Raw genomic sequence first — 111,859 nt, 5'->3', positions numbered from 1 at the left:
AGGCTATCGACGGCCTCGGCGAAGGCGCCAGCGCCTGCAGCAAGCCCTTGCTGGGCACCCAGGTCTTCTTCATCAAGCGCGACCGCATCCACACGGTGACGGCGTCCAGCCCGCTGGAATACGAGAAACCCGAGTTGGCGGCCAAGCTGCGCCAGGCGGCCCAGGCGACCGCCCAGGCGTGGGCGCAGCGGCTATAGGGGAAGGCGCGTCCTAGTGGCCGCGCCGATTGAGGTCTTCCGAATAGAGATCGTCTTCCAGCTCATTGCCGGGGATGGCGTGCTCTTCCGCTGCCCAGGCACCCAGGTCGATCAGTTTGCAGCGGTCGGAACAGAAGGGCCGGTTGGCGCTCTTCTCGCTCCATTCCACGGGTGCGCCGCAGGTGGGGCAGTCCACGGTAAGAGTGCTCATGCTTGGCCTCCGTCAAGGGTCAGATAAAAGGAATGCAGGTGCTCCACCTCGGCGTGGAGCGCAGCGAGATCGCCGTCGTTGCAGATGACGTCATCCGCCTTGGCCAGCCGCTCGGCGCGCGGCAACTGCGCCGCGAGGATGGCCCGCACCTGGGCTTCGTCCACCCCGTCACGGCGCATGGCCCGTTCGAGCTGCAACGCTTCCGGCGCGTCTATCACCAGTCCTCGCCGGACCAGCGCCCGCTGTCCGGACTCGAACAGCAGCGGCGACACCAGGATGGCATAGGGCGACTCGGCACCAGCCAGGGCCGCCAGGATTTCCTGGCGAATGAGGGGATGCAGCAGGGCTTCCAGCCAGCGCCGCTCGGCCGGATCGGCAAAGATCGCGGCTCTCAGCGCCGCTCGATCCAGGCTGCCATCCGACTGCAAGACAGCGGGCGAAAAATGCCCGGCGATCTCGGCCAACGCCGGTCGTCCTGGCTCCACCACCCAGCGGGCGGCCTGGTCAGCATCGACACAGGTGATGCCCAGTTGGGCGAAATGCTCGGCAGCGGCGCTCTTGCCACTGCCGATGCCCCCGGTCAGGCCGAGGGTCCAGGCAGAAGTCATCGGAATCCGGCGAAGTTCAGGTACAGGCCGGTTATTTGATCACCCCAGAGCAAGGCAATCCACCCCGCCACGGCGAGATAGGGACCGAAGGGCAAGGGCGTGCTGCTTTCCGCCCGCCGCAGGCGCAGAGTGATGACGCCCAGAATGGCGCCCACCAGCGACGACAGCAGGATGGTCAGGGGCAGGATCTGCCAACCGCCCCAGGCGCCGAGCAGCGCCAGCAGCTTGAAGTCGCCATAGCCCATGCCTTCCTTGCCGGTCACCAGACGGAACAGTTGAAATACCAGCCACAGACTCAGATACCCCGCCACCGCGCCCCAGACGGCATCACCCAGATTGGTGAACAGGCCGAACTGGTTGACGATCAGCCCCAGCCACAGCAGCGGCAGCACGATCACATCCGGCAACAGTTGGTGATCGGCATCGATCAGACTGGCCGCCAGCAAGCCCCAGGTCAGCAACAGGAAGGCCCCGCCCTGCCAGGTCACGCCCAGATGCCAGATGACCCAGGCCGACAGCAGCCCACAGGCCAGCTCCACCAGCGGATAACGCAGGCTGATAGAGGCCTGACACCCATTGCAGCGACCGCGCAGGAGCAGATAACTCAGCACCGGCACATTTTCCCAGGGCCGCACGGCGCGCTGGCAATGAGGGCAGCGGGAAGCAGGTCGCGCCAGGTTGAAGGGGGCGCCTGCCGGCTCGGCCGGCAGCTCCAGTACTTCACGCGCCTCCGCCTGCCAAGCCCGCCTCAGCATCACCGGCAGGCGATAGACCACGACATTGAGAAAGCTGCCCACCAGCAGCCCCAGGACCAGCGCGCACAACGCCGCGGCCAGCGGCGCGCCAGCCAAAAACTCCAGCAGCGCCATCAGACCACCGAGCCGAGCTGGAAGATGGGCAGGTACATGGCAATGATCAGACCGCCCACCAGAACCCCCAGGACCGCCATGATCATCGGCTCCATCAGGGTGGTGAGGTTGTCGACCATGTTGTCGACCTCGTCTTCATAGAAGGTCGCGACCTTGGACAGCATCTCGTCCAGGGAGCCCGACTCCTCACCAATGGCCGTCATCTGGATGGCCATCGAAGAGAATACCCCGGTGGTACGCATGGAGAAGTTGAGCTGCATACCGGTGGACACATCGCCCTTGATCTTCTCCACGGCATTGCGGAACACCACGTTGCCGGTCGCGCCGGCCACCGAATCGAGAGCATCCACCAAGGGGACACCCGCCGCGAAGGTGGTGGCCAGAGTCCGGGCATAACGGGCAATGGCCGATTTGTAGAGAATGGAGCCGATCAACGGGATCTTGAGCAATCCCCGGTCAACCGCATCGCGGAATTTTTCCGATTTCTTGTAGAAGTGGCGAAGGACGAAAGCCAGCACAAAGAGCCCGCCCAGTACCAGCAACCACCACTCCTGCAAAACCTCGGAAATCGCGATGACCATAAGGGTAAAGGCCGGCAATTGAGCCCCGAAGCCCTCGAACACCGATTGGAATTGAGGCACTACCTTGATCAACAGAATGGACGACACGATCACCGCGACGACGATCACCGCCGCAGGATAGGTCATGGCCTTCTTGATCTTCTTCTTCAACGCCTCGGTCTTTTCCTTGTAGGTGGCTACCCGATCCAGCAGGGTTTCCAGCGCACCGGATTGCTCACCGGCATCCACCAGGTTGCAATAGAGGTCGTCGAAATACTGCGGCTGCTTGCGCAAGGAGTTAGCGAGGCTGTTACCTGCGGCGACGTCCTGCTTGATGTCGTCGACCATTTTGCGCATGTTGGGATTGTCGAAGCCCTCGCCGATGATGTCGAAGGCCTGCAGCAGAGGTACGCCCGCGCTCATCATAGTCGCCAGCTGCCGGGTGAACAGGGCGATATCCATGGGCTTGATCTTCTTGCCCTTGCCGAACAGCGACACCGACTTCTTGCGCACCCGGGTCGGATTGATCCCCTGCTTGCGCAACTGCGCCTTGATCAGCGCAGGATTCAGGCCCGTCATCTCGCCCTTCACCTTGGTCCCTTTGCGATCGGTCCCTTCCCAGGTGAAGCTGCCCATCTTGATAGCTTTATCGGCCATGGCCTCGACTCGTCAAAGGCTCGGTCCGCCATGGCAGACCCGTCAAAAGAATGCTCTGTGCAGAGCGGTTTGCGGCTTTGAGAGCAAGCATCGCGCCAAATGCCAGCATACTAGGCACCTCGTGATGGAAAGGCCCTATGCGCAGGCATAAACCGACGCTCCGATCAAGCCCCCTCTCCCTCCGGGAGAGGGCTAGGGTGAGGGAAAACCGCTAGTCCTTGGTCACCCTATTGATCTCTTCCAGACTGGTAATCCCCTGCATCGCCTTCACCAGCCCCGACCGCCGCAGATCATTGAAGCCCTCTTTCCGCATCCGCGCGGCGATCTCGATGGAGTTGCCCTCCTCCATGATCATCTGCTGCAGCGCCGGCGTGATCTTCACCACCTCATAGATCCCCACACGCCCGCGATAGCCCGCATTGCAGTCCTCGCAGCCGATAGGCTGATAAAGGGTGAAACTGCCGACTTCTTCCTCGCGAAAGCCTTCGGCCAGCAGCGCCTCACGGGGTACCTCATGGACTCTCTTGCACTTGCTGCACAGCTTGCGCGCCAGTCGCTGAGCGATGATGAGATTAACCGAGGTCGCCAGGTTGAATGCGGGCACGCCCATGTTCCGTAGACGTGTCAGGGTTTCCGCCGCGCTGTTGGTGTGGAGGGTCGACATCACCATGTGACCGGTCTGGGCTGCCTTGATGGCGATCTCCGCCGTTTCCAGGTCCCGGATCTCACCCACCATGATCACGTCAGGATCCTGACGCAGGAAGGCCCGTAGCGCCTGAGAGAAGTCGAGCCCCTGACGCGGGTTGACGTTGACCTGGTTGATACCTTCCAGGTTGATTTCCACCGGATCTTCGGCAGTGGAAATATTGATGTCTTCGGTATTGAGGATATTGAGGCCGGTATAGAGGGATACCGTCTTACCCGAACCAGTGGGACCGGTCACCAGGATCATCCCCTGCGGCTGTTTGAGTGCCTGCAGGTAAAGCTCCTTCTGCACATCCTCGTAGCCAAGGGCATCAATCCCCATCTGGGCGCTGGAGGAATCCAGGATCCGCATCACGATCTTTTCGCCCCAGAGGGTGGGCAGGGTGTTGACCCGGAAGTCGATGGACTTGGTCTTGGACACCTTCAGCTTGACCCGGCCATCCTGCGGCTTACGACGCTCGGAAATATCCATATTGGACATCACCTTGAGCCGTGCCGAGATCCGCGACACCAGCTGCACAGGCGGCCGCGCCGCCTCGTGCAAGACGCCGTCGGTACGAAAGCGTACCCGGTACATCTTTTCATAGGGCTCGAAGTGCAGGTCGGACGAACCCTTTTTGATCGCATCCAGCAGCATCTTGTTGACGAACTTCACCACAGGCGCATCGTCAGCATCGGTACCTGCAACGGCTTCCTGAGGCCGCTCGCCGCCCTCAGTCTCAAGATCAAGATCGATATCGCCCAGATCCAGTCCACCCGTGCCGCCATCGAGATACCTTTCAATCGCCTGATGCAGCTTGTCGTCCTCGACCAGCACGACCTCGACGGCCAGCTTGCTGCCAAAGGACACATCATTGATGGCCTGCTGGTTGGTAGGATCGGAAAGCGCGATGAAAAGCTTGTTGCCTCTTTTGCTCAAAGGCAGAAAGTGATGCTGCTGCATCAACTTCTCGTTGACGATGTCCTTGGGTAGCTGCTCCTTGTCGATGGCCGATAGATCGAGAAAAGGCACACCGAATTCCTGGGCAGCCAGTTCCGCCAGAGGCCGGCTCTGCACCAGCCGCTGCTGAACGAGATAGGTCACCAGTGGCACCTTGGCCTGCTTGGCCTTGACCACAGCCTGCTGGGCCGCCGCCTCCGCCAGCAGCTGAGCATCTACCAACTGCCGCGCCAGTCCCGACAGCATCACCGTCTCATTCATCATCATTCCTGCCTTTGGCTACAGATGGCGTTATAGCACCCCCAAGACTGCCCGCAAAATGGCGCCAGACAGCTGACATTTTTTGTCATGTGCTGCCCTTTTATTGACGATCACCACATGGAAAGCGTGCTGCAGTCGCCACTTTTCTTTGGCACGGCCTGTGCTATACCTCAAGCAGGCACGTTGGCCTGATCCAACCTCGGAGATTTAGAATGAAAGCTCAGAAAGGCTTTACCTTGATTGAATTGATGATCGTAGTAGCGATCATCGGTATTTTGGCGGCCATCGCGTTGCCTGCATACCAAGATTATACAACTCGGGCGAAAGTTTCCGAAGTAATGCTTGCAGCTTCGGCCTGCAGAACCACTATTACTGAAGTTGTTCAGAGTTCATCTGGCAGTCTACCAACTGCTAACAACTGGGGTTGTGAAAGTGCTTCTGCTACTAGTAAGTACGTTTCGAAGGTTGAAACTGACGCTGCTGGTGTAGTCACGGTCACCTCCCAGAACCTGCCTACGGGCGCGAATGGAACAATTACCCTTACCCCTTACGTAGGTGCAACCGGCACTACTGCACCTACAGCAGGCACCGCTATTGGCCAGTGGGTATGTGGCGGCACGATTCCAGCCAAATACCGCCCCGGATCTTGCCGCGGGTAACTCCACTGACAAAGCCCCTGCATTTAGCAGGGGCTTTATTTGAGCTGAATATCATGTCATCTAGCCTTAGATATGCTATCAGCTCATTTCTTTTCTTCTTGGCCTGGACAATACCCTACCACTATTATCCATGGGTATCCGCCTCACAAGACCTACTAGCATTCCTGGCTTTAATCATAATTTTAAAAATAAAGCATATAAAAATACTTATAGCCACCATTATAACCCTTCTTACCCTGCTAGCACCTTCAATCACGAAGCTGTATCAAGATCAAACTTTTTTCGGCGACTTGTGGGTATTTTTCGGATACTTATTCGCCTTTTGCCTATCTTATATTACGGGCAGAACCTGGTCACAAGAAGAAAGAAGCGGCTTTATTGATTGGCTTTTCTTCTTTAGCATTGCCGCATCGCTCCTATCTGTTTTCATAGCGATAATGCAATGGTTTAGAGTTGATTATGGAGTCTGGATTGCTTCCATGCCCCCCAACTCCAGACCTTTTGGAAACATGGCACAACCTAACAACCTTGCAACATTGTTATGCCTTGGCTTGGTAGGAATTTATTTCTTCTACGAACAAAAAAAAATTACCACCCAACTCCTCATCACACTAACAACAATATTTATCTTCGGTATCGCACTGACACAATCGAGAACAGCAATAGTAAGCGTATTTTTAATATCACTACTATGGCTATACAAAAGAGACAGCCTAGATAAAAGGATAAAAATATGGCACTTTTCTTTAATTATAATCACACTATTAGGCCTAGCATATGTAATCCCAAGGATTAGCACAGCGCTTTTGTTAAATTCCAGCAGCCTTGCAGAAAGAGCAAGCAGCCTAGAGAGAATCGGAATATATAAGCAATTTGCAATCGCCATATGGGACGGCCCTATATTTGGCTATGGCGCAAATCAAATTGCAGAAGCCCAACTACTAACCGCAAAAAAGTTTAGCGTACCTATACAGGTAGAGTACACTCATAGCTTTGCCTTGGACTTGATGATTTGGTTTGGCCTCATTCCGGGCTTACTTATAATACTCGTTCTATTTTTGCATCTACTCAAAAATACACATGAAAGCAAGTCAAAAGAAAAAATATTTTCATTGCTTGCAATTAATCCAATAATAACTCACTCCCTACTTGAGTACCCCCATGCCTATGCTTTCTTTTTAATACCGCTGGGCTTACTTTTCGGCATCTCTTCCAACCAGCTTAAGCCTGCAAATCAAGAAAGCAGAAAAAACATAGAATGCCTATTCCCCATTGCATGCGTAGTTCTTGTACTCATAACGTGGCATGAATACCTACAAATCGAATCTGATGCGCGGATAATGAGACTTCAGTCAGCTGGCATCGACATCACCAGCGAAGAGCCAACTCCAAAAACCTACCTACTCACCCAGCTGAGTAATTTCATCAAATTCGCAAAAAGTAAAGCACATAGCGAAATGACAGAAGAAGAGCTATCGTGGATGAAGAAGGTTAGTTATCGCTATCCTTATCCGCCATGCATTTTTCGCTACAGCATAGCGTTAGCTTTAAATGGGTTTGAGCCAGAATCCCTAGATGCCCTCAAAAATATCAAAAGACTCTATGGACCGGAAAAATATGAAGAGGCCGTAAAAAACCTAAGTCACGTACCTGGCATACCACAAAGAATATTAATTTTAGCAAGAGAGGAAATAGCGCTATAAAGAAAGCCTAGCATAGAGCCATGACAGATCAACGAGTCGCTCAGCCATGTTGAAAAATATATATATAGCAGGCATTACAAACCAAATAATCAAAATTGCTGCAGGACCGTGCCTGCTAATTTCCATCACTCATTATCTATCGATTGAAGACCAAGGTTACTGGTACTTCTTTTTGGGCTTTATCGGCTTCTTCATGCTAGCAGAACTTGGAGTGCTGACAGTGTGCGGAAATTTCAGCGCGCACGAGTCCAAGAATCTGATCTCATCGACCATAAATCAAAGCAATCTAGAAGACCTCAAGGCCGCCGGTGCGATTCTGGCATTTTCGCTTCGATGGATAAGCTCGGCTGGGCTTTTCTACATACTTATCATTGGCATCTTTGGCGCATTTCTAATGACTTTTAGAAGCAGCACCACCCACTGGCAGATCCCGTGGATCATAATAGTTGTATCAGCCTATTTAAACCTCAGGAACCTGACACTCCTGTCATTCATGGAAGGCATTGGTTTTATAACCAAAAGCCAATGGACAAAGTGCGCCGGAACCTTAACTTATTTACTTACTACATTAGCGCTACTGATTAGCGGAATGGGCATACTTGCACTGGCCCTAGGCTATTTAACAGGAGCTGCAATCACCAGCGTACTTATAAAAAAAAATTTTGGTCGCATAAGCTCAAAACTATTACTAGCAAAACCCAAAGAAAAGAAAATAAATCAAAAGCTATCGGAAATAACTGGAAAATCAGCACTGTGCTCTATTGGAGGATGCTTAAGCTTCCAATCGATATCTATAATCGCATTTTGTTTTTACGACGAAATTGCCGCAGGCCGGATCGGTATAACTCTAGGACTGTTTTCTGTAATGTACGCCTTGTCCTCAACGCTAATAAGCCTTACCATGCCAAAAATAGGAAGACTTTTTAGTGAGGGGAAAAGCCTTGAAGCTCGCAGAATAGCAATAATAGCAACCACTGCCTCGTTACTATCATACCTCTCAGCAAGCACTTTCTTTTTTATAATTATAAATTATCCACAATTTCCATTTATCCAGCTGATCATAGACAGAATGGCTGATAATCAATCGATTTACATAGCCACCCTGTGCTGGATTCCGCAACTAGTAATAAACGGAATAGCAGGGTACGTTAGATCACAAAGAAAAGAACCATTTGCTGCGGTGTCGTTATTCTCAGGAATTTATATAGCAAGCATCAGCACGCTAATAGCCATTCACCTCAACGAGAGCTATCTCTTGGCAGGCCTATTTAGCTCCTACTTATTTACCCTGCCTTGGTTTATTCGAATTCTGGTGATAGAAGAGAAATATAACGGGACGCGACTACCTGCCGATATATCTATAGCTTAATTTAAATCACGGCATCCCGTTCCCTCCAAACGCCCCCACCACCGTCCCCGTACTAAAACTCGCATCCTCCTCCGCCAGCGCAACATACAACCCCGCCAACTCAGCCGGCTGCCCTGCTCTGCCCAGCGGCGTGACCTGGCCGAACTCCTTCATCTGCCCCTCCAGCTGCCCACCAGCAACCTGCAGCGGCGTCCACACCGGACCCGGTGCCACGGCGTTGACTCGAATGCCCTTCTTGGCCAGTTGCTTGGCCATGCCCTTGGTGAGATTGAGGATGGCGGCCTTGGTCGAGGCGTAGTCGATCAGTTCTTCGCCGGGATCGTAGGAATTCACCGAAACGGTATTGATGATGCTGGCGCCCGGCGGCAGGTGCGGGATGGCCGCCTTGCTGAAGCGGAAGACGTGATAGACGTTGGTCTTGAAGGTCCGATCGAATTGCTCGTCGGTAATCTCGAGGATGTCCGCCTTGCTCTGCTGATAGGCGGCATTGTTCACCAGCAGGTCCAGGCCGCCGAGTTGCTGGATGGCCTTGCTCACGACGTCTTCACAGGCCTCCTGGGTACGGATGTCAGCCGGTAGGGTGATGGCTTTGCGGCCGGCTTCCTGGACCAGCTTGACCACCTCCTGAGCGTCGGACTCTTCGGAAGGGTGATAGTTGATGGCCACATCCGCCCCTTCCCGGGCGAAGGCGATGGCCACGGCGCGGCCGATGCCGCTGTCGCCGCCGGTAATGAGGGCCTTGCGTCCGGCCAGACGGCCCGAGCCGTGATAGCTGCTTTCGCCATGGTCAGGACGCGGCTCCATCTTGCTGGTGAGCGCCGGCCATTCCTGGCGCTGCTCCTTGAAAGGCTCGCGCGTGTACTTGGTGCGCGGGTCCTGCAGGGGCTTGGCGGGACGAGTCGCACTGCTGCCTTCCTGGGCGACGGCAGCGCCCGAAGCAGCGGCGGCGAGCCCCACGGCGGAGCCGACGAGCACGTTACGACGGGTGAGGGAGTAATCGGTCATCGAGGCTCTCCGCATGGGCAGCTATCTATTGGCAGGATCATGGGGGCGAAGCTGCGGCAAGGCTGGATCCGCGAAGGTTTAGGTATGACGACTCCCGTAAAGGTTTCCCGAATGCATGCCGCCCTGACCGCTGACCTTCGCGCGCAGAAATCACGTCAGGCCGAGAAGCATTGACGAATCGCGAAATCAGGGGCGGACAGCAGTGCGACACATCGCCACAGGGCTTGGCACAGGCACGACGACCAGGCTTGCACAGCAGATGAGCGAAGACTTATCATTGAAAGCTTCGTGCCGGTGTAGCTCAGTTGGTAGAGCGGCGCATTCGTAATGCGAAGGTCGTAGGTTCGACTCCTATCTCCGGCACCATCCCTCCGCTTCATCCCTCCTCGCTCTTTTCAAAGCCTTCAAGGCCTTAGCCGCCTTGGGCCGTGTCTTTCTGCGCTCCTTTCCGATCTGCACCTTGCGTGCGAGCCGACGGCAAACGCCGGAGCAAACTGGCGGCTCCCTGTCCCTCGGCTACTCTTACCCAGCGCATGACAGTGCCTTACACCGCCTGATTTCGGCTTGCTTGACGGGCGGCAACACCTGAACGGCGGCTGACCAAAGGGTCGAATATCCAGCCCCTCTGTGGCACCATACCGCGCTGCGAAATCCCGCAATTTCTGCAATCCATCAGCCTGCCGCACGGATGCCTGTCCGTTGCGGAGCATGAGGCTGGCGACAGGCACGTTGAGAGAATAACCACGATGAGCCGCTCTACTGAGGTCGTGAGATGAAACTAACGAAGTATCTAAAACCAACCGGTTGGCTTCTGGCCGGTGCCGCCGCGCTGCTGCTCAGCGGGTGCGACGCCGTGCTGCTGGATCCGAAAGGCTCCATCGGCGTGCAAGAACGCAACCTCATCTACACAGCGTTCGGCCTCATGCTGATCGTGGTGATCCCGGTCATCGTGATGACCTTCCTGTTCGCCTGGAAGTACCGCGCTACCAACAAGGAAGCCAAGTACACCCCGAACTGGGCTCACTCCTACAAGATCGAAGCCGTGGTCTGGCTGGTCCCCCTGGCCATCGTGGTGTTCCTGAGCATCCTGAACTGGAAGACTTCCCACGAGCTGGATCCCTTCAAGCCGCTCGACCATTCCGAGCAGCCGCTGGTGATCGAAGCGGTCTCGATGGACTGGAAATGGCTGTTCATCTATCCCGAGCAAGGCATCGCTTCGGTGAACGAGATCGCCATCCCGGTGAATCGTCCGGTGCAGTTCAAGATCACCTCCGAGTCGGTCATGAACACCCTGTCGATCCCGGCCCTGGGCGGCATGATCTACGCCATGTCCGGCATGCAGAGCCAGCTGCACCTGATCGCCGATCATCCCGGCGAATTCGAAGGTCGCTCGGCCAACTACAGCGGCGCCGGCTTCTCCGACATGATCTTTGCCGTGCACGCGGTACCCACCGCCGGTGATTTCGACGCCTGGGTAAACAAGGTCAAGCAGTCGGGTGGCAAGACCCTGGACCAGGCGAGCTACACCGAGCTGGCCAAGCCCAGCGAGAAGCAGCCGGTCGCCTACTACTCGACGGTCGAGCCGGATCTGTTCAGAACGGTCATCAAGAAGTTCATGAAGTCCGACTTCAGCAAGCAGACCGATCACGTGATGGACATGAGCCAGCACGGCGGTCAACACGGTACCGAGGAATAAGTCATGTTCGGTAAATTAACTCTCGCGGATATTCCGTATCACGAGCCGATCATTCTTGTAACGTTCATCGTGGTCGCCCTGGGCGGCCTGGGACTGGTGGGAGCGATCAGCTACTTCGGCAAGTGGGGCTACCTCTGGAAAGAGTGGCTGACCACCGTCGACCACAAGAAGATCGGCGTGATGTACTTCATCGTCGCCCTGATCATGCTGCTCCGTGGCTTCTCCGACGCCATCCTGATGCGTAGCCAGCAGGCCATCGCCTCCGGCGGGGCCGAGGGCTACCTGCCACCCCATCACTACGACCAGATCTTCACCGCCCACGGCGTGATCATGATCTTCTTCGTGGCGATGCCGTTCGTGGCCGGCCTGATGAACGTGGTGACCCCGCTGCAGATCGGTGCCCGCGACGTGGCCTTCCCCTTCCTGAACTCGCTGAGCTTCTGGCTGTTCGTGGCCGGTGCCGTGCTGATCATGATGTCGCTGTTCGTGGGCGAATTCGCCGCGACCGGCTGGGTGGCCTATCCGCCGCTGTCAGGCATCCAGTACAGTCCGGGCGTAGGGATGGACTACTACATCTGGGCCCTTCAGCTCTCCGGTATCGGGACGACCCTGACCGGCGTCAACTTCTTCGTGACCGTGCTGAAGATGCGTACCAAGGGCATGACCCTGATGCGCATGCCGATCTTCACCTGGACCTCCTGGTGTACTGCCATCCTGATCATGGCAGCCTTCCCGATCCTGACCGTGACCCTGGCGCTGCTGACCCTGGACCGTTACCTGGGCTTCCACTTCTTTACCGCGGAAGCCGGCGGCAACCAGATGATGTACACCAACCTGATCTGGGCCTGGGGCCACCCCGAGGTATACATCCTGATCCTGCCGGCCTTCGGCGTGTTCTCGGAAGTGACCTCCACCTTCAGCAAGAAGCGTCTGTTCGGCTACGTCTCGATGGTCTGGGCAACGGTAGCCATTACCGTGCTGTCCTTCATCGTCTGGCTGCACCACTTCTTCACCATGGGCTCGGGCGCTAACGTCAACGCCTTCTTCGGCATCGCGACCATGATCATTGCGATCCCGACAGGGGTGAAGATCTTCACCTGGCTGTTCACCATGTATCAGGGCCGCATCCAGTTCACCTCGCCGATGCTCTGGACCCTGGGCTTCATCGTGACCTTCAGCATCGGCGGCATGACCGGCGTCCTGCTGGCGGTACCGGGTGCCGACTTCGTGCTGCACAACAGCCTGTTCCTGATCGCCCACTTCCACAACGTGATCATCGGCGGCGCCGTGTTCGGCTACTTCGCCGGCATGATCTACTGGTTCCCGAAGGTCTTCGGCTTCAAGCTGAACGAGAAGCTGAACAAGCAGGCCTTCTGGTGCTGGCTGATCGGCTTCTATGTCGCCTTCATGCCGCTGTACATGCTGGGCTTCATGGGCATGACCCGTCGTCTGAACCACTACGACAACCCCGACTGGCATCCCTTCCTGGTGACCGCCGCCATCGGCGCCGGCATCATTGCCCTGGGCATCCTGAGCCAGCTGTGGATGTTCTACGTCAGTATCCGCGACCGCAACCTGCCGGAGAACGTGGACGTGACGGGCGATCCGTGGGATGGCCGTACCCTGGAATGGTCGACCTCTTCGCCGCCGCCCTTCTACAACTTCGCTGAAGTGCCGGAAGTGCACGACATCGACGCCTACTGGGGCATGAAAGAGAAAGGCATCACCGAGAAGAAGGATGCGGACTACAAGCAGATCCACATGCCGCGCAACACTGGCGCCGGTATCGTGATCAGCCTCTTCGCCCTGATCCTTGGCTTCGCCCTGATCTGGCACATCTGGTGGCTGGCCATCGCCAGCTTCGTGGGCTGCATCGTCACTGCGGTTGTCCGCAGCTACGACGACGACGTCGACTATTACGTACCAGCGGAAGAAGTGGCACGCATCGAAACCGCGCGCATTCAGTCCCTGGCGAAATTGAAGCAGGCCTAACCCAATGGCGAATCAAGTTATGCATAACGAAGTCGCCCATGCCGAGGAGCATGGGCACCACGACGCCGGATCGATGAAGACCTTCGGCTTCTGGTCCTACCTCATGACCGACTGCATTCTGTTCGGGACGCTGTTCGCGACCTATGCAGTCCTGAGCGGGGCCCATGCCGATGGCCCCTCCCAGAAGGACATCTTCGAACTGTCGTTCGTCCTGGTCGAAACCTTCCTGCTGCTGTTCTCCAGTATCACCTACGGCTTCGCCATGATCGCCCAGCATCATGGCAGCAAGGGTGGCGTCCTGGGTTGGCTGGCGGTTACCTGGCTGTTCGGTGCCGGCTTCATCGGCATGGAACTCTATGAGTTCAACCATCTGATCCATGAGGGCTATGGTCCGGATCGCAGTGCCTTCCTGTCCGCGTTCTTCGCCCTGGTCGGTACCCACGGTCTGCACGTGAGCTCGGGTCTGATCTGGATGATCGTGTTGATGCTGCAGATCTCTTCCAAGGGTCTGACCACCACCAACGTGACCCGCCTGTCGTGCCTGAGCCTGTTCTGGCACTTCCTGGACATCATCTGGATCTTCGTCTTCACCATCGTCTATCTGATGGGGGTGCTGTAATGGCGCACGACCATAACGCCCACGGGCATACCGCCGAGAGCCATGGCACTTTCAAGAGCTACATGGTCGGCTTCATCCTGTCGGTCATCCTGACGGTCATTCCCTTCGGCCTGGTGATGTTTCCCACCTTCTCCAAGGGCGCGACCCTGGCGATCGTGGTGATCATGGCGGTGGTACAGCTGCTGGTGCACCTGTACTTCTTCCTGCACCTGAACACCTCCGAAGAGCAGCGTTGGAACGTGATCTCCTTTGGTTTCACCGTGGTCATCGTCGGTATCCTGGTCGTGGGATCCCTGTGGATCATGTACCACATGCACCAGAACATGATGATCCACTGAACCGGGCCGACGTGATGATCAAGAAGTACCTTCTCGTGACGAAGCCGGGCATCATCTTCGGCAACCTGATCTCGGTTGCCGGCGGGTTCTTCCTGGCTTCCAAAGGGAGCATCGACCCGCTGTTGCTGCTGGCGACGGCTATCGGGGTGTCGTTGGTCATTGCTTCCGGCTGTGTGTTCAACAACGTGATCGATATGGACATCGATCAGAAGATGGAAAGAACCCGCAATCGTGCGCTGGTCCAGGGCACGATCTCCTCGAAGGTGGCGCTGGCCTATGCCACCCTCCTCGGCCTGGCCGGGGTGGGTCTGCTGTACGTGGCGACCAATGCGGTCGCCACCGCCTTCGCGGTGATGGGTTTCGTGGTGTACGTAGGGCTCTACAGCCTCTGGCTGAAGCGCACCTCGGTATACGGCACCCTGGTCGGCAGCCTGTCCGGTGCCGCACCGCCGGTGATCGGCTACTGCGCCGCCAGCGGCCAATTCGACAGTGGCGCTGCGGTGCTGCTGCTGATCTTCTGCCTCTGGCAGATGCCGCACTCCTACGCCATTGCCATCTTCCGTCTCAAGGACTACACCGCGGCCTCGATTCCGGTTCTGCCGGTGGCCAAGGGGATCTCGGTGACCAAGCGTCACATCGTCTGGTACACCGTGGCCTTCATGGCCGCCACCCTGCTGCTGACCGTGCTCGGCTACGCCGGCTACGTCTATCTGGCAGTGGCCGCCGTGATCGGGGCCTGGTGGCTACGCCTGGCCTTCATGGGTTATCAGGCCGAGAACGATGTCCAGTGGGCACGCAAGCTGTTCGGGTTCTCCATCATCGCCATCACCGCCCTGAGCGTCATGATGTCGGTGGACTTCCAGATCCCGGGCGACGTGCTGCTGACCTACGCACGCTGAGACGCACCGTTCCATGAAAAAGCCCGGCCCAGTGCCGGGCTTTTTCATGCCTGCGTGAAAGCTGCTGCCGCTAGTCCTGGTTGGTGATGACGCGCCAGGTCTGGCGGCGACTGGCGGGCAGGTCACCCCGCAAGCCATTCGGCGACTTGCCGTCGCTGCCATAGATCGCCGCATCCGCCAGGGTCCCTTCCATGCTGAAAGTGCCATCACCGTAGACGAAGGGCACGATCCCACCGAGCAGACCATCGAGCTGGATACGCCCATAGACCGTATCCGTCCCCAGGTTGAACAGGCCGCTGTTGTTGCCGCCAGTGTAGGGATCCAGAGCATAGAGGTAGGTGGTGACCCCAGCGGTACAGGCGTCGGTGCTGGGAATCAGCGAACTCATCAGCAGGGTGCCGCTGAACAGTTGGGGCTTGTTGATTACCAATTCGCCATTCAAGGGCAGGTTCAGATACCAGCCCTGTTTGCCATTGGTCGCCGTAGTGGCGTCATAGCTGACCGACGTCGTGGAGAGGGTGTTCGCCGTACTGCTGACGCTGGAGCCGGCAGAACTGATGTAGCTGATGCGCTGGTCGGTACCCAGGGTCTGCTGCTGGAGGTTGGCGATCGTCAGTACCGGAGTACTGCTGGCCGCCGCCCCATCGGTCTGGCGATCCCAGATGCCATAGAGCGTCATGGCCTTGCTGGTATTGGCGAGGGCATCGCTGGCCTCGAGGTATTTACCGGTACCAAAGAGCACCAGATGCCCCGTTCCACTGGGATGAGCCACGACTGAAGGACTGGCGGTGATCGGCTGGACCAGATTGGTGGTACCGGGCGCCAGGCTACTAGCCTGGGCGGTATAGAGGGGCCGCCCCCCGAAGGCAACACGGAAGTTGTCTGCTGCGGCCGTTGCGGTCAGGGAGGTGCCGATCAGGTCGAAGCGCCAGAGATTGCCGTGGAGGTCACCGGCATAGGCATAGTCGGCGATCAGGTCGCCATCGACATCGGCCACGAAGGGCGAACTCAGGCCGTTGGGTGTGGCGATGTTATCGCTGGCCGGCAAGGCCTTGATCAGGCTGCCGTCGGCCACGTTCATCACATAGAGCACGGCGTTGTCCTGCGCACTGTTGTAACCGTTGCTGACCACCACTGCCCAACCACCGGTATGCAGCCGGGTGATGATCGGCTGCGCGTAGGTGAAGCCCAGGTCCTTGTAGCTGGCATCCGCGTCCGACTTTTCCCAGAGCAGCGCTGGGGCATTGGGATTGGTGATATCCAGCGCGAAGATGCCCCGCCCTCCCCCGCGCAGCGTGCCGATCAGTACCGTGCGCCAGGCCCCGTTGAAATAGACGTCGCCTACCACTGGCGTGTTGTCGACATAGGACTGATGGCCCCCACCGTTATAGCTGCGCTCGGTCAGTCGATTGAGATTGCCGATGACCGCGCTGGGAACGAAGGCATAGACCTCCTGCCCCTGATCGTTGAAGGCATGCAGCATGCCGTCGTTGGCACCGACATAGATACGTCGCTCACGGGACGCGTTGGTGCTGCGGAACGTCGCGTAGGAGTTGTCGCCGACGGTCGCATTCATCAGAGCGATGGGACTGTTGGGACCGTCCACCACCACCGGAGAGGAATTCACGATATCACCAAGGATATGGCTACGCGGACGGAACGACGGCGTAGCTCCCGGCGCTTCCAGACTGCGATCCCCGCGCAGATAATCCACCCGGCGACTGCCATAGGTGTCGGTGGCACCACCGGCGGTCTTGTTGAGCCTGAGTTGTTGGTCGGCATTCAGATTCGCCCAGGCGAAATCGGTCAAGGCGCCGCCCTTGGCCATGTAGATCTTGCGGGTGCCGAAGCCGGTATTACCCGTAGCGAACCTGCCATCAAGCTGTTGAGCGGCGCTCCAGATCCGCGTCTGGGTGGTACCCGTGCGTTGGTACTTGATGATATCCCCGCTCCAGTCGGCACTGGAAAAGGACGGGGAATAGGTGAAGAGCGCGGTGGTATCCCCTACCCGGGTGGGGGAAACGGTCTGGCTGGCCCCGACGCTGGTGGACTGGGTGATGCGCGTGACGACCTTGCCAAGGGAGTTGATCAGATCACTGGCATTTTCCGCGCTGAAGAACTCGCCGCGCGAATTGATCGCCGCGTGCCAGAGGTCATAGACATTGTTCTGATTGACCGAGTTGTCCGCACCCGCCACCGGCCAGGGCGTAGTACCTGCGGCCAAGCCAGCGTAGCCGCCGGCAAAGGTATCGCCATCCCAATCAGGATTGACCAGCGCACTGCTCAAGCCGATACCCACGTAGAACCCCGTGAGGTGCTGCCAGGTGGCTGGGTCGTTACGCGGATTCCAGTAGGGCGAAAGCGTAGTGGTCCCCCGTACCTCATTGCTGGTCACGGTATTGTAGGGCGGTACCTTGTTGTCGAGACCGGGCTGGGCATCGGTGCGCCAGTAGAGAAAGGCCAGGTCTGCGAGAGTGCTGGCCGTAGTGTCCTGGAACGGTGCCTGTGGTGAGTACTGCTGCCCGTCCGGAAGGGTTGCGGCTGTACCATCGACGTTGCCGGAATTCAGCGCAGAGTTCCAGATACCATCGGTCACCACCAGACTGTAGCTGGCGCGACAGCCGTAGACAGGCGACTCGCTATTACCCGGATCGTACGCATATGGACTGTTGCTACCGCTGGTCTTGAGCAGTTCGCCAACGCGAGCAACCGCCTGGAGCAGCGGCGTGCTCTGGTTGTAATAGACTTCTCCGAGCCAGGTGAAGAAAGCGGCTCGGTGCGCACCGGTAAAGGGTCTCAGCCGATTATCGTAGGCAGTTGAACCGGAGTTGCTGATACCGCGACAGTTGGCATTGGCCGCTACCAGGATGCAACTGTCGCTGGTTCCCAGTGCCTGCCAGCCAAGCCGGAGATTTTCCGACGCATCCGCCAAGGCCAGGTTGGTCGAAGTTTGAGCCGCTAGGGCGCGACTGCGATAGAAGGAATACCAGTTGGCGAAGTTCTGCCTTTCGTCCGTCCCGTTGGGACCGGAAGAGCTGCCGACCAGTACCCGCCGGTAACAGCCCTCGGTCTGCAAGGCGACGGGAAGACAGGTGCTGAGCGTCGTATCGTAGAGATAGTAGTAGGCCTGTACGCCAGTGATGGCAGCAGAAATGTTGGTATTGGCCGTGACCGTGTAGTTGACCGAGGAAACCACCCCAAGCAGTCCATAGTCCACGTTTCGGGTACAGGTAACATTGCTGTAGGTGACCGCCGCCGTATTGGCAATGCTCGCGGTACAGCCACCGTTGAGCGCAGCTCCCGTCAGCAGGCGCTCAAGCAGGGAGGCGTCACTGATACTGACTTGGGCACCGTTGATGTTCTCGGTGAAGCCGGCACCCAACAAGATATTGAGCAGCGTGAGGCTGCCATAGGTCGCGCTTGTTCCACGGTAAGTACCACTACTGAAAAAATCCTGAGACGGGTTCTCCGCCAGCATGCTCGGGCTATTGTTCTGCAGCCCCGGGTTTCCGTAGGCATTACCCCGCGCCACATTGGAATCTGTAGTCACCAAATTAGGGTTATAGCTCCAGCTCACGCGGTAGTCGGTGGCGAGATTGACACTACCCAAGCTCGGTCGATAGCCGTTTACGTAGGCACTGGTAAAGCTGGTCGCCAGTCGCGTACGGGTCAGTCCGCCCGTAGTGCTGTAGCTCACCGCATAGGGCGCCGGATAAGTAATCGCCGGATTGTAGTAGAGGCTATTGAAAGCCGCCGATTTAGCGCGACGGGTTGGTCGGATGGCATCGGTATTCGACGCATCCGGCACAACCGCCATCTGCATGCTGGTGGAGTTATCCAGCGTGACGAACAGATTGGGACCGACACTATTGGTCAGGAACAATGGCTGCTGACTGAGATTCAAGGCCGCGGCCTGCGTCGCAGGTGCGGCCAAGGTTAATAGGAGGGCCAGAGTTCCAATGCCTAATGCAGCCCGACTCATGGCACCTCCAGGGCGACGACGCTCTGCAGAATCACCGGAAAGCGCTTGCCGCGATCCTGGGCCACGGCGGTGATCCGGAACAGGTTGGTGGCGGGCGCCGAGACATCGACCGAACTGCTACCGATGGCTGTCACGACCCAGCGGGGTGTCTGGGCGAAGGAAGCGCTGCCATCGGAGCCGCGGTAGGCAACCGTCCGCGTCGTAGGATCGGTCCCGCTCGCCTGGAGCGCTGCCGCTGCCCAGGTCTGGGTCAGGGCACCGGTATTGAGATCGCTGGCCTTGGTCAGGATGCACAGGTCACCGGTTGGTGGCTTGGCGAAGGCACTGCGTACCGCTGGGACACTTTCCGAACAGCTGGCAAAGCCGGCACTGAAGGCGGTAAAGGACGGTTGCTGACTGAGGGCCACCAATCGCCGCTCACCTTCGCGTAGCGCCGCCTCTGCGGCATTGAAGGCCTGGGTGTTTTCCAAGGCGGCGCCGCCGCTGCGGGCCTGCAGCAAGGTCTGACGCATGCTGGAGGCGGCCAGTAGCGACAGCAGCAGCAACATCACCAGGGCGATCAGCAAGGTCGCGCCGCGCTGCCTGCCAATGACTGGACTCATAGCGCCAGATTCCTCAGGGTAACGGTGCTCTGCAGTATCTGCATGGGTCGACTGGCGTCCGCGATCTGCAGGCCGGTCAGGGTCTGCCAATTGGCAGCCGTATTACTGGCCACATCGCTGGTTAATGCCTCCGTGGTGCTGAGCAACGCCGCGTAGCGCACGGCCGGTGCATCCGCCTTGGGCGGAATGGACCAGCGAAAATCCTGCAGCCCCTGCACCAGCACCGCACTGCCCTTGCGCGTCAGCGCGCCCCCACGCTCGCTCCAGACGGTGCAGCTCAGGGTGCCCCCGCCCGGGGTATTGCCCGCGGTGTAGCGCAGCTTGAGCAGCACGTTGCCGCCGGCATTGAGGTTCACCCGCGGGATGGGGTTGCCCAGACAGTCCTGGTCCTTGCTGTCCAATGCGCCCTGATAGCGAATGCAGACGCCGGTGGGCGCATTGGCGCTGTCCGTGGTCGCCGCGAAGGTGGCGCCAGCGGCAAAAGCTGGACAGCTGATGTCATCGGTATCCTTTACCTCACCGACCGCCGGAAAGGCTGCTTGGAGGCTACCCTGATAACGGATTTCCGCGCGGAAGCCGGTCCGTGCCAGTTGCCGGTCGAGCACCTGCAAGGTCAGCTGAGCGTTGTTGCGATTGCCGGTCTGGCCTTGCTGGAAGAGAAAACTGCGCTTGTTGTTGATATAGATCTGCGAGACGCCCAACACCAGAAAGGTACCCACGGTCAGGGCGATCATCATCTCGATGAGTGAAAAACCCTTCTGGCTACGCGACATGATGAGCATGGCCTACAGCTCCGAGCGCAAGGCGTAGTAGCAGACGCCCTTGGGGCAATTCAGCGAATCGTTGCTGACGTCCTGCCAGGCCACCACCACCATCACCGGTGCCACCGCATTGGTCTCGCAGGCACCCAGCGGCGTCGTGTTGCCCGCAGGATCGCTGGACGGCAGTTTCGGTACGCCGGACGCTGGACAGACCGCGAAGCTGCTGGCGATCAAGGCGTCCGTCACGGGTAGCAGCGCCTTTACCTGATTCAGCCAACACCCCAGATCCTGCCCGGCGACCGTTTCCCCGCCTGCAGAGCGATCCCGGGCCAGGCAGGTCTTGCCCGCATCAAGCGCCTTGGTGCGAAAGTTGGTACCAGGCTGCTTGATGTAGGCCCCGTCGATCTTGACCTTGTCGCTCGCCACCACCTGATCGCGGTTGCTGCGCATCAACTCGAGCAGGTCGTTGGCCAGCACCATGGCATTGCTGCGCTGCACCGAATCCTGGGACAGCGCCACACTGCGGGTCTGCAAAGCCACCATGCCCAACACGCCGATGCAGATGATCACCAGACTGACCAGCACCTCGATCATGCTGAACCCACCTTGCCAGCGCTTCATCTAGCTGCACCCCACGGTGCTGGCACGGTTAGGCGCATAGTTGGTCACAGTCAGCACCCCGCCCTGACTGAGAGTGAATTGCTTGCCCTGGGTGAGCGCATTGGTAGCGCAGACGCGAATGGTGGCTTCACCGCTGAGTTTCAGGCTGCCATTGGGTTGGAAGGTCAGACTGGTCAGGGGGGTACCTCCCATGGATCCGGTTCCGTTGACGCCGTTACCCAGTCCCCCGCTGTACTGCCGCAAGACTTCGGCGGTGGGCAGCACTACCGTCTTGACCGTAGTGATCCTCAGCGCGCCCATCCACCCGTTGGCATCCTCCGGATCCGTGGTGACCACGACATTCACACCGCGACTCATGGCTTCGCTGCGCGCGTAATAGAGGGCGCGCTGCAATTCCCCCGCTGCCGCCTGGACACGGTTGCTTTGCACCAGGCTCGCGAAGCCAGGCGCCGCCAGCGCCGTGACGATGCCCAGCAACGCTATGACGACCAGGACCTCGATGAGCGTAAAACCCGAGAGGCGCTTCGACTGCATCCGCACCGCCTGAAAACCCGTGACTTCACCTGATAGTAGTAAGGGCTCAGGCAGTCGCTATGACCGGCTATCGCTTCGATAGGCGCGGGTAACCACCTGGATCAAGGCGTTCGCCGGAGATGGGCGAAATAGAGCGCGGCGGGCAGAAGCGAGGGTGGCAGACCGGAACACGCCTTGTCCCAGGATCTGCTTGAAGCAGCGGCATTTGAGGGAGCAACTCGGCCTGAGCCCTGGCGGGATGCGCGCCTCACAAGCAGAGGGACCAGATCTCGGACAGAGAAAACGATGCCCTAGAAACGCAAAAACCCTCCTTGCGGAGGGTTTCTGGTAAAAATGGTGGGTCGTGTAGGATTCGAACCTACGACCAATTGGTTAAAAGCCAACTGCTCTACCGACTGAGCTAACGACCCAAATATGGTCGGGGTAGGGGGATTCGAACTCCCGACATCCTGCTCCCAAAGCAGGCGCGCTACCGGGCTGCGCTATACCCCGAGAATGGAAGTGGCTCCGCGACCTGGACTCGAACCAGGGACCCAATGATTAACAGTCATTTGCTCTACCGACTGAGCTATCGCGGAATTTCGATCTTCCAACCCCTCTTACGTCAGTGCCTTTCGGGCTTTGCCGTAAGTGAGGTGCGCCATTTTACGGAAGTGGAAACAGACGTCAACACCTAGCCTGCTGTTTTTTCACAAATTTATGCGAAAGGCCGGGCGACCCCTGGGATCGCCCGGTCATTTCCTAGGCGAAGACGATCTCGTCGCCCTCTACCCTGCCCTCGATGCGGCTGTTCGGCGCGAAGGCGCCCGAAAGGATGCGCTGGGCCAGCGGATTCTCGATCCAGCGCTGGATCGCCCGCTTGAGCGGACGGGCACCGTAGACCGGGTCGTAACCCACCGCCACCAGCTTGTCCAAGGCCTCGGGCGACAGCTCCAGCTGCAGGTCACGCTCGGCCAGGCGCTGCCGCAGGTGCTGCAGCTGGATCTCGGCGATGCCGGCGATCTGTTCGCGGCCCAGGGGCTCGAACACCACCACCTCATCGATCCGGTTGATGAACTCGGGGCGGAAGTGACTGGCCACCGCATCCATCACCGCGGCGCGCTGGGCATCGGGATCGCCGACCAGCTCCTGGATCTGCGCCGAGCCCAGGTTCGAGGTCATGACGATCACCGCATTGCGGAAATCCACGGTTCGGCCCTGGCTGTCGGTCAGACGCCCGTCGTCGAGCACCTGCAGAAGGATGTTGAAGACATCCGGATGAGCCTTTTCCACCTCGTCCAGCAGGACCACCGAGTAAGGCTTGCGCCGCACGGCCTCGGTCAGGTAGCCACCCTCTTCATAGCCGACATAGCCGGGCGGAGCCCCGATCAGGCGAGCCACGGAGTGCTTCTCCATGAATTCGGACATGTCGATGCGCACCATGGCGTCTTCGGTGTCGAAGAGAAACTCCGCCAGCGACTTGCACAGCTCGGTCTTGCCCACCCCGGTCGGGCCGAGGAAGAGGAAGGAACCGCTGGGGCGATTCGGATCGGACAGGCCCGCCCGCGAGCGGCGCACGGCATTGGCCACGGCGGTGACCGCCTCGTCCTGGCCGATCACCCGGTTGTGCAGGGCCTCTTCCATGCGCAAGAGCTTGTCACGCTCGCCTTCGAGCATCTTGCTGACCGGAATGCCGGTCCACTTGGAGACCACCTCGGCGATCTCGTCTTCGGTGACCTTGTTGCGCAAGAGCTGGTTGGCCGGCTTCTCGTGCTGGTCGACCATCTGCAGGCTGCGCTCCAGATCGGGGATGGTGCCGTACTGCAGCTCGGCCATGCGATTGAGGTCGCCCTTGCGGCGAGCGGCCTCCAGCTCGGTGCGCGCCTGCTCGATGCGCTGCTGCAACTGGGCGGAATCCTGGACCTCGGCTTTTTCTGCCTTCCAGACCTCTTCCAGATCGGCGTATTCCTGCTCGAGGCGGGCGATGTCCTCGTCGAGTTTTTCCAGTCGCTTGCGCGCGGCCTCGTCCTCTTCCTTCTTCAGCGCCTGACGTTCCACCTTGAGCTGGATCAGCCGGCGATCCAGGCGATCAAGGGCCTCCGGCTTGGAGTCTATCTCCATGCGGATGCGGCTGGCGGCCTCGTCGATCAGGTCGATGGCCTTGTCCGGCAGCTGACGATCGGTGATGTAGCGATGAGACAGCTTGGCCGCGGCGATGATGGCGCCATCGGTGATGGCCACCTTGTGGTGTACCTCGTAGCGCTCCTTGAGGCCACGCAGGATGGCGATGGTGTCTTCCTCGCTCGGCTCGTCCACCAGCACCTTCTGGAAGCGCCGCTCCAGGGCCGCGTCCTTCTCGATGTACTGGCGGTACTCGTCGAGGGTGGTGGCACCCACGCAGTGCAGCTCGCCACGGGCCAGGGCCGGCTTGAGCATGTTGCCGGCATCCATGGCGCCCTCGGCCTTGCCGGCGCCGACCATGGTGTGCAGCTCGTCGATGAAGAGGATGATGCGCCCTTCCTGCTTGGCCAGTTCGTTGAGCACGCCCTTGAGGCGCTCTTCGAATTCGCCGCGGAATTTGGCACCGGCGATCAGCGCGCCCATGTCCAGGGCCAGCAGGCGCTTGTCCTTGAGGCCATCGGGCACTTCGCCATTGATGATGCGCTGGGCCAAGCCCTCGGCGATGGCGGTCTTGCCGACGCCGGGCTCACCGATCAGCACCGGATTGTTCTTGGTGCGGCGCTGCAGGACCTGGATGGTGCGGCGGATCTCGTCGTCCCGCCCGATCACCGGGTCGAGCTTGCCGTCTTCGGCGCGCTTGGTGAGATCGACGGTGAACTTGTCCAGCGCCTTGCGGCTGTCTTCGGCATTGGGGTCATTGACCGCCTCGCCCCCGCGCAGGTTGTTGATGGCGTTCTCCAGCGCCTTGCGCGAGACGCCCTGCCCCAGCAGCAACTTGCCGAGGCGGGTGTTCTCGTCCATGGCGGCGAGCAGCACCAGCTCGCTGGAGATGAACTGGTCGCCCTTCTGCTGGGCCAGACGATCGGCCTGGTTGAGCAGGCGCGCCAGATCCTGGGACAGATTCACGTCGCCGGTGGGATTCTGGATTTTGGGCAGCTTGTCCAGCTCTTCGGCCAGGGTCTTGCGCAGGCTGGCGAGGTCGAAGCCGACCTGGCGCAGCAGCGGAGAAATGGAACCGCCCTGCTGGTCGAGCAGCGCGGAAAACAGGTGCAGCGGCTCGATGGCCGGGTGGTCATGGCCGACGGCCAGGGACTGGGCATCCGCCAGAGCGAGCTGCAATTTGCTGGTGAAACGGTCTATACGCATGGGCAAGGTCCTATCTGAGACGCGGGATGGCGCAGCAGAGGGCGCTTTCGATTACCCGCGGGAATGTCCTTTAGATAGGGGCGATGCCTAACGATTCAAGCCAACGAGGCTTGACATCCGAAAAAATACTTAGGCGTTGATCCAGATCAGGCTGGCAAAGCGACCGGTCCGGGCGCCGCGCCGATAGGAAAAGAAGCGCTCTTCGTCGGCGAAGGTGTCGAAGCCACCGCCATGGACCGCCGTGATGCCTTGAGCCGCTAAGCGCAGACGAGCCAGGGCATAGAGATCGCCCAGGTACTTGTCCCCGCCCCTGGCCACGAAACACCGCTCGGCCTCGGCGTGCTGGGCGACAAAGGCCTCACGCACCTCGACGCCCACTTCGAAACTGGCCGGCCCTATGGCGGGACCCAGCCAGACCAGTACTTCGGCGGGGGGCACGTCCAGACTGGCCGCAGCCGCCTCCAGCACGCCACCCGCCAGACCGCGCCAGCCGGCGTGCGCCGCCGCGACGCGGGAGCCGTCCCGCCGGCAGAACAGGGCTGGCAGGCAATCGGCGGTCATCATGGTCACCGCGATACCGGGCGTGGCCGTCCAAGCGGCATCGGCCTGGAGCACCCGGGTCGGATCGGCTTCGACGACGGCAGTGCCATGGACCTGTTCAAGCCAGGCCGGCCGGCACCCCAGGGCCTGGCCCAGGCGTCGACGATTCTCGGCGACCGCAGCCGGATCGTCACCGACGTGGGCACCCAGGTTGAGACTGGCGAAAGGCGCCTGGCTGACGCCACCCGCGCGGGTGGTCACACAGGCCTGGACGCCGACCGGCGCCGGCCAGTCCGGCCGCAGCCAGTCGGCACCGATCATTCGAAGGATTCCCGATCCTGGCGCAGCAGATCCAGCAGCCAGACCAGGTCTTCCGGCAGCGGCGACTCCCAGCGCAGGCGTTCGCCGGTCACCGGATGATCCAGTTCGAGGAAGCGCGCATGCAGTGCCTGGCGCGGGAATTCGCGCAGGGTCTTGACCAGGGTCGGATTGGTCGCCGGCGGAATCTTGAAGCGACCGCCATAGACCGGATCGCCCACCAGCGGAAAGCCGACATGGGTCATGTGCACGCGGATCTGGTGGGTGCGCCCGGTCTCGAGCTTGACCCGGGTATGGGTATAGGCACGAAAGCGCTCCAGCACCCGGTAGTGACTAACCGCGGGCTTGCCCCCGGCGATCACCGCCATCTGCTGGCGGCGCTGGGAATGACGGCCGATGGGCGCATTGACGGTGCCGCCGGCGACGATCACCCCGGCGACGATGGCTTCATAGATGCGACTCACCGAGCGCGCCTGCAACTGGGCGACCAGGTGGGTATGGGCCTCCAGGGTCTTGGCCACCACCATGAGTCCGGTGGTGTCCTTGTCCAGGCGGTGGACGATGCCGGCGCGCGGCACGCTGTCCAGCGAGGGTACGTGGTGCAACAGGGCATTGAGCAGGGTGCCGTCGGCATGACCGGCGGCCGGATGCACCACCAGCCCGGCGGGCTTGTCGAGCACCAGCAGGTGATCGTCTTCGTAGACGATGTCCAGTTCGATGTCCTGGGCCACCCACTCGCCCTGGGCCTCGCGCTCGGCGCGCAGCGCCAGCTGGGCGCCGCCATGGACGGTGTCACGCGGACGCAGCACGGCGCCGTCGACGGTCAGGCTACCGTCCTTGATCCAGGCGGCGAGACGCGAGCGGGAGTGTTCGGCGAACAGCTGGGCAGCGACCTGATCGAGGCGCTGGCCACCGAGTTCGTAGGGGACTTCGGCATTGAGAACGATGGATTCGGACATGGATCTGCGCGGGCAATGGCAGGGCTTTTGGAATCGGCCCGACCCTGTGGTTAAATACGGCGACTTTTTTGCCCCGGCATTCCGGGTCGATCATCATAACAGGACGGTTCCGGCCCCGTCACAGGCTAGGTGAGCGCTCTCCGCGCTCATCCCTGCACCGCCGACCGTTTCGGGGAATCCAAGCCGCCATGCAATTGAAGCACCTGCTGCTGGTCACCAGCCTAGTCCTCACCGCCGCCTGCTCCTCGAAAGCGCCCGAGGTTCCGGAAAATCTGCCGGAAGGCGAGCTCTACACCCAGGCTCAGCGCGATATCTCCAACAGCAGCTACACGGACGCCATCAGCAAGCTGAAGGCCCTGGAGTCGCGGTATCCCTTCGGTCGCTATGCCGAGCAGGCCCAGCTCGAGCTGATCTACGCCAACTACAAGAATGGCGAGCCCGAGGCGGCGCGCACGGCGGCGGATCGCTTCATCCGTCTGCATCCGCAACACCCCAATGTCGACTACGCCTACTACATGAAGGGCGTGTCCTCCTTCGAACAGGACCGCGGCCTGTTGGCGCGCTTCCTGCCGCTGGACATGACCAAGCGTGACCCGGGCGCGGCGCGCGATTCCTTCAACGACTTCGCCCAGTTCACCAGCCGCTTCCCCAACAGCCGCTACGCTCCGGACGCCAAGGCGCGCATGGTCTACCTGCGCAACCTGCTGGCGGCCTACGACGTGCACGTCGGCCACTACTACCTGACCCGCAAGGCCTATGTGGCCGCCGCCAACCGCGGCCGCTACGTGGTCGAGAACTTCCAGGGCACCCCGTCGGTGGGCGATGGCCTGGCGATCATGACCGAAGCCTACAAGCACCTGGGTCTCAACGACCTGGCGGCCACCAGCCTGGAAACCCTCAAGCTCAACTACCCGGACAACGTCAGCCTCAAGGATGGCGAATTCCAGCTGCGCGAGCCGGATGACAAGGATCAGCAGCGCTCCTGGCTGACCCGTGCGACCCTGGGCCTGATCGATCGCCCGAGCGATCCGCTGCCGCCCGGCGAGACCCGCGCCAGCCAGGACATCCAGCGCAAGTACCAAGAAGAGCGTGACAACCTGGCGCCCGAGCTGCGCATCGTCGACCCGGCCGAGGCCGAGAAGGCCGGTGGCGCGACGCCGGCGCCGGCCAAGCGCTCCTGGTTCAGCCGCCTGACCTTTGGTCTGTTCGACTGATCCGGCAGCAGACGTGAAAAGGGGAAGCCAGTGGCTTCCCCTTTTTTATTGCCCGCAATGGCCAGCGCTACCCTCTGGCGCCGGATCGCAGGGGTCCGGCGCCCGCCGAGCTAGTCGCCGATGCGCCAGCCCGAGGTGATCGGATAGCGCCGGTCACGCCCGAAACCGCGCTGGGTGACCCGGGCGCCTACCGCCGCCTGGCGCCGCTTGTATTCGTTGAGATCCACCAGGCGCAGCACCCTGCGCACCGTTTCCTCGTCGAAGCCGGCGGCGACGATGTCCACGGCCGAAAGATCCTGCTCGACATACAGCCGCAGGATCTCGTCGAGCACCGGATAGGGCGGCAGTGAGTCCTCGTCCTTCTGGTCCGGCGACAGTTCGGCCGATGGCGGGCGGTCGATCACGCGCTGGGGAATCACCTCGCCCGCGCGATTGCGGTATTCGCAGAGGCGGAACACCAGGGTCTTGGGCACATCCTTGAGCACGTCGAAGCCGCCGGCCATGTCGCCATAGAGGGTGGCGTAACCGACGGCCATCTCGCTCTTGTTGCCGGTGGTGAGCACCAGATAGCCCTTCTTGTTGGAGATGGCCATCAGCAGGGTCCCGCGGCAACGCGCCTGCAGATTCTCCTCGGTGGTATCCCGCCCGAGTCCGGCGAATTCGCTGGCCAGGGTCGCCTGGAAGGCCTCGACCATGGGTGCGATGGGCAAGACGCTGTAGCGCACTCCCAGCGTCCGCGCCTCGGCTTCGGCGTCGTCCAGGCTGATCTGGGCGGTGTAGTGGTAGGGCATCATCACCGCCTCCACCTGCTCCGCGCCCAGCGCATCCACGGCAACCGCCAGCACCAGGGCCGAGTCGATGCCCCCGGACAGGCCCAGCACCACGCCCCTGAAGCCGTTCTTGCGCACATAGTCGCGCACCCCGAGCACCAGGGCGTCATAGACGCTGGCCTCCAGCGAGGCGACGGGGGCGAGTTCGGCCGGCTGCGGTTGCAGGGCCTCATCGATGATCACCGGATAGAGGCCTTCGACGAAGGCCGGCGCGCGCTGACTGACCTGCCCCTGGGCATCGACCACGAAGGAATGGCCGTCGAATACCAGCTCGTCCTGGCCACCCACCTGGTTGACGTAGACCACCGGCATGCCGCCCTCGCGGGCACGCTCGCCCACCACGGCCTCGCGCTCCGGCTGCTTGCCGCCGTGGAAGGGCGAGGCATTGAGGTTGAGCATCAGTCGTGCCCCGGCCGCTCGCGCCCTGGCCATGGGCTCGGCGAACCAGATGTCCTCGCAGATGGTGACGCCGATGGGCACGCCCTGGTAGTCGAACACGGCCGCGCTGTCGCCCGGCTCGAAATAGCGCTTCTCGTCGAACACCCGGTAGTTGGGCAATTGCTGCTTGCGATAGAAGGCCAGCTCGGCGCCATCGCGATAGACCGCGCAGGCGTTGTAGCGTCGCCCCTCCTCCAGCCAGGGAAAGCCCACCAGCACATGGATGCCGGCGATCTCGTCACGGATCCGCTGCAGCCCCTGCTCGATCCGGCGCTGCATGCTCGAGCGCAGCAGCAGGTCCTCCGGGGGATAGCCGCACAGCGACAGCTCCGGAAAGACGATGAGATCGCCCTGCAGCTCATCCCGGGCCTGCCGGGCGGCGGCGATGATGCGCTCCACATTGCCATGGATGTCGCCGACCTTGAGGTTCACCTGCGCCATCACGACGTTCAGCAACTGACTCATGCACTCTTCCTTGCCCGATTGATCGGCGCATTTTCCCGCAAGCAGCGAAGCGGGACAATCGATGCCATGCAGGGCTCACCGCCTGCAGCGGCCCTGCTAAACTCCACCCTCCTTCACGCTGCGAGATCGCCATGGGTCTGCTTCGCCTGCTGTTGTGGCTCGTCCTCCTGGGCGCGCTGTTCTGGATGATCAGACGCTGGTGGCGCGGCAAGACGCAGACGCCGTCCGGCAAGGCCCGTCCGCTACCGCCCAACCCCATGGTGCGCTGCGCCCATTGCGGCGTGCACGTGCCCCAGGAGAGAGCCCTGGCCGATGGCGAAGGCCAGCGCTGGTACTGCAGCGCCGAACATCGCCGGTTGCAGCATGAGCACCGCGACTGATCCAGGCACCCTGAGAGCCGACGCGGTCCTGCGGCTCTATCACCTCTATCGCATCGTCATCGGCCTGGCGCTGGTGGTGCTGATTTCCAGCGACCTGGACCAGCACTGGCTGCGCACCGTCGACGGCCAGCTGTTCCGCCAGGCCAGCTGGGCCTATCTCGCCATCAACGCCGTGCTGGCGGTCGGCCAGCGGCTGCTGCGCGGCCGCGCCTTCACCCTAGCGCTGATCGACATCCTCGCCCTGGGCGGGCTGTTCTTCCTGGCCGGCGGCATCGCCAGCGGCATGGGCAGTCTGCTGGTGGTGACCGTCGGGGTGTCCAACGTCCTGATCCGTGGCCGCCGTGGCCTGCTGATCGCCGCCCTGGCGGCCATCGCCCTGCTGCTGGCGACGGGCTATCTCGACCTGCGCCGCGGCGACAGTGGCAGTGGCTATGTGCAGGCAGCGGGCCTGGGCACCCTCTGCTTCGCCACGGCGCTGCTGGTGCAGGGCCTGGTCCGGCGGCTGTTGGACAGCCAGGCCCTGGCCGAAACCCGCGCCACGGCCGTGGCCGAACTGGAGGCCCTCAACGCCCTGATCCTCGAACGCATGCGGACCGGCATCCTGGTGTTCGACGCCGAATACCAGGTGCTGCTGGTGAATCCGGCAGCCCGGCGCCTGCTGGGGGTGGACGACGAGGACACCATCGCCCCCCTGGCCCTGGGTCTCGCCCAACGCCTCGAAGAGTGGGAGCGCAATCCCAGTATCCGGCCGGCGCCCTGGCGCGCCTATGCCAACGGCCCGCTGCTGCAACCCAGCTTCGCCCGCCTGCAACAGGGCGAAGGCGAGCGGGTGCTGACCTTTCTCGAAGACGTCTCGCGCATCGCCCAGCAGGCCCAGCAACTCAAGCTCGCTTCCCTGGGCCGTCTCACCGCTGGCATCGCCCACGAGATCCGCAATCCGCTGGGCGCCATCAGTCACGCTGCGCAATTGCTGCAGGAATCCGAAGAGTTGGCCACGCCGGACCGGCGCCTGGCGCAGATCATCCAGGACCAGTCGCGGCGGATGAACCGGGTGGTGGAAAACGTACTGCAGCTGTCTCGCCGCCAGCAGGCCGCCCCTCAGCTGATCGACCTGCGCTACTGGGCGCACCGCTTCGCCGGGGAGTTGCGCCCTACCCTGCCCGCCGGCCAGACGCTGCACGTCAAGACCGAGCCGGGCACCCTGCAGACGCACATGGATCCCCACCAACTGGGCCAGATCCTGACCAACCTGGTGCAGAACGGCCTGCGCTACAGCTGCCAAAAGCACGGCATCGGCCAGGTCTGGCTCAGCACCTACCGCGATCCGGAAAGCGACCTGCCCATCCTCGAAGTGGTCGATGACGGACCGGGCGTCGCCGCCGAGCAACTCGACCACCTGTTCGAGCCCTTCTTCACCACCGAGAACAAGGGGACCGGGCTGGGCCTGTACATCTCCCGTGAGCTTTGCGAGAGCAACCAGGCCAGACTTGGCTATCATCCCTTGGCGAACGGCAGCTGTTTTCGCATCACCTTCGCCCATCCCCGCACAATGAGCTGAGCATGGCCCGACAGAAAGTCCTGATCGTCGACGATGAACCCGATATCCGCGAACTCCTGGAGATCACCCTGGGGCGGATGAAGCTCGACACCGCCAGCGCCAAGAACATCGCCGATGCCCGGGCCATCCTCGAACGGGAAAGCTTCGACCTCTGCCTGACCGACATGCGTCTGCCCGACGGCTCGGGACTGGACCTGATCCAGTTCATCCAGCAACGCTTTCCGCAATTGCCGGTGGCCATGATCACCGCCTTCGGCAGTCTGGAAACCGCGGTCCAGGCCCTCAAGGCCGGTGCGTTCGACTACCTCACCAAGCCGGTGGACCTGCCGCGCCTGCGTGAACTGGTAGGCACGGCCCTGCGGCTGTCCGGGCCTGCCCCGGCGGCGGCCGGCGCCAGCGAAACCCAACTGCTCGGCGAATCGCCGCCCATGCGCGCCCTGCGCAACCAGATCGCCAAACTGGCGCGCAGCCAGGCGCCGGTCTACATCAGCGGCGAATCGGGCAGCGGCAAGGAGCGGGTGGCACGACTGATCCATGAGCAGGGTCCGCGGGCCGGTCGGCCCTTCGTGCCGGTCAACTGCGGCGCCATCCCCTCGGAGTTGGTGGAAAGCGAATTCTTCGGCCACCGCAAGGGCAGCTTCACCGGCGCCATCGAGGACAAGCAGGGTCTGTTCCAGGCCGCCCAGGGCGGCACCCTGTTTCTCGACGAGGTAGCCGATCTGCCGCTGCCGATGCAGGTCAAGCTCTTGCGCGCCATCCAGGAAAAGGCCGTGCGCCCGGTAGGCAGCCAGCAGGAGATCAGCCTGGACGTACGCATCCTCAGCGCCACCCACCGGGATCTGGCCGCCGAGGTCGCCGCCGGGACCTTCCGCCAGGACCTCTACTACCGCCTCAATGTCATCGAATTGCAGGTGCCGGCCCTGCGCGAGCGCCGCGAAGACATCGGCATCCTGGCCAACCATATGCTCGAACGCCTGGCACGCGACTCCGGCCTGGCAGCGGCCACGCTGGGCGAGGATGCCCTGGCCAAGCTCAAAAGCTACCGTTTCCCCGGCAACGTGCGGGAACTGGAAAACATGCTGGAGCGGGCCTACACCCTCTGCGAGGGCGACGTCATCCGCCCGGCCGATCTGCGCCTGGCCGATGCCCCGGCAGCCACCGCCACCGGCGAAGCCAGCCTGGCCAACATCGCCAATCTGGAAGACCACCTGGAGTCCATCGAACGCCAGCTGATCATGCAGGCGCTCGAAGAGACCCGCTGGAATCGCACCGCCGCCGCGGAACGCCTGGGTCTCTCCTTCCGCTCGATGCGCTACCGACTGAAGAAGCTCGGCATCGACTGATCAGCCGGCCGCCAACCGCGCGCCTGGCGCATAGGGCGCCGGATCGATGATCGGCGTGCGTTCGGTGAGCAGATCGGTCAGCAACTGGCAGGACGCCGGCGCCAGCACCAGGCCGTTGCGATAGTGCCCGCAGTTGAGCCACAGCCCGGGCAGCTCCGGTACCGGCCCGATGAAGGGCACGCCATCCGGCGAGCCCGGCCGCAGTCCCGCCCAGTGCGTCACCGGCGCCTGGCCGGCCAGCGCCGGCAGCAACTCGGCGGCCGAGGCCTGCAGGCTGGCCAGCGCCTCGGCGGTCGGCGTCTTGTCGAATTCGGCGTGCTCCAGGGTGCTGCCGATGAGGATATGCCCATCGCGGCGCGGAATGACGTAGCGCCCCTTGGCCAGCACCATGCTGGTCAGATAACCCGCTGGCTGGCGATACAGCAGCATCTGCCCCTTCACCGGCCGCACCGGCACGGCCAGCCCCAGGCTCTTCAGCAAATCACCACTCCAGGCCCCGGCACAGACCACCACGGACTCGGCATGGATGGCCTCGCGCGCCGTCTGCACCCCCACTACCCGCTCGCCCTGGCGCAGGAAACCGGTCACCGGCGACTCGCTCACCAGCGTCACATTCGGCATGCCTAGCAGGGCTTCGCGCAGAGAGCGCACCAGCCGGGGATTGCGCACATTGGCCACCCCCGCCATGAAGACCGCCCGCTCATAGCCCGGCCCCAGCACCGGTACCCGCTGCCGCACCGCCGCGACCGACACCGACGCCAGCGGCCGCACATTGCGCCGCGCCCAGTCCAGCGCCTCGGCTTCGTCCTCCAGATCGAGCCAGTACAGCCCGGTCACTTCCACCTCGGGGTCCACCCCCGTCTCCTGCCGTAAACGTTCCCCCAGCACCGGATAGAAATCCTGCGACCAGTGCGCCAGCGCCGTCACCGCGGGCTGATAGCGCCACGGATAAAGCGGCGACACGATCCCGCCGCCGGCCCAGGACGCCTCCCGCCCCGGCTCACCGCGCTCGACCACCACCACCCGCCGACCGCTCAAGGACAGGCAATAGGCCGACATCAACCCGATCGCACCCGCCCCGACTACCGCTACATCAAAGATCACGTCACACCTCTACATCCTGGAATTGACTGTTCCGCCGTCCTGGCGCAAAACGGCTAGCGCGGCCAGGAAGGCCGCCTACCCACAAGGACGTCAACATGACCTATCGCATCGCGCGAGGCTTCAGCCTTTTCGAATCCCTGATCTGCCTCAGCATACTGAGTATCGTTGCCTCCCTGGCCGTCCCCGCCTTTGGGGGAATGCTGCAGCGCAATCGCCAGCAGCTGGCCATTCAGCAACTCAGGGAGACAGTCAACTTCGCACGGGCGGCTGCGATCAATGGCCACGGCACTGTGTCCATCTGTCATGCACCGACCGGCGAGTGCGACAGCTCGAACCTCTGGTCGGCTACCACCCGTGTCTTCCGCGACTGGGATCGCGATGGCCTTCAATCAGTCGAAGAGCCCACCCTGCTGATCAGTCAGCTCCCCGAGGGCCTGCACTGGCGGTGGAACAATTTCCGTACGCTACCTCATCTGACGTTTTTAAACAGCGGCGTGACCAACGCCCTGAACGGCAGCTTCATCCTCTGCCAAGGCGCCGAGCCGCGTGCACGACTGGTCCTGAACAAGGCTGGGCGGATCGAGGTGGCGAATCTTCGCACCAGCGATCGTTGCGCCTGAACGCCCTGACCAGACACCTTCCCGTTTCGACCGGATATCCGCCGTACGCTGGTCCAGCCAGGCATGATCCCCCATGCTTGGCCTTCCAGCCCGGCGAAACCGACGATGCGGACCCAGTACGGCTTTACCCTGATCGAAACCCTGGTAGCGCTCGCCATTCTGGCGATCGTGGTCAGCATTGCTGCGCCCTCCTTCAATAGGACAGTACAAAGCAACAGAGCTGCCGTGGCCAGCAATGAACTGGTCGGTGCGCTCCAGATAGCACGTTCAGAGGGACTAAAACGTCGTGCCGATGTAACGCTTTGTCGTCGCAATACGCAGGGCAATGCCTGTGAAAACGGCACCGACTGGGCCGCTGGATGGCTACTGATCCAGGGCAATCTGGTGATTCAAGTCTGGGAGAGCATCAACGGTATCACCCTTACCGGACCAAGCGCTGGCATAACCTTTCGCAGCAATGGCTTGACTACCCTGACCGCAAATCAAACTTTCACTCTCAGTACACCTAGCTGCACACGCACCGTTTCGCTCAACCTCACAGGTAGCGCCTCCGTCAATCAAAACGGGTGTCAACAGCCATGAGTCCCAACTACCGGCAGCGCGGCGCCACCCTGATCGAAGTTCTGATAGCAATGTTCATTCTTGCTATCGGTCTGTTGGGGCTGGCTGGCCTGCAAGCCGTCAGTACGCAGAGCAATCAGGGGGCTTATTACCGCTCGCAAGCGACCGTTCTAGCCAGCGACATCGTGGAGCGAATGCGTGCGAATAGAAAAATGGCACTGGCGGGCAATTACACTACCAGTAGCTTTCCCACATCCTCCAATACTCATGCGGTTGAAGGTACCCAGGACAAGCGCGACCTCGCAGAGTGGTTGAACAACCTGGCGAATAGTTTACCTCAGGGCACTGGCACCGTCGTGACTGACAGCAACATCGTTACAGTGAGTATTCGTTGGGATGACGGACGGGGGCGGATTAAAAGTGCCAATGAAACAAGCGACCAGCTAACCGCTCGAAAAACGGAAACCTTTGCCTATAGGACCCGCCTATGAACCGCGCAGCGTTTCATCGTCAGGCTGGCCTGTCTATCATCGAACTGATGATTGCTCTACTGCTGGGTCTGGTTCTCATAGGCGGAGTGCTACAGCTGTTTCTTTCATCACGACAGACATATCAGACCAATGCAGCTCTATCACAGGTTCAAGAATCCGGTCGCTTCGCCTTGGAGTTCTTAGCCTTCGACCTTCGTAATGCGGGTTATCGAGGCGAGTGCCTGAGCCAACTGAATGATCTGACGCCCAGCACCCTGACCAGGGATTCAAATGGCATAGAAGACGAAAGATACGTTCTCGGTAGCGGTATCAGAGGCTGGAGCAATACCAATCCAGGCACGGTACCTGCCTGGTTGAGTCCGACATACAATGCGCGCACCGCGGCCACTGATGTTGTTCTGCTCAAACACGCGGTGAATCCGGTAGTCATGGCACTACCCACCGGCACCGTGGCTACGGCGACGAGTCTCACCACTGGCACTACGGACAATGGCGCTAGAAAAGGTAGTCTCATCATTGTGTCGGATCCAGTGGCCTGCGATTTCTTCGTCAATCAAAGCACTTCAGGCACATCCGTCTCACTTCCTACCGGGAAAAGCTTCAGTCGCCTTTATAACGATACAGCTCAGGTTTTGAGCTATCAGAGCGTCCTCTATTATCTGAGGGATGACGCTACCAGCGGCGCGCCCTCTCTATGGCGTACCCGCTACGGAGCTACCGACACTTCGGCTGCCAGCGCGACACCGGAGGAGCTGACCGGAGGCATTCAGGATTTGCAAATTCAATACGCCTTGGGTGACGCCAACGGCCAGATAACGGGTGACTACCTCGAGGCGAATGACGCCAAGTTAACTGGCAATTGGCAGAGTGTCGTTTCCGTTCGGGTGAATCTCCTCGCGGTCAGTCGCCAGAGGAATGTGGTTTCGCCCAATCAAACCCTTCGTTTCATGGGTAGTGACAGGACGATCGCCGATGGCCGACTCGCCCAAGCCTTCACGCTTACCGTTGGGATTCGTAATCACCTGCCATGAAAAACTCCTCGAATCGACAAAATGGCGCGGTACTCATCGTGACGCTGGTCATGTTGCTCCTGATGACGCTGATCGCCATTGGCAGCATGAGAGGCACGGTCTTGCAAGAGCGTATGGCCGGAAACCTGCGCGATGAAAACCTCGCCTTCCAGACTGCCGAAATGGCCCAGCGAGACGCAGAGCAGGCAGCAAGGAATCGCTCTATAGCCGACTGGCAAACGACTGCGCTTACCACCGCCTGGACCAATGCAACAACCCTCTCTAACCAAGGGCAGGCGACTTATCGTATGAATCCCCTACCCGGCGTGACCATCCGCAAAGCCGGCGACAGTATCGAGGCCGGTGTACCTGTCACTACCAGCGTCATTCGCATCGAAAGCAAAGGGCTCGGGAGCTCACAGGATACTGCGAGCACGCCAGCCGCCAGCTCCACGGTCAATATAAGCACCCTCTACATCAGGCGTTAGCGTTCGGAGATCCGGCAATGAATCCTCTCTCGTCACTATCTGCCGCTAGGTTTTGCTTCACAGCTCTCGCATTGGGCCTGTTTGGCAGCGCTCTACCCATAGCTCAAGCAGCTGTTTCCCAAAGTCCGCTCATCATTGGCAGTGACATTCCTGGCAGTCTGGCGCTGGTGCCCTCCGTCGAATGGCCTACCGTTCTGTCCGTGGCCAATATAGGAAACTATGTCGCCTCAACTCGCTATAGCGGCTATTTCGATTCGGAAAAGTGCTATCTCTATCAATACGGCACTCAGGACGTCGATCGTTATTTCTATCCAGCAAGCACAACGAGCAGCGCCTCCAATTTCCGCTGCACTGGCGACAAGCAGTGGAGCGGAAATTTTCTCAACTGGGCCGCCACCCCTACGATCGACCCTTTCCGCAGCGCCTTGACGGGCGGCAATCGAATTGTCGACAGCACTACCTCGACCATCCTGCAAAAAGCCCGTCACAGCGGTCAAAACTCAGCCGGCAACCGAATCAATACTGGCCAAAACATGGCGCAATTGACAGGAGCGCTGCCTTTAAACAATTGGTCCAACCTGAATATTCGCCTGCAGGGACTCAACTTCGACATGTTGATTTCCAACTGGGCCGATAAAATAGGAGGAAGTGAAGCTTCAGGCGAAGGCCAGGCTGAATGGGTCGACTACGATCCTGAAAACTCAGCGCAATGGTCTGGGGGAAAACTTAATACTGCTTACACACCTCGTGGACAATCCGTAAAAAGCGTTTACCGACTCAAAGTTCAGGTAAAAGTTTGCGTATCAGAAGCACTCAAAGAGGCGAACTGCAAACTGTATCCGAATGGGCAATACAAACCCGAGGGACTTTTACAGCAATATTCGGATCGCCTACGGTACTCTGCATTCAGCTATCTAAACGATGGGAACTCTTTGAGGGACGGCGGGGTTTTGCGGGCCAATCAAGCCTACATAGGACCCAATCCTCCAGACCAGACGAAAGGGAGAGCAGAATGGAGCTCGACAACGGGTATTCTGGTCACCAACCCTTCCCCCGCAGAAGCCAATGCGACGAACGCCAATATAGATGGCGGTAGCCGCGTCGCCAACAGCGGCGTCATCAACTATATAAACAAATTTGGCTCTATGCCTTACAGTGGAAACAACTATAAAAACCTCAAAGACTACGACCCGGTTAGCGAGCTCTACTACACCGCAATACGCTACTTCAAGAACCAAGGAAACGTAACAGCCTATAGCAATCTTACAGGCGATAGTGATAACCGTTATGCACAAGCTGACGGATTCCCGGTCGTGACTACTTGGAACGATCCCATCACCTACTCCTGCCAGAAGAATGTCATTCTCGGCATTGGGGATGTAAACACATGGAATGACAAGAATTTGCCTGGAAACACCCGTCGCAACGCGGAACCTGACATACCACCTGAAGTAGACGCAGATAAAACCGTGGATGTAAGCAAAGTGACCGCTGAAGTCGCCTCGCTGGAAGGTATCACCATCAGTACGCCTTTCTCGGGCCGAGAAAACTCAGCATACATCGCTGGCCTCGCTTACGACGCTCATGTGCGCGACCAACGCGGAGATTTATCTGGGAACCAGACCATCTCCACTTACTGGGTAGATGTCAGGGAGAATCAGCAACTCAAGAGCAAAACGAGCAACCAATATTGGCTAGCTACCAAATATGGCGGCTTTACCGTTCCTCAGAACTTCGATCCTGACAAGGCAAACTCCGCCAGCATCACAGAAGCCATGTGGACCACTAATGGTCAGATCCTTTCGACCGGTGATAAGCGACCCGACAACTTCTTCGTCGGTGGCGATGCCGACGCGATGGTCAGCGGCCTAAAAAACGCCTTTTCTAAAATTGTTCAAGAAACAAGCACAACCAGCACTTCTCTTGGCAGCAACAGTACCGAACTGGAAACCGGCAGCGCCCTTTTTAGAAGCTCGTTCGAGCCAAAGTACTGGAGCGGTGACCTGCAGTCGCTGAGCATCAACAGTTCAGGGGTCGCCAGTAATATCGCTACCTGGAGCGCAGCTGCCCAATTAGACAATGCCTCGCCTGATGGGCGCACCATATTGACCAGCAACGCACTGACCTCAAGCACCCGGGCACTTGACGCTAATGTCACCTATTCAAGTGGCGGCAAGAGCTTCAAATGGAGCGTGTTGGACAGTGATGCCAAAACTGCCCTGCGTCAGACCGCAGATGGAACAACGCTCGTTAGCGATGCCGAAGGCGAGGCACGACTCAACTATCTGCGTGGTGATCGCTCCTATGAAACACGCTCGAGCAACCCCATGCGGACACGAAAGAGTCGGCTAGGCGATATCGTAAACTCGGACCCCTACTATGCGGGACCTATGGATTTCGGCTACAACCTGCTTAGTGGCGCCTCCTGGGGCCAAGCAGGTCCTGGCTACCTCACCTTCCGTCAAACCATAAAGGACAGCAAACCCTTTGTCGTGGTTGGGGCTAACGACGGCATGCTGCACGCATTTGACACCTCCACAAACGGTGGTGGTAATGAACTGTTTGCTTTCGTCCCCCGAACGCTTCTTGGGCAGCTTTATCGCCTAACGCAGCGAGACTACAGCCATCGGTACTATGTCGACGGCGGAATAACAGTTGGGCACGCCTGGGTTGATAGCGCTTGGAAAACCCTGGCTGTAGGCACCGCCGGCGCTGGTGGCAACTCCGTCTTCGCACTCGACGTTACGGATCCGAGTGCACCAAGCGTGAAGTGGGAGTTCTCGTCTTCGCAAATGAACTACCCTATTCAACGCCCTTCGCTGGTGGCCCTGGAAAATGGAAAATTCGGGGTGATTGTAACCAGCGGCTTTGTCAATGGCACCGCCACATCGGGTAAAGTCTGGATTCTTGACGCTGCCAACGGCAGTGTAATGGCCAGTTTCACCGTCAACACCAGTGGTGGATTGGGAGAAGCTGTAGCTGTCGACCTGACTAACGACCGCATTGCCGACCGGCTCTATGTACCTGACACCAATGGGAATATCTGGCGCTTTGACCTAAAAGGCGCCGATCCGGCTAACTGGGGCATTCCCAGCACCCTTGGCAGTAGCCCCCTGTTTACTGCGAGAGTAGGCAATACGACTACCGATGCAGTGCAGCCCATCACCTCGGCGCTCTCCGTAACCCTAAACAAGTACGGAAATCCGGTTGTGCTTTTTGGCACAGGGAGCTACTACCAGACGGGCGATAGCGATGTGCCGGCCTCCCCGCGTCTCGAGAGTTACTACGGCCTGATTGATAAAGGGGTGACGATCCAGCGTAGCGCCTTGGTACAACAGACCTTCATCGCACAGCAGTCGTCAGGCACCAGAACTCTTCGAGTGGTAAGCAACAACGATATCCCTTCGGACAAGTCGGGTTGGTACCTGGATCTGGCCTTCAACAACAACCGCCAGGGGGAACGCGTTATCGCCCGCTCAAAACTCAGGAATGGGGCCCTGACCTTCACTTCACTTATTCCCTCTCCTGATGCTTGCAAAGGAGGTGGGATCAGCGCGCTAATGATCATTGATGCTCAAACCGGCTCACGCCTGACCTATAGCCCGCTCGACTTCAATGGCGATGGCGTAATCAATGATCAGGACTACTACCTGGCCGCTGATGGCACCAAAATCCCTTACTCAGGGCTCATTGATACTCAACAAGGCATCGTGAAGACTCCGACCTATATAAATCGGGGAGACAGTGCTGATACCGACCTCATCTGCTATACCGGCTCAGCAACAGGGCAGCCCCAATGCGAACCTGTCAATAAAGGCTCCCGCGTTTCAGAACGCGCTTCCTGGCGTGAAATCAGATGAATGAGATAATTGGAATGCGACCTAGAAGCCAACAGCGTGGCTTTACCCTGATAGAGCTGATGATAGTGGTGGCCATCGCGGGCATTCTTGCGGCCATCGCCTACCCCTCCTACATGGAGCATGTCAGAAGGACGAATCGTACCGACGCCGAGGCGTCTCTGATGCAGTTGGCGCAATTCATGGAGCGCTACAACACAGGTACAGGGCGCTATTCGAAGACACTCGGGCAGACGGATGTGCCGGATAATCCGGCCCCGCCCTACCCCACGGGTACCGGCTATACCTTCTCGATCACTATAGGAAATGCGGGTACGTCCTATACGGCGACGGCGACGCCGAACAACCCGGGTACGATGGCCAATGACAGGTGCGGGAATCTGACACTCACCAACACCGGCTTGAAGGGCCAAACCGGCCAAAACGTCACCACCGCCGACTGCTGGCGCCGCTAAGGCGCCAGCGATGTCCTACACCGCCTTTACCCTGAGCTCTCGCGGCAGGGTGAAGGTGATGTGTTCCGGCTCGCCTTCCAGCTCGACCTCGCCAGTGGCGCCCCAGCTCTGCAGTTGGTCGATGACGCCGCGTACCAGGACCTCGGGGGCCGAGGCGCCGGCGGTGACGCCTATGCGTTGGACGCCTTCGAACCAGCTCTGCTGCAGGTCTTCGGCGCCGTCGATGAGATAGGCCGGGGTGCCCAGGCGTTCGGCGAGTTCGCGCAGGCGGTTGGAGTTGGAACTGCTGGGGCTACCCACTACCAGCACCACGTCGCTTTCCAACGCCAGGGTCTTCACGGCGTCCTGGCGGTTGGTGGTGGCGTAGCAGATGTCGTTCTTGCGCGGGCCATTGATGCGGGGAAACTTGGCGCGCAGAGCATCGATCACCTTGCGGGTGTCATCCATCGACAGGGTGGTCTGGGAGACGTAGAACAGGGCTTCGGGGTTGCGCACCTCGAGCTTTTCCACGTCTTCCTCGTCTTCCACCAGGTAGATGGCACCGCCGGCACGATCATCGTACTGGCCCATGGTGCCCTCCACCTCCGGGTGCCCGGCATGGCCGATGAGGATGCATTCCTGGCCGTCACGACTGTAGCGCGCGACTTCCATGTGCACCTTGGTCACCAGCGGACAGGTGGCGTCGAACACCTTGAGGCCACGCTCGGCGGCCTCGCGGCGCACGGCCTGGGAGACGCCGTGGGCGCTGAAGATGAGGATGACGTCGTCCGGTACGTCGGCCACGTCTTCGACGAAGACGGCGCCACGGGCGCGCAGGTTGTCGACCACGAACTTGTTGTGCACCACTTCGTGACGCACATAGATGGGCGGACCGAAAACGTCCAGCGCCCGGTCGACGATGTCGATGGCGCGGTCCACGCCGGCGCAGAAGCCGCGGGGATTGGCGAGCTTGATCTGCATAGGCTCCTCTGCCCGCTTCACGGGCGGCGTTGGATCAATGGGAGACGGCAGGCTCGATGGCCAGGATTTCCACGTCGAAGGTCAGTACACGACCGGCCAGCGGGTGGTTGAAGTCGATGATCACCTGCTCGTCGTCGTAGCTCTTGACCACGCCAGGCATCTCGCCACCGGCGGCGTCGCTGAAGATGATCAGCAGGCCGGGCGACAGCTCCATGTCACTGAAGTCGTCCCGCGCCATGGTCTGCAGGTTGCCATCGTTGGGCTGGCCGAAGCCGCGCTCCGGCGGAATGGTCAGGCTGGTCTTGGTACCGGCCTCCAGGCCAAACAGCGCCTGCTCGAAACCGGGCAGGAGATTGCCGTCGCCGACGGTGAAGGTGGCCGGCGCCTTGTCGAAGGTACTGTCCACCACGTCGCCATTCTGCAGCTTGATGGCGAAGTGCAGGGTGACCCGGGTATCCGGGCCGATGGTGATCTCAGCCATGGGCTTCCTCGGGCTTCTTCTTGCGGAACATGTCCAGGGCCAGCATCACGGCACCGACGGTGATGGCGCTGTCGGCCAGGTTGAAGGCCGGGTAGTACCACTCCTGGCGCCAGTGCACCAGGATGAAGTCGATGACGTGGCCCAGGACCAGGCGGTCATAGAGATTGCCCAGCGCACCACCAAGGATCAGGGCCAGGGCGATGGCGGTCCAGGTGTCGTTGCGCAGGCGCTTGAGCCAGACCACCAGGACCACGCTCACTACGGCGGCGATGCCGGCGAAGAACCAACGCTGCCAACCGGAGTGATCGGCCAGGAAGCTGAAGGCGGCGCCCGGGTTGTAGGCCAGGGTCCAGCTGAGGATGTCCGGAATCACCGGCACCTTCTGGTAGAGCGACAGGTTGGCCTGGAAGTAGAGCTTGGTCAGCTGATCCAGCAGGATCACCAGCACACTCAGGGCCAACCAGGGCAAGGCACCGAAACGCGAGGCGTCACGCATGCTCGCGCACCTCGCCGGCACCGTAGACGTTGGTCACGCAGCGCTCGCAGATCTCCGGATGCGCGGCATCCTGGCCGACGCTGTGGCTGTGGTGCCAGCAGCGGGCGCACTTGGGTGCCTCGGACTTGCGGACCACCAGCTTGAGGCCGCTCAGTTCGCTGGCCACGGCGCCTTCCGGAGCCTTTTCCAGCGGCTGGACAGCGGCCTGGGACGAGATCAGCACGAATCTGAGTTCGTTGCCCAGGGCTTCCAGCACGGTCTGCAGGGCGCTGTCGGCGTAGAGGGTGATCTCCGCCTGCAGGCTGCCACCCAGGGTCTTGGCGGCGCGCTGGTTCTCCAGCTCCTTGTTGACCGCGGCCTTGACCGCCATCACCTGATCCCAGTAGGCACGATCCAGGGTCGCGCCCTCGGGCAGGGCGAAAAGGCCGTCGTACCAGGTGGTCAGCATCACCGACTCTTCCCGCTCGCCCGGCAGGTACTGCCAGATCTCGTCGGCGGTAAAGGAGAGGATAGGCGCGATCCAGCGCACCAGGGCCTCGGCGATCAGATACAGCGCGGTCTGGCAGGAACGCCGTGGCAGGCTGTCGGCGCCAGTGGTGTACTGGCGGTCCTTGATGATGTCGAGGTAGAAGCCGCCCAGCTCCTGCACGCAGAAGTTGTGCACCTTCTGGTAGACGTTGAGGAAGCGGTACTCAGCGTAGGCCTGCTCGATTTCCTGTTGCAGCAGCAGGGCGCGATCCACAGCCCAGCGATCCAGGTCGATCATATCCTCGGGAGCGACCCGGTTGACCGCCGGATCGAAGCCGGAGAGGTTGGAGAGCAGGAAGCGCGCGGTATTGCGGATACGGCGATAGGAGTCGGCACTGCGCTGCAGGATCTGGTCGGAGACCGCCATCTCGCCGGTGTAGTCGGTGGAGGCGACCCAGAGGCGCAGGATGTCGGCACCCAGGCTGTCGATGACCTTTTGCGGGGCGACCACATTGCCCAGCGACTTGGATTGCTTGCGGCCCTGCTCGTCCACGGTGAAGCCGTGGGTCAGCAGTTCCTTGTAGGGCGCATGGCCGTCGATGGCGCAACCGGTCAGCAGCGAGGAGTGGAACCAGCCACGGTGCTGGTCGGAGCCTTCCAGGTAGAGATCGGCCGCCGGGCCCTGGTCATGGGCCAGCTCGGCATGGGAGCCGCGCAGCACGTGCCAGTGGGTGGTGCCGGAATCGAACCAGACGTCGAGGGTGTCGCGACTCTTGTCGTACTGACCGGCTTCTTCGCCGAGCAGTTCAGCGGGATCGAGTTTGAACCAGGCTTCGATGCCCTCGCGCTCGACGCGCTGGGCGACGGCTTCCATCAGCTCGACGGTACGCGGATGCAGCTCGCCGCTTTCCTTGTGGGTGAAGAAGGGAATCGGTACGCCCCAGTTGCGCTGGCGCGAGATGCACCAGTCGGGCCGGCCGGCGATCATGCCGTGCAGCCGCGCCTGGCCCCAGGCCGGGACGAACTGGGTCTGCTCGATGGCGGCCAGGGAACGCTCGCGCAGGGTGGCTCCCTCGTTGGGCTGCTTGTCCATGCCGACGAACCACTGGGCGGTGGCGCGATAGATCAACGGGGTCTTGTGGCGCCAGCAGTGCATGTAGCTGTGGTTGATCGCCTCGTGCTTGAGCAGGGCGCCCGCCTCTTCCAGGGCGCCGACGATGACCGGGTTGGCCTTCCAGATGAACTGGCCGCCAAACAGCGGCAGCGACTCGGCATAGACGCCGTTGCTCTGCACCGGATTGAGGATGTCGTCGTTGCTCAGGCCGTACTGCTTGCAGATGCGGAAGTCGTCCTCACCGTAGGCCGGCGAGCAGTGCACGATACCCGTACCGGCGCCCAGCTCGACGTATTCGGCCAGGTAGATGGGCGACAGGCGCTCGTACAATGGATGACGGAAGTTGATCAGCTCCAGGGCGGTTCCCGGGGCAGTGGCGATCACCTCGCCCTGCAGGCCGTAGCGCGCCAGGCAGCTTTCCACCAGCTCTTCGGCCAGCAGCAGCAGGCGATCACCGACGTCCACCAGCGCATAGGTGAATTCGGGATGCACGTTGAGCGCCTGGTTGGCCGGGATGGTCCAGGGGGTGGTGGTCCAGATGACGATGGCGGTGGGCTTGGCCAGCGCTTCGAGGCCGAAGGCGGCTGCCAGCTTGTCGGCATCGGCGACCGGGAAGGCCACGTCGATGGCGTCGGAACGCTTGTCCTGGTACTCCACCTCGGCCTCGGCCAGGGCCGAGCCGCAGTCGAAGCAGAAGTTGACCGGCTTGAGGCCCTTGAAGACGAAGCCCTTCTTGACCAGTTCGCCCAGGGCGCGGATCTCGCCGGCCTCGTTGGCGAAGTTCATGGTCAGGTAGGGATTGCTCCAGTCACCCAGTACGCCCAGGCGGACGAAGCCGGCCTTCTGCTCTTCGATCTGCTCGCTGGCATAGGCGCGGCAGCGCTCGCGGGTCAGATCCGCCGGCTGATTCTTGCCGAAGGTGGTCTCCACCTTGTGCTCGATGGGCAGGCCATGGCAGTCCCAGCCCGGCACATAGGGGGCATCGAAGCCGGCCAGGGTCTTGGACCGGGTGATGATGTCCTTGAGGATCTTGTTCAGCGCATGACCGATGTGGATGCTGCCGTTGGCATAGGGCGGACCGTCATGCAGGATGAAGGTCGGACGGCCCTTGCCGATGGCGCGCAGCTTCCCGTACAGGTCGATGTCCTGCCAGCGCTTGAGCGCTTCCGGCTCGCGCTGCGGCAGGCCGGCTTTCATCGGGAATGCCGTTTCCGGCAGGTTGAGCGTCGCTTTGTAATCGGTCATGTCAGTCCAGGCTCGTTGACGGTTGCCCCTGCCAGTAGGCGCGGGCCGTGGCGACGTCCGCTTCGATCGCCGCCTTGAGGGCCTCCAGAGAGGCGAATTTCTGTTCGTCGCGGACCTTCTGCACGAAGGTCACGCTGAGGTGGCGGCCATAGAGGTCGCCGGCAAAGTCCAGCAGATGGATCTCCAGATGCGGACGACCATCGCCCTGCACCGTCGGCCGCTGGCCGATATTGGCTACGCCCGGCACCACCCGCCCATCGATCAGGCTGCTGACCAGATAGACGCCGCGCAGCGGCGGTCGACGCCGCTTGAGCTGGACGTTGGCCGTGGGCCAGCCCAGCTGACGCGCCAGCTTCTGGCCGTGCAAGACCCGTCCCGAGAGGCTGTAGGGCCGGCCCAGCATGCGCGCGGCCAGGGCCAGATCGCCGTCGGCCAGGGCCTGGCGGATCAGGGTACTGCTCACCCGCAGGCCGTCCAGCTCGACGGTGGTGGCGGCTTCCAGGGTGAAGCCGTGGTCGCGGGCAGCCAGGTTCAGGTAGGTGAAGTCGCCGGCGCGGTCGCAGCCGAAACGGAAGTCGTCACCGATCTCCAGGTGTTTCACCCCCAGGCCTTCCACCAGCACCTGCTGGACGAAGGCCTCGGCAGACAACTCGCGCAGCCGCCGATTGAAGTTCAGGCAGAGCACGTTGTCGACGCCCAGGCGTGCGAAGCATTCCAGCTTCTCGCGCAGGCGGGTCAGACGTACCGGCGCGATATCGGGCAGGAAGAATTCCCGCGGCTGCGGCTCGAAGATCACCACGCAACTGGGCACCCCGAGCTCCGCCGCCCGCTCACGCAGCCGCGCGAGGATGGCCTGGTGCCCCAGGTGAACCCCGTCGAAGTTGCCAATGGTGGCAACGCAGCCCTTGGGAAAGGCGTCGAGATGATGGAGACCACGAAACAGCTGCATGGGTAGGTATTGCTCAGAAATTAATCGATTATATCCGGATGCCCGCCGCGAGGACAGGCGCACACCCGGCCTTGTGCAATCACAGCACCGCGCGCCGATTGAAGTCGCGCACGCGGAAGCCGAGCAGGAAGAGACTGGCGAAATAGGCCAGCACCCCCGCCGCGACCAGCCCGCCCAGACGCAGCAGGCGCTGCCACATCAGTCCTTCGCTCCAGCTGGGCAACAGCTGCATCAGGCCGACCAGGACGGCGGTCATCACCGCCACCGCGATCAGCAGTCGCAGCAGGAAGCCTGTCCAGCCTGCCTGGGGGATGAACAGGTTATGGCGGCGCAGTTGCCAGAATAAAAGGCCGGCGTTGAGACAGGCCGCCAGGCCTATGGCCAGGGCCAGGCCGACATGCTGCAGCGGACCGATCAGGATCAGGTTGAGCACCTGGGTCACCGCCAGGGTGAAGAGCGCGATCTTCACCGGGGTCTTGATGTTCTGCTGGGCATAGAAGCCCGGCGCCAGCACCTTGACCAGGATGATGCCGAGCAGCCCCACGGCATAGGCGACCAGTGCCCGCTGGGTCATCAGGGCGTCATGGGCATCGAAACGGCCGTACTGGAACAGCGAGACGGTCAGGGGCTCGGACAGCAGCGCCAGGGCCGCCGAGCAGGGCAGCACCAGCAGGAAGCACAGTCGCAGGCCCCAGTCGAGCAGCCGTGAATATTCCTGGCGATCGGCCTTGGCGTAGGTGCGCGACAGCGCCGGTAGCAGGATGGTCCCCAGCGCCACGCCGAGCACCCCCGAGGGCAGCTCCATCAGGCGATCAGCGTAGTACATCCAGGACACCGAGCCGGCTGCCAGGAAGGAGGCGAAGATGGTGTTGATGATCAGCGAAATCTGGCTGACCGAGACCCCGAGGATCGCCGGCCCCATCTGCTTCATGACCCGCCAGACGCCGCTGTCACGCAGATTCAGTCGCGGCAGCACCAGCATGCCGATGCGCTTGAGATGCGGCAGCTGATAGAGGAATTGCGCCAGGCCACCTACCAGGGTCGCCCAGGCCATGGCCATGATCGGCGGATCGAAATAGGGGGTCAGGAACAGCGCGAAGACGATCATGCTGACGTTGAGCAGGGTCGGCACGAAGGCCGGCACGCTGAACCTGTTCCAGGTGTTGAGCACGGCCCCGGCCAGGGACGCCAGGGAGATCAGCAGGATGTAGGGAAAGGTCACCCGCAGCAGGCTGGAGGTGAGGGCGAATTTCTCCGGGGTATCGGCGAAACCCGGCGCGGTGATCCAGATCACCAGGGGCGCAGCCAGCATGCCCAGTACCGTGACCACTGCCAGCACCAGGGTCAGCAGGCCACTGACGTAGGCCAGAAAGGTGCGGGTGGCCTCCTCGCCCTGCTGGGCCTTGTATTCGGCGAGGATGGGGACGAACGCCTGGGAAAAAGCCCCTTCGGCGAAGATGCGGCGCAGCAGGTTGGGCAGCTTGAAGGCGACGAAAAAGGCGTCGGTGGCCATGCCGGCGCCAAAGGTGCGGGCGACGATGGTGTCGCGCACGAAACCCAGCACGCGGGACAGCATGGTCATGGAGCTGACGGCGGCCAGGGACTTGAGCAGATTCATGGCAGGGAGAGGACTCGGTGAACGCAGCGGGACGTGACAGAGGATGCGCGTGAGCGCAGTCGCGCGATGGGCACAAGCGATCGAGTGTAACGAGGCCCTTCATCGGCGACCAGCCGGATATCCATCCAGACAGCCTTGACAGGCGCCGCCAGAGACGTCAAGATTCGCGACCTTAATTTAGCTCTGTACTTGCTACAGAGTTCGCTCTGTACCCAATACAGTCTTTTTCGAAGGAGCTCCACGGTGGCTAACTCCCCCTCCGCCAAAAAACGCGCCAAACAGGCTGAGAAGCGTCGCAGCCACAATGCGAGCCTGCGCTCCATGGTGCGTACCTACATCAAGAACGTCGTCAAGGCGATCGAAGCCAAGGACCTGGAAAAAGCCAAGTCCGCTTATGTTGCTGCCGTTCCGGTCATCGACCGCATGGCCGACAAGGGCATCATCGACAAGAACAAGGCCGCTCGTCACAAGAGCCGCCTGAACGCGCACATCAAGGCCCTGGCTACCCCCGCCGCTGCCTGATAAGCGTTCAAGTAAAAAACCGGCTTCGGCCGGTTTTTTATTGCCTGGGATTCGGGAATCCAACGCCTCCGGAGAGGCGCCAGGATCGACGATCGTCAGACCAGGACGAGGTTGTCCCGGTGAATCAGCTCGGGCTCGTAGACATAGCCCAGCTCAACCACGATGGCATCCGAAGGCCGCCCCAGGATGCGCTGCGCCTCGGTCGCACTGTAGTTGACCAGGCCACGCGCCACCTCGCGCCCGTCCGGACCGACGCAGGCAACCATCTCGCCGCGCCGGAAGCTGCCTTCCAGCGCTCGCACGCCCACCGGCAGCAGACTGCGATGACCGCCCACTAGGGCCTCCACCGCACCGGCATCCAGGCGCAGGGTGCCACGCACCTGCAGATGCCCCGCCAGCCACTGCTTGCGCGCCGCCACCAGGCCACGCTCGGGTGACAGCAGGGTACCCAGCTGTTCGCCCTGCTGCAGGCGACTGAGCACCTGCTGGATCCGCCCGCCGACGATGACGGTATAGGCACCGGAGCGCGCCGCCAGACGCGCAGCACGCAGCTTGGTCTGCATGCCGCCACGCCCCAGGGCACCGCCGGTACCGCCGGCGACCAGATCCAGGGCCGGATCGTCGGCGCGCGCCTCGCTGATGAGACTGGCGTCGGGATTGTTGCGCGGATCGGCATCGAACATGCCATCGCGATCGGTGAGGATGACCAGCAGATCGGCTTCGACCAGGTTGGCCACCAGAGCAGCCAGGGTGTCGTTGTCGCCGAAGCGGATCTCGTCGGTGACGACGGTATCGTTCTCGTTGATCACCGGCACCACACCCAGGCTCACCAGGGTGCGCAGGGTGCTGCGGGCATTGAGGTAGCGCTTGCGATCGGACAGGTCGTCATGGGTGAGCAGGATCTGCGCGGTCTGCACCTGATGCTCGGCGAAACTGGATTCCCAGGCCTGCACCAGCCCCATCTGCCCTACCGCCGCGGCCGCCTGCAACTCGTTGATGGCGGTCGGACGCTGCGCCCAGCCGAGCCGACTCATACCGGCCGCCACCGCACCCGAGGACACCAGCACCAGCTCGATGCCCGCCTGGTGCAGGGCCACCATCTGCTCGACCCAGCCAGCCATGGCCCCGCCATCCAGACAACGCCCGTCGTCGGTCAGCAGGGCACTACCGATCTTCACTACCCAGCGCTGGGCGCCAGACACCTGATCACGCATGGGCAAGCTCCTTTCTTACCGTACGTAGAAGATTTCCGGACCGTCGCCGTCGTCTTCGTCATCATCGAAGTCGTCGTCTTCGTCCACCGCCTTGACGCCCGAACGGCGCAGGGCCCGCTGGTCGTCCAGCGCCTGCAGACGCGCCCGCGCCTCGTCTTCGATGCGCTGATCGAGTTCTTCCAGCGCCTCGGCATAGGCCGGGTCCTCGGCGAGACGCAGGGTCCGCTCGTCGAGATACTGCATGATGGCCTGGCAGAGCTGCTCGGTGCCTTCCCGCTCCAGGGCGGAGATGACGAAGACCGGACCCTGCCAGTCCAGACGCTCGACCACCGCCTTGAGGCGCTCTTCGCGCTCGTCATCGAGCAACTGGTCGGCCTTGTTCAGCACCAGCCAGCGGTCACGCTCGCCCAGCGCCGGGCTGAACTTGGTCAGCTCGTTGATGATGGTCTCGGCAGCCTCGGCCGGATCGCTTTCATCCAGGGGCGCCATGTCGACGAGGTGTAGCAGCAGGCGGGTCCGCGCCAGGTGCTTGAGGAAGCGGATTCCCAGGCCGGCACCTTCGGACGCCCCTTCGATCAGCCCCGGGATATCGGCGACCACGAAGCTCTTGAAGCGCCCCACGCTGACCACGCCCAGGTTGGGCACCAGGGTGGTGAAGGGATAGTCCGCGACCTTGGGCTTGGCAGCCGAGACCGCGCGGATGAAGGTGCTCTTGCCGGCATTGGGCAGGCCGAGCAGACCGATGTCCGCCAGCACCTTGAGCTCCAGCTTGAGATCGCGCTCTTCGCCGGGTTTGCCCGGGGTGGTCTGCCGCGGTGCGCGGTTGGTGCTGGACTTGAACCGGGTGTTGCCCAGGCCGTGCCAGCCACCCTGAACGACGCGGATGCGCTGACCGGGCTGGGTAAGGTCACCGATGATCTCCTGGGTCGCCGCATCGATCACCGTGGTGCCCACGGGGACCGGCAGCACCAGGTCTTCACCCTTGGCGCCGGTGCACTCGGTGCTCCCGCCCTTCTCACCGTTCTGCGCGGTGAAACGCCGGGTGTAACGGTAATCGACCAGGGTGTTCAGGTTGATGTCGGCTTCGAGCCAGATCGACCCGCCATCGCCGCCGTCACCGCCATTGGGGCCACCCTTCTCGATGAATTTCTCCCGGCGGAAACTCATCATGCCGTTGCCGCCGTCACCCGCTTTTACGTGTATGGATACTTCATCGACGAATTTCATCTGGACCTCCCGCGCTCGCGGGCCGCTGCAAACAAGGAAATAGCTTAACTACAAACGAAAAAGCCCCGTCGGGTAGACAGGGCTTTTCTTTCGTCACGAGCCTTAGGCGGCGGCGACGATGCTCACGTAACGACGGCCGAAGGCGCCCTTCACGTCGAACTTGATCACGCCGTCCACTTTCGCGAACAGGGTGTGATCCTTGCCGAGGCCCACGCCGTAACCGGCATGGTACTGGGTGCCGCGCTGACGCACGATGATGTTGCCGGCCTTGACGACCTGGCCGCCGTACAGCTTCACGCCAAGGCGTTTGCTTTCGGAATCGCGACCGTTACGAGTAGAACCACCCGCTTTTTTGTGTGCCATGAGTCAATTCTCCGTTAGAGGCGAGATCAGGCCTGGATGCCAGTGATCTTGATTTCGGTGAACCACTGACGGTGGCCCTGACGCTTCATGTGATGCTTACGACGACGGAATTTGATGATGGTGACCTTGTCGTGACGGCCCTGGGCGGTCACTTCGGCGGTCACTTTGGCACCATCAACGACCGGCAGACCGATCTTGACGTCGTCACCGTTGCCAACCAGCAGAACCTGGTCGAAGGTGACGGTTTCACCGGTAGCGATGTCGAGCTTCTCGACCTTCAGGTATTCGCCTTCGGCGACCTTGTATTGCTTGCCACCGGTAACGATAACTGCGTAGGACATGGTAAATCTCCGTTAAACCTGCTCACCCGGTGCTTTATAGGAAGAATCGTCGACCGGCATGGCTGCACGGGACCGGAAGGACCACCGCGCAATTGCGTAAGACAGGGGGTTAACCCTAGGAATGTTCAGGGCCCGCGATTCTACGCAAGCCGTGGCCGGGAGGCAAGAGCCGCCCGCCCGCGCCTTGACAGCCCCCCACCCCACCCCTAGCATGCCGCGCAACCTCGTTCAGCGGCCATGCCGGGCCGGTGCCCAGCCGAATCGGCATGAGCGGCGAGCCGCGGGAGCGCGATGGCAATCCCTGGGCATGGCACTTGTGCCGGTCCCTAGGGCATAGTCTGGCGGTCATGCGCCATCCGGCCGCTTGAATATTGCCCGGACCTCCAGTGGACACCTCTCAATGACGCAGCAATCCCAGTCCTTCTATCGCGTGGTGACGGACGATTTCGCCGCCGTAGACGGCATCATCCGTCAGCAGCTGACCTCGCGCGTGCCGCTGGTCGAGAAGATTGGCGACTACATCGTCTCCGCGGGTGGCAAGCGCCTGCGTCCGCTGCTGGTCCTGCTGGCCGGCAAGGCGCTCGGGCGCGCCGATCACGATCTGCAGCTGCTGGCGGCGACCATCGAATTCCTGCACACCTCCACCCTGCTGCACGACGATGTCGTCGATGCCTCGGGAATGCGCCGTGGCCGCTCCACCGCCAACGCCCTCTGGGGCAACGCCCCCAGCGTCCTGGTGGGCGATTTCCTCTATGCCCGCTCCTTCGAGATGATGGTGGCGCTCGGCTCCATGGAAGTGATGCGCATCATCTCCCAGGCCACCCGCGTCATCGCCGAGGGCGAGGTGCTGCAGCTGTCGAAGATCCGCGACGCCAGCACCACCGAAGAGATCTACATGGAAGTCATCCGCGGCAAGACCGCCATGCTCTTCGAAGCCTCCACCCACAGCGCGGCGATCCTGGCCGGCGCCAGCGCCGAACAGGCCGACGCCCTGCGCCGCTATGGCGATCATCTGGGCGTGGCCTTCCAGCTGGTCGACGACCTGCTGGACTACCAGGGCGACGCCGTCGCCCTGGGCAAGAACGTCGGTGACGATCTGGCCGAGGGCAAGCCGACCCTGCCGCTGATCGTGACCATGCGCGAAGGCACTGCCGAACAGGCTGCCCTGGTACGCCAGGCGATCCGCCAGGGCGGCAGCCAGGACCTGGAAGGCGTGCGCGCCGCCGTCGAAGCCGCTGGCGCCCTCGACTACACCGCACGCAAGGCGCAGGAATTCGCCGAGCGGGCGATCGCCTGCCTGGACGCCCTGCCCGCCAGCGAATATCGCGATGCCCTGGCCGACCTGGGTCGCTTCTCGGTGGCCCGTACCCACTGACGCCTGCACCGTTCGATCAAGCCCGCCGTCGCCAGACCGCGGGCTTTTTCATGTCCGACCAAAAAAGTCAGGTAATCCCTTGCTATTTATTGAATAAGAATTATTCTCATAAATAGCACAGCAGGAGCCCTTGCCATGACTTATCTGATCGACGCCTGGCTGGACCGGCCGCACCCCTATCTGCGCATCCTCAACCGGGAAACCGGCAAGGTCTGCGCGGAGCTGGACGAGACGGCCCTGGAAGAACTCAAGGACCTGGGCGAGCTGGATCTGCACAGCCTCACCTCCAGCGAGCCGCGGGTGGTGAAGGAGCAGATCCGCCAGGTCTTCCTGTTCAGCTACGCCCTGGCGCTGCGCCCGGACAACGAGGCGCTGCGCCTGGACTGCTAGCCTCAGAGGATGTCGAGGAGCTCGACGTCGAACACCAGCACGCTGTGCGGCGGGATGCCACCGACGCCCTGGGCGCCATAGGCCAGTTCGCTAGGCACGTGCAGGCGCCACTTGCTGCCGGCAGGCATCAGTTGCAGGGCTTCGGTCCAGCCGGCGATCACGCCGCCCACCGGAAACTCGGCCGGCTGGCCGCGCTGGTAGGAGCTGTCGAACACGCTGCCGTCGATGAGGGTGCCGTGGTAGTGGGTGCGCACCTGGTCTTCACGGGTCGGCGTGGCGCCCTCCCCCTGGGTGAGCACCTCGTATTGCAGACCGGACGGCAGCACCACGACGCCAGGGCGCTCGGCATTGGCCTTGAGGTAGTCGACGCCTTCCTGGGCCGCCGCAGCAGCCTTGGCCTGGGCTTCCGCCTGCATGCGCTCGCGGATGACGCGGAAGCTGGCGTTCAGCGACTCGACGTCCACCCGGGAATCCTGGCCGTCGAAGGCCTCGGTCAGGCCGGCGAGCACGGCCGTCAGCTGCATGCCGGGGACCGGATTCTGGCGCAGCTGGTCGCCCAGCTGGCGGCCGATGCCGTAGCTGACGCGGGCTTCGTCGGTGTCGAGCAGGATGTCGTTCATAGCAGCCTTTCCATCGTGAAAAAAGGAGCCGAGCCTAGCACATCAGGGTCCCGGCTCGCCGCCGAGGCTGCCGCGCTGCCGGCGACAGCGCTCGGAGCAATAGCGCACCTCGTCCCAGTTGCGCTCCCATTTCTTGCGCCAGGCGAAGGGCCGCTGGCAGACCGGACAGACCTTGGTGGGCAGATCGCCCTTCTTCATAGGGATTCTCCCGCGTCGAGACGCGCCAGCAGGATTTCGCCACGCTGCCAGAGAGCCTGCTGGCGCTCGGGGGCCTGGCGATCAAGATTGCGATAGAGATTGAGCATGCGCGGATAGTGGGCGAAACGCTCGCGATGGCGGATTAGGAAGTGCCAGTAGAGGGCATTGAAGGGACAGGCCCTGTCGCCCAGCGCTTCCATGACCTGATAGTGGCAGCCCTTGCAGTAGTCGGACTGGCGACGGATGTACTGGCCGCTGGCGCAATAGGGCTTGCTTGCCAGATAGCCGCCGTCGGCATGCATCACCATGGCCTGGGTATTGGGCAGCTCGACCCACTCGAAAGCATCCAGATAGACCGCCAGATACCACTCGCCGATGGCCTGGGGCGCGATGCCGGCCAGCAAGGCGAAGTTGCCGGTGACCATCAGCCGCTGGATATGGTGCGCGTAGCCCAGCGCCAGGGTCTGGCCGATGGCCTGGCGCATGCAGGCCATACGGGTATCGCCGGTCCAGTAGAACTCTGGTAGCGCCCGGGTATTGCCCAACGCATTGAGCTCACGGTATTCGGGCATGCGCAGCCAATAGACGCCATGGACGTACTCTCGCCAGCCGATCAGCTGACGCAGGAAGCCCTCGGCACTGTTGAGCGGCACCCTGCCCTCGCGATAGGCGGCATCCACGTCGGCGCAGAGCTGACGCAGGTCCAGCAGCCCGATATTGAGCGCCGCACTGATCCGGGCGTGATGCAGATAGGGCTCGCCACGGGCCATGGCGTCCTGATAGCTGCCGAAGTCGCGCAAGCCCGTGCCCAGGAAGTGCTGCCAGAGGCGCTCGGCATCCGCCCGGGTCACCGGATAGTCGAAGCCCTCCAGCCGGCCATAGTGATGAGCGAAGCGCTGCCCGACCAGCTCGAGCACGTCCCCGGTACAGGCATCGGCCGGACAGCTGAAGGGCTCGGGAACAGGCTGGTCTTTAGGCAGCGCCTTGCGATTGTCCTTGTCCAGATTCCAGACGCCACCGCAAGGCTCGTCTGGCCCCTCCATCAGCCAGCCGTGTCGCCTGCGCATGCCGCGGTAGAAGGCCTCCATGCGCAGCTCGGTGCGCGACCCGGCCCAGCGGGCAAAGGCGGCGCGACTGCAGAGGAATCTGTCATCGCCATGCCAGCGTACCGGTATCGTCAGGTCCAGCGCCCGCAGCGCCTGCTCCAGTCGCCACTCGCCGGTCTCGGTCAGCCGAATCTCACGCGCGCCCGTCGTCTTTGCCCAGAACGCGATCTCGGCCGGCAGCGAGCCCTGGTTGTCGGGGTCGTCCAGGGTGCGATAGAGAACCCGGAAGCCGCGCGCGCGCATCTCGCTGGCGAAGTGGCGCATGGCGCTGAAGATCAGGGCGATCTTGCGCGGATGATGAGGGACATAGCTGGCTTCGCTCATCACTTCGGCGAGCAGCAGCACGTCCTGCGCGGGATCGGCGTCGCGCAGGGAGGCCAGGCGAGGCGAAAGCTGATCGCCGAAGACCGGCAGCAGGCGCCGAACGGCGCCCTCGCTCAAGAGGCGTTCCGGTAGTTCAGCGGGATCTTCAGGGGTTCGGCCGAGCGTGGCGCCATGCCGACCATCTCGTCGTAGGCACTGTGCTGGATGAGAAAGCACGGGAGTGCCGGCAGATCAGCCAGCAGGCGGCGGGCCTGGGCGGCCGAGCCCAGCCGGTAGAAATGCCCATCCCGTCCGGTCAGGCGCGTGCGACCGCTCTGGGTGAGCACCTCGAGCACATAGAAACCGCCCTCGATGGAGAGCAGATTGAGTTCACGAACCTCACCGGCCTGGGCGCGCTGGGTCAATTCCGGCAATTGCATGGAAACCTCCGGGTCGAGATCGACGCCGGGGATGGCGTCGATCGGCAGCTGTGAGCCTTCGACAACCTAGGACAGGCAAGCGCAGCGGTGCAATCCACAAAGCGTAAGCGAAAGCTGCAGGCGGCGGACGAATGGCTGCCCGGTCAGTCAATGCTTGGTCAGGCGATCCAGATAGCCCATGGCAAAGGCCGAGACCACGAACACCAGATGGATGATCACGTACCACTTGAGGTACTCGGGATTGGTGTTCTGGGCATCCATGAAGATGCGCAAGAGATGGATCGAGGAGATGGCGACGATGGACGCGGCCACCTTGTTCTTCAGCGAGCCCGAATCCATCTTGCCCAGCCAGCTGAGCTTTTCCGAGCCTTCGTCGATGTCCAGCTGGGAGACGAAATTCTCGTAGCCGGAAATCATCACCATCACCAGCAGGCCACCCACCAGCGCCATGTCGATCAGCGACAGCACCAGGAGGATCAGCTCGGCCTCGGTGGATTCGAAGATGTGCGGCAGGACGTGGAAGACTTCCTGAAAGAACTTGAGCGCCAGCAGGACCAGGGCCAGGGACAGACCCAGATAGATGGGTGCCAGCAGCCAGCGGGAGGCGTAAAGGGCTTTTTCGATCAGACGTTCCATGCAGACTCGCTCGGATTACCAGGGCCGGGCGAGTATACCGGGGCGGTGCAGGCGGACCAATGCGGCAGGTTGTACCTGACTCAGGCGTCGGGGCCGACCTGGAAACGCACCTGCTGATGGGCACGCTCGCCATTCATCTTCCGCAGTTCGCTCTGCATGTGCAGGCGCCAGATCTGGGTCTCTTCGACCTGGATATAGCCCTGCTCGACCAGGTTCTCGGCGATGGCGGTCATGACGCCTTCGGCCGCCTTGGGACCGTGGAAAGGCCCCTGGGCCTTGATGGCGGTGGGCTGCTGACCGTTCAGGCCGGCGGCGCACAACAGGGTCCACAGGCCCTGCTCCTGACCGAGCGGCTTGATTTCGCATTCGATACGGGTGACGAGGCCCAGGCAGGGACGGATCAGGGTAATGGTGCGGGACATGGCGTCATCCTCTCGAAGCGCTCAATGCTCGCCGGTCCTAGGCCAGAGGTATCCACAAAGGCTGTGGACAACCCTGTTGGTCAACAGGGGGCAAGCGGGTCTGGGCGCCGTGCTACTTGGGCTGCGGCACCTTGTACAAAATCCGACCTGCCCCCTGGACCTCAGTTCTCCGCCGCTTGGTTGTTTTTCCCTTTTGCCTTGGAGTTATCACTGAGTTTGTCGGCCAGTTCATCTTCCAGCTCGAGCTCGGCGATTTCCTTGAGACGCTGTACCACGCGCGCATTGACGCTGCCGTCGGGGAAGCGACCCTTGGCATCCGGCGCCCCGGCGGGCTCGCCCACCAGCAGCGACAGGGCCTCGTCCGCCTGACGTACGGCATAGACATGGAACAGCCCCGCGCGGACCGCTTCCAGCACGGTCTCGTCGAGCATCAGGTTGGTGACGTTGGCGCGCGGGATGATCACGCCCTGCTCGCCGGTCAGGCCACGGGCCTGGCAGAGGCGGAAGAAGCCTTCGATCTTCTCGTTCACGCCCCCGACCGGCTGCACCTCGCCGAACTGGTTGATGGAGCCGGTGATGGCGAAGCACTGCTTGAGCGGGGTGCGCGACAGCGCCGAGATCAGGGTGCAGGCCTCGCCGAGGGAGGCGCTGTCGCCATCGACATAGCCATAGGACTGCTCCAGGGCGATGCTGGCCGAGATCGACAGCGGGAATTCCTGGGCATAGCGACTGCCCAGGTAGCCGGTCAGGATCATCACCCCCTTGGAGTGGATCGGCTGACCCAGGCTGACTTCGCGCTCGATATCGAGGATGCCGCTGGCGCCCGGGTAGACGGTGGCGGAGATGCGCGCCGGCATGCCAAAGGCGGAGTCGGCGACCTCCAGTACGGTGAGGCCGTTGCACTTGCCCACCGCCGCGCCCTGGGTGTCGATGAGGATCAGCCCGGTGAGCATGTCGTCCAGCACCCGGGCGCAGACGCGACCGGTGCGGGTCTCCTTGGCCTTGAGCGCGCGCTCGACATGGCCCTTGTCGGTCCGCTCGTCGCCCGCCAGGTGGCGGATGAAGTCGGCTTCGCTGACCAGCTGGAACAGATCGCCGATACGCGCCGACAGCCGCCCCTGGTGTTCGGCCAGGCGGGCGCTGTAGGTGGCCAGGCGGGCCACGGCCGCCGAGGTCAGGGGCGCCATGCCCTCCTCCGAGGTACGCGTCTTGAGCAGCTGGGCGAACTGCTCCAGGCTCTCGTCGCGCAGCGGCAGTTCTTCGTCGAAGTCCACCAGCACCCGGAACATCTCCTGGAAGTCCGAATCCAGCTCCTGCAGGGTGTAGTAGATGTTGCGCGAGCCGATGATGATGACCTTGAGCTGCAGCGGGATCTGCTGCGGCGCCAGGCTCATGGCGGTGAGCCGCCCCAGCTCGGCCAGTGGCGATTCCATCTTCAGCTGACGCGAATGCAGGGCGCGCTTGAGCGCGTCCCAGACGAAGGGCTCGGTCAGCAGCTTGTCCGCCTCGACGATGAGGAAGCCGCCATTGGCGCGGTGCAGCGCCCCCGGGCGCAGCTGGCGATAGTTGGTGTAGAGCGCGCCCTGATCGGACTGGTACTCGATGCGCCCGAAGAGGTTGTCGTAGGTCGGGTGGGACTCGAACACCACCGGTGCACCGCCGGTGACGTGGTGACCGATGATCAGATTGGGTTCGTACTGCTCGCGCAATTCCTTGCGCCGCTGCATGTCGGGCTTGGCGTCGTCGGCCAGCTGCTCGACCACCGTCTTGAGCAGATCCACCTGCATGGCCTGCAGGTAGGCGCAGACCCCGGGATTGTCGTTGTACTTCTCCGACAGCGGCGCCAGCAGCGGCTGCAGGGCCTGGATGATGGTGTCTTCATTCAGGGCACGCAGCTGGTTGCTCGATTCGCGCCGCCACTGCGGCAGGCTGGCCAGCTCTTCGTTGAGGCGCTCTTCCAGGCTGGAGATGTCGGCGTGGAAACGCTCGCGCTCGGCCTCGGGCAGCTGGGCGAAGTCGGCCTCGTCCAGCGCCTTGCCCTCCTTCATCGGGGTGAAGGCGACATTGTTGGCGTCGCGATAGAGGGCGATCTCCTTTTCCAGGGCGAGCTTTTCCACCACGTCCAGCGCCTGGTCGTAGCGCTGGTTGAAGGCGCGCTCGATGGCGCTCTTCTTCTGCTGGAAGGCCGGGTGCTCGAACACCGCCGGAAAGGTCGCCAGCAGGTTGTCGATGAAATGCGCCATGTCGGCCACGAAAGCCTCGCCTTCACCAGGCGGCAACTCCAGGGCGCCCGGGGCGCGGGGCTCTTCGAAGTGATTCAGGTAGACCCAGTCGTTGGGCGTCGGTTGGCGCTTGGCCTCGGCCTTGAGATAGCGCTGGACGAAGGAGAAGCGACCGGTGCCCGGCTCGCCCATGACAAAGACGTTGTAGCCGGGCCGCGGCATGGCCACCCCGAACTGCAGGGCTTCCACCGCGCGTTCCTGACCGAGGATGCCGCGGAAGGGTTCGAGCTGATCGGTATCGGCAAAGGAGAATTGTTCGGGAGCGAAGGGGCGGGTCAGCTCATCGGGAGCGAGCCGGAGACCGGCCGCGACGGGATCGTGCATCGTAAGTCCTTGTCAGGCATGCAAGCAGTGTCCGCATTCTGCGACCGGGATGACAGCCGAAGCAAGGCAAGCGGCGCACCCCTGCGCATTTAAGCGCAGCGGTGCGCGGGGTTAGCGCAACGTCTGTCGGTATTTTCCGGCGCCCGCGTTTTTTGACGAAATTCTCACCAGACGCCTACTAAGCTCTCTACATGGGGATCAGGCGTAGGATCCCGTGAGGAGGCCCCATGGCTGGCTCTCGTCGTTTCATTCCGCTGTTGTTCCTGCTGTCCGCGCTCGCGGCCTGCACCAGCTATCACGACCAGTTGATCGCCAAGGGCTATCCGCCGGCCTATGCCGACGGCTTCAGCGACGGCTGCCAGACCGGCAAGCAGGCGGTCAACGGGATAGGTTACGAGCACAAGGACGCCCGTCGCTTCGCCGCGGAAAAGCCCTATCAGCAGGGCTGGGACGCGGGCTATGCGCAATGCGTGCAGGTGGCCCAGCGCGAGGAGCAGCAGCGGTTCCTGGACCAGGTCCGGGAAAATCGCGAAGGCGCCGAACAACTGCACCTGCGCTCCAAAACACGTTGAGGTCGTAGCCAACCTTGCGGCGCGGATAGGATGACCTATGCTGGCGGGCCCGCTTGTCGAGCCCTGCCGATGTCTGCCCGTTCGCCGCTGTTCGCCGTTGCCCTGCTGCTGGTCGCCATGACCTCGATCCAGACCAGCGCCAGCCTGGCCAAGACCCTGTTCCTGCGTCTCGACCCGGTGGGCGTCACCACCCTGCGGTTGATCTTCGCCGCGCTGGTCCTGCTGCTGGTGCTGCGCCCCTGGCGCAACTTTCGCCGCGAGGCGCTGGGCAGTCTGCTGGGCTATGGCATCGCCATGGGCGTGATGAACCTGACCATCTACCTGGCCATGCAGCGGCTGCCGATCGGCATCGCCGTCGGCCTGGAATTCGTCGGCCCCCTGGTGGTGGCACTGTGCGCCCTGCGCCGCTGGCTGGACCTGCTGTGGATCGTGCTCGTAGTGGCCGGCCTGGCAGTACTCCTACCCTTCGGCCACAACGCCTCGGCGCTGGATCCACTGGGCACCGCCCTGGCCCTGGGCGCCGGTGCCTGCTGGGCGCTGTACATCGTGCTGGGCAAGCGCGCGGGGGCGGTGCACGGCACCGGCACGGTAGCCTTTGGCGCGACCATCGGCGCCCTGGTGATCCTGCCCATCGGCATCGCCCACAGCGGCAGCAATCTCTTGCAACCGGAAATCTGGCCGCTGGCACTGGCCCTGGCGCTGATGTCCACGACCATTCCCTACGCCCTGGAGATGGTGGTGCTGACCCGCCTGCCGGCGTCCACCTTCGGCACCCTGATGAGTCTGGAGCCCGCGCTGGGCGCCCTCTCCGGCTGGGTGTTCCTCGGCGAAATCCTGGGCATCGCCCAGTGGTTCGCCCTCGCCTGCATCATCGTCGCGTCCATCGGCGCCACCTGGAGCAGCCGCCTGACCCCGGAGCAAACGCCGCTCTAGGCACTCTATAGCGAGGCGAATCCTCACGCGGAGTACCGACGATGATCTATCTGATAATGGGCGTCTCGGGCAGTGGCAAGACCACCCTGGGCGAACTCCTGGCCAGCCGGCTTGGCTGTCGTTTCGACGATGCCGACACCTTTCACAGCCAGGCCAACAAGGACAAGATGGCCAAGGGTATCGCCCTCACCGACGAGGATCGCTGGCCCTGGCTGGACGCCATCCACAATGCCATGCAGCAGGCGCAGGCCGAGGGCACCACCCGGGTGTTCGCCTGCTCGGCGCTGAAAAAGATCTATCGCGACCGCCTGCTAAGCGGCCTCGAAGGGGTCCGCCTGCTGTTTCTCAAGGGCTCGCCGGAGCTCCTGGCCGAGCGCATCGGCAGTCGCCGCGGACACTTCTTCGATCCAAAGCTCCTGCAGAGCCAGCTCGATACCCTGGAGGCGCCCGATCACCTGGAAGCCCAGGTGCTGGACGTGCGCAAGTCGCCGGAACAGCTGGTGGACGAGGTGCTGGCGTCTGGCCACGGCGCCTGAGCGCTGCGGCCAGCGCCTCAGACCGCGACGGGCGCCTTGATGTGCGGGTGGGCCTGGTAGCCTTCCAGTTCGAAATCCTCGAAGCGGAAGGCGAACAGGTCGGTGACCGCCGGATTGAGCTTCATGGTCGGCAGCGGCAGCGGCTCGCGGGTCAGCTGCAGATCGGTCTGCTCCAGGTGATTGGCATAGAGATGGCAATCACCGCCGGTCCAGATGAATTCGCCCGGCTGCAATCCGGTGACCTGGGCCACCATCAGGGTCAGCAGCGCATAGCTGGCAATGTTGAAGGGCACGCCGAGGAAGATGTCGGCGGAGCGCTGATACAGCTGGCAGCTCAGGCGACCATCGGCGACATAGAACTGGAACAGCGCATGGCACGGCGGCAGCGCCATCTCGTCCACCAGGGCCGGATTCCAGGCCGAGACGATCAGGCGGCGCGAGTCGGGCTTGGCGCGGATCATGTCCACCACCCCGGCGATCTGGTCGATATGGCGACCATCGGGTGCCGGCCAGCTGCGCCACTGGTAGCCGTAGACCGGTCCCAGCTCACCGTTCTCGTCGGCCCATTCGTCCCAGATGGACACGCCATTGTCCTTCAGGTAGCGGATATTGGTCTCGCCCTGCAGGAACCACAGCAGTTCGTGGATGATGGATCTCAGATGGCATTTCTTGGTGGTGACCAGGGGAAAGCCCTCGGCCAGGTCGAATCTCATCTGGTAGCCGAAGACGCTGTAGGTCCCGGTGCCGGTGCGGTCGCTCTTGAAGGTGCCGTGTTCGCGCACGTGGCGCATCAGGTCGAGGTACTGTTTCATGGCGGGAGCGCTACCTGGCAAAAGGCAAATGGTACCAAATCGTGCCCTGTTGCAGCGGTCGCGCTTGTCGCAGGCTTGCTCATCGGACATAAAAAAGCGGCCCTGAGGCCGCCTTTTCCAGGACACCTAGCTGCTGGCTGGCGGCGCCGTGAGGGTCGCCGTTTCGCGCTCGCGCTGGGTGATCTCCGAGGCCGTGGCATCCATGGCTTCCTGCAGCCCCTGCAGGCGCTTCTTCTCGGCGCGGCGGGTGAAGTACCAGGCGAAGAAGGTGAACAGCGAGACCGCCAGCAGGATCAGGCTGGCAATGGCGTTGATCTCCGGCTTCACGCCCAGGCGCACCGCGGAGAACACCTCCATCGGCAGGGTGGTCGAGCCGGGGCCCGACACGAAGCTCGCCAGCACCAGGTCGTCCAGCGACAGGGCGAAGGACATCATGCCGCCCGCCGCCAGCGACGGCGCGATCATGGGAATGGTGATCAGCAGGAACACCTTCCACGGCCGGGCGCCCAGGTCCATGGCCGCCTCTTCGATGGACAGGTCCAGTTCGCGCAGCCGCGCCGACACCACTACCGCCACATAGGACGAGCAGAAGCTGGTGTGGGCGATCCAGATGGTGGTCACGCCGCGATCCTGCGGCCAGCCGATCAGCTGAGCCATGGAGACAAACAGCAGCAGCAATGACAGACCGGTGATCACCTCGGGCATCACCAGCGGCGCCGTGACCATGCCGCCGAAGACGGTGCGGCCGCGGAAGCGCGGGATGCGGGTCAGCACGAAGGCCGCCAGGGTTCCGAGGATCACCGAGGAGATGGCCGTGTAGAAGGCGATCTCCAGGGAGCGGAACACCGCGCTCATCAGCTGGCTGTTGTCCAGCAGCCCGACGTACCACTTCACCGACCAGCCACCCCAGACGGTCACCAGGCGCGACTCGTTGAAGGAGTAGATGACCAGGATGACCATCGGCAGGTAGATGAACAGCAGTCCGAGCACCAGCATCAGGTTGGTGAACTTGAGGCCTCTCATAGCTTGCCCTCCAGTTCCTTGGCTCGGCTCCAGATTGGAGAGCCGGTTGAACAGCACGATGGGCACAGAGCGGCTTTCTGGCTCACAGCTTGCCCTCCAGTTCCTTGGCTTGGTTTCTGTTGAACAGCACGATGGGCACGATGAGGATCAGCAGCATCACCACCGCCAGGGCGGACGCCACCGGCCAGTCACGGTTGTTGAAGAATTCCTGCCAGAGCACGCGGCCGATCATCAGGGTCTCCGGGCCACCCAGCAGCTCGGGAATGACGAACTCGCCCACCGCCGGAATGAACACCAGCATGCAGCCGGCGATGATGCCGTTCTTGGACAGCGGCACGGTGATCTTCCAGAAGCTGGTGAAGCGGCTGGCGCCCAGGTCGCCGGCGGCTTCCAGCAAGGTCAGGTCATGCTTCACCAGGTTGGCGAACAGCGGCAGGATCATGAACGGCAGATAGGAATAGACGATCCCCAGGTACACCGCGAAGTTGGTGTTGAGCATCTGCAGCGGACTGCTGATGATCCCCAGATTCATCAGGAAGCTGTTGATCAGGCCGTTGGTGGACAGCAGCCCCATCCAGGCATAGACACGGATGAGAATGGCGGTCCAGGTCGGCATCATGATCAGCAGCAGCAGGACCGTCTGCTTCTCGCGACTGGCCCGGGCGATGGCATAGGCCATGGGATAGCCGATCAGCAGGCAGATCAGGGTGCTGATGCCGGCCATCTTCAGCGAACCGAGATAGGCATCCAGATACAGCGGATCGTCGGCGAACATCAGGTAGTTGCCGAAGTTGAGCGCGATATCCAGTTGCTGGTCGGCGTAGCTGAACAGCTCGGTGTAGGGCGGGATGGCCACGTCCGCCAGCGAGAAGCTGATCTTGAGCACGATCAGGAACGGCAGCAGGAAGAACAGGAACAGCCAGACGAAGGGCACGCCGATGGTCAGGCGGCGGCCATCGAGCAGGCGCTTGAGCAAGGGAGGTCTGGTCATGCTTGCAGTACCACGCCGCTGTCGTCTTCCCAGTACACCACCACGGCGTCATCCCAGGTGGGTCGCTTGCCGAGGCGCTCGGCGTTGGCGATGAAGCACTGGACCAGATGGCCGGAGGCCAGGCGCACGTAGTACACCGAGTGACCGCCCAGGTAGGCGATGTCCTGCACGGTGCCGCTGCACCAGTTGTAGTCGGGATGCTCGTGATCCGCCGGCAGGCTGGTGCCCATCAGCAGCTTTTCGGGACGCAGGGCGAAGGTGACCTGCTTTTCCTGAGCCCGGGTACTGATGCCGTGACCGATGTAGATCGGTCGTTCCAGTTGCGGACTCTGGATGATGGCGTGGTCGGCACCGTCGTCGGTCAGCTCGCCTTCGAAGACGTTGACGCTGCCGATGAACTCGCAGACCAGCCGGCTCGCCGGGGTCTCGTAGATGTCCATCGGGCTGCCCACCTGGGCGATCCAGCCCAGGTGCATGATGGCGATGCGCTCGGCCATGGTCATGGCCTCTTCCTGGTCGTGGGTCACCATCACGCAGGTCACGCCCACGCGCTCGATGATCTCCACCAGCTCCAGCTGCATCTGCGAGCGCAGCTTCTTGTCCAGCGCGCCCATGGGCTCGTCGAGCAGCAGCAGCTTGGGTCGCTTGGCCAGGGAGCGCGCCAGGGCCACGCGCTGGCGCTGGCCACCGGAGAGCTGGTGCGGCTTGCGCTTGGCGTACTGGGTCATGTGCACCAGCTTGAGCATCTCGGCCACGCGGGCCTCGATCTCGGCCCTGGGCAGCTTGTCCTGCTTGAGGCCGAAGGCGATGTTCTGCTCCACGCTCATGTGCGGGAACAGCGCATAGGACTGGAACATCATGTTGATCGGCCGCTCGTAGGGCGGCATGTCGGTGATGTCCACACCATCGAGGAAGATGCGCCCTTCGCTCGGCCGTTCGAAACCGGCCAGCATGCGCAGCAGGGTCGACTTGCCCGAACCCGAGCCGCCGAGCAGGGCGAAGATCTCGCCCTTGTTGATGGTCAGGGAGACGTCGTCGACAGCGACGGTTTCGTCGAACTTCTTGGTGACCCGGTCGATCTTGACCAGGACTTCCTTGGCTTTCTTGTCGCCGGTGGCGGCTTTCTTGAAGGCACTGGTGGCGGTCGCCATGTACATCTCCCCAGGAAAATCGGGGACCGGCCGGGCCGGTCCGCTTAGCGTTGGTTATTTGCCGGACTTGACCCGCGTCCAGCTGCGGGTTTCCAGGCGCAGGAGTTGCGGGGGCAGCTCCTTCATGACGTACAGCTTGTCCATCACCGCCTGTGGCGGATAGACGGTCTCGTCCTGCCGCAGCTCGGCATTCATCAGCTCGCCCGCCTTGGGATTGGGGTTGGCGTAGCCGACATAGTCACTGACCTTGGCGATGACCTCGGGCTGCAGCAGATAGTTGATGAAGGCATGGGCCTCCTTCACGTTCTTGGCATCCTTGGGGATGGCCAGGAGGTCGAACCAGAGGTTCGCGCCCTCCTTGGGAATCGCGTAGCCGATGTTGACGCCCTTCTTCGCTTCCTCGGCACGCGAACGCGCCTGAAAGACATCGCCGGAATAGCCAAAGGCCACGCAGATGTTGCCGTTGGCCAGATCCGAGATGTACTTGGAGGAATGGAAATAGGTGATGTACGGCCGCACCTTGAGCAGCTGCGCCTCAGCCTTCTTGTAGTCGTCGGGGTTGGTGCTATTGGGATCGAGTCCCAGGTATTGCAGTACTGCCGGATAGACCTCATCGGGCGAATCCATGAAGGAGACGCCGCACTTGCTCAGCTTCTTGAGGTTCTCGGGTTCGAACAGGATGGCCCAGGAATCGAGCTTGTCGGTGCCCAGCGCGGCCTTGACCTTGTCGACATTGTACCCGATGCCGTTGGTGCCCCACAGGTAGGGAACGCCGTATTGGTTACCCGGATCGCTCTTTTCCAGCTGCTTGAGCAATGCCGGATCGAGATTCTGCCAGTTCGGCAGCTGGCTCTTGTCCAGTTTCTGGAAGGCGCCCGCCTTGATCTGCTTGGCCAGGAAGTTGCTCGAGGGCACCACCACGTCATAGCCGGTGTGGCCGGCCAGGAGCTTGCCTTCGAGGGTTTCGTTGGAATCGAAGACGTCATAGACCGGGGTGATGCCGGTGGCCTTCTGGAAATCCTCGAGCGTGGTCTCGCCGACGTAATCGCTCCAGTTGTAGACGCGTACCGTCGGCTCGGCGACGGCGGTTCCCATGACGGTCAGGGTGGTCATGGCCAGCAGGGTTTTACGCAACGAAAGCACGGGCGGCTCCTTTCATGGTGGGCATCGGCGACGACACCCTTTCAGCGGTCCATACAGACGTACGGCACGCCGGAGTGACTCCGGCGTGCCGTCCTGTCAGCCGCACGCGGCGGCAGAACTCACTTGCCGGACTTGATGGTGGTCCAGGTACGAGTCATCAGACGCTGGGTCTTGGCCGGAAGATCCGGGAAGGCGTACAGCTTGGCCATGGTTTCCTGGGTCGGATAGATCCCCGGGTTGGTGCGGATCTCTTCGGCCACCAGCGGGGTCGCCGCCTTGTTGCCGTTGGGATACTGCACGTAGTCGCTGACCGCCGCGATCACCTTGGGCTCCATGATGTAGTTGATGAACTTGAGCGCCCCCTCGGGGTTCTCGGCATCCTTGGGAATGGCCATGGTGTCGAAGAAGGTGCCAGCGCCTTCCTTGGGAATGTTGTAGGCCACGGTCACGCCGTTCTTGGCGTCGGCCGCGCGGGCCTTGGCCTGGGCGATGTCGCCGGAATAGCCGACCGCCACGCAGACGTTGCCGTTGGCCAGGTCCGAGATGTACTTGGAGCTGTGGAAATAGGTGATGTAGGGACGCACCTTGAGGAACAGGTCCTCGGCCGCCTTGATCTCCTTGGGATCCTGGCTATCCGGCTTGTAGCCGAGGTAGTGCAGACCGGCGGGAATGATCTCGGTGGGCGAATCCAGCACAGCCACGCCACAGCCCTTGAGCTTGGAGAGGTTCTCGGGCTTGAAGATCAAGTCCCAGGAATCCACCGGGGCATTGTCGCCCAGGGCAGCCTTGACCTTGGCCGGGTTGTAGCCGATGCCGATGGTGCCCCACAGGTAGGGGATGGCGTACTGGTTGCCCGGATCGCTGACTTCCAGGGTCTTCATCAGCTGCGGGTCCAGGTTGCTGTAGTTGGGCAACTTGGACTTGTCCAGCGGCTGGTAGACGCCGGCCTTGATCTGCTTGGCCAGGAAGGAGTTGGACGGCACCACCACGTCGTAGCCGGAACGGCCGGCCAGCAGCTTGGCCTCGAGGGTCTCGTTGCTGTCGTAAACGTCATAGACCACCTTGATCCCCGACTCCTTCTCGAAGTTGGCGATGGTGTCTTCGGCAATGTAGTCGTTCCAGTTGTAGACGTGCAGGACCTTGGGGTCCGCCGAGGCGTTACCGGCAAAGAGGCCGGCCAGGCTCAGCGCTAGAAGAGTCTTGCCAAAAACATTCATGCGGTGGTGCTCCTCAAGTCATCGTTGGTCTTTTGATTCGGTGCGCGGCCAGCGCCCGCGCGCAGTCTGGCAAGGTCCGCCGCCGCGCTCAAGCCTTGCCGGCCATTAGCCACGCTGGCGCAGCAGCTCATGGGTCTGATCGAGACTCAGGCGCGCCAGGGTAACCAGCTCGTCGATGGACTCGGGCGTGATCACCAGCGGCGGCGCGATGATCATGGTATCGCCCACCGCGCGCATCACCAGGCCATTGCGGAAGCAGTGCTCGCGACAGAGCATGCCCGCCCCACCCTCGTACCGCGACCGCGTCTTCTTGTCGCGCACCAGCTCCAGCGCCGCCACCATGCCGACGCCACGGGTCTCGCCCACCAGCGGGTGGTCGGCCAGCTCCGCCCAGCGTTTCTGCAAATAGGGTGCCGTGGTGCTGCGAACCCGGTCGACGATGCCTTCGTCGCGCAGGATGCGGATGTTTTCCAGGGCCACGGCGGCCGCTACCGGATGCCCGGAATAGGTGAAGCCGTGATAGAACTCGCCGCCCTCGTCGAGCACCCTGACCACCTCGTCGCGCACCACCACGCCGCCCATGGGCACGTAGCCGGAGGTGAGCCCCTTGGCGATGGGCATGAGGTCCGGAGCGTTGCCGTAGTACTGGCTGCCGAACCATTCGCCGGTACGGCCGAAGCCGCAGATGACCTCGTCGGCGATGAAGAGGATGTCGTACTTGGCGAGGATCTGGCGCACCCGCGGCCAGTAGCTTTCCGGCGGCACGATCACCCCGCCGGCGCCCTGGATGGGCTCGGCGATAAAGGCGGCGACGCGCTCTTCCCCGACCTCGAGGATCTTCCGCTCCAGCTGATCGGCCGCCCAGATGCCGAATTCCTCGGGACTCATCTCGCCGCCTTCGCCGAACCAGTAGGGCTGCGGGATGTGCACGATGTCGGGCAGCAGGCCGCCCTGCTCGTGCATCGCCGCCATGCCACCCAGGCTGGCCCCGGCCAGGGTCGAGCCGTGGTAACCGTTCCAGCGCCCGATGACCACGCGCTTCTCCGGCTGGCCCTTGGTCGCCCAGTAATGGCGCACCAGGCGCAGCACGGTGTCGTTGGCCTCCGAACCGGAACCGGTGAAGAACACGTGGTTCATGCCCTCCGGCGCCAGCTCGGCGATGGCCTTGGCCAGCTCCAGCGCCGGCGGGTGGGCGGTCTGGAAGAACAGGTTGTAGTAGGGCAGTTCGCGCATCTGGCGGCTGGCCGCCTCGACCAGCTCTTCCCGGCCGTAGCCGACGTTGACGCACCAGAGTCCGGCCATGCCGTCGAGGATGCGCTGACCCTCGCTGTCCCAGAGGTGCACGCCCTCGGCGCGAGTGATGATGCGCGCGCCCTTTTCGTTGAGCTGGCGATAGTCGGTGAAGGGCGCCAGCAGATGCCGGCGACTCAGGTCCTGCCAATGGGCGGTGGTAAAGGTGTTCACGAAGCCTCTCCTCGGATCGCGGTCAGACGCTGAGCAGCAGGAATTCCCGCTCCCAGGAACTGATCACGCGCTTGTAGTTCTCGTGTTCGGCGCGCTTCACCGCGACATAGCCGCGGGTGAAGCGACTCCCCAGATAGCGTTCCAGGGTGGCCGACTGCTCCATGCGCTCCAGGGCGGCTTCCAGGGTCAGCGGCAGGCGCAGGTTGCGACGTTCGTAGCCACGCCCCTGCACCGGCGCGCTGGGCGAGACGTTCTCGATCATGCCCAGATAGCCGCACAGCAGGCTGGCCGCCAGGGCCAGGTAGGGGTTGGCATCGGCGCCCGCCAGGCGATTCTCCACCCGGCGATTCTGCGGATCGGAATCCGGCACCCGCAGGCCCACGGTACGGTTCTCCTCGCCCCACTCCACGTTGACCGGCGCCGAGGTGTCGGGCAGGAAGCGGCGGAAGGAATTCACGTTTGGGGCAAACAGCGGCAGCGCCTCGGGAATGTACTTCTGCAGACCACCTATGTGGTGCAGGAAGAGTTCGCTCATGCTGCCATCGGGGTTGGAAAACACCGTCTTGCCGGTCTTGAGATCCACCACGCTCTGGTGCAGGTGCATGGCACTGCCGGGCTCGCCGGTCATGGGCTTGGCCATGAAGGTGGCGGTGACGTTGTGCTTGAGCGCCGCCTCGCGCAGGGTGCGCTTGAAGACGAAGATCTGGTCGGCCAGGTGCAGCGGATCGCCATGGCGGAAGTTGATCTCCATCTGTGCGGTGCCTTCCTCGTGGATCAGGGTATCCAGATCCAGTTCCTGGGCCTCGCACCAGTCGTACATGTCTTCGAACAGCGGATCGAATTCGTTGGCGGCATCGATGGAAAAGGACTGGCGCCCGGTTTCCTGGCGCCCGGAGCGGCCTACCGGCGGCTGCAGCGGATAGTCGGGGTCGTCGCTGCGCTTGGTCAGGTAGAACTCCATTTCCGGTGCGACGATGGGTTGCCAGCCATGCTCGGCATAGAGCTTGAGCACCTTCTTGAGCAGGTTGCGCGGCGACAGCTCGATGGGGATGCCGCGCTTGTCGTAGGTGTCGTGGATCACCAGGGCGGTGGGCTCCAGTGCCCAGGGCACCAGGAACACCGCGCGATCGTCCGGGCGACAGTGCATGTCGATGTCGGCCGGGTCGAGCAGTTCGTAGTAGATGTCGTCGTCGACATAGTCCCCGGTCACGCTCTGCAGGAGCACGCTCTCCGGCAGGCGCATGCCCTTTTCGTTGAGAAACTTGGCAGTGGGGGAAATCTTGCCGCGGGCGATGCCGGTCAGATCGGCGACCAGGCATTCCACTTCGGTGATCTTGCGTTCTTTCAACCAGGCGGTGAGCCGGTCAAGCGGGGTGCTCATAAAGACCTCGAAGGTTCGAGCGGGGTGAACAGCATCAGCGCTCGGCAGCGCGCGCCTTGCAGGCCTTGCCGAACGCCTTGAACAAGGCGAGATAGACCGGGTGACTGCGCACCTTCCATTCCGGGTGCCACTGCACGCCACAGGCGAAGGCGCGGGCCTCTCGGACCGAGACGGCCTCGATCAGGCCATCGGGGGCCAGCGCCTCGGCGCGCAATCCCGGTGCCAGGCGATCGATGCCCTGGCCATGGATGGAATTCACCTCGAAGCGCGCCGGCAGGCCGAGGGCCTCGAACAGGCCACCCGGCCGGACCTCGACGGGATGGTGCAGGCCATAGTGTTCCTCCAGGGTCTCGCCGCGTTCGCGGTGGTCCATCAGGGAATCGACCTCGTGCACCTTCTGGTGCAGGCTGCCGCCAAAGGCCACGTTCATTTCCTGGAAGCCGCGGCAGATGCCCAGCACCGGCACGCCTGCCGCCACGGCGGCACGCAACAGCGGCAGGGTCACGGCATCACGGGCCGCATCGTGCAGGGTGCCGGGCTCGCTGGGCGCGCCCTGGTAGTGATGGGGCTCGACATTGGAGGGCGAACCGGTGAACAACAGACCGTCCAGCCGCTCGAGCAGGGCGTCGGTGGCGATGAGGTCGGCCAGGGCCGGGATCACCAGCGGCATGCCCTCGGCCCCCTCCACCACCGCGCGCAGATACTTGTCGCCAGCGATGTAAAAGGGATGCAGGCCTAGTTGCCTGGTACAGGCTGTGACACCTATGAGGGGCAGCGCGGACATGGGGCACCGGGTTGAACAGGAATCATCCGAGCCTAGTCTTGTTCGTTATTTTTCACAACCACCGGCAAAAAGTTTCGAGATTCTGCACAGAAGCGGCTAAACAGAGGCGTTTCAGCCCGACTAAATGCGCCAAAAACAGGCGCCTGCGCACCACCTCCGAGCAGGGTTGCCTCCAGTTGACTTTGGTCCGCCTTTCGGATTGACTCCAGGGTGGTAACTCCGCTGATTGATATTTTTAACAGGGGCGCTGACAAAGCGTCGGAGCGCAGGCGAGACCGTACTCTCAGGTCGCTGTCGGATCGACAGCGGGCACTCGTGCCCTCACTGCGGTTGGCCCACTGGGCAAACAGGCGCATCAGGCGCTAACCGTTTTGTCGAGCGCAGCCAAAAGCAAAGGTGTTTCATCATGTCGGTACCCCCGCGTGCCGTTCGTTTGGATGAAGCGACCGACTTCCTCAGGGAGCACCCTGAGGTCCAGTTCGTCGATCTTCTGATTGCGGATATGAATGGCGTGGTGCGTGGCAAACGCATCGAGCGCAACAATCTGCCCAAAGTCTTCGAGAAAGGAATCAACCTCCCCGCTTCGCTCTTCGCCCTCGACATCACCGGCTCCACCGTCGAAAGCACCGGTCTCGGCCTCGACATCGGCGACGCCGACCGCGTCTGCTTCCCCATCACCGACACCCTCTCCATGGAGCCCTGGCAGAAGCGCCCCACCGCGCAGCTGCTGATGACCATGCACGAGATGGAAGGCGAGCCCTTCTTCGCCGACCCCCGCGAAGTGCTGCGCCAGGTCGTCCAGCGTTTCGACGAGCTCGGCCTCACGGTCTGCGCCGCCTTCGAGCTGGAGTTCTATCTGATCGATCAGGAGAACATCAACGGCCGCCCGCAACCGCCGCGTTCACCCATTTCCGGCAAGCGCCCCCAGTCGGTCCAGGTCTACTCCATGGACGATCTGGACGAATACGCGGACTGCCTGCAGGACATCATCGACGGCGCCCGCGCCCAGGGCATTCCGGCCGACGCCATCGTCGCCGAATCAGCTCCGGCGCAATTCGAGGTCAACCTCAACCACGTCGCCGATCCGATCAAGGCCTGCGACTACGCCGTGCTGCTCAAGCGCCTGATCAAGAACGTCGCCTATGACCATGAGATGGACACCACCTTCATGGCCAAGCCCTATCCGGGCCAGGCGGGCAATGGCCTGCACGTGCATATTTCCCTGCTGGACAAGGAAGGCCGCAACATCTTTGCCGGCGAGGATCCCGAGCAGAACGCCGCATTGCGTCATGCCATCGGCGGTGTGCTCGAGACCCTACCCGCCTGCATGGCCTTTCTCTGCCCCAACGTGAACAGCTATCGCCGCTTCGGCTCGCAGTTCTTCGTGCCCAATGCGCCGAGTTGGGGCCTGGACAACCGCACCACCGCCCTGCGCGTCCCCACCGGCACGCCGGAGGCGCACCGCATCGAGCATCGGGTGGCCGGCGCCGACGCCAACCCCTACCTGCTGCTGGCCGGCGTCCTGGCCGGTGTGCACCATGGCCTGACCCGGCAGATCGAGCCCGGTCCGGTCACCGAGGGCAACTCCTACGAGCAGCACGAGCAGAGCCTGCCGAACAACCTGCGCGATGCCCTGCGCTACTTGGACGACAGCTCGGTGATGGCGGAGTACATCGATCCGAAGTACATCGACATCTTCGTCGCCTGCAAGGAACACGAGTTGGAGGAGTTCGAGCACTCCATCTCCGACCTCGAGTACAACTGGTACCTGCACACCGTGTAAGCGCCAGCCTGCCGACCGGTCCCGCACCGGTCGGCAGCTGTTCTGCATGACCTCTGGCGCCCTGCGCGTGTTCGCGCCCGCGGCGCCCTTTCGATCCTTTCCCTTATCAGCCCACGACGACTCTGGACGGAGAGCCTCGCCATGACCACCCTCACCACGCCGCGTGCCGACGGCTTCCACATGCCGGCCGAATGGGCCGACCAGCGCCAGATCTGGATGGTCTGGCCCGAGCGCCCGGACAACTGGCGCCTGGGCGGCAAACCCGCGCAGGCCGCCTTCACTGCCGTCGCCCAGGCCATCGCCCGTTTCGAGCCGGTCACCGTCGGCGCCTCGGCGCAGCAATACGAGAATGCTCGCGCCCGCCTGCAGCACCCGCATATCCGCGTGGTGGAAATCAGCAATGACGACGCCTGGTGCCGCGACACCGGCCCGACCTTCGTCAGCGATGGCCAGGGCGGCGTGCGCGGTGTGGACTGGAGCTTCAACGCCTGGGGTGGCCTGGATGGCGGCCTCTATTTCCCCTGGCAGCGCGATGACCAGGTGGCGGGCAAGATCCTGGCGGTCGAGAACCTACCGGGCTACCGCACCCCGGACTTCGTCCTCGAAGGCGGCTCCATCCATGTCGATGGCGAAGGCACCCTGATCACCACCGAGGAATGCCTGCTCAACGCCAATCGCAATCCGCACCTGGATCGCGAGACGATCGAGCGCTACCTGAGCGACTACCTGGCGGTGGACAAGGTCATCTGGCTGCCCCACGGTCTCTACAACGACGAGACCAACGGCCACGTGGACAACTTCTGCTGCTACGTGCGCCCGGGCGAGGTGCTGCTGAGCTGGTGCGACGACCAGGCCGATCCCAACTACAGCCGCTGCCGCGAGGCCCTGGCCGTGCTGGAACGCGAAACCGATGCCCGCGGCCGCACCTTCAAGGTGCATCGGATCGTTACTCCGGGCCCGCTGTTCGCCAGCGATGAGGAATGCCGTGACGTGGATGCCTGCCTTGGCACTCAGCCACGCCGGGCCGGCGAGCGGCTGGCCGCGTCCTACGTCAACTTCCTGATCGTCAACGGAGGCATCATCGCCCCGACCTTTGGCGTCCCCGAGGATGCCGAGGCCCTTCGCACCCTGCAGGCCTGCTTCCCGGAGCACGAGGTGGTGCAGGTTCCCGGCCGCGAGATCCTGCTCGGCGGTGGCAACATCCACTGCATCACCCAGCAGCAGCCGACCGGTCGCTGATTTCCGGCGGAAACGAAAAAGCCCGTCTCGCGACGGGCTTTTTCTTGACCTGAGCGCGGCTTAGAGCAGCGGCAGGGTGTAGCTGACGATCAGACGGTTTTCGTCAACGTCACGCTGGCCCGGTACACCGGCTTGAGAAACGGCCGGCAGGTCGGAACGCAGCATGGCGTTACGCCAGGTGAAGCCCAGACCTTTCAGCTGGCCTTCTGGGATGACGTAGCTGACGGTCAGGTCGCGTTCCCATTCCATGGCGTCGCCAGTACGGGTACGGATGTTGTCACCGCGCTGATAGATGACGCCAGCGGTCAGACCCTTGACGCCCAGCTGAGCGAAGTCATAAGAGTAGCGAGCCTGCCAGGTGTCTTCGCCGGAACGGGTGAAGTTGTTGATCTGAATATCGGTGATGGCATAGGTCGAAGCACCACCGTTCTCGTTCAGGTAGGGGAAGGCGCTGTTGCCGTTGCTGCCCTGATAACCCAGACCAAAGGTGTGGCCGTAGATCGAGTAGGTGAACAGGCCGCTGTAGAGGCGGTTGTCGATCTCGCCAGTGGTACGGGTACCACCGTAGTAGCCGCTGGACACGTAGAGGCCGGTGCTGTCGGCCTTGCGGTTTTCGCCCTGGCTGTTGCTATCGAAATAGCGCAAGTCGGTCTTGAAGGTACCGTCGCCCAGCTTGACGCTGTGCACCAGACCCAGGAAGTGCTGGTTGTAGAAGTCTTCCAGCTGACCGAAGTAGTACTGCAGGGTCAGGTCTTTGGTGACCTTGTAGTCGGCACCGACGAAGCGGAAATGATCGCTGTTGCGACGCAGGGCGGCATTCGCGGCACCGTTGGAACCGGCGATGGACAGATCGTCTTCGTCGGTGGAGTTACGGTTCTTGGCACGCTCGAGCTGGCCGGCGGTCAGGGTCACGTTCTTAATGTCCTTGGACGTGACTTGAGCACCTTGGAAGGTCTGCGGCAGCAGGCGACCGTCGTTGGAGACCACGACCGGCAGCTTCGGCATCAGGGTGCCGTAGCGGAACTCGGTTTCGGAGATCTTCATCTTGGCAGTAGCGCCGACATTGGAGAACTCGTCAACGGCGCTGTTATCGGTATCACGCGGGAACATGGTGCCGTTCTGCACGCTGCCACCGCTGGCGCCGTTGGCCTTGCCACCGCTGTCCAGACGCAGACCCAGCATGCCGATTGCATCAACACCGAAACCGACGGTGCCCTGGGTGAAGCCGGACTGATAGTTAAGCAGGAACCCCTGACCCCAATCCATCACGCGGGAAGGATTGGCAGTACCGTTGCGGTTGTCTGTGTTGATGTAGAAGTTACGCAGACTGAGGGTGGCTTTGCTGTCTTCGACGAAGCCGGCAGCGTGGGCAGCGGCGATGACGGACAGGTTCAGACAGGCCGCGGAGACCGCGACCACCAGTGGCTTCTTGACCATGTGTGCTCCAGGGGTGAATCGTTGTTATGCGGCCACCAGAGGTGTCAGCGCCTGCTGGTGGTATGCCCGACGGGCCGTGCGGAAGGGAAAGCTAGAGGGCTTTTGTTTCAATTTGGAGAATTATCCCGGGCCTGGTCGACTTTTAAGTTGCGACCTCCAGCACAGGGTCCCTGCCACCGTCTTCCACGTTGCGAAAGCTAATTGCAAAAAAGCATTTCGTCTAGCGATACCTGGTTGAAAACCCGCCCTGTGGTCTTCCGCTCTGACTGTTCGGTCATGACCCGAGGGAACCTGCGCTGCCCACCCCCTGGGAAAGGTTTGCCTTTTGCTGGGAAACCAGCCCTCCCAACCCAGCGCCGTGACGCTCTAGAGCGGGCGTTTCGAGGAATATTCGGCAACCTTCCAGCCAGCTACTTTTGCCCCGCGAGCCCTGAATTCAAATGAATTTCCGTTCTTCTTCAAGGACTTGTAATTTTTTGCGACTGACCTGCCAGCCGATTTCCGCAGCAGTCGAGCGCTTTCGTTGCCAACTGGGCGCCACCTGCCTTGCAACAAAAGTCTTTCCAATCGGCGCGGTGACCCTTTTCAGGCTGCAGGCCAGGCGATGGCGGCACACTGAAGCGAAAGATCGGCGAATGAAGGAGACGATGGCGTGAACTTTGGAGAGGCCGGGCAGCCGCCCGGCTGGTAGGACAGCGGGGACGCGACGCGCGCAGCCGGCTGAATCGGCGGCCAGGCCATCCGGGATGTCGCCGGGCCGCCTGGCAGAGGGACTTCAGCCCTGGACGATCTGATCCTTGCCCTGGCGCTTGGCCCGGTACATGGCTTCGTCAGCCCGGACATAAAGGGTGTCGAGGGACTCATCGCCCTCGCGCAGGACGGTGACGCCCTGACTGATGGTGACCTTCAGCGGCCCCTCGGCAGTGGGCACCGCCAGTTGCCGCACGGCCCGTTGCAGGCGTCCGCCGATCTGCAGTGCCAGGTCGCTGTCGCAACCCGGCAGCAGCAGGGCGAATTCCTCGCCCCCGATACGGCCGAACAGATCGCCCCGGCGCGTGGTCTGAGCACCGCATTCGGCAACACGCTGTAACACTTGATCACCCATCTGGTGACCGAAGCGGTCGTTGATCTTCTTGAAGTCGTCGATATCGAGCAGCAGGAAGGCCAGGGGCTCGCCTTCGTTCTGGGCGAATTCGAAGGCGCGCTGGGCGCTCTCGAAGAAATGCCTGCGGTTGCTGCTGCGCGTCAGCACATCGGTGGTGGCGAGCCGCTGCAGCTCTTCCTCCATGCGTTTCTTGTCGGTGATGTCTTCGGCGATGCCCACCACCAGCAGCGGCATGCCGGCTTCGCTGCGCTGGCTGACAAAGCACTTGTCGCTGAGCCAGCGAATCTCGCCGTCGGCGCGGATGATGCGGTACTCGCGCGACTCCACGGCGCCCTGCTCGATCACCTGTTCCAGGGTGCGCTGAGCGTATTCCAGGTCGTCGGGATAGATGTTGTTGAGCCAGGTGCTGTAGTCGCTCAGTACCAGCGACTGGGATCGACCAAAGATCTGTGCGTAGGCGGGGCTGACATAGATGATCTGGCGGTTGCGCCAGTCCAGCGCCCAGAGTACGGCGTTGACGCTTTCGAGCAGGGCGCTGAAGAGCTGCTCACGATCACGCAGGCGATCTGCCTCGGCCCGCGAGTGCAGGAGAGCCAGAAGATTCTCTTCCGGGGTGGGAAGAGCAGACAGTGGGGGTTGTTCATCCATATACAAATGCGCCTACGCGGGGTCCTGAGGGAGTTAGAGACAGCTGAAACCAGCCTGGTTCAATCCCCGCATAGGGCAGCCCACCGCTTCGGTGGGCTTTTGTGAAGCCTTTCTCAGGCGGTTCCGGCCGGCCGCAGGGAATAGGTTTTCAGCTGTTCGGCGAATTCGCGCAGGGACTGGATACCACTGGCTTCGGCCTCGCCGATCCACTGCCGGGTCGCGGCCAGCATGTCATGGCCATTGGCACTCGTCCGGGCCCAGATCTGCTGCAGCGCCAGGCGCTTTTCGTAGATCAGCTTCAGCGCCTGGCTGTGTTCGAGCAGCTCGTCGATGCGCACCTGATGGCGGGCCTTGAGCAGGCTGGTCTCGCGGGCCAGCAGCCCCCTGGCACGGCGGAACAGCGGACGTTGGGAGGGCGTGGCGCTGACCCGCTCCTGCCGCAGCAGCGGGCCGATCACCTGCTTGCGATACTGGGCCATGATCTGGAAGCGGTTGTTGAGGATGGCCATGGCGGTGTCCATGTCCAGCTGCCCCTTGCCTTCGATGCGATGGGCGATGGGGGCGACGCGATTGACCTTGGCCAGGCGCAGCCAGGTGAACAGCTTGATCCAGGCCCAGCCCATGTCGAATTCCCAGCGCTTGACCGACAGCTTGGCCGAGTTGGGATAGGTGTGGTGATTGTTGTGCAGCTCTTCGCCACCGATCACGATGCCCCAGGGGATGAGGTTGGTGGCGGCGTCGCGGCATTCGAAGTTGCGATAGCCCACGGCATGGCCGAGGCCATTGACCACGCCCGCAGCCCAGAAGGGAATCCAGACCATCTGCACCGCCCATACGGTGAGACCCAGGGCGCCGAACAGGGCGATGTCGATCATCAGCATCAGCACCACGCCCATATTGCGGGTGCGCGGATTGGAATAGAGCTTGCGCTCGATCCAGTCGTCCGGACAGTTCTTGCCATAGATGCGCAGGGTATCGGCGTTGTTGGCCTCGGCCTTGTACAGCTCGGCGCCGCGGCGGACCACGGTGGCCAGGCCCTTGTGCACCGGACTGTGCGGGTCCTCTTCGGTTTCGCACTTGGCGTGGTGCTTGCGGTGGATGGCGGTCCACTCGCGGGTGTTCATTGCCGTGGTCAGCCACAGCCAGAAGCGGAAGGCGTGCTTGAGCGCGGGATGCAGCTCCAGCGAGCGGTGGGCGGAGTAGCGATGCAGGTAGACGGTGACACTGACAATGGTCAGGTGGGTCAGCAGCAGGGTGACCACCACCAGTTGCCAGACCGACAGGTCGAGCAGGCCGTTGTAGCTCATGGACGCAGAGGACCTCGCGCGAGTTGTGTAGTGCAACTGTCACGGAAAGTTCAGTGAACAGGCGTTCGCGCATTATTGCCGGGGCGGGCGATAAATCCAGCCCTCCCTTTTGCTACACAACGTGTCCTTCACAGACTGCTAATTCTAAAAGTGAATAAACAAAGCATTATTAGCAATTTTAAGAAATAAAGATCCGCATCCTAAGATGGCCCACCTCTTCGCCCATCTCTGCCTCCGAGGACGCCATCCCATGAGCTCCGTTCCGTTCCGCAGCCTGGAAAACCAGGACGAAACCGCACTGCTCCGCGATATCCAGCAGGCTTTGCGCGGACTCAGGTTCGGCGCCATCGAGATCACCGTGCACAACGGGCAGGTGGTACAGATCGAGCGCAAGGAAAAATTCCGGCCCCAGAGCGGCCACACCAACAAGCACTGAGTTCTCGAGGTCAGCGGACGAGCGGGCAAGGTGCCCGCCAGACGGTGTCCGGCATTCTCACGTCAAGGAGCCTTTTCATGTCGATTCGCCGTTTCGCCCTGGCCGCGCTGGCCGGTGCCCTGTTCGCCACCCAGGTCCACGCCGTTGAATTGCTCAACGTGTCCTACGATCCGACCCGCGAGCTCTACCAGCAGTACAACGCCGCCTTCGCCAAGCACTGGAAGGCCGAGACCGGCGAAGACGTGACCATCAAGAATTCCCATGGCGGCTCCGGCAAGCAGGCGCGCTCGGTGATCGATGGCCTGCAGGCGGATGTGGTGACCCTGGCGCTATCCGGCGATATCGACGCCCTCAACCTGCGCCAGCAGCTGGTCGACCCCAACTGGCAGAAGCGGCTGGCGGACAACAGCACCCCCTACACCTCGACCATCGTCTTCCTGGTACGCAAGGGCAATCCCAAGGGCATCAAGGACTGGGACGACCTGGTGAAGAAGGACGTCCAGGTCATCACCCCCAATCCCAAGACCTCCGGCGGCGCCCGCTGGAACTTCCTCGCCGCCTGGGCCTATGCCAAGGCCAAGTACGGCAGCGATGCCGAGGCGCTCAAGTTCGTCACCGAGCTCTATCGCCACGCCCCGGTGCTGGATACCGGCGCACGCGGCGCCACCATCAGCTTCGTGCAGCGTCAGCTGGGCGACGTGCTGATCGCCTGGGAGAACGAAGCCTATCTGTCGCTCAAGGAAGAAGGCGGCGACCAGTTGGAGATCGTCACCCCGTCGCTGTCGATCCTGGCCGAGCCCCCGGTGGCGGTGGTGGACAAGGTGGTCGACAAGAAGGGTACCCGCAAGCATGCCGAGGCCTATTTGCAGTATCTCTACAGCCCCGAGGGCCAGCGCATCGCCGCGCAGAACTTCTATCGTCCCCGCGACGCCAAGGTGGCGGCGGAATTCAAGGATCAGTTCAAGCCGGTCAAGCTGGTGACCATCGACCAGGAATTCGGCGGCTGGAAAGAGGCGCAGCCCAAGTACTTCGCCGACGGCGGGGTGTTCGACAAGATCTTCGCCGACATCAACAAATAGCGCCCCGGCCGGGACGGCTCACGCTGACCGGCCCGGAACAGGTATCGTTCCACCCCTCTGCGCCCTGGCGAATGCATCGCCGGGGCGCCTTGCAGAAGGACGTCTCATGTCTCGCCGTCTCTCCCCGGTCATACCCGGCTTCGGGTTGACCCTGGGATTTTCCCTGACCTACCTCGCGCTGATCGTGCTGATCCCGCTGGGCGCCATGTTCCTCCACGCCAGCCAGCTGACCCTCGGGCAGTTCTGGTCGCTGATCACCGGGCGCCAGGTGCTGGCCGCCTTGCAGCTGTCCTTTGGCACGGCCCTGCTCGCCGCCTTCGTCAATGGCATCCTCGGCACCCTGCTGGCCTGGGTGCTGGTGCGCTACGAGTTTCCCGGGCGCAAGTTGATCGATGCCATGGTCGATCTGCCCTTCGCCCTGCCCACCGCGGTGGCCGGCATCGCCCTGACGGCCCTCTATGCGCCCAACGGCCTGATCGGTTCGCTGTTTCCCTTCAAGATCGCCTATACCCCGATCGGCATCACCCTGGCGCTGATCTTCGTCACCCTGCCCTTCGTGGTGCGCACCCTGCAGCCTGTGCTGGCGGACATCCCCAAGGAGATCGAGGAAGCCGCCACCTGCCTGGGCGCCCGCCCCTGGCAGGTGTTCCGCTACGTGCTGGTGCCGACCCTGCTGCCGGCCTGGCTGACCGGCTTCGCCCTGGCCTTCGCCCGCGGCGTGGGCGAGTACGGTTCGGTGGTGTTCATCGCCGGCAACATCCCGTTCAAGACCGAGATCCTGCCGCTGCTCATCGTCTCCAAGCTGGACCAGTACGACTACACCGGCGCCACCGGCATCGGCGTGTTCATGCTGCTGGTGTCCTTTGTCATGCTGCTGCTGATCAACATCCTGCAGCGCCGCATCCAGCCCAACATCTAAGGACGCCCGCATGAGCCTCATGACTTCCACCAAGGCCGATGCGCGCGCCAACAAGCAGCGCACCCCGGTGGCCATCGCGCTGATCGCCAGCGCCTGGCTGATCTTCCTGCTGGTCCTGGTGCTGCCGCTGTACATGGTGCTGAGCCAGGGCCTGGCCAACGGCATCGGGGCCTTCTGGGACGCCATCAGCGAACCGGATGCGCTCTCCGCGCTCAAGCTGACGCTGTTCGCCACCGCCATCTCGGTGCCCCTCAACCTGGCCTTCGGACTGGCCGCGGCCTGGTGCGTCACCAAGTTCGAATTCACCGGCAAGAGCCTGCTGATCACCCTGATCGACCTGCCCTTCTCGGTCTCGCCGGTGATCGCCGGTCTCATCTATGTGCTGCTGTTCGGCGCCCAGGGGCTGCTGGGCCCCTATCTGCAGAGCGTCGATGTGCAGATCGTCTTTGCCGTGCCGGGCATCGTGCTGGCGACCATCTTCGTCACCTTTCCCTATGTGGCCCGCGAACTGATCCCGCTGATGCAGGAACAGGGCACCCAGGAGGAAGAGGCGGCGCGCCTGCTGGGCGCCAGTGGCTGGCAGCTGTTCTGGCACGTGACCCTGCCCAACGTGAAATGGGCGTTGATCTATGGCGTGGTGCTCTGTACCGCCCGAGCCATGGGCGAGTTCGGCGCGGTCTCGGTGGTCTCCGGCCATATCCGCGGCCTGACCAACACCCTGCCGCTGCACATCGAGATTCTCTACAACGAATACAACATCGTCGCCGCCTTCAGCGTGGCGATCCTGCTGCTGATGATGGCCCTGGTGATCCTGCTGCTGCGGCAGTGGAGCGAGAGTCGCCTGAGCCGCCAACTGCAGCACCGTGAGGAGGAATAAGGCGCCATGAGTATCGAGATCCAGGGCATCAACAAGAGGTTTGGCGCCTTCCAGGCGCTCAAGGACATCAACCTGCACATCGAGAGTGGCGAGCTGGTCGCCCTGCTCGGCCCCTCGGGCTGCGGCAAGACCACCCTGCTGCGCATCATCGCCGGCCTGGAAGCGCCGGACACCGGCAACATCGGCTTCCATGGCGAAGACGTCTCCGGGCGTGACGTGCGCGATCGCAACGTCGGCTTCGTCTTCCAGCACTATGCGCTGTTCCGCCACATGACGGTGTTCGACAACGTGGCCTTCGGCCTGCGCATGAAGCCGCGCCGCGAGCGGCCGAGCGAGGCGCAGATCGCCAGCAAGGTGCATGAACTGCTGAACATGGTGCAGCTCGACTGGCTGGCCGATCGCTATCCCGAGCAACTTTCCGGCGGTCAGCGCCAGCGCATCGCCCTGGCCCGCGCCCTGGCGGTGGAGCCCAAGATCCTGCTGCTCGACGAACCCTTCGGCGCCCTGGATGCCAAGGTGCGCAAGGAGCTGCGGCGCTGGCTGGCACGGCTGCACGAGGAGATCCACCTGACCTCCGTGTTCGTCACCCACGACCAGGAAGAAGCCATGGAGGTGGCCGACCGCATCGTGGTGATGAACAAGGGCCAGATCGAGCAGGTCGGCTCGCCCGGCGAGGTCTACGAGCAGCCGGCGAGCGACTTCGTCTATCACTTCCTCGGCGACTCCAACCGCCTGGCCCTGGGCGAGCAGGAGGTGCTGTTCCGTCCGCACGAGGTGGAGCTGGAGCGTGAGCCGCGACCGGGTTACCACGCCGCCGAAGTGCGCGACATCCGGCCGCTGGGCGCCACCACCCGGGTCACCCTGCGGGTGCCGGAGCAGAGCGAGGTGATCGAGGTGGAGCTGGTCAAGGACCACCCGGTGCTGGCCGGGCTGCAACGGGGTGCGCCGCTGCATTTCCTGCCGCGTACGCCCTGACCCGCCGCAGGCGGCTAAGACGAAAGTCGTAGCCGCCGGGACCAGACAGCGGTTGCAACCTCCGGAAAGCCGGCTCCATGATCGACGAAGCTGACAGCCGTCACACTTCGTCCTCGATCGAGCAAAATTACAAGGAGGTCGCATGCCCAGGCGCTGGCCCGTCGTGTTGTCGCTTCACCTGGCCAGCCTCGTGGCGGCCTTGCTGCTCTGGCAGGGGCTGGCGCTATCCACCGTTGCTGGCATGGGGCTGGTCCTGATGGCCGCCCTCTGGCCCTGGTTGCTGCTGCGCAAGCCCGAGGCACCACCCGCTTCCACCCAGTCTTTCGATGAACTGACCGGCGATCTCTCGCGCAGCACGGCGCGCAACGCCGTGGCCATCGCCGGCGTGGCCTTTGCCGCCCAGCAGCTGGCGGCTCGGGTCCAGTCCCAGGCCAGCACGGCCGCGCAGATTTCCAGCAGCGCCTCAGCCCTCACCCAGACCGAGCACGACAGCGCCGCCAGCGCCCGCCAGGCCCTGGTGGTGGCGCAGCAGGTGCACCAGCGCAGCGAGGCCGGTCAGGACGCCCTGAGTACGGCGATCGCCGCTATCCGTGCCCTAAGCGAGCACGCCCGCCAGAGCCGCGAACTCATCGCCGGCCTGAGTGCCCGCACCGACAAGATCCAGCAGGTCACCGAGGTCATCCAGGGCATCGCCAGCCAGACCAACCTGCTGGCGCTCAATGCCGCCATCGAGGCTGCCCGGGCCGGCGAGCACGGGCGCGGTTTCGCCGTGGTCGCCGACGAGGTCCGGGGCCTGGCGGCGCGGACCTCCAGCGCGACCGGCGAGGTGGGGCTGATCGTTGCCGACATCAGCCAGCAGACCGACGCCGTGGTGGCGCAGATCCAGCAACTGGCCCAGGCGCTGGAAGACGGCGTGCGCCAGGTCGAACGTACCGGCGAAGGCCTGCAGGAGATCGCCGAGCTGGCGCAGACCGCCGAGCGCCAGGCCGCGGACATCGCCCAGGGCACCTCGGCCAATCTCGCCCAGCTGGAAAGCCTGGCCCAGGCGGTGGAGCAGGTGCACAGCGATCTGGCCGACAGCGAGCGCCAGACCAGCCGGCTCAGCAGCGCCGCCGACGAACTGGTGGACATGGCCGAAGCCAGCAGCGAACGTCTGGCCGAGGTCGGCCTGGACAGCTATCACCAGCGCATCTTCGAACTGGCGCGCCAGGGCGCGGATGCCATCGGCCGGCGCTTCGAGGAAGACCTGGCCGCCGGGCGCATCACCCAGGACGCCCTCTTCGACCGCCAGTACCAGCCGGTGCCCGGCAGTCAGCCGGCCAAGTACCGCACCCGTTTCGACAGCTATACCGATGGCGTGCTACCGGCGATCCAGGAGCCGCTGCTGGATCAGCATCCCGGCCTGGTCTTCGCCATCGCCTGTACCCCGGAAGGCTATGTGCCCACCCACAACCGCGCCTTCGCCCATGCGCCCACCGGCGACGTGGCGGTGGATACCGCGCGCAGTCGCAGCAAGCGCCTGTTCAGCGACCGCACCGGCAAGCGCTGCGGCAGCCATCAGCGCCGCCTGCTGTTGCAGACCTACATGAGAGACACCGGCGAGGTGATGCACGACCTTTCGGTGCCGATCCTGGTGAATGGCCGCCACTGGGGTGGACTGCGCCTGGGCTATCGCCCCGATACCGCGCGCTAGCCTAGCTTGAGCTGGGTGACGGCCAGCTGCCAGACCGCCGCCTCCAGCCCCAGCATGCGCCCGGCCTTGTGCTCCAGCAGGGCTTCGAGGGACTCGCCCGGGGCAGGATTCGCCGCCTGCGCCGCCAGGTGCAGGATCAGCGACGGCTTGGGTAACACGCCGTGCAGGCTGTGCACCGCGGCCACCAGCTCGCGCAACTCCAGCGGCAGTCGCCAGTGCCGCTGCAATTCCGCGGAGAATTCCAGGCTGTAGCTCAGCAGCGCGCGCTCCAGCGCGGCTTCGTCGATGGCCCCACCGCCGTCGCACCAGCGCTGCACACCCTGCAGCACGGCCAGCTCACCCAGGCGGTGCAGCAGGCCGGCCGTATAGCAGCGTTCGGCGTCTTCGCGCACATAGCGCAGCGCCAGCAGCCGCGCGCAATCGGCGGCGCGCTGGGCGAGGTGCAGATAGCCCTCGGCGCGTCCGGCCAGCAGCGGCTCGGCCAGGCGGGTCGCCCGCCGCAGACTCAGGCCCAGGACCAGATTGAGGGTGAAGCCGACGCCCAGCCTCGGCAGGGCCTGGCCGAGGGTCTGGCAGGACTGGCCGACGCGCTGGGAGGCGCTGTTGGCCGCGGCGATCAGGGTCGCCGTGACCAGCGGATCCTGACCGAATTCGGTTTCCAGTTCGCCCAGGCTGCAGCTCTCGCTCTCGCGGCAGCGCTGGATGATGGCGGGCAAGTCGGCGAACAGCGGCACGGCGTCGATTTCGGCGGCCATACGCTGCAGATGATCGTCCAGGGAGCCCAGGGCCGCGGCACTGGCTGCCTGAGAGGCGTCTCCGGCCGGCGGCAACAGACTGTGCAGGCGGCGCAACACCTCTTCCGCCGCATAGGGTTTGACCAGATAGGCCGTTGGTGCCAGGCGCAGGGCGGCGCGCACATAGGCGGCATCGGAATGGTCGGACAGCAGGATCACCGGCTGCAGCGGCTGGGCGCCGCGCTGGCGGATGCGGCGCAGCAGGTCGAGGCCGTCGCAATCGGCCGGTCGCTCGACGATGATCAGGGCGCATCTCTTGCGCTGATCCAGTTCGGCGAGGGCCTGATAGCCATGGCCGTATTCATGCACCAGGGCATCGGCACGTACGGCCAGCACCAGCGACTTGAGCAGGTCACGGGTCCAGGGATTGGCGTCTACGATGAGTATCAGGGGCGGCATCCCAACCCACTCCTGCTTGAGGAAAGCGAAGCGGCGGATGATGCGGCAAAGCGAGGTTTGTGCCAAGCGTGTCACAAAAAAACCGCCCTCCAGGAGGGCGGTTTAGGCAGGACTCAGGCCAATTCGGCAAAACACTCGCCGATAATGGCCAAGCCGCGATCCAGCTCTTCGTCGCTGGCGGTCAGGGGCACCAGGATGCGCAGCACGTTACCGTAGCTACCGCAGCTGAGCAGGATCAGGCCCTTCTGACGCGCCCGGACCACGATCTGACTGGTCAGCTCGGCATCGGGCTGCTCGATGTCGCCGCCCTTGCCCAGCTCCATGGCGATCATGGCGCCCAGGCCACGGACGTCGCAGATCCGCGCGTGCTGGGCGGCCAGTTCACGCAGACCGGCGGTGAGGCGTTCGCCCACGGCCTTGGAGCGGTCCAGCAGGTTCTCTTCCTTGAAGGTCTCGATCACCGCCAGGGCTGCGGCGCAGGCGATGGGGCTGCCGGCGTAGGTGCCGCCCAGGCCACCGGGGGTGACGGCATCCATCACCGTGGCGCGACCGGTCACGCCCGACAGCGGGAAGCCGCCGGCGATGGACTTGGCGAAGGTCACCAGGTCGGCGTCGACGCCCATCTGCTCCATGGCGAAGAAGGTGCCGGTCCGGCCAGCGCCGGACTGGACTTCATCGGCGATCAGCAGGATGCCGTGGGTGTCGCACAGGGTGCGCAGGCGCTGCATGAATTCCTTGGGCGCGGCATAGAAGCCGCCCTCGCCCTGCACCGGCTCGAGGATGATGGCGGCGATGTCGCCGGGGGCGGCATCGTTCTTGAAGATGCGCTCGACGCTGGCGATGGCGTCATCGACGCTGATGCCATGCAGTTCGCAGGGGTAAAGCGCGCGATAGACGCCGCCGGGCATCAGGCCCATGCCGGCCGAATAGGGCGCGACCTTGCCGGTCAGCGACAGGGTCATCATGGTGCGACCGTGGTAGGCGCTGGAGAAGGCGATGACGCCGGCACGCTGGGTGGCGGCGCGGGCGATCTTGACCGCGTTCTCCACGGCTTCGGAGCCGGAGTTGAACAGCGCGGTCTTTTTCGGGAAGTTGCCCGGCACCAGTTCGTTGAGCTTTTCGCAGACCTCGACATAGGGCTCGTAGGCCAGCACCTGGAAGCAGGTGTGGGAGACCTTGGTCAGCTGTTCCTGCACGGCCGCCACTACGCGCGGATGCAGGTGGCCGGTGTTGAGCACGGCGATGCCGCCGGCGAAGTCCAGGAACTCGTTGCCCTCGACGTCCCAGACCTTGGCGTTCTCCGCGCGGGCGACGAAGATCGGGTGGGTCTGGCCGACGCCACGGGCGACGGCGGCGCTGCGGCGGTGCATCAGGGAATCATTGGTGTGGCTCATTGCAGTCCTCGATGGCCGCTCATCGTGGCGGCCGGCTACGGGAAAGGCGCGGACCGGATTCCGGGCAGCATACGATGATCGACTGCCAACGGCCCGGCGTCCGCGCCGGGGGAAAGCTTTGGATCGGCTGAGGGTCTGTCGGGCTTCGACGATGGCGCCGTCTCAACCCAACCTACGGGTGCTGGTAGGTGGAGTTGAGCACAGCTAAGCCCAACAGATCAGCGGCGTCGGGTCAGACGCCCAGGCAGAGGTACTTGATCTCCAGGTATTCCTCGATGCCGTACTTGGAGCCTTCGCGGCCCAGGCCCGAGGCCTTGACGCCGCCGAAGGGGGCGACCTCGTTGGAGATCAGGCCGGTGTTGATACCGACCATGCCGTACTCCAGCGCCTCGGCCACGCGGAACACGCGGGACAGGTCGCGGGCATAGAAGTAGGAGGCCAGGCCGAATTCGGTGTCGTTGGCCAGCTCGATGACCTCGGCCTCGTCCTTGAAGCGGAACAGCGGCGCCAGCGGGCCGAAGGTCTCTTCCTTGGACACCTTGGCGCTCTTGGGCACGTCGGCGAGGATGGTCGGCTCGAAGTAGCTGCCACCGTTGGCGTGGGCCTTGCCCCCGGCGATGACCTTGGCGCCCTGGCTCACGGCGTCGTCGATGTGCTCCTTGACCTTGGCCGCGGCCTTGGCGTCGATCAGCGGGCCGATGGTCACGCCCTCTTCCAGGCCGTTGCCGACCTTGAGCTTGGCCACGGCGGCCTTGAACTTCTCGGCGAAGGCGTCGTAGACGCCGTCCTGGATGTAGAGGCGGTTGACGCAGACGCAGGTCTGGCCGGCGTTGCGGTACTTGGAGGCGATGGCGCCTTCCACGGCCTTGTCCAGGTCGGCGTCGTCGAAGACGATGAAGGGCGCGTTGCCGCCCAGCTCCAGCGACAGCTTCTTGATGGTGGGCGCGCTCTGCTCCATCAGCTTGGCACCGATCTCGGTGGAGCCGGTAAAGGAGATCTTGCGCACGATGGGGCTTTCGGTCAGCTCGGCGCCGATCTCGGCGGCGGAGCCGGTGACCACGCTCAGCACGCCCTTGGGAATGCCGGCGCGCTCGGCCAGCTCGACCAGGGCCAGGGCCGAATAGGGGGTCTGGCTGGCGGGCTTGATCACCATGGTGCAACCGGCGGCCAGGGCCGGACCGGCCTTGCGAGTGATCATCGCGGTGGGGAAGTTCCACGGCGTGATGGCGGCGGTGACGCCGATGGGCTGCTTGATCACCAGGATGCGCTTGTCAGCCTGGTGGCCGGGGATGGTGTCGCCATAGATGCGCTTGGCTTCTTCAGCGAACCACTCGATGAAGGAGGCGGCATAAGCGATCTCGCCCTTGGCCTCGGCCAGCGGCTTGCCCTGCTCCAAGGTCATCAGCCGGCCCAGGTCGTCCTGATTCTCGATCATCAGCTCGTACCAGCGACGCAGCTTGGCCGAACGCTCCTTGGCGGTCAGCGCCCGCCAGGCCGGCAGGGCGCGGTTGGCGGCGTCGATGGCGCGCTTGGTCTCGGCGCGACCAAGCTTGGGAATGGTGCCCAGGGTCTCGCCGGTGGCCGGGTTGTCCACTTTGACGGTGGCACCGCTGTCGGCGTCGATCCAGGCGCCGTCGACATAGGCTTGCTGGCGAAACAGGGAAGCGTCTTTGAGCTGCATTACGGTCTCCTTGGCTGAAAGGGCCGGAAGCAAGGGCATGACACCCCTGCGCCTGCGATAGGGTCAGGCCTGGAAACGCTGGCATCGCCACCGTTCAGTGCCCGCTCGAGCAACGTCCGAACCGCCCTGGGCGTTCGAAATATTGAACGCATCCTAGGAGAATATTGAACCCCCGCGCAAGAGCGCCGGAGCGGTTTTCGCGCGGACTTCCTCCTTGTTTATGCAGCCCTTGCCAAGCCCCGCGAAACAGTCGTTCAAAATCAACAACATCGTGCATCCGGGCATGGACGGTCGAGGGCAAGGTGAGTATGATGGCGACCGATTCAGCGTCACCGAATCGCTGCACTCGTAGCTCAGCTGGATAGAGTACTGCCCTCCGAAGGCAGGGGTCGTGGGTTCGAATCCCGCCGAGTGCGCCATCTCCCGTTCACCGTCGCGTGAACCTCAGCAAAGCCCGCCATCGCACGGGCTTTGTTGTTTATGGCTGTCGCTCAAGCCGTTCCGAGACGCTCAAAACGTTCTGTAAAAGGCGATCGCCAGATCACCGGCGTGAATTATCTGACCATTATCCCTGGCGCTAACGCGATTCTGCTCTAAGCTCTGACCTCTAGACCCGCTCCAACAGGCCGGCCGGATGCCGATACCCTGGTGATCACCCTGCAAGGACGCCTCATGAGATACCTCCTGACCAGCTCGGTCACCCTCTTTCTCGCCGCTCCGCTCCTGACCGAAGACACCGCCCTGGCCCAGGCCGGCCATGCCCTGCGTCCGGGGATAGAGGCAGCGGCGCACGCCCTCAACCTGTCGCTGCTGCAGAGCAGCGCGGTTGGCAGAGGGCCGGTGGCCGACGGCGCGCGGCTGCAGCTGGCGGCGCTGGAACGGCAGGCGCGGCTGGACGACTAGGGCTTCAAGGCGTTTGCCAAGGCCCGGCGCAGAGCCATTCTTGAACGAAGCGCCCGTCCCGGGCTCTCAAGGTCTCCACCATGGCCACCCCGAGGAGACCTGGATGAAATCCCTGATTCCCCTGTTGCTGCTGCCCCTCGCCCTGGGTGCCTGTACCCGGGAGCCGCTTCGGCACGACGATCTCGGCCTGCCCAGCTGCAATCTGCAGCAGCAGCGTGAATTGCCGGGCGAGCTGGGCGGCGCCATAACCGATCCGCGGCAGGCGCATGTATCCATGCGCGCCAATGTGCTGCTGGCGGATGTGAGCACGGCGCGCAAGGCGCAGCGGATCAGTCAGGAACAGGCGACCGCCTTCAGCGAGCGCATTGCCGCGGTGCGCAGCCAGACCGATGCCCTGGTCGGGCAGCAAGGCTTTCTCAGCGCGGCCGAACGCGCCAGCTTCGACCGGGAATTCGACGGGATCGCCATGCAGATCTGCCAGCCGCGCTAGCGGGTGATGGGTAGCGACTGCCAGGCCGGGTCGAACGGCGCGGCCATGAACGGCTAGGATAGTAGAGCCGATCAGGCGGTGGAGCAGCCTGCCGCCCTTCTCTCTTGGCCCCCGGGGACGACCCCGGCGATTGGTGGGCAGCGTTCCGGGACGGCCCGGTTTTACAGGAGGCCGTCGTTGGCTTGGTTCTATCTGGTGTGCGCGGGACTGCTCGAGGTGGTCTGGGCGTTCTATATGAAGCAGTCCGCGGGCTTCACCCGTCTCACGCCCACGCTGATCACCGGGGTCGCCATGGTGGCCAGCGTGGCGCTGCTGTCGATCTCAATGCGCAGCCTGCCGCTGGGCACCGCCTATACGATCTGGACCGGCATTGGCGCGGTCGGCGCCTTCATGGTGGGCATTCTGGTGCTGGGCGAGGCGGCGAGTCCGCTGCGCATCCTGGCCGCCGCGCTGATCATCAGCGGACTGGTGCTGATGAAGCTGACCTCGTCCTGAGCGCCCTCCCCTAGCGCGGGATCACCGAGCGCGCCAGCCAGATGAACAGCAGCCCGCCGAGCAGTCCACCCACGGCCATCGCCAGCAGCCCCTCCAGGGTGCGCGTCGCATAGATGAGCACCGGCATGGGCGCGAAGGCGTCGATCAGGCGGATGGCAGCGACCAGGCTGAGGCTGCTGGCCAGCGGCAGCAGGCAGGCGCGATAGGCACCGCCGTGACGCCCCAGCCAGAGGGCCGCGGCAAAGGCTGGTAACCAAGCGGCGAGCACGATCGCGGCATAGACGGGTCCGAAGCCCAGCAGATCCTCCAGCGAGGTCCGCCAGCGCGTGGGCAGGTCGATCGGCTGGCCGAGCCCCTGGAGGGCCGCCAGGTTGTACTGGGTCTGCACCAGGCTGCCCCAGGCGGTGGCCAGCAGCAGGGCCGCGGCGAATGCCAGCAGGGTGCGCGGTTGCAACAGGGCGCGCCAGAGCGGTTGAGGCATATCGGAAGATCCCTTGGAGAGAGGCAGATGCTAGCGAAAGCGGGTACCCGGAGTAGACCTCAAGCGTTACCTAAAGCTTCCGGCCGCTGGGCCTGGCTGGCCTGGCTGGCCCTGCTGGCGGTTCCGCTGGCCTTGGCGGCGCCGGCCTATCGGATCGAGACGGTGGCGACCGGACTGGACCGGCCCTGGTCGCTGGCCTTCCTGCCCGATGGCCGTGCGCTCCTGACCGAGGGCGCCGGGCGCTTGCGGCTGCTGGTCCCGGACGGCGCAGGTCGCCTCGGGCTGCAGGCGCAAGCCATCACCGGATTGCCGGACCTCTACACCGAAGGCCAGGCCGGACTGTTCGAGGTGCTGCCGGATCCGGACTTCGCGCGTAACCAGCTGATCTATCTCTCCTATGCGACAGGTACGCGCCACGCCAATCACTTGAGGGTGGTACGCGCGCGGCTGGAGGGCGAACGCCTGCAGGACGTCCAGCCGTTGTTCACCAGTCAGCCGGCCAAGGCCTTCGGCCAGCACTTCGGGGCGCGGATGGCCTTGCTCGGCGACGGCACCCTGGCCATCGCCCTGGGTGATGGCAACGTGGAACGTACCGACGCCCAGCGACTGGATACCCATCTGGGCAAGATCGTGCGCATCACCCGCGACGGCCAGGTGCCGGCGGACAATCCCTTCATCAAGCGACCCGGCGCCCTGCCGGAGATCTACAGCCTGGGCCATCGCAATCCCCAGGGCCTGGTCTGGGTGGCCGAGCGCCAGGCGCTGTACGAGCACGAGCACGGCTCCAAGGGCGGCGACGAACTCAATCTGATCCGCAGCGGTGCCAACTATGGCTGGCCGCTGACCACCGGCGGCGTGGACTACACCGGCGCGCGCATCTCGCCCTTCCGCGAATTGCCGGGCATCACTCCACCACTGCTGGAGTGGACCCCCTCCATCGCCCCGGCCGGCATGACCTGGTACGACGGCCAGGGCTTTCCTGCCTGGCGCGGCAGTCTGTTCGTGGCGGCGCTGCGGGAAAAATCGGTGCGGCGAATACCGCTGGTGAACGGCCAGCTCGGTCAGCAGGAGCTCCTGTTCCAGGAGCTGGACCAGCGTCTGCGCGATGTGCGCAGTGGACCGGACGGCAATCTCTGGCTGCTCACCGATGGTGAGGACGGTCAGCTGTTGCGGGTGGTGCCGGGGTAGGAGGGGCCACTGCGAGAGACCCCAATGGCCTGATCAGGCCGCGACGAAGGTGTTGCTGGCACCCAGCAGGGTCAGTTCGTCGCTGGGGTTGTTGTAGGCGTCGTAGACGAAGGCTTCGGGCAGGTAGACGCCGTATTGATGTCCTTCTACCAAATCACTCGCCAGGCGAATGTCCAGCTGGCTGGTCAGGTGTCTCACCGTCGTGACCAACTCGAAGCCGATCTTCGCGCCGGTGGTGACATCGAGCACAAAGGCTTTCTCCAGTACCGTCGGGTCCACCTTCACCGGTATCGGATAGGCTTCCGAGTAAAGATCCCGGGTGCCGCGATAAATGGAGCTGTCGAAAAACAGGTTGATGTGATTTTCAGCACCAGGGCTGTAGTAGGAATGCTGATCGATACCTGTCAGTAGCGGTGGAGTGAAGTCGGCAGGTAGCACCTCGAGGTCACGCGGCAGGGTCGTCACCAGGACGTTTCCAGCCGTATCGGTGGTCTCAACCTGTATCGAGCCCTGCGCATAGAAGCCCGGCTCCAGCTTAGGTGCAGGCCAGCGTCCCTCCCCCTGCTGCCAGGTCTGGCCGCCATCGCTGGAACTGCGCCATTGCTCTACGTCGTTGTCGATGTAGAAGTGGAATCGCAACAGATTCTCGGTGGTAGGGCCATGAGTGCTGAGCAGATAGAGCGCGGCCCCCTGATTGTCGACCTGCCAGGGTGTTTCATTAGTAAGGGTCCGCATGGTGCCACCGTCTTCCCGATAGCTGACCTGCAGCTGATCCGCCTGGTAGTAGCCCGCGACCAGTTGCAGGGTATGGCTGCCGGCGCTCGCGGCGGTCCAGCTCTGCCCGCCATCCAGGCTGTAACTCCAGGCCGTCACCTCATCCGGCAGGGTCACGTCCACCTGGCCGTTGCGGGTGATGCCATCGGTGGCCGACACCCCGGTGTCCTCGTGCAGGGCGAGGCCCGGCGTGAGCGGCTCCCATTGCGCGAGCCGCGTCTGGAACAGCTGCTGATCGGCGCTCTGGCCATCCGGGCGGCCGAGGTAGTCGATCATCTCGACGATGACCGCGGCGCGGGCATCCTGGTGGGTGCTGCCAAGCGTCTCCAGCCGGCCCAGCCAGAAGGCCTTGCCACCGGCATCGGCGCTGCGGCCAAGCAGATCGCCATAGCAGCCGTCGATGAAGGCGCTGGCGCTCTCGTCGGCAGGTTGCGCCTGCAGGCGCTCGGCGCCGTTGAGGAACAGGCGAACCAGTTGGGCGTTGCCCAGGCCATCTTCCAGCTTGGCGACCCAGAAGCGAAAGCCTTCCGCATCCGGGGCGCGGCCCAGCACGGCCCAGTAACAGGCGTTTACCCATGCTGCATTGTCCACGACCATGGTCTCTCCTCCTTGAAGCGGCCACCCGCTGTGGCCGGATCCCTGGCTTATAGAAGGCGGCGGTACGCGGCGCCGACCTGTATCCAGATTCCTGTGGCGTGCTCGACAGCCTTTCGCCTAGGGCGATAAGCAAAAAGCCAGATGAAACGAGCACCTCCATCGAATCGTCGAAAACCCCGACGATTCGTCAAATAAGAGACGACAGTTCGACGCTCTGACGCTCACATCTGACAGCGCCACTTTTTAAGCTGGAGCCTCAACCACGGAGGATCCGCCATGAAAGTCACCCTGCTCGGCGCCGGCCATATCGGCTACACCATTTCGCAATTGCTGCACGCCAGCGGCGACTACCAGGTGACGGTGGCGGATCGCGACGAGCGCGCCCTGGCGGCCATCGCGGCCCTGGGCGTGCAGACCCGGACCCTGGATACCGCCGACGCCAGCGCCCTGGCCGCGGCCCTGGACGACCAGGACGTGGTGCTCAATGCGCTGCCCTATCACCTGGCGATTCCCGTGGCCCAGGCGGCCAAGGCCACCAATACCCACTATTTCGACCTGACCGAAGACGTCAAGGCGACCAAGACCATCCGCCAGCTGGCCGAAGGCGTGAGCAATGCCTTCATGCCCCAGTGCGGTCTGGCACCCGGCTTCATCGGCATCGCCGCCCACTCCCTGGCCAAGCGCTTCGACAGCGTGCGCGAAGTGAAGATGCGCGTCGGCGCCCTGCCGGAATTCCCCACCAATGCCCTGAAGTACAACCTGACCTGGAGCGTCGACGGCCTGGTAAACGAGTACTGCCACCCCTGCGAAGCGGTGCGCAATGGCGAGCTGCAACTGGTGCAGCCGCTGGAAGGCCTGGAGCACTTCTCCCTGGACGGCGTGGAATACGAGGCCTTCAACACCTCGGGTGGCCTGGGCACCCTCTGCGAGACCCTGCAGGGCCAGGTGGAAACCCTGGACTACAAGACCGTGCGCTATCCCGGTCACCGCGACCTGATGAAGTTCCTGCTGGAAGACCTGCGCCTGGCCAGTGACCAGGAGCAGCTCAAGACCATCCTGCGCGGCGCCGTGCCCACTACCATGCAGGACGTGGTGCTGGTGTTCGTTACCGTCAGCGGGATGCGCGATGGCAAGCTGGTGCAGGAGGTGTTCAGCCGCAAGATCTTCGCAGCCGAGCGCGACGGTCGCCTGACCAGCGCCATCCAGATCACCACCGCCGCCGGTATCTGCACCGCCCTGGATCTGTTCCGCGAAGGCAAGCTGCCGCAACGCGGCTTCATCGCCCAGGAGCAGGTGGACATGGAGGCCTTCCTGGCCAACCGTTTCGGCAAGGCCTACCAGCCGGTCTGATCGGCGAAGCTTAGCGGCAGACCAGGGGTCCCATAACGGAACAGTTGCCGTTAGAGGACCCCTCGTCATGCTCAGCGTCGCCATCGTCGGTTGCGAACAGATCCACGCCCAGGACTACCTGGACACCAGCCTGGCCGATCCGCGGGTGCGGGTGGTGGCGGTGGCCAGCGAACGGGATCCCGCCCGCGCCCGGCGCCTCGCCGCCCCTCATGATCTGCCGGTAGTGGACGACTTCACCCGGCTGCCCGAAGTGGACCTGGCCTTCGTCACCACCGCGATCGAGGATCACGAGGCGGCGGTGAGCGCCCTGCTCCCGCGCGCTCGTCATCTCTTCGTGGAAAAACCGCTGGCCGTCTCGGCCGCCCGAGCCACCGCCCTGGCCGAACAGCTCACCGGACGGTGCTGCTTCAGTGGCTTCTATCTGCGCACCGATCCGGCCCTGCAGCTGTTGCGCCAGCGGGCGCGGGACGGCGACATCGGTAACCTAAGTCACCTATCGCTCACCGCCGGCCACCCCGGGCTGCTGGAGGGCTGGCTCAGCGACTGGCCGGCGCACCTGGACGAGCGCCGCATGGGCTATGGCGCCTTTGGCGATCTGGCGGTGCACCTGCTGGATTTCAGCGCCTGGCTAAGCGGTGAGGCCCTGACCGTCACGCACAGTCGGCTGGACCGCGATCCGCGCTGGCCACTGGATCATGGCGGCGAGGCCCTGCTCCAGGCCGGTGCTCTGCCGATTCATCTGCGTGCCAGCGCCACCCTGCGCGGTCCGCGCCTGGCCATTCGACTGGACGGCAGCGAGGGAACCCTGGAGCTCTCCGCGGGGCGGCTGGTGCTGCACGACGCCAAGGGCCATCGCCAGGTGCTGGCCGAAGGGGTGGACCCCGGCGTACCCCAGGGCGCCCAGGCGGTGTTCGATCAGTTGCTCGGCCAGCCGCGGCCGGAACTGGCCAGCCTGGCGGAGGCGCTGGCGGCCAATCGGCTGCTTGATGAGCTCTATGGGCGCGTTGAAGGCGGATTCGAACGCTCCGGGGCCACCTAAAGGTCGGACTGTTGGTGCCGATAGCGAGGGTATCCAGCGCAACTTGCTGATACCCACCTCGCAGAAAGGAAGGCTCCATGGTCTGGTTCAACAATCTGGCGCTGGCGAAGAAACTCGCCGTGGCCTTTGGTCTTTGCACGGCGATCACCCTGGGCATTGGCGCAGTGGGCATGAATGGACTCAACAGCCTCAATGCGCTGCTGAATAACCTGCTGGGCGACAATCTGCGCTCCATCGTTCTGCTCAACGACGCCAAGAGCAATGTCATCGGTCATAACCGCGACCTCTTCCGCCTGCTGTCCATGGCCTATGGCGAGGCACCCCAGAACGACCAGGAGGCCGTCATCGCCTCCATGAAGAGCAACCAGGCCGATGCCGAAAAGCCCTTCGCCGCTTACCGAGCCACCCCGCTGGAAGACGATGAAAAGCAGGCTGGCGATGCCTTCGAGCGTGACTGGAAGACCTATATCGCCGGTGTCGACAGCATCCTGGCGCGCTTGGCCGCCAAGGATGTGGCCGGTGCGGCCAAGCTGCTGAACGAGCAGGTGCAGCCCACCTATCGCAAGACCATGGCCTCCTTCAAGATCATGGTGGAATCCAACAAGCGCCAGAGCACCGAAGCCGGGGTCGAGGCAAAAACTACCTATGACAAGGCCTTCTGGACGCTCGCCGGCGGTCTGCTGCTGGCCACGCTCTGCGCCCTGGCGCTGGGCATCGTCATCACCCGAATGATCGTCACGCCGATCCGCCAGGCGGTGACCAGCGCCGAGCGCGTCGCCCAGGGCGACCTGACGCAGTCGATCCAGAGTTCGCGCCGCGACGAGGCCGGGCAACTGCTGCAAGCGCTGGGTGGCATGCAGCGCAGCCTGAAAGACACCGTGCAACAGATGGCCGGTGCCTCCAGCCAGCTCGCCGCGGCCGCTGAGGAACTGCACGCCGTGACCGAGGAGACTTCCCGGGGTCAGGTCCGCCAGCACGATGAACTGCAGCAGGCTGCCACCGCCGTCAACCAGATGACCGCGGCCGTGGAAGAGGTGGCGCGCAATGCCACCTCCACCTCCACCGCCTCCCAGGACACCAGCCGCGAAGCCCAGCAGGGTCGCGAGCAGGTGCAGCAGGCGGCCCAGGCCATGGCGGTGATGACCGGCGAGATCACCGATTCCACCCAGAAGGTACAGACCCTGGAAGGCCAGGTGCGCGAGATCGGCAAGTTGCTGGAGGTGATCCGCGGGATCGCCGAGCAGACCAACTTGCTGGCGCTCAATGCCGCCATCGAGGCCGCTCGGGCCGGCGAACAGGGCCGCGGCTTCGCGGTGGTAGCGGACGAGGTCCGCGCCCTGGCCCATCGCACCCAGGGTTCCACCGGTGAGATCGAACGCATGATGAGCGCCGTGCGCAGCAGCGCCGAAGAAGCGGTGAGCGCCATGCACAAGAGCCAGTCCCTGGCCGACAGCACCCAGGCGCGCGCCAACCAGGCGGGTGAAGCCCTGGACCGCATCGCCGCCGGGGTCGCCCAGATCGAGGAACGCAACCTGGTGATCGCCAGCGCCGCCGAGGAGCAGGCCCAGGTCGCCCGCGAAGTGGACCGTAATCTGGTCAATATCCAGGACCTCTCCACCCAGACCGCCACCGGTGCCCAGCAGACGGCCGCCTCCAGCCAGGAGCTGTCGCGACTGGCCACCTCGTTCCAGGGCCTGGTGGCGCAATTTCGTTATTGATCGGCCGTTCAGGAAACTTCCGACCAGCGGTCAGCGTGCCCTCGCCCCTGCGAGGGGCAGGCTTTCGGCATGGCCATGGACCGGCTGACCCGGCGCGCCCATGTTCGCAATTGAACATTGCGCGCCCGCGCGGCTCTGAGCTGAAACACCTGAATGGATGCTCCCATGCGCTTTACCTACGATGCCCGTCGCAGCTATCGCCTGATCGGCCTGGACGATGGCCGTCTGGCAGGCCAGTTGCTGTGCGGGCAGCTGTACATCATGGTCGCCGGGGATGGCAGGCAGCCAGAGTCCTATGCCCAGCTGGAAGACGACCAGCTGCGCACCGCCGAAGGCAGGCTGATCGGCTGTCGCGAGGCGGATATCCTCACCCTGCAACGGACCGGTGTCGCCCTGCGACTGGAGCCGCTCGACGCCTGAGCGAGACCCCTAGCGCGGCCCCCTTTGTTCTGGGCCACCACCGGGCCCGCCGTGGCCACCATTACCACCCCCTCCAGGCGGTGGCATGAACAGCCAGCAACCGGACAGGGACAACAGGGCCGCCAGCACGGCCACCTTGACGCCTTTCATCACCACCTTTAACTCCACTCCAGAAGGGCCCTTCCCTTCTCGTCGTCATTGGACGCCCGGGCGGGCCGGAAAAGGCGTAGTCGTGGGTAAAAACGGGGTAAGAAAGCTGTCCAGCTCGATACAACCCCTATGAATCGGCGGGAACCTCTCAAGCGCGTTGCGGCTCCATTTCCTTGAACGTCATCGAAAAGATGCCAAACGGGCGCCTTTTGGCCCCCTTCAGGAGATGTCATGTCCAGCGACAACCAATACGCCATGCAGAACCCCCTCACCCAGTATCCCCAGCCGGAATTTCCCAAGCAGCCCCAGGAGGCTCCGGGTCTGGCCCAGGTCATGGAGCCGCGCCCCGATCATGGCGAGACCAGTTACAAGGGTTTCGGTCGACTGGCCGGGCGCAAGGCGCTGATCACCGGTGCGGATTCGGGGATCGGTCGGGCTACGGCCATCGCCTATGCCCGGGAGGGTGCCGATCTGGTGCTGAACTACCTGCCCGAGGAAGAGGCCGACGCCCAGGAAGTGGTCAAGCTGGTGGAAGCCGAAGGTCGCAAGGCCGTTTGCGTTCCCGGTGACCTGAAGGACGAAGCCTTCTGCACCCAACTGGTCAGCAAGGCCAAGGAGGCCCTGGGCGGTCTGGACATCCTGGTCAACGTGGCCGGCAAGCAGACCGCGGTGCAGGACATCGCCGAGCTGACCACCGAGCAGTTCGACGCCACCTACAAGACCAACGTCTACGCCCTGTTCTGGCTGTGCAAGGCCGCCCTGCCGCACCTGCCGGCCGGCGCCGCCATCATCAACACCACCTCGATCCAGGCCACCCAGCCTTCCGAATTCCTGCTGGACTACGCCTCGACCAAGGCGGCCATCACCAACTTCACCAAGGCCCTCGCCAAGCAGGTCGCCAGCAAGGGCATCCGCGTCAACGCCGTGGCTCCCGGTCCCTTCTGGACCCCGCTGCAGCCCAGCGGCGGCCAGCCCCAGGAAAAGATCCCCACCTTTGGTGGCGAGACGGTGTTCAAGCGTCCCGGGCAGCCGGCGGAACTGGCACCCATCTATGTGCTGCTGGCTTCCCAGGAATCGAGCTATGTGACCGGTGAGGTCTATGGCGCCACCGGAGGCATGGGCTGACGGCCGTGGCGGCCTTCGACCCCGCCCGCCAGGACGGCTACGCGCCCCTGGCGGGCTATGCCGCCCTCTCCGACGGCCGTTCGGTCGCCCTGGTGGCGCCGGACGGCTCGCTGGATTGGTGGTGCGTACCCAACATGGATTCCGCCCCGCTGTTCGACCGCCTGCTGGACGCCCCGGCCGGCGGTTTCTTTTCAATCGCTCCGGTGGCCGACTATCGCGTCGAGCGGGCCTACCGGGAAGACAGCAATGTGCTGGAAACCTGTTTCCACACCGTTGATGGCAGCGTGCGTCTGACCGAGTCGCTCAACAGCGGCTCGGCCGGTCGCCTGCCCTGGTGCGAACTAGGGCGCCGGGTGGAAGGCATCTCCGGACGGGTCGAACTGCGCATCGAACTGGTGCCCGGCACCCAGGGCCAGACCGTCTCGCCCTGGATGCGCAGCACGCCCAATGGCGAGGTCATGCACGTCGACGGGGTCATGGCCACCCTGAGGTATTGCGAGCGGCTGGAGATCCTCCAGTGCGACGACCGCCGACTGGTGGCACGCCTGGTGCTGGAAGCCGGGCAACGCAGCGTCCTGGCGTTGACCGCGACCGAGAACGAACCGCTGGTGGTGCCCTCGCTGGACGAGGTGGACCAGCGCATCGACCGCAGCGACCAGGCCTGGCGCGAGTGGGCCCAGGGTTTTGCCTATCGCGGCGAATTCCTCAGCGAGGTGAAGCGCTCGGCGCTGGCCCTCAAGCTCTTGCTCTACTCCCCCACCGGCGCCATCGTCGCCGCGGCCACCACCTCGCTGCCGGAACGCATCGGCGGCGACAAGAACTACGAATACCGCTATGCCTGGGTGCGCGATGCGGTCTTTGCCATCAAGGCCTTCCTGCGCCTGGGTGCCCTCGGCGAGGCCCAGGCGGCCCTGGCCTGGATCCAGAACGTCATCCGCCGCCACGGCAATCGCCTGCACACCTGCTTTACCCTGCAGGGTGAGCTGGCACCGGCAGAGCGCACCATTCCCGTGCCGGGCTATCGCGACTCCCAGCCGGTCCGCGTCGGCAACCGGGCCAGCGCCCAGTGCCAGCTGAGTCTCTATGGCGACTTGCTGGAGACCTTTCGCCTCTATGCCAGCAAGGGCCATGTGCTGGATTTCGCCACTTCCAGCCTGCTCACCGACCTGGCCAATCTCTGCGCCGATGGCTGGCGCCAGCCGGATGCCGGCATGTGGGAGCTGCCCGAAGAGCGCCACTACACCCTGTCCAAGCTGGGCTGCTGGTTCGCCCTGGATCGCGCCGTGACCCTGGCCCGCGAAGGGCACATCCCCGACGCCATGTGTGGCCGCTGGGAGCGCGAGCGCGATCGCATCCGCGACTGGGTCAACGAACACTGCTGGAGCGAGCGCAAGCAGGCCTATACCTTCTATGCCGGCACCGAGCGCCTGGACGCCGGCTTGCTGCTCGGTATCCGCTTTGGCTTCGACGGGGGTGAGCGGTCGGTGAGTACCCTGGCCGCCATCCGCCGCGAGCTGGCCCGTGGCCCGCTGGTCTATCGCTACAGCGGCGCCGAACGGGAGGAAGGGGCCTTTCTCGCCTGCTCCTACTGGATGGTCGAGGCGCATGCCGTGCTGGGCGAGGTGGATCAGGCGCGCGAATTGATGCGCGAGGTGCTGGCCGCCAGTCTCAATGGCGTCGGCCTGATGACCGAGATGCGCGATCCCCATGACGGCGCAGCCCTGGGCAACTTTCCCCAGGGCCTGAGCCACCTGGCCATGGTGCATGCGGCGCTGATTCTGGAAGAACCGGAGCCCGAGGCGTGAGCGATCTGGATTTCAGCCGTCCGGTGGACGAGGTCGCCCGGCAACTGATCGGCGCCACGCTCAGGGTCGCGGGCGTCGGCGGCCTCATCGTCGAGACCGAGGCCTACGACGGCGAAGACCCGGCCTCCCACAGCTTTTCCGGCCCGACTCCGCGCAACCGCGCCATGTTCGGCCCGCCCGGCCATGCCTATGTCTATCGCTCCTACGGCATCCACTGGTGCTTCAACCTGGTGTGCCGCGAAGCCGGGCATGGCGCCGGCGTGCTGATCCGCGCGCTGGAGCCCCTGTGGGGGCTGGAGGTGATGCGCGAACGCCGGGGCGGGCTGGCCGATCGCCTGCTCTGTGCCGGTCCCGGCAGGCTGTGCCAGGCCCTCGCCATCGACGGCAGTCACGATGGCCTGCCGCTGACCGAGCCGCCCTTCCTGCTGGAGCCGGCGGCTGCCGAGGTGGCGGTGCTCGCGGGCCCGCGCATCGGCATCAGCCGCGCGCGCGAGGTGCCCTGGCGCTTCGGCCTGGCCGGTTCGCGCTATCTGAGTCGTGGTTTTCCTGGCTGAGCATCGCCGTGCGGTGCTGGCGCCGGCCGCGACGCAGATCGAAGATCAGGGTCAGGAGGCCGAAGGCCAGAATCGCCAGGACGATGCCCAGGCCGAGCAGCTGCTTTTCCATATTGTCCTCTGATGCTGTCGATGAAGCGCGCTAGGCCGCGCGCGCGGCGGATTCGGCCCGGCGCCGCAACGAGCGGCGCAGGATCCAGGTCAGGGCGAGACTCAGGGCGGCCATGGCCACCAGCAGCAGCGAATAGGACAGCCACCAGGGATGGCCGGCGGTCATCATGCTGAATTCGGACATGCCGCCGATGCCGGCGATGAGGTTGAGCGGCAGGAACACCACGTTGATCAGCGTGAGGTTGCGCAGGGTCAGGTTCATGCTGTTGTTGGCCAGGTTGCCGCGGGCATCCATGAGGCGGGCGAACACCGTGGCGTAGAGGTCGGCCTGGCGGCGGCACTGGTCGTTCTCGATGATGAGGTCTTCCAGGCGCGCCCGCAGCGCCTCGCCCAGCTCGCGCCTTTCGGCGACTTGCCGCAGTCGGTCGAGCACCACGCCGTTGCCCTGCAGGGCGTTGATGTAATGGATCAGGCTCTCGCTGAGATTGAACATCTGCAGCAGATGCTCGTTGCCCAGGGAGCTGTCGAAGCGCTGCTGCAATTCGCGGCCGACCAGCCTGATGACCTTGAGATGCCCCTGGTAGTGATGGACGCTGCGAAACAGCAACTCCACCAGCACATCCAGCGGATCGTGCAGCGGCTGCACCGGCCCCTCGCCGGCCAGCAGCGACGGGCCGGCGGAGATGACCACCAGCCGCTCGGGATGCCAGAGCAAGCCGAAGGAAGACACCTCGAAGGCGAAGCGCGCCCCGCCGGCATAGCGTTCCGGACGCTTCCAGATCAGGAAGAGTTCGTCGCCCTGCACTTCCAGGCGCGAGACCTCGTCCGGGTCGAGCGCCGAGGCCAGGCGGTGGCTGTCCAGGGGAAAGGCCTGCTGCAGCCAGGCGCGCTCCCGGGCATCCGGATCGCTGCACAGCAGCACCGGCGCCGAGCGGTCGCCCGCCGGCAGCAGGCCACCCTCCCGCAGGGTGAAGGCTTCGATCATAGCGTGCTCCTACCAGCCTTGGCGCCGCTGCTCCAGGCGCCGGACGAAATCCTCCAGCACCCGTCGATAGAGGCCCTCGCCCAGCAGGCCGTCTTCGATGCCGGCGTCCAGATTGGGGTTGTCGTTAACCTCGATGACCACCAGCCGATCCCGATCCTGCTTGAGATCGACGCCATAGAGGCCATCGCCGATCAGGGCGGCGGCCTGCACCGCCAGCTCCACCACCGCCGGAGGCACCGCGGCGATGGCCACCGCCTCGCAGCGCCCTCCGGTACTGCCGGATTCCGCCTTGTGGTTGTAGATCTGCCAGTGACCGGCGGACATGAAGTAGCGACAGGCATAGAGCGGTTCGCCGGCGAGCACGCCGATACGCCAGTCGAATTCGGTGTAGAGGTATTCCTGGGCCAGCAGCAGCACCGAGCGCTCGAACAACTCCGCCGCGGCCTGGCGCAGTTCGGCGGCGTCGGCCACCTTGAGCACGCCGCGGGAAAAGCAGCCGTCGGGAATCTTCAGCACCAGCGGATAGCCCAGGCGCCGCCCCACCTCTTCCAGCTCCTGGGGTCGTTCGCGATAGAGGATCTCGGTACGCGGCATGCCTAGGCCGTGCTGGGCCAGCAGGTCGCTGAGAAACACCTTGTTGGTGCAGCGCAGGATGGAGGCGGGATCGTCCAGCACCACCAGGCCTTCGCTCTCGGCCTTGCGGGCGAAGCGATAGGTGTGGTCGTCGACCCGGGTGGTGGCGCGGATGAACAGGGCGTCGTATTCCGCCAGCCGGCCGTAGTCCTTGCGCTCGATCAGCTCCACGGCCACCCCCAGATCACGCCCGGCGGCGACGAAACCGGCCAGGGCCGCGGCATTGGAGGGCGGCAAGGACTCCTCCGGGTCATGCAGGATGGCCAGGTCGTAGCGCGCCTGGCGCCGCGAGGCCGGTTGCCGCCAGATGCGTCGGTTGAAGGCATCCAGGGCATCGGCGAAGGCGTATTGCTGGGCGTCCTGCAGGCGGTGCAGGGCGCCGCTCTTGATCCCGGCGATGTGCCAGTGGCGACTGTGGCGCAACTCCACCTGCAGGATCGGGCACGGGAAGGCGTCGAACAGCTGCCTGGCCAGCGCCTGCAGCGGCGCGAACTCGGTGCGGCCAAAATAGAGGTTGAGGGTGAAGCCCTCGGTGGCGCCCAGTGGGTGCTCGGCCAGCGCCTGGTCCACCAGGGCGTCGAGGTCTTCCAGCAGCAGGCCGTAGAGCGCCTTGCGATTGAGTTCGCTCAGGGTCCGCACCGAGGGGATGACGCGATGACCGCGCGCCTCCGCCAGCAGCGAGCAATAGTAGCCGTGGCCCAGGTAGCGGTAGTTGCGACAGAGGTTGAGCACCTGGATGCGGCCACCGCCCGCGGTGAGACGGCGGTCTTCCAGATACTCCTGGGCCGTGACGATGCTTTCGCTGGGCAGGTAGTCCGACCAGTCTTCCTTGCGCTCGACGATGATCAGCAGGGTGCTGCTGGCCGGCAGGTGCAGCACGGGTTCGGGACGGGGAACGGGGGTGGCGACGGGCAGGCGGGCTTGAATCGCGACCATGATGCGGACCGGGCTCTGGCGGAAGGGGTGTCCAGCAATACGCCTTCCGCCGGCGGCTGTCCCGCGCCGTTACGCAGGCTTTATGCCCTGGCGGCGGAGTTGACCGAGACTTTGCGCCGGGCACGTCGTTCGGCGGTTGGCTAAGCTTGGCGAACGTCCTGCCCTGGAGTCCTCATGAAGCCCCGTCAGTTGCTGCCGATCGTCCTGCTGTGTCCCCTCCTCGCCCAGGCCAGCCTGCGTTGTGGCCAGAGTCTCGTCGAGGAAGGCGACAGCGTCGAACAGGTCCTCGCCGCCTGTGGCGCTCCTGCCGAGCGCAAGATCAATCCGCCGGCACTGCGCAACAACAACGTGCCCAAATTCAATGCCGCCGAGACCCAGTTCTGGACCTATGCCCCGGAGAACGGCGCCTCGCGTCACCTCAAGTTCATCGACGGCAAGCTGGTGGAGATCAGGGTGGAGCGTTAGTGGGCGGGAGCTTCCCTCACCCCAACCCTCTCCCAGAGGGAGAGGGGGAAAGCAGCGGCTCCGGCGTAGGTTGGATTGAGCGCAGCGAAGCCCAACAGGTGCCAGGCGAGTCTCGCCATCGAGCAGGCAAGAGCCTCCCTCACCCCAGCCCTCTCCCGGAGGGAGAGGGGGAAAAGCAGCGGCTCCGGCGTAGGTTGGATTGAGCGCAGCGAAGCCCAACAGGTGCCAGGCGAGTCTCTCCATCGCGCAGGCAAAAAAGAACCGCCCGAGGGCGGTTCAAGCGGAGCACGACCTGAGGGCCGTGGTTAGAACTTGGCTTCCAGGTCCAGCTGCAGGGTCTTCACATCGGCATCGGTGCGGAAGCGGCTGGCGGTGTCGGACTCGGCGAGGAAATAGGTCAGGCCGACGCCGAAGTTCTTGTCGATGTCGTAGCCGAGCTTGAGCTTGTGGCCGCGGGCGCCGGTCGAGCCGTTGCCGAAGTCGGAGTCGGTGAAGGCGCCCACCACGGCGTTGCGCTGGACATCGCGGTAGTTGTATTCCAGGCCGACCCGCTGCATCAGCTTGGTCTTGGCGCCCACCAGCCAGGCGGTGTCCTCGCCGTCGTCGGCCTTGTCGTTGACCACGTACTGGCCATAGAAGGACAGCGGCACCCACAGCTTGGTCAGGTCCAGCTGGGCGAAGCCCTCGTAGAGCTGGAAGCGGTCGGTGGTGTTGCCATTCACCGCCAGGGCGCAGGGCGAGGTGACCGAACCGGTGGTCGGGCAGGTGCTGTCCTGGTCCTTGTCGTAGGCGTAGACGCTGCCGCCGACCATCAGCTTGGCGGCATCGCCCAGGTTGAAGCGACTGCCCAGCTGGCCGGCGTAGAGGCGCAGGTCGTGCTTGAACTCATAGCCCTCGCCGTCGACGTTGTCCTTGAGCACATAGTAGCCGGTGCTGCCGAACAGCTCGGCGCCGCCGCCGAGGTCGTACCTGTAGGTGCCGGCCAGGCCTTCTGGGTTGATGTCGGCGTCCCAGATGACGTCGCCGGTGCTGACCCACTGCTGGCCCATCTTGCCGCCCACCAGGTGCAGATTCGGCAGCGCCGTGGGGTGGTAGTCGATATAGGCCTGATCCAGCCAGAGCTGCTTCTTGTTGAAGTAGCCGTTGAGGTCCTGGTTGGTGGAGCGGGCATCGTCGCCGCCGCCGGTGGCGATGCGGATGCCGGTGTCCACCTGCGGATTGATCTCGCTGTAGGCGCCCAGTCGCGCCCGGATGCGCTGGCGGTCGCGGTCGCGACCGTTGTCCGGCTCGCCGCTGATGTCGATGCTCTCGTGGCGCACCCGCACATCGCCCTTGATCTGGGTCTTGGCGGCCCAGGCCAGTTTCTTCTCGAAGTCGGAGGTCTTCTGCTGCTGGGCGACCTGGGCGGCGCGCGCCTGCTGCTCCTGCTGCAGGTCGCCGCGCAATTCGGCGTACTGGGCGGGGGTGATGGAGCCGTTGGCCTTGAGCATGTCGAGCAGCTTCTCATCGACAGCGGCACTCGCGGTGGCCGAGCAGGTGGCCAGGAGCACGCCCGAGAACAGCGCCGTGAATCGATAAGGGTTAACAGACATCGGCAGATCTCCTTTCAAGACAATCCAGGGGTGGTGGCTGGCAGTGCAGCCCGTCACGAAGCTGGGTCAGTCTCGGCAGAAGAGATGTCGTTTTGCCTTCAATAAAGTAAAACTTTTAATACAAGCTTTTGAAATTAAATGAAAATTTCACGGTAACGCCATGCGTTGCCAGCTCGGAAAAAGTCTTTCTCGGACGTGAAGACAATTTTCTCCACCGAGAAACCAGGCGACCGCCCTGCCCCGCCCCTTTCCGCTCGCCCATGAAAAAGGCCACTCCGGGGAGTGGCCTTGCCGAGAGCCGGCGAAATCCTCAGCCGAAGCGACCGGTGATGTAGTCCTCGGTCTGCTTCTTGTCCGGCTTGGTGAAGATCTTGTCGGTCTTGTCCACTTCGATCAGCTCGCCCAGGTACATGAAGGCGGTGACGTCGGAGCAGCGCGCCGCCTGCTGCATGTTGTGGGTGACGATGACCACGGTGAACTCCTGCTTGAGTTCGGCCAGCAGCTGTTCGATGCGCGCGGTGGAGATGGGGTCCAGCGCCGAGGTCGGCTCGTCCAGCAGCAGCACCCGCGGACGCAGGGCGATGGTGCGGGCGATGCACAGGCGCTGCTGCTGACCGCCGGAGAGACCCAGGGCGCTCTGGTTGAGCTTGTCCTTGACCTCGTCCCACAGCGCCGCGCCGCGCAGGGCCTGCTCGACGCGATCCTGCAACTCCACCCGGGACAGCCGCTCGTGGTGGCGGATGCCGTAGGCGACGTTGTCGGCGATCGACATCGGGAAGGGCACCGGCTTCTGGAACACCATGCCGATGGTGCTGCGCAGGCGGCTTAGCGAGTACTTGGGATCGAGGATGTTCTCCCCGTCCATGAGGATCTCGCCGGTCGCTTCCAGCCCCGGGTATTCCGAGTAGATGCGGTTGAAGATGCGCAGCAGCGTGGACTTGCCGCATCCGGACGGGCCGATGATGGCGGTGATCTGCTTGGCCGCGATGTCCAGGTTGATCGACTTGAGCGCCTGGTGGCCCTTGTAACGGAAGCCGACGTCGCGCGCCTGCAGTTCCGGTATCTGCGTCTGCATGGTAGTCACTTGGAATCCCGGTTACGAAAGAAGAAGCGAGAGGAGAGGTTCAGGAGCAGCACGAACAGCGTCAGCAGCAGGGCGCCGGCCCAGGCCAGGTGCTGCCAGTTCTCGAACGGACTCATGGCGAACTGGAAGATGGTCACCGGCACGGTGGCCATGGGCTTGAGCACGTCGGCGTTCCAGTACTGGTTGCCGAAGGCGGTGAACAGCAGCGGTGCGGTCTCGCCGGTAATGCGGGCGATGGACAGCAGCACCCCGGTCACCACGCCGGCGCGGGAGGCGCGCAAGAGGATCTGCAGGGTCACCTTCCACTGGGGGATGCCCAGGGCCAGGGCCGCTTCGCGCATGGCCGGCGGCTGCAGCTGCATCATCTCGTCGGTGGTACGGGTCACCACCGGCACCACCAGCATGGCCAGCGCCAGGGAGCCGGCGAATCCGGAGAAGCCCAGGCTGCCGCCGGAGTACTGGTTCAGGGTCACCACCACGGCGGTGTAGATGAACAGGCCGATGACGATGGACGGCGCCGACAGGAGGATGTCGTTGACGAAGCGCACCACCAGGCCCAGCTTGGAGTGGCGGGCGTATTCGGCCAACCAGAGTCCGGCGAGGATGCCGATGGGCGCGCCGATGGCGGTGGCCAGCAGGGTGATCAGCACGCTGCCGAACAGGGCGTTGGCCAGACCACCGTCGGCGGCGCCGGGCGGCGGCGTCATCTCGACGAAGATGGCCGGGCTCAGGGCGCTGACGCCCTTGATCAGGGTGGTACCGAGGATCCAGGCCAGGAAACCCAGGCCGAGCACGGCGGCGGCGCTGCCGAAGATCAGCGCGATGCCGTTCTTGATCCGCCGCTTGCGATAGAGATAGGCGTCGATGTGCATCAGTTACCTGCCTTGCGCGACAGTTGCGTCAGCATCAGCCGTGCCGCCAGCAGCACGAAGAAGGTCACCACGAACAGCAAAAAGCCCAGGGCGATCAGCGAAGAGCGGTGCAGATCGGTATAGGCCTCGTTGAATTCGTTGGCGATCACCGAGGCGATGGAGCTGCTCGGCATCATCAGCGAGAGGGAGAACTGGTGGGCGTTGCCCAGCACGAAGGTCACCGCCATGGTCTCGCCCAGGGCACGGCCCAGGCCGAGGAAGGCGCCGCCGACCACCGCCGAGCGGGTGTAGGGCAGCACGATGTCCCAGCAGACTTCCCAGGTGGTGGAGCCCAGCGCATAGGCCGATTCCTTGAGCTGCGCCGGCACGCTGCGAAACACCTCGTACATCACCGAGGTGATGAAGGGCAGGATCATGATCGCCAGGATGATGCCGGCGGTCAGCATGCCGATGCCCAGCGGCGGCCCCTGGAACAGCACCCCGATCACCGGGATGGCGCCGAGGTAGTCGTTGATGAAGGGCGAGATGTGCGCGGCCATGAAGGGGCCGAAGACGAACAGGCCCCACATGCCGTAGATGATCGAGGGGATACCGGCCAGCAGTTCCACCGCCGTGGCCACCGGACCGCGCAGCCAGGTGGGGGCGATCTCGGAGAGGAACAGGGCGATGCCGAAGGCGGTGGGCACGGCCAGCAGCAGGGCGATGAAGGAGGTCATCAGGGTGCCGTAGATGGGCACCAGGGCGCCGAACTTCTCGGCCCCGACATCCCATTCGGCCGAGGTGATGAAGTCCAGGCCAAAGGTCATGAAGGCGTGGCGACCGCCCCAGAGGGTGGACGCGGCGGCGCCGACCAGTACCAGCAGTACCAGCAGCGCGGCGGAAAACAGCAGCCGGCGGAACCAGACATCGGCGCGGGTATCCCGGCGGATGCGCTGTTCCTGAGCGGCGGAGAGGGGCAGGGTCTGGTCGGTCATGGAGCTTTCCGTCTACCTGGAAGGACGCGCGAAACCGCCTGGACCCCAGGGGATCCAGGCGGCGGGACAGGCGTGCTTACTTCTTGAAGTCGGACGCCCAGTAGCCTTCGATCTGCTTGACCAGGGTGTCCGGGACCGGGACGTAATCCAGGGCCGCGGCATCCTTCTGGCCATGCTCCAGGGACCACTTGAAGAAGTCGAAGGCGACCTTGCTGCGCTCTTCGTTCTTGGGTTCCTTGTACATCACGATCCAGGTGGTGGCGGTGATCGGCCAGGCGTCGGCGCCCGGGGCGTTGGTCATCAGCAGGTTGAAGTCCTTGGCGCTCTTCCAGTCGGCGGTGGCGGCGGCGGCCTGGAAGCTCTTGGCTTCGGGCTGCACGAAGTTGCCGGCGGCGTTCTTCAGCTGCACATGGGTCATCTTGTTGGTCAGCGCATAGGCGTACTCGACGTAGCCGATGGAGCCCTTGATCTGCTTCACGTAGGCGGCGATACCCTCGTTACCCTTGCCACCCACACCGACCGGCCA

At 63.2% G+C, this 111,859-nt stretch carries 103 protein-coding genes, 5 tRNA genes and 1 pseudogene (2 of these 109 only partly in view); 49 read left to right on the top strand and 60 right to left on the bottom strand.

Going from position 1 to position 111,859, the window contains the following annotated elements; genetic code table 11:
• On the top strand, positions 1 to 197 hold the 3' portion of the coding sequence (locus POR01S_RS16510) for a hypothetical protein (RefSeq protein WP_042137113.1). 301 nt of this gene lie to the left of the window's left edge; the window shows 197 of its 498 coding nt (coding positions 302-498); the start codon falls outside the window, past its left edge; the stop codon is at positions 195 to 197.
• A gap of 13 nt (positions 198 to 210) precedes the next feature.
• Here POR01S_RS16510 and yacG read toward each other — a convergent pair whose 3' ends face one another.
• The 5 genes from yacG to pilB form a co-directional block, all read right to left on the bottom strand.
• Complete coding sequence (gene yacG, locus POR01S_RS16505; protein WP_007160931.1) at positions 211 to 408, bottom strand: DNA gyrase inhibitor YacG; 198 nt, start codon at positions 406 to 408, stop codon at positions 211 to 213.
• Positions 405 to 1,016, bottom strand: a complete 612-nt coding sequence (coaE, locus tag POR01S_RS16500) for a dephospho-CoA kinase (RefSeq protein ID WP_042137111.1) — start codon at positions 1,014 to 1,016, stop codon at positions 405 to 407. The genes yacG and coaE overlap by 4 nt, the downstream gene beginning before the upstream one ends.
• Positions 1,013 to 1,885, bottom strand: a complete 873-nt coding sequence (locus POR01S_RS16495) for a prepilin peptidase (protein ID WP_042137109.1) — start codon at positions 1,883 to 1,885, stop codon at positions 1,013 to 1,015. Before POR01S_RS16495 ends, coaE begins: the two co-directional genes overlap by 4 nt.
• A complete protein-coding gene (locus tag POR01S_RS16490; RefSeq protein ID WP_042137107.1) occupies positions 1,885 to 3,102 on the bottom strand; it encodes a type II secretion system F family protein in 1,218 nt (405 codons plus the stop codon). Before POR01S_RS16490 ends, POR01S_RS16495 begins: the two co-directional genes overlap by 1 nt.
• 211 nt (positions 3,103 to 3,313) lie before the next feature.
• On the bottom strand, positions 3,314 to 5,008 hold the full coding sequence (gene pilB / locus POR01S_RS16485) for a type IV-A pilus assembly ATPase PilB (protein ID WP_042137104.1): 1,695 nt from the start codon (positions 5,006 to 5,008) through the stop codon (positions 3,314 to 3,316).
• A gap of 212 nt (positions 5,009 to 5,220) precedes the next feature.
• Here pilB and POR01S_RS23470 point away from each other — a divergent pair, with 212 nt between their 5' ends.
• The 3 genes from POR01S_RS23470 to POR01S_RS23710 are packed head-to-tail and all read left to right on the top strand — an operon-like array spanning position 5,221 to position 8,739.
• Positions 5,221 to 5,667 (top strand): pilin, encoded by a 447-nt coding sequence (locus POR01S_RS23470; protein ID WP_042137102.1) that lies wholly within the window; start codon positions 5,221 to 5,223, stop codon positions 5,665 to 5,667.
• A 53-nt stretch (positions 5,668 to 5,720) separates the two neighbouring features.
• On the top strand, positions 5,721 to 7,370 hold the full coding sequence (locus POR01S_RS23465) for a PglL family O-oligosaccharyltransferase (RefSeq protein WP_162180674.1): 1,650 nt from the start codon (positions 5,721 to 5,723) through the stop codon (positions 7,368 to 7,370).
• A gap of 46 nt (positions 7,371 to 7,416) precedes the next feature.
• Positions 7,417 to 8,739 carry a hypothetical protein gene (locus POR01S_RS23710; RefSeq protein WP_156045032.1) on the top strand — a complete coding sequence of 441 codons (1,323 nt, stop codon included), beginning with the start codon at positions 7,417 to 7,419 and terminating at the stop codon, positions 8,737 to 8,739.
• A gap of 6 nt (positions 8,740 to 8,745) precedes the next feature.
• Here POR01S_RS23710 and POR01S_RS16475 read toward each other — a convergent pair whose 3' ends face one another.
• A complete protein-coding gene (locus tag POR01S_RS16475) occupies positions 8,746 to 9,744 on the bottom strand; it encodes an SDR family oxidoreductase (RefSeq protein WP_042137099.1) in 999 nt (332 codons plus the stop codon).
• A gap of 290 nt (positions 9,745 to 10,034) precedes the next feature.
• Between POR01S_RS16475 and POR01S_RS16470 the strand changes: the two genes are divergently transcribed.
• The 6 genes from POR01S_RS16470 (at position 10,035) to cyoE (ending at position 15,288) form a co-directional block, all read left to right on the top strand.
• A tRNA-Thr gene (locus tag POR01S_RS16470) sits at positions 10,035 to 10,110 on the top strand.
• 406 nt (positions 10,111 to 10,516) lie between these two features.
• Complete coding sequence (gene cyoA, locus POR01S_RS16465; protein WP_007160924.1) at positions 10,517 to 11,440, top strand: ubiquinol oxidase subunit II; 924 nt, start codon at positions 10,517 to 10,519, stop codon at positions 11,438 to 11,440.
• Between the two features lie 3 nt (positions 11,441 to 11,443).
• A complete protein-coding gene (gene cyoB / locus POR01S_RS16460; RefSeq protein ID WP_007160923.1) occupies positions 11,444 to 13,432 on the top strand; it encodes a cytochrome o ubiquinol oxidase subunit I in 1,989 nt (662 codons plus the stop codon).
• A gap of 4 nt (positions 13,433 to 13,436) precedes the next feature.
• Positions 13,437 to 14,051 carry a cytochrome o ubiquinol oxidase subunit III gene (locus tag POR01S_RS16455; protein ID WP_027600197.1) on the top strand — a complete coding sequence of 205 codons (615 nt, stop codon included), beginning with the start codon at positions 13,437 to 13,439 and terminating at the stop codon, positions 14,049 to 14,051.
• Positions 14,051 to 14,389 carry a cytochrome o ubiquinol oxidase subunit IV gene (gene cyoD / locus POR01S_RS16450; protein ID WP_007160921.1) on the top strand — a complete coding sequence of 113 codons (339 nt, stop codon included), beginning with the start codon at positions 14,051 to 14,053 and terminating at the stop codon, positions 14,387 to 14,389. The genes POR01S_RS16455 and cyoD overlap by 1 nt, the downstream gene beginning before the upstream one ends.
• Positions 14,390 to 14,400: 11 nt before the next feature.
• Positions 14,401 to 15,288, top strand: a complete 888-nt coding sequence (gene cyoE / locus POR01S_RS16445) for a heme o synthase (protein ID WP_223855368.1) — start codon at positions 14,401 to 14,403, stop codon at positions 15,286 to 15,288.
• Between the two features lie 70 nt (positions 15,289 to 15,358).
• On the opposite strand, the gene POR01S_RS23890 is transcribed toward cyoE, so the two are convergent.
• The 11 genes from POR01S_RS23890 to rluD form a co-directional block, all read right to left on the bottom strand.
• On the bottom strand, positions 15,359 to 19,270 hold the full coding sequence (locus tag POR01S_RS23890; protein WP_255211836.1) for a pilus assembly protein: 3,912 nt from the start codon (positions 19,268 to 19,270) through the stop codon (positions 15,359 to 15,361).
• The gene (locus POR01S_RS16435; protein WP_042137095.1) at positions 19,267 to 19,872 is read right to left on the bottom strand and encodes a pilus assembly PilX family protein; all 606 of its coding nucleotides are present in this window, start codon (positions 19,870 to 19,872) and stop codon (positions 19,267 to 19,269) included. The genes POR01S_RS23890 and POR01S_RS16435 overlap by 4 nt, the downstream gene beginning before the upstream one ends.
• Positions 19,869 to 20,654: a PilW family protein gene (locus POR01S_RS16430; RefSeq protein WP_027600846.1), complete on the bottom strand. Its 786-nt coding sequence runs from the start codon at positions 20,652 to 20,654 to the stop codon at positions 19,869 to 19,871. Before POR01S_RS16430 ends, POR01S_RS16435 begins: the two co-directional genes overlap by 4 nt.
• A 3-nt stretch (positions 20,655 to 20,657) precedes the next feature.
• Positions 20,658 to 21,254 carry a type IV pilus modification protein PilV gene (gene pilV / locus POR01S_RS16425; protein ID WP_042137093.1) on the bottom strand — a complete coding sequence of 199 codons (597 nt, stop codon included), beginning with the start codon at positions 21,252 to 21,254 and terminating at the stop codon, positions 20,658 to 20,660.
• Positions 21,255 to 21,788, bottom strand: coding sequence for a GspH/FimT family pseudopilin (locus POR01S_RS16420; protein WP_042137092.1), 534 nt, complete (start codon positions 21,786 to 21,788; stop codon positions 21,255 to 21,257).
• A gap of 334 nt (positions 21,789 to 22,122) precedes the next feature.
• Positions 22,123 to 22,198: transfer RNA gene (locus POR01S_RS16415), tRNA-Lys, on the bottom strand.
• A 5-nt stretch (positions 22,199 to 22,203) separates the two neighbouring features.
• A tRNA-Pro gene (locus POR01S_RS16410) sits at positions 22,204 to 22,280 on the bottom strand.
• Positions 22,281 to 22,290: 10 nt separating this feature from the next.
• Positions 22,291 to 22,366, bottom strand: a tRNA-Asn gene (locus POR01S_RS16405).
• A 163-nt stretch (positions 22,367 to 22,529) separates the two neighbouring features.
• The gene (gene clpB / locus POR01S_RS16400) at positions 22,530 to 25,094 is read right to left on the bottom strand and encodes an ATP-dependent chaperone ClpB (RefSeq protein ID WP_027600191.1); all 2,565 of its coding nucleotides are present in this window, start codon (positions 25,092 to 25,094) and stop codon (positions 22,530 to 22,532) included.
• Positions 25,095 to 25,223: 129 nt separating this feature from the next.
• Positions 25,224 to 25,955 carry a peptidoglycan editing factor PgeF gene (pgeF, locus tag POR01S_RS16395; protein WP_156045031.1) on the bottom strand — a complete coding sequence of 244 codons (732 nt, stop codon included), beginning with the start codon at positions 25,953 to 25,955 and terminating at the stop codon, positions 25,224 to 25,226.
• Complete coding sequence (gene rluD, locus POR01S_RS16390; protein ID WP_027600189.1) at positions 25,952 to 26,911, bottom strand: 23S rRNA pseudouridine(1911/1915/1917) synthase RluD; 960 nt, start codon at positions 26,909 to 26,911, stop codon at positions 25,952 to 25,954. Before rluD ends, pgeF begins: the two co-directional genes overlap by 4 nt.
• Before the next feature lie 188 nt (positions 26,912 to 27,099).
• Between rluD and POR01S_RS16385 the strand changes: the two genes are divergently transcribed.
• Entirely contained in the window at positions 27,100 to 28,125 is a 1,026-nt protein-coding gene (locus POR01S_RS16385; protein WP_007160812.1) for an outer membrane protein assembly factor BamD, read from the top strand.
• Positions 28,126 to 28,235: 110 nt separating this feature from the next.
• Here the strand turns inward: POR01S_RS16385 and POR01S_RS16380 are convergent, their stop codons facing one another.
• Positions 28,236 to 29,858, bottom strand: coding sequence for an NAD+ synthase (locus POR01S_RS16380; RefSeq protein WP_042137089.1), 1,623 nt, complete (start codon positions 29,856 to 29,858; stop codon positions 28,236 to 28,238).
• Positions 29,859 to 29,989: 131 nt separating this feature from the next.
• Here POR01S_RS16380 and POR01S_RS16375 point away from each other — a divergent pair, with 131 nt between their 5' ends.
• From POR01S_RS16375 to POR01S_RS16365, 3 genes are read left to right on the top strand one after another with little or no spacing between them, the layout of a single operon-like run.
• Entirely contained in the window at positions 29,990 to 30,238 is a 249-nt protein-coding gene (locus tag POR01S_RS16375; RefSeq protein ID WP_027600187.1) for a PP0621 family protein, read from the top strand.
• On the top strand, positions 30,222 to 31,796 hold the full coding sequence (locus tag POR01S_RS16370) for a sensor histidine kinase (protein WP_027600186.1): 1,575 nt from the start codon (positions 30,222 to 30,224) through the stop codon (positions 31,794 to 31,796). Before POR01S_RS16375 ends, POR01S_RS16370 begins: the two co-directional genes overlap by 17 nt.
• Before the next feature lie 2 nt (positions 31,797 to 31,798).
• On the top strand, positions 31,799 to 33,139 hold the full coding sequence (locus tag POR01S_RS16365; protein ID WP_007160808.1) for a sigma-54-dependent transcriptional regulator: 1,341 nt from the start codon (positions 31,799 to 31,801) through the stop codon (positions 33,137 to 33,139).
• Here POR01S_RS16365 and thiO read toward each other — a convergent pair whose 3' ends face one another.
• Complete coding sequence (thiO, locus tag POR01S_RS16360; RefSeq protein WP_081875231.1) at positions 33,140 to 34,243, bottom strand: glycine oxidase ThiO; 1,104 nt, start codon at positions 34,241 to 34,243, stop codon at positions 33,140 to 33,142.
• A 95-nt stretch (positions 34,244 to 34,338) separates the two neighbouring features.
• Between thiO and POR01S_RS16355 the strand changes: the two genes are divergently transcribed.
• The 7 genes from POR01S_RS16355 to POR01S_RS16335 all read left to right on the top strand — a co-directional run bounded on the left by POR01S_RS16355 (position 34,339) and on the right by POR01S_RS16335 (position 41,725).
• Positions 34,339 to 34,863, top strand: coding sequence for a GspH/FimT family pseudopilin (locus tag POR01S_RS16355; protein WP_042137085.1), 525 nt, complete (start codon positions 34,339 to 34,341; stop codon positions 34,861 to 34,863).
• A 105-nt stretch (positions 34,864 to 34,968) separates the two neighbouring features.
• A complete protein-coding gene (locus tag POR01S_RS23460) occupies positions 34,969 to 35,445 on the top strand; it encodes a GspH/FimT family pseudopilin (protein WP_081875230.1) in 477 nt (158 codons plus the stop codon).
• Positions 35,442 to 35,915, top strand: coding sequence for a type IV pilus modification protein PilV (gene pilV, locus POR01S_RS16350; RefSeq protein WP_042137083.1), 474 nt, complete (start codon positions 35,442 to 35,444; stop codon positions 35,913 to 35,915). The genes POR01S_RS23460 and pilV (POR01S_RS16350) overlap by 4 nt, the downstream gene beginning before the upstream one ends.
• On the top strand, positions 35,912 to 36,946 hold the full coding sequence (locus POR01S_RS23455; protein ID WP_081875229.1) for a PilW family protein: 1,035 nt from the start codon (positions 35,912 to 35,914) through the stop codon (positions 36,944 to 36,946). The genes pilV (POR01S_RS16350) and POR01S_RS23455 overlap by 4 nt, the downstream gene beginning before the upstream one ends.
• Positions 36,943 to 37,413 (top strand): pilus assembly PilX family protein, encoded by a 471-nt coding sequence (locus POR01S_RS16340; protein WP_042137079.1) that lies wholly within the window; start codon positions 36,943 to 36,945, stop codon positions 37,411 to 37,413. Before POR01S_RS23455 ends, POR01S_RS16340 begins: the two co-directional genes overlap by 4 nt.
• Before the next feature lie 17 nt (positions 37,414 to 37,430).
• Complete coding sequence (locus POR01S_RS23450) at positions 37,431 to 41,273, top strand: pilus assembly protein (protein ID WP_081875228.1); 3,843 nt, start codon at positions 37,431 to 37,433, stop codon at positions 41,271 to 41,273.
• Complete coding sequence (locus tag POR01S_RS16335) at positions 41,270 to 41,725, top strand: type IV pilin protein (protein WP_275941137.1); 456 nt, start codon at positions 41,270 to 41,272, stop codon at positions 41,723 to 41,725. Before POR01S_RS23450 ends, POR01S_RS16335 begins: the two co-directional genes overlap by 4 nt.
• Positions 41,726 to 41,740: 15 nt before the next feature.
• Here the strand turns inward: POR01S_RS16335 and ispH are convergent, their stop codons facing one another.
• The 6 genes from ispH to murJ form a co-directional block, all read right to left on the bottom strand.
• The gene (gene ispH / locus POR01S_RS16330) at positions 41,741 to 42,685 is read right to left on the bottom strand and encodes a 4-hydroxy-3-methylbut-2-enyl diphosphate reductase (RefSeq protein WP_042137075.1); all 945 of its coding nucleotides are present in this window, start codon (positions 42,683 to 42,685) and stop codon (positions 41,741 to 41,743) included.
• Positions 42,686 to 42,719: 34 nt separating this feature from the next.
• On the bottom strand, positions 42,720 to 43,166 hold the full coding sequence (locus POR01S_RS16325; protein WP_007160800.1) for an FKBP-type peptidyl-prolyl cis-trans isomerase: 447 nt from the start codon (positions 43,164 to 43,166) through the stop codon (positions 42,720 to 42,722).
• Complete coding sequence (lspA, locus tag POR01S_RS16320; RefSeq protein WP_027600177.1) at positions 43,159 to 43,662, bottom strand: signal peptidase II; 504 nt, start codon at positions 43,660 to 43,662, stop codon at positions 43,159 to 43,161. Before lspA ends, POR01S_RS16325 begins: the two co-directional genes overlap by 8 nt.
• Positions 43,655 to 46,489 carry an isoleucine--tRNA ligase gene (gene ileS, locus POR01S_RS16315; protein WP_027600176.1) on the bottom strand — a complete coding sequence of 945 codons (2,835 nt, stop codon included), beginning with the start codon at positions 46,487 to 46,489 and terminating at the stop codon, positions 43,655 to 43,657. The genes lspA and ileS overlap by 8 nt, the downstream gene beginning before the upstream one ends.
• A 1-nt stretch (position 46,490) precedes the next feature.
• Complete coding sequence (gene ribF, locus POR01S_RS16310; RefSeq protein WP_007160797.1) at positions 46,491 to 47,438, bottom strand: bifunctional riboflavin kinase/FAD synthetase; 948 nt, start codon at positions 47,436 to 47,438, stop codon at positions 46,491 to 46,493.
• Between the two features lie 79 nt (positions 47,439 to 47,517).
• Complete coding sequence (gene murJ, locus POR01S_RS16305; RefSeq protein WP_042137073.1) at positions 47,518 to 49,056, bottom strand: murein biosynthesis integral membrane protein MurJ; 1,539 nt, start codon at positions 49,054 to 49,056, stop codon at positions 47,518 to 47,520.
• A 243-nt stretch (positions 49,057 to 49,299) separates the two neighbouring features.
• On the opposite strand from murJ, the gene rpsT reads away from it, so the two are divergent.
• Positions 49,300 to 49,578, top strand: coding sequence for a 30S ribosomal protein S20 (gene rpsT, locus POR01S_RS16300; RefSeq protein ID WP_007160795.1), 279 nt, complete (start codon positions 49,300 to 49,302; stop codon positions 49,576 to 49,578).
• Between the two features lie 95 nt (positions 49,579 to 49,673).
• Here rpsT and proB read toward each other — a convergent pair whose 3' ends face one another.
• The 4 genes from proB to rplU form a co-directional block, all read right to left on the bottom strand.
• On the bottom strand, positions 49,674 to 50,792 hold the full coding sequence (gene proB / locus POR01S_RS16295) for a glutamate 5-kinase (protein WP_007160794.1): 1,119 nt from the start codon (positions 50,790 to 50,792) through the stop codon (positions 49,674 to 49,676).
• A gap of 15 nt (positions 50,793 to 50,807) precedes the next feature.
• The gene (cgtA, locus tag POR01S_RS16290; RefSeq protein WP_042137070.1) at positions 50,808 to 52,019 is read right to left on the bottom strand and encodes an Obg family GTPase CgtA; all 1,212 of its coding nucleotides are present in this window, start codon (positions 52,017 to 52,019) and stop codon (positions 50,808 to 50,810) included.
• A gap of 102 nt (positions 52,020 to 52,121) precedes the next feature.
• On the bottom strand, positions 52,122 to 52,382 hold the full coding sequence (gene rpmA / locus POR01S_RS16285) for a 50S ribosomal protein L27 (protein WP_007160792.1): 261 nt from the start codon (positions 52,380 to 52,382) through the stop codon (positions 52,122 to 52,124).
• Between the two features lie 26 nt (positions 52,383 to 52,408).
• A complete protein-coding gene (gene rplU / locus POR01S_RS16280; protein WP_007160791.1) occupies positions 52,409 to 52,723 on the bottom strand; it encodes a 50S ribosomal protein L21 in 315 nt (104 codons plus the stop codon).
• 400 nt (positions 52,724 to 53,123) lie between these two features.
• Here rplU and POR01S_RS16275 point away from each other — a divergent pair, with 400 nt between their 5' ends.
• A complete protein-coding gene (locus POR01S_RS16275; RefSeq protein WP_027600172.1) occupies positions 53,124 to 54,098 on the top strand; it encodes a polyprenyl synthetase family protein in 975 nt (324 codons plus the stop codon).
• Positions 54,099 to 54,233: 135 nt separating this feature from the next.
• Positions 54,234 to 54,488 (top strand): PA4570 family protein, encoded by a 255-nt coding sequence (locus tag POR01S_RS16270; RefSeq protein ID WP_007160789.1) that lies wholly within the window; start codon positions 54,234 to 54,236, stop codon positions 54,486 to 54,488.
• Between the two features lie 2 nt (positions 54,489 to 54,490).
• Here the strand turns inward: POR01S_RS16270 and bamJ are convergent, their stop codons facing one another.
• The 7 genes from bamJ to POR01S_RS16240 all read right to left on the bottom strand — a co-directional run bounded on the left by bamJ (position 54,491) and on the right by POR01S_RS16240 (position 60,819).
• Positions 54,491 to 55,108, bottom strand: coding sequence for a BamJ family beta-barrel-assembly machinery protein (bamJ, locus tag POR01S_RS16265; RefSeq protein ID WP_042137068.1), 618 nt, complete (start codon positions 55,106 to 55,108; stop codon positions 54,491 to 54,493).
• A gap of 42 nt (positions 55,109 to 55,150) precedes the next feature.
• Positions 55,151 to 55,306, bottom strand: a complete 156-nt coding sequence (locus tag POR01S_RS23445) for a DUF2256 domain-containing protein (protein WP_081737463.1) — start codon at positions 55,304 to 55,306, stop codon at positions 55,151 to 55,153.
• Positions 55,303 to 56,853, bottom strand: coding sequence for a cryptochrome/photolyase family protein (locus POR01S_RS16260; RefSeq protein ID WP_027600171.1), 1,551 nt, complete (start codon positions 56,851 to 56,853; stop codon positions 55,303 to 55,305). The genes POR01S_RS23445 and POR01S_RS16260 overlap by 4 nt, the downstream gene beginning before the upstream one ends.
• A complete protein-coding gene (locus POR01S_RS16255) occupies positions 56,850 to 57,155 on the bottom strand; it encodes a DUF6482 family protein (RefSeq protein ID WP_027600864.1) in 306 nt (101 codons plus the stop codon). The genes POR01S_RS16260 and POR01S_RS16255 overlap by 4 nt, the downstream gene beginning before the upstream one ends.
• Positions 57,156 to 57,302: 147 nt before the next feature.
• A complete protein-coding gene (locus tag POR01S_RS16250; RefSeq protein WP_017640865.1) occupies positions 57,303 to 57,791 on the bottom strand; it encodes a TIGR00645 family protein in 489 nt (162 codons plus the stop codon).
• An 80-nt stretch (positions 57,792 to 57,871) separates the two neighbouring features.
• The gene (locus POR01S_RS16245; RefSeq protein WP_007160783.1) at positions 57,872 to 58,213 is read right to left on the bottom strand and encodes a PA4575 family protein; all 342 of its coding nucleotides are present in this window, start codon (positions 58,211 to 58,213) and stop codon (positions 57,872 to 57,874) included.
• A 161-nt stretch (positions 58,214 to 58,374) separates the two neighbouring features.
• On the bottom strand, positions 58,375 to 60,819 hold the full coding sequence (locus POR01S_RS16240) for a Lon protease family protein (RefSeq protein WP_027600169.1): 2,445 nt from the start codon (positions 60,817 to 60,819) through the stop codon (positions 58,375 to 58,377).
• A 227-nt stretch (positions 60,820 to 61,046) separates the two neighbouring features.
• Here POR01S_RS16240 and POR01S_RS16235 point away from each other — a divergent pair, with 227 nt between their 5' ends.
• From POR01S_RS16235 to POR01S_RS16225, 3 genes are all read left to right on the top strand, one after another.
• Positions 61,047 to 61,391 carry a hypothetical protein gene (locus tag POR01S_RS16235; protein WP_027600865.1) on the top strand — a complete coding sequence of 115 codons (345 nt, stop codon included), beginning with the start codon at positions 61,047 to 61,049 and terminating at the stop codon, positions 61,389 to 61,391.
• Between the two features lie 69 nt (positions 61,392 to 61,460).
• Positions 61,461 to 62,324, top strand: coding sequence for an EamA family transporter (locus tag POR01S_RS16230; protein ID WP_027600866.1), 864 nt, complete (start codon positions 61,461 to 61,463; stop codon positions 62,322 to 62,324).
• A gap of 41 nt (positions 62,325 to 62,365) precedes the next feature.
• On the top strand, positions 62,366 to 62,860 hold the full coding sequence (locus POR01S_RS16225) for a gluconokinase (protein WP_027600867.1): 495 nt from the start codon (positions 62,366 to 62,368) through the stop codon (positions 62,858 to 62,860).
• 17 nt (positions 62,861 to 62,877) lie between these two features.
• Here POR01S_RS16225 and POR01S_RS16220 read toward each other — a convergent pair whose 3' ends face one another.
• The 9 genes from POR01S_RS16220 to POR01S_RS16180 all read right to left on the bottom strand — a co-directional run bounded on the left by POR01S_RS16220 (position 62,878) and on the right by POR01S_RS16180 (position 72,826).
• Positions 62,878 to 63,672 carry a thymidylate synthase gene (locus POR01S_RS16220; RefSeq protein ID WP_027600165.1) on the bottom strand — a complete coding sequence of 265 codons (795 nt, stop codon included), beginning with the start codon at positions 63,670 to 63,672 and terminating at the stop codon, positions 62,878 to 62,880.
• A 126-nt stretch (positions 63,673 to 63,798) separates the two neighbouring features.
• On the bottom strand, positions 63,799 to 64,695 hold the full coding sequence (locus tag POR01S_RS16215; protein WP_027600164.1) for an ABC transporter permease subunit: 897 nt from the start codon (positions 64,693 to 64,695) through the stop codon (positions 63,799 to 63,801).
• 82 nt (positions 64,696 to 64,777) lie between these two features.
• The gene (locus tag POR01S_RS16210) at positions 64,778 to 65,686 is read right to left on the bottom strand and encodes an ABC transporter permease subunit (RefSeq protein WP_037006730.1); all 909 of its coding nucleotides are present in this window, start codon (positions 65,684 to 65,686) and stop codon (positions 64,778 to 64,780) included.
• Positions 65,683 to 66,837, bottom strand: coding sequence for a polyamine ABC transporter ATP-binding protein (gene potA, locus POR01S_RS16205; protein ID WP_042137065.1), 1,155 nt, complete (start codon positions 66,835 to 66,837; stop codon positions 65,683 to 65,685). Before potA ends, POR01S_RS16210 begins: the two co-directional genes overlap by 4 nt.
• A 54-nt stretch (positions 66,838 to 66,891) precedes the next feature.
• Positions 66,892 to 67,950 carry a polyamine ABC transporter substrate-binding protein gene (locus POR01S_RS16200; RefSeq protein WP_169853377.1) on the bottom strand — a complete coding sequence of 353 codons (1,059 nt, stop codon included), beginning with the start codon at positions 67,948 to 67,950 and terminating at the stop codon, positions 66,892 to 66,894.
• A 149-nt stretch (positions 67,951 to 68,099) separates the two neighbouring features.
• The gene (locus POR01S_RS16195) at positions 68,100 to 69,197 is read right to left on the bottom strand and encodes a polyamine ABC transporter substrate-binding protein (RefSeq protein WP_007160773.1); all 1,098 of its coding nucleotides are present in this window, start codon (positions 69,195 to 69,197) and stop codon (positions 68,100 to 68,102) included.
• 105 nt (positions 69,198 to 69,302) lie between these two features.
• Positions 69,303 to 70,661, bottom strand: coding sequence for an aspartate aminotransferase family protein (locus tag POR01S_RS16190; protein ID WP_027600869.1), 1,359 nt, complete (start codon positions 70,659 to 70,661; stop codon positions 69,303 to 69,305).
• A gap of 22 nt (positions 70,662 to 70,683) precedes the next feature.
• Positions 70,684 to 72,042, bottom strand: a complete 1,359-nt coding sequence (locus POR01S_RS16185) for a glutamine synthetase family protein (protein WP_027600160.1) — start codon at positions 72,040 to 72,042, stop codon at positions 70,684 to 70,686.
• A gap of 34 nt (positions 72,043 to 72,076) precedes the next feature.
• Complete coding sequence (locus tag POR01S_RS16180; protein ID WP_042137062.1) at positions 72,077 to 72,826, bottom strand: gamma-glutamyl-gamma-aminobutyrate hydrolase family protein; 750 nt, start codon at positions 72,824 to 72,826, stop codon at positions 72,077 to 72,079.
• A 406-nt stretch (positions 72,827 to 73,232) separates the two neighbouring features.
• Between POR01S_RS16180 and POR01S_RS16175 the strand changes: the two genes are divergently transcribed.
• Both POR01S_RS16175 and aguA read left to right on the top strand, forming a co-directional pair.
• Entirely contained in the window at positions 73,233 to 74,609 is a 1,377-nt protein-coding gene (locus tag POR01S_RS16175; RefSeq protein WP_007160769.1) for a glutamine synthetase family protein, read from the top strand.
• A 141-nt stretch (positions 74,610 to 74,750) separates the two neighbouring features.
• Positions 74,751 to 75,848 carry an agmatine deiminase gene (gene aguA / locus POR01S_RS16170; protein ID WP_042137059.1) on the top strand — a complete coding sequence of 366 codons (1,098 nt, stop codon included), beginning with the start codon at positions 74,751 to 74,753 and terminating at the stop codon, positions 75,846 to 75,848.
• 60 nt (positions 75,849 to 75,908) lie between these two features.
• Here the strand turns inward: aguA and POR01S_RS16165 are convergent, their stop codons facing one another.
• The 3 genes from POR01S_RS16165 to desA all read right to left on the bottom strand — a co-directional run bounded on the left by POR01S_RS16165 (position 75,909) and on the right by desA (position 80,345).
• Positions 75,909 to 77,285, bottom strand: a complete 1,377-nt coding sequence (locus tag POR01S_RS16165) for an OprD family porin (RefSeq protein WP_027600872.1) — start codon at positions 77,283 to 77,285, stop codon at positions 75,909 to 75,911.
• Positions 77,286 to 78,060: 775 nt separating this feature from the next.
• Positions 78,061 to 79,038 carry a GGDEF domain-containing protein gene (locus POR01S_RS16160; protein ID WP_027600156.1) on the bottom strand — a complete coding sequence of 326 codons (978 nt, stop codon included), beginning with the start codon at positions 79,036 to 79,038 and terminating at the stop codon, positions 78,061 to 78,063.
• 113 nt (positions 79,039 to 79,151) lie between these two features.
• Complete coding sequence (gene desA / locus POR01S_RS16155; protein WP_042137057.1) at positions 79,152 to 80,345, bottom strand: delta-9 fatty acid desaturase DesA; 1,194 nt, start codon at positions 80,343 to 80,345, stop codon at positions 79,152 to 79,154.
• Positions 80,346 to 80,595: 250 nt separating this feature from the next.
• Here desA and oscA point away from each other — a divergent pair, with 250 nt between their 5' ends.
• The 6 genes from oscA to POR01S_RS16125 all read left to right on the top strand — a co-directional run bounded on the left by oscA (position 80,596) and on the right by POR01S_RS16125 (position 86,324).
• Positions 80,596 to 80,781: a sulfur starvation response protein OscA gene (gene oscA / locus POR01S_RS16150; RefSeq protein ID WP_027600154.1), complete on the top strand. Its 186-nt coding sequence runs from the start codon at positions 80,596 to 80,598 to the stop codon at positions 80,779 to 80,781.
• Positions 80,782 to 80,858: 77 nt separating this feature from the next.
• On the top strand, positions 80,859 to 81,860 hold the full coding sequence (locus POR01S_RS16145) for a sulfate ABC transporter substrate-binding protein (RefSeq protein ID WP_042137055.1): 1,002 nt from the start codon (positions 80,859 to 80,861) through the stop codon (positions 81,858 to 81,860).
• A 106-nt stretch (positions 81,861 to 81,966) separates the two neighbouring features.
• On the top strand, positions 81,967 to 82,779 hold the full coding sequence (gene cysT / locus POR01S_RS16140; protein WP_027600152.1) for a sulfate ABC transporter permease subunit CysT: 813 nt from the start codon (positions 81,967 to 81,969) through the stop codon (positions 82,777 to 82,779).
• Positions 82,780 to 82,798: 19 nt separating this feature from the next.
• Positions 82,799 to 83,656: a sulfate ABC transporter permease subunit CysW gene (gene cysW / locus POR01S_RS16135; RefSeq protein ID WP_420893622.1), complete on the top strand. Its 858-nt coding sequence runs from the start codon at positions 82,799 to 82,801 to the stop codon at positions 83,654 to 83,656.
• A gap of 6 nt (positions 83,657 to 83,662) precedes the next feature.
• The gene (locus POR01S_RS16130; RefSeq protein ID WP_027600150.1) at positions 83,663 to 84,631 is read left to right on the top strand and encodes a sulfate/molybdate ABC transporter ATP-binding protein; all 969 of its coding nucleotides are present in this window, start codon (positions 83,663 to 83,665) and stop codon (positions 84,629 to 84,631) included.
• Between the two features lie 142 nt (positions 84,632 to 84,773).
• The gene (locus tag POR01S_RS16125) at positions 84,774 to 86,324 is read left to right on the top strand and encodes a methyl-accepting chemotaxis protein (RefSeq protein WP_042137052.1); all 1,551 of its coding nucleotides are present in this window, start codon (positions 84,774 to 84,776) and stop codon (positions 86,322 to 86,324) included.
• Here POR01S_RS16125 and POR01S_RS16120 read toward each other — a convergent pair.
• The 3 genes from POR01S_RS16120 to gabD form a co-directional block, all read right to left on the bottom strand.
• Positions 86,321 to 87,517 carry an HDOD domain-containing protein gene (locus POR01S_RS16120; protein WP_042137050.1) on the bottom strand — a complete coding sequence of 399 codons (1,197 nt, stop codon included), beginning with the start codon at positions 87,515 to 87,517 and terminating at the stop codon, positions 86,321 to 86,323. The genes POR01S_RS16125 and POR01S_RS16120 overlap by 4 nt on opposite strands.
• A 113-nt stretch (positions 87,518 to 87,630) precedes the next feature.
• Positions 87,631 to 88,911, bottom strand: coding sequence for a 4-aminobutyrate--2-oxoglutarate transaminase (gabT, locus tag POR01S_RS16115; protein WP_042137048.1), 1,281 nt, complete (start codon positions 88,909 to 88,911; stop codon positions 87,631 to 87,633).
• A gap of 232 nt (positions 88,912 to 89,143) precedes the next feature.
• Positions 89,144 to 90,592 (bottom strand): NADP-dependent succinate-semialdehyde dehydrogenase, encoded by a 1,449-nt coding sequence (gene gabD / locus POR01S_RS16110; protein ID WP_027600146.1) that lies wholly within the window; start codon positions 90,590 to 90,592, stop codon positions 89,144 to 89,146.
• A 342-nt stretch (positions 90,593 to 90,934) separates the two neighbouring features.
• On the opposite strand from gabD, the gene POR01S_RS16105 reads away from it, so the two are divergent.
• The 4 genes from POR01S_RS16105 to sugE all read left to right on the top strand — a co-directional run bounded on the left by POR01S_RS16105 (position 90,935) and on the right by sugE (position 92,480).
• Positions 90,935 to 91,011, top strand: a tRNA-Arg gene (locus POR01S_RS16105).
• 253 nt (positions 91,012 to 91,264) lie between these two features.
• The gene (locus tag POR01S_RS16100) at positions 91,265 to 91,495 is read left to right on the top strand and encodes a hypothetical protein (protein ID WP_039975808.1); all 231 of its coding nucleotides are present in this window, start codon (positions 91,265 to 91,267) and stop codon (positions 91,493 to 91,495) included.
• Between the two features lie 103 nt (positions 91,496 to 91,598).
• Entirely contained in the window at positions 91,599 to 91,985 is a 387-nt protein-coding gene (locus POR01S_RS16095; RefSeq protein ID WP_042137044.1) for a hypothetical protein, read from the top strand.
• A 177-nt stretch (positions 91,986 to 92,162) separates the two neighbouring features.
• Positions 92,163 to 92,480 (top strand): quaternary ammonium compound efflux SMR transporter SugE, encoded by a 318-nt coding sequence (sugE, locus tag POR01S_RS16090; RefSeq protein WP_042137041.1) that lies wholly within the window; start codon positions 92,163 to 92,165, stop codon positions 92,478 to 92,480.
• 10 nt (positions 92,481 to 92,490) lie between these two features.
• On the opposite strand, the gene POR01S_RS16085 is transcribed toward sugE, so the two are convergent.
• Positions 92,491 to 92,961 (bottom strand): hypothetical protein, encoded by a 471-nt coding sequence (locus POR01S_RS16085; protein ID WP_042137040.1) that lies wholly within the window; start codon positions 92,959 to 92,961, stop codon positions 92,491 to 92,493.
• Between the two features lie 27 nt (positions 92,962 to 92,988).
• Here POR01S_RS16085 and POR01S_RS16080 point away from each other — a divergent pair, with 27 nt between their 5' ends.
• Entirely contained in the window at positions 92,989 to 94,149 is a 1,161-nt protein-coding gene (locus POR01S_RS16080; RefSeq protein ID WP_255211835.1) for a PQQ-dependent sugar dehydrogenase, read from the top strand.
• A gap of 33 nt (positions 94,150 to 94,182) precedes the next feature.
• On the opposite strand, the gene POR01S_RS16075 is transcribed toward POR01S_RS16080, so the two are convergent.
• Positions 94,183 to 95,520 carry a DUF4214 domain-containing protein gene (locus tag POR01S_RS16075; RefSeq protein WP_042137038.1) on the bottom strand — a complete coding sequence of 446 codons (1,338 nt, stop codon included), beginning with the start codon at positions 95,518 to 95,520 and terminating at the stop codon, positions 94,183 to 94,185.
• Positions 95,521 to 95,796: 276 nt separating this feature from the next.
• Here POR01S_RS16075 and POR01S_RS16070 point away from each other — a divergent pair, with 276 nt between their 5' ends.
• The 8 genes and pseudogenes from POR01S_RS16070 (at position 95,797) to POR01S_RS16040 (ending at position 103,681) form a co-directional block, all read left to right on the top strand.
• Positions 95,797 to 96,870 (top strand): saccharopine dehydrogenase family protein, encoded by a 1,074-nt coding sequence (locus tag POR01S_RS16070; RefSeq protein WP_042137036.1) that lies wholly within the window; start codon positions 95,797 to 95,799, stop codon positions 96,868 to 96,870.
• 67 nt (positions 96,871 to 96,937) lie between these two features.
• Positions 96,938 to 97,909: a Gfo/Idh/MocA family protein gene (locus POR01S_RS16065; RefSeq protein ID WP_042137033.1), complete on the top strand. Its 972-nt coding sequence runs from the start codon at positions 96,938 to 96,940 to the stop codon at positions 97,907 to 97,909.
• Between the two features lie 77 nt (positions 97,910 to 97,986).
• Positions 97,987 to 98,769 (top strand): annotated as a pseudogene (locus POR01S_RS24345) (MCP four helix bundle domain-containing protein); the annotation flags it as partial.
• The gene (locus POR01S_RS24340; protein WP_415625121.1) at positions 98,764 to 99,627 is read left to right on the top strand and encodes a methyl-accepting chemotaxis protein; all 864 of its coding nucleotides are present in this window, start codon (positions 98,764 to 98,766) and stop codon (positions 99,625 to 99,627) included. The pseudogene POR01S_RS24345 and the gene POR01S_RS24340, both read left to right, overlap by 6 nt.
• A gap of 165 nt (positions 99,628 to 99,792) precedes the next feature.
• Complete coding sequence (locus POR01S_RS16055; RefSeq protein ID WP_027600137.1) at positions 99,793 to 100,047, top strand: hypothetical protein; 255 nt, start codon at positions 99,793 to 99,795, stop codon at positions 100,045 to 100,047.
• Between the two features lie 381 nt (positions 100,048 to 100,428).
• Complete coding sequence (locus POR01S_RS16050; protein ID WP_007160746.1) at positions 100,429 to 101,322, top strand: SDR family oxidoreductase; 894 nt, start codon at positions 100,429 to 100,431, stop codon at positions 101,320 to 101,322.
• A 5-nt stretch (positions 101,323 to 101,327) separates the two neighbouring features.
• Complete coding sequence (locus tag POR01S_RS16045; RefSeq protein ID WP_042137030.1) at positions 101,328 to 103,127, top strand: glycoside hydrolase family 15 protein; 1,800 nt, start codon at positions 101,328 to 101,330, stop codon at positions 103,125 to 103,127.
• Positions 103,124 to 103,681: a DNA-3-methyladenine glycosylase gene (locus tag POR01S_RS16040; RefSeq protein WP_027600134.1), complete on the top strand. Its 558-nt coding sequence runs from the start codon at positions 103,124 to 103,126 to the stop codon at positions 103,679 to 103,681. Before POR01S_RS16045 ends, POR01S_RS16040 begins: the two co-directional genes overlap by 4 nt.
• Positions 103,682 to 103,823: 142 nt before the next feature.
• On the opposite strand, the gene POR01S_RS16035 is transcribed toward POR01S_RS16040, so the two are convergent.
• Complete coding sequence (locus POR01S_RS16035) at positions 103,824 to 104,777, bottom strand: magnesium transporter CorA family protein (RefSeq protein WP_042137028.1); 954 nt, start codon at positions 104,775 to 104,777, stop codon at positions 103,824 to 103,826.
• Between the two features lie 9 nt (positions 104,778 to 104,786).
• A complete protein-coding gene (locus POR01S_RS16030) occupies positions 104,787 to 106,346 on the bottom strand; it encodes a RimK family ATP-grasp domain-containing protein (RefSeq protein ID WP_081875227.1) in 1,560 nt (519 codons plus the stop codon).
• A gap of 174 nt (positions 106,347 to 106,520) precedes the next feature.
• Here POR01S_RS16030 and POR01S_RS16025 point away from each other — a divergent pair, with 174 nt between their 5' ends.
• On the top strand, positions 106,521 to 106,811 hold the full coding sequence (locus tag POR01S_RS16025) for a DUF2845 domain-containing protein (protein ID WP_042137026.1): 291 nt from the start codon (positions 106,521 to 106,523) through the stop codon (positions 106,809 to 106,811).
• A gap of 305 nt (positions 106,812 to 107,116) precedes the next feature.
• On the opposite strand, the gene POR01S_RS16020 is transcribed toward POR01S_RS16025, so the two are convergent.
• From POR01S_RS16020 to pstS, 5 genes are all read right to left on the bottom strand, one after another.
• Positions 107,117 to 108,403: a putative porin gene (locus POR01S_RS16020; protein ID WP_027600130.1), complete on the bottom strand. Its 1,287-nt coding sequence runs from the start codon at positions 108,401 to 108,403 to the stop codon at positions 107,117 to 107,119.
• A 310-nt stretch (positions 108,404 to 108,713) separates the two neighbouring features.
• Complete coding sequence (gene pstB, locus POR01S_RS16015; protein ID WP_017638707.1) at positions 108,714 to 109,478, bottom strand: phosphate ABC transporter ATP-binding protein PstB; 765 nt, start codon at positions 109,476 to 109,478, stop codon at positions 108,714 to 108,716.
• Positions 109,479 to 109,483: 5 nt separating this feature from the next.
• A complete protein-coding gene (gene pstA, locus POR01S_RS16010) occupies positions 109,484 to 110,359 on the bottom strand; it encodes a phosphate ABC transporter permease PstA (protein WP_007160737.1) in 876 nt (291 codons plus the stop codon).
• Positions 110,359 to 111,333 carry a phosphate ABC transporter permease subunit PstC gene (gene pstC, locus POR01S_RS16005; RefSeq protein WP_007160736.1) on the bottom strand — a complete coding sequence of 325 codons (975 nt, stop codon included), beginning with the start codon at positions 111,331 to 111,333 and terminating at the stop codon, positions 110,359 to 110,361. Before pstC ends, pstA begins: the two co-directional genes overlap by 1 nt.
• Positions 111,334 to 111,409: 76 nt before the next feature.
• Positions 111,410 to 111,859, bottom strand: partial view of a phosphate ABC transporter substrate-binding protein PstS gene (pstS, locus tag POR01S_RS16000; protein WP_027600129.1) — the 3' portion only. 564 nt of this gene lie beyond the right edge of the window; the window shows 450 of its 1,014 coding nt (coding positions 565-1,014); its start codon lies beyond the right edge, outside the window — the gene reads right to left on this strand; the stop codon is at positions 111,410 to 111,412.

Source organism: Pseudomonas oryzihabitans NBRC 102199, assembly GCF_000730625.1.
In the GTDB taxonomy this organism is placed as follows: Bacteria; Pseudomonadota; Gammaproteobacteria; order Pseudomonadales; family Pseudomonadaceae; genus Chryseomonas; species Chryseomonas oryzihabitans.
The sequence above is the reverse complement of the archived record's forward strand: the minus strand, read 5'-3'. Positions and strand labels throughout refer to the sequence as shown.

Excerpts from the sequence above, each read along its gene's own strand:
- clpB (WP_027600191.1), bottom strand. The coding sequence starts at position 25,094 with ATGCGTATAGACCGTTTCACCAGCAAATTGCAGCTCGCTCTGGCGGAT.
- pilV (WP_042137093.1), bottom strand. The coding sequence starts at position 21,254 with ATGAAGCGCTGGCAAGGTGGGTTCAGCATGATCGAGGTGCTGGTCAGT.
- POR01S_RS16270 (WP_007160789.1), top strand. The coding sequence starts at position 54,234 with ATGACTTATCTGATCGACGCCTGGCTGGACCGGCCGCACCCCTATCTG.
- POR01S_RS16245 (WP_007160783.1), bottom strand. The coding sequence starts at position 58,213 with ATGTCCCGCACCATTACCCTGATCCGTCCCTGCCTGGGCCTCGTCACC.
- cyoA (WP_007160924.1), top strand. The coding sequence starts at position 10,517 with ATGAAACTAACGAAGTATCTAAAACCAACCGGTTGGCTTCTGGCCGGT.
- POR01S_RS23445 (WP_081737463.1), bottom strand. The coding sequence starts at position 55,306 with ATGAAGAAGGGCGATCTGCCCACCAAGGTCTGTCCGGTCTGCCAGCGG.
- proB (WP_007160794.1), bottom strand. The coding sequence starts at position 50,792 with ATGCGTGATCAGGTGTCTGGCGCCCAGCGCTGGGTAGTGAAGATCGGT.
- gabT (WP_042137048.1), bottom strand. The coding sequence starts at position 88,911 with ATGAGCCACACCAATGATTCCCTGATGCACCGCCGCAGCGCCGCCGTC.
- POR01S_RS23890 (WP_255211836.1), bottom strand. The coding sequence starts at position 19,270 with ATGAGTCGGGCTGCATTAGGCATTGGAACTCTGGCCCTCCTATTAACC.
- ileS (WP_027600176.1), bottom strand. The coding sequence starts at position 46,489 with ATGACCGATTACAAAGCGACGCTCAACCTGCCGGAAACGGCATTCCCG.
- POR01S_RS16065 (WP_042137033.1), top strand. The coding sequence starts at position 96,938 with ATGCTCAGCGTCGCCATCGTCGGTTGCGAACAGATCCACGCCCAGGAC.
- POR01S_RS16420 (WP_042137092.1), bottom strand. The coding sequence starts at position 21,788 with ATGCAGTCGAAGCGCCTCTCGGGTTTTACGCTCATCGAGGTCCTGGTC.
- cysW (WP_420893622.1), top strand. The coding sequence starts at position 82,799 with ATGACTTCCACCAAGGCCGATGCGCGCGCCAACAAGCAGCGCACCCCG.
- POR01S_RS16370 (WP_027600186.1), top strand. The coding sequence starts at position 30,222 with ATGAGCACCGCGACTGATCCAGGCACCCTGAGAGCCGACGCGGTCCTG.
- pstB (WP_017638707.1), bottom strand. The coding sequence starts at position 109,478 with ATGCAGACGCAGATACCGGAACTGCAGGCGCGCGACGTCGGCTTCCGT.
- yacG (WP_007160931.1), bottom strand. The coding sequence starts at position 408 with ATGAGCACTCTTACCGTGGACTGCCCCACCTGCGGCGCACCCGTGGAA.
- POR01S_RS16475 (WP_042137099.1), bottom strand. The coding sequence starts at position 9,744 with ATGACCGATTACTCCCTCACCCGTCGTAACGTGCTCGTCGGCTCCGCC.
- POR01S_RS16235 (WP_027600865.1), top strand. The coding sequence starts at position 61,047 with ATGGCTGGCTCTCGTCGTTTCATTCCGCTGTTGTTCCTGCTGTCCGCG.
- POR01S_RS16080 (WP_255211835.1), top strand. The coding sequence starts at position 92,989 with ATGCTAGCGAAAGCGGGTACCCGGAGTAGACCTCAAGCGTTACCTAAA.
- POR01S_RS16355 (WP_042137085.1), top strand. The coding sequence starts at position 34,339 with ATGACCTATCGCATCGCGCGAGGCTTCAGCCTTTTCGAATCCCTGATC.
- bamJ (WP_042137068.1), bottom strand. The coding sequence starts at position 55,108 with ATGAACGACATCCTGCTCGACACCGACGAAGCCCGCGTCAGCTACGGC.
- POR01S_RS16375 (WP_027600187.1), top strand. The coding sequence starts at position 29,990 with ATGGGTCTGCTTCGCCTGCTGTTGTGGCTCGTCCTCCTGGGCGCGCTG.
- POR01S_RS16325 (WP_007160800.1), bottom strand. The coding sequence starts at position 43,166 with ATGGCTGAGATCACCATCGGCCCGGATACCCGGGTCACCCTGCACTTC.
- lspA (WP_027600177.1), bottom strand. The coding sequence starts at position 43,662 with ATGCGTGACGCCTCGCGTTTCGGTGCCTTGCCCTGGTTGGCCCTGAGT.
- POR01S_RS16365 (WP_007160808.1), top strand. The coding sequence starts at position 31,799 with ATGGCCCGACAGAAAGTCCTGATCGTCGACGATGAACCCGATATCCGC.
- gabD (WP_027600146.1), bottom strand. The coding sequence starts at position 90,592 with ATGCAGCTCAAAGACGCTTCCCTGTTTCGCCAGCAAGCCTATGTCGAC.
- POR01S_RS16215 (WP_027600164.1), bottom strand. The coding sequence starts at position 64,695 with ATGAGAGGCCTCAAGTTCACCAACCTGATGCTGGTGCTCGGACTGCTG.
- POR01S_RS23460 (WP_081875230.1), top strand. The coding sequence starts at position 34,969 with ATGCGGACCCAGTACGGCTTTACCCTGATCGAAACCCTGGTAGCGCTC.
- POR01S_RS16160 (WP_027600156.1), bottom strand. The coding sequence starts at position 79,038 with ATGGATGAACAACCCCCACTGTCTGCTCTTCCCACCCCGGAAGAGAAT.
- POR01S_RS16055 (WP_027600137.1), top strand. The coding sequence starts at position 99,793 with ATGCGCTTTACCTACGATGCCCGTCGCAGCTATCGCCTGATCGGCCTG.
- POR01S_RS16085 (WP_042137040.1), bottom strand. The coding sequence starts at position 92,961 with ATGCCTCAACCGCTCTGGCGCGCCCTGTTGCAACCGCGCACCCTGCTG.
- pstC (WP_007160736.1), bottom strand. The coding sequence starts at position 111,333 with ATGACCGACCAGACCCTGCCCCTCTCCGCCGCTCAGGAACAGCGCATC.
- ispH (WP_042137075.1), bottom strand. The coding sequence starts at position 42,685 with ATGCAGATCAAGCTCGCCAATCCCCGCGGCTTCTGCGCCGGCGTGGAC.
- POR01S_RS23710 (WP_156045032.1), top strand. The coding sequence starts at position 7,417 with ATGTTGAAAAATATATATATAGCAGGCATTACAAACCAAATAATCAAA.
- POR01S_RS23450 (WP_081875228.1), top strand. The coding sequence starts at position 37,431 with ATGAATCCTCTCTCGTCACTATCTGCCGCTAGGTTTTGCTTCACAGCT.
- rpmA (WP_007160792.1), bottom strand. The coding sequence starts at position 52,382 with ATGGCACACAAAAAAGCGGGTGGTTCTACTCGTAACGGTCGCGATTCC.
- POR01S_RS16070 (WP_042137036.1), top strand. The coding sequence starts at position 95,797 with ATGAAAGTCACCCTGCTCGGCGCCGGCCATATCGGCTACACCATTTCG.
- POR01S_RS16125 (WP_042137052.1), top strand. The coding sequence starts at position 84,774 with ATGCCCAGGCGCTGGCCCGTCGTGTTGTCGCTTCACCTGGCCAGCCTC.
- POR01S_RS16340 (WP_042137079.1), top strand. The coding sequence starts at position 36,943 with ATGAAAAACTCCTCGAATCGACAAAATGGCGCGGTACTCATCGTGACG.
- cysT (WP_027600152.1), top strand. The coding sequence starts at position 81,967 with ATGTCTCGCCGTCTCTCCCCGGTCATACCCGGCTTCGGGTTGACCCTG.
- POR01S_RS16430 (WP_027600846.1), bottom strand. The coding sequence starts at position 20,654 with ATGCTCATCATGTCGCGTAGCCAGAAGGGTTTTTCACTCATCGAGATG.
- POR01S_RS16195 (WP_007160773.1), bottom strand. The coding sequence starts at position 69,197 with ATGAATGTTTTTGGCAAGACTCTTCTAGCGCTGAGCCTGGCCGGCCTC.
- murJ (WP_042137073.1), bottom strand. The coding sequence starts at position 49,056 with ATGAATCTGCTCAAGTCCCTGGCCGCCGTCAGCTCCATGACCATGCTG.
- POR01S_RS16130 (WP_027600150.1), top strand. The coding sequence starts at position 83,663 with ATGAGTATCGAGATCCAGGGCATCAACAAGAGGTTTGGCGCCTTCCAG.
- pgeF (WP_156045031.1), bottom strand. The coding sequence starts at position 25,955 with ATGATCGGTGCCGACTGGCTGCGGCCGGACTGGCCGGCGCCGGTCGGC.
- POR01S_RS16175 (WP_007160769.1), top strand. The coding sequence starts at position 73,233 with ATGTCGGTACCCCCGCGTGCCGTTCGTTTGGATGAAGCGACCGACTTC.
- POR01S_RS16200 (WP_169853377.1), bottom strand. The coding sequence starts at position 67,950 with ATGACCACCCTGACCGTCATGGGAACCGCCGTCGCCGAGCCGACGGTA.
- POR01S_RS16490 (WP_042137107.1), bottom strand. The coding sequence starts at position 3,102 with ATGGCCGATAAAGCTATCAAGATGGGCAGCTTCACCTGGGAAGGGACC.
- POR01S_RS16075 (WP_042137038.1), bottom strand. The coding sequence starts at position 95,520 with ATGGTCGTGGACAATGCAGCATGGGTAAACGCCTGTTACTGGGCCGTG.
- rplU (WP_007160791.1), bottom strand. The coding sequence starts at position 52,723 with ATGTCCTACGCAGTTATCGTTACCGGTGGCAAGCAATACAAGGTCGCC.
- cyoD (WP_007160921.1), top strand. The coding sequence starts at position 14,051 with ATGGCGCACGACCATAACGCCCACGGGCATACCGCCGAGAGCCATGGC.
- pstA (WP_007160737.1), bottom strand. The coding sequence starts at position 110,359 with ATGCACATCGACGCCTATCTCTATCGCAAGCGGCGGATCAAGAACGGC.
- cgtA (WP_042137070.1), bottom strand. The coding sequence starts at position 52,019 with ATGAAATTCGTCGATGAAGTATCCATACACGTAAAAGCGGGTGACGGC.
- POR01S_RS16240 (WP_027600169.1), bottom strand. The coding sequence starts at position 60,819 with ATGCACGATCCCGTCGCGGCCGGTCTCCGGCTCGCTCCCGATGAGCTG.
- potA (WP_042137065.1), bottom strand. The coding sequence starts at position 66,837 with ATGGCGACCGCCACCAGTGCCTTCAAGAAAGCCGCCACCGGCGACAAG.
- POR01S_RS16050 (WP_007160746.1), top strand. The coding sequence starts at position 100,429 with ATGTCCAGCGACAACCAATACGCCATGCAGAACCCCCTCACCCAGTAT.
- pilV (WP_042137083.1), top strand. The coding sequence starts at position 35,442 with ATGAGTCCCAACTACCGGCAGCGCGGCGCCACCCTGATCGAAGTTCTG.
- POR01S_RS16495 (WP_042137109.1), bottom strand. The coding sequence starts at position 1,885 with ATGGCGCTGCTGGAGTTTTTGGCTGGCGCGCCGCTGGCCGCGGCGTTG.
- POR01S_RS16255 (WP_027600864.1), bottom strand. The coding sequence starts at position 57,155 with ATGCAATTGCCGGAATTGACCCAGCGCGCCCAGGCCGGTGAGGTTCGT.
- coaE (WP_042137111.1), bottom strand. The coding sequence starts at position 1,016 with ATGACTTCTGCCTGGACCCTCGGCCTGACCGGGGGCATCGGCAGTGGC.
- POR01S_RS16145 (WP_042137055.1), top strand. The coding sequence starts at position 80,859 with ATGTCGATTCGCCGTTTCGCCCTGGCCGCGCTGGCCGGTGCCCTGTTC.
- POR01S_RS16095 (WP_042137044.1), top strand. The coding sequence starts at position 91,599 with ATGAAATCCCTGATTCCCCTGTTGCTGCTGCCCCTCGCCCTGGGTGCC.
- POR01S_RS16025 (WP_042137026.1), top strand. The coding sequence starts at position 106,521 with ATGAAGCCCCGTCAGTTGCTGCCGATCGTCCTGCTGTGTCCCCTCCTC.
- cyoB (WP_007160923.1), top strand. The coding sequence starts at position 11,444 with ATGTTCGGTAAATTAACTCTCGCGGATATTCCGTATCACGAGCCGATC.
- POR01S_RS16225 (WP_027600867.1), top strand. The coding sequence starts at position 62,366 with ATGATCTATCTGATAATGGGCGTCTCGGGCAGTGGCAAGACCACCCTG.
- POR01S_RS16335 (WP_275941137.1), top strand. The coding sequence starts at position 41,270 with ATGAATGAGATAATTGGAATGCGACCTAGAAGCCAACAGCGTGGCTTT.
- POR01S_RS16220 (WP_027600165.1), bottom strand. The coding sequence starts at position 63,672 with ATGAAACAGTACCTCGACCTGATGCGCCACGTGCGCGAACACGGCACC.
- POR01S_RS16100 (WP_039975808.1), top strand. The coding sequence starts at position 91,265 with ATGAGATACCTCCTGACCAGCTCGGTCACCCTCTTTCTCGCCGCTCCG.
- POR01S_RS16455 (WP_027600197.1), top strand. The coding sequence starts at position 13,437 with ATGGCGAATCAAGTTATGCATAACGAAGTCGCCCATGCCGAGGAGCAT.
- POR01S_RS16385 (WP_007160812.1), top strand. The coding sequence starts at position 27,100 with ATGCAATTGAAGCACCTGCTGCTGGTCACCAGCCTAGTCCTCACCGCC.
- pilB (WP_042137104.1), bottom strand. The coding sequence starts at position 5,008 with ATGAATGAGACGGTGATGCTGTCGGGACTGGCGCGGCAGTTGGTAGAT.
- POR01S_RS23465 (WP_162180674.1), top strand. The coding sequence starts at position 5,721 with ATGTCATCTAGCCTTAGATATGCTATCAGCTCATTTCTTTTCTTCTTG.
- aguA (WP_042137059.1), top strand. The coding sequence starts at position 74,751 with ATGACCACCCTCACCACGCCGCGTGCCGACGGCTTCCACATGCCGGCC.
- POR01S_RS16435 (WP_042137095.1), bottom strand. The coding sequence starts at position 19,872 with ATGAGTCCAGTCATTGGCAGGCAGCGCGGCGCGACCTTGCTGATCGCC.
- POR01S_RS16030 (WP_081875227.1), bottom strand. The coding sequence starts at position 106,346 with ATGGTCGCGATTCAAGCCCGCCTGCCCGTCGCCACCCCCGTTCCCCGT.
- POR01S_RS16210 (WP_037006730.1), bottom strand. The coding sequence starts at position 65,686 with ATGACCAGACCTCCCTTGCTCAAGCGCCTGCTCGATGGCCGCCGCCTG.
- POR01S_RS24340 (WP_415625121.1), top strand. The coding sequence starts at position 98,764 with ATGCAGCGCAGCCTGAAAGACACCGTGCAACAGATGGCCGGTGCCTCC.
- POR01S_RS16180 (WP_042137062.1), bottom strand. The coding sequence starts at position 72,826 with ATGTCCGCGCTGCCCCTCATAGGTGTCACAGCCTGTACCAGGCAACTA.
- oscA (WP_027600154.1), top strand. The coding sequence starts at position 80,596 with ATGAGCTCCGTTCCGTTCCGCAGCCTGGAAAACCAGGACGAAACCGCA.
- POR01S_RS16275 (WP_027600172.1), top strand. The coding sequence starts at position 53,124 with ATGACGCAGCAATCCCAGTCCTTCTATCGCGTGGTGACGGACGATTTC.
- POR01S_RS16020 (WP_027600130.1), bottom strand. The coding sequence starts at position 108,403 with ATGTCTGTTAACCCTTATCGATTCACGGCGCTGTTCTCGGGCGTGCTC.
- POR01S_RS16120 (WP_042137050.1), bottom strand. The coding sequence starts at position 87,517 with ATGCCGCCCCTGATACTCATCGTAGACGCCAATCCCTGGACCCGTGAC.
- POR01S_RS16185 (WP_027600160.1), bottom strand. The coding sequence starts at position 72,042 with ATGAGCACCCCGCTTGACCGGCTCACCGCCTGGTTGAAAGAACGCAAG.
- ribF (WP_007160797.1), bottom strand. The coding sequence starts at position 47,438 with ATGCAGCTGTTTCGTGGTCTCCATCATCTCGACGCCTTTCCCAAGGGC.
- POR01S_RS23455 (WP_081875229.1), top strand. The coding sequence starts at position 35,912 with ATGAACCGCGCAGCGTTTCATCGTCAGGCTGGCCTGTCTATCATCGAA.
- POR01S_RS16035 (WP_042137028.1), bottom strand. The coding sequence starts at position 104,777 with ATGATCGAAGCCTTCACCCTGCGGGAGGGTGGCCTGCTGCCGGCGGGC.
- POR01S_RS16230 (WP_027600866.1), top strand. The coding sequence starts at position 61,461 with ATGTCTGCCCGTTCGCCGCTGTTCGCCGTTGCCCTGCTGCTGGTCGCC.
- rluD (WP_027600189.1), bottom strand. The coding sequence starts at position 26,911 with ATGTCCGAATCCATCGTTCTCAATGCCGAAGTCCCCTACGAACTCGGT.
- desA (WP_042137057.1), bottom strand. The coding sequence starts at position 80,345 with ATGAGCTACAACGGCCTGCTCGACCTGTCGGTCTGGCAACTGGTGGTG.
- POR01S_RS23470 (WP_042137102.1), top strand. The coding sequence starts at position 5,221 with ATGAAAGCTCAGAAAGGCTTTACCTTGATTGAATTGATGATCGTAGTA.
- POR01S_RS16165 (WP_027600872.1), bottom strand. The coding sequence starts at position 77,285 with ATGGTCAAGAAGCCACTGGTGGTCGCGGTCTCCGCGGCCTGTCTGAAC.
- POR01S_RS16380 (WP_042137089.1), bottom strand. The coding sequence starts at position 29,858 with ATGAGTCAGTTGCTGAACGTCGTGATGGCGCAGGTGAACCTCAAGGTC.
- POR01S_RS16250 (WP_017640865.1), bottom strand. The coding sequence starts at position 57,791 with ATGGAACGTCTGATCGAAAAAGCCCTTTACGCCTCCCGCTGGCTGCTG.